This is a genomic window from Luteolibacter yonseiensis, from assembly GCF_016595465.1.
Classification (GTDB): domain Bacteria; phylum Verrucomicrobiota; class Verrucomicrobiia; order Verrucomicrobiales; family Akkermansiaceae; genus Luteolibacter; species Luteolibacter yonseiensis.
Map to the genome: position 1 here is coordinate 4,606 of NZ_JAENIK010000010.1, position 83,687 is coordinate 88,292.

At 62.7% G+C, this 83,687-nt stretch carries 78 protein-coding genes; 36 read left to right on the forward strand and 42 right to left on the reverse strand.

All coding sequences use genetic code 11. From position 1 onward, the window contains the following. The first annotated feature begins 429 nt into the window (after positions 1 to 429). Both JIN84_RS09270 and JIN84_RS09275 read left to right on the forward strand, forming a co-directional pair. On the forward strand, positions 430 to 1,080 hold the full coding sequence (locus JIN84_RS09270) for a GAF domain-containing protein (RefSeq protein WP_200350769.1): 651 nt from the start codon (positions 430 to 432) through the stop codon (positions 1,078 to 1,080). Positions 1,081 to 1,188: 108 nt separating this feature from the next. Beyond that, on the forward strand, positions 1,189 to 1,929 hold the full coding sequence (locus JIN84_RS09275) for an FHA domain-containing protein (protein WP_200350770.1): 741 nt from the start codon (positions 1,189 to 1,191) through the stop codon (positions 1,927 to 1,929). Between the two features lie 735 nt (positions 1,930 to 2,664). Here JIN84_RS09275 and JIN84_RS09280 read toward each other — a convergent pair. Next, entirely contained in the window at positions 2,665 to 5,436 is a 2,772-nt protein-coding gene (locus JIN84_RS09280; protein ID WP_200350771.1) for a PSD1 and planctomycete cytochrome C domain-containing protein, read from the reverse strand. A gap of 201 nt (positions 5,437 to 5,637) precedes the next feature. On the opposite strand from JIN84_RS09280, the gene rpmH reads away from it, so the two are divergent. From rpmH to yidC, 4 genes are read left to right on the forward strand one after another with little or no spacing between them, the layout of a single operon-like run. Then, complete coding sequence (gene rpmH / locus JIN84_RS09285) at positions 5,638 to 5,820, forward strand: 50S ribosomal protein L34 (RefSeq protein WP_200350772.1); 183 nt, start codon at positions 5,638 to 5,640, stop codon at positions 5,818 to 5,820. 44 nt (positions 5,821 to 5,864) lie between these two features. Beyond that, the gene (gene rnpA, locus JIN84_RS09290; RefSeq protein ID WP_267908210.1) at positions 5,865 to 6,230 is read left to right on the forward strand and encodes a ribonuclease P protein component; all 366 of its coding nucleotides are present in this window, start codon (positions 5,865 to 5,867) and stop codon (positions 6,228 to 6,230) included. Continuing rightward, the gene (yidD, locus tag JIN84_RS09295; RefSeq protein WP_325099580.1) at positions 6,227 to 6,574 is read left to right on the forward strand and encodes a membrane protein insertion efficiency factor YidD; all 348 of its coding nucleotides are present in this window, start codon (positions 6,227 to 6,229) and stop codon (positions 6,572 to 6,574) included. The genes rnpA and yidD overlap by 4 nt, the downstream gene beginning before the upstream one ends. Positions 6,575 to 6,592: 18 nt before the next feature. Then, positions 6,593 to 8,503, forward strand: a complete 1,911-nt coding sequence (gene yidC / locus JIN84_RS09300) for a membrane protein insertase YidC (RefSeq protein ID WP_200350774.1) — start codon at positions 6,593 to 6,595, stop codon at positions 8,501 to 8,503. 1,278 nt (positions 8,504 to 9,781) lie between these two features. On the opposite strand, the gene JIN84_RS09305 is transcribed toward yidC, so the two are convergent. Further along, positions 9,782 to 10,003: a hypothetical protein gene (locus tag JIN84_RS09305; RefSeq protein ID WP_200350775.1), complete on the reverse strand. Its 222-nt coding sequence runs from the start codon at positions 10,001 to 10,003 to the stop codon at positions 9,782 to 9,784. Positions 10,004 to 10,446: 443 nt separating this feature from the next. After that, entirely contained in the window at positions 10,447 to 11,211 is a 765-nt protein-coding gene (locus JIN84_RS09310; RefSeq protein ID WP_200350776.1) for an Npun_F0296 family exosortase-dependent surface protein, read from the reverse strand. 558 nt (positions 11,212 to 11,769) lie between these two features. Here JIN84_RS09310 and JIN84_RS09315 point away from each other — a divergent pair. The 3 genes from JIN84_RS09315 to JIN84_RS09325 all read left to right on the forward strand — a co-directional run bounded on the left by JIN84_RS09315 (position 11,770) and on the right by JIN84_RS09325 (position 15,529). Beyond that, entirely contained in the window at positions 11,770 to 12,639 is an 870-nt protein-coding gene (locus tag JIN84_RS09315; RefSeq protein WP_200350777.1) for a hypothetical protein, read from the forward strand. A gap of 296 nt (positions 12,640 to 12,935) precedes the next feature. After that, positions 12,936 to 13,691, forward strand: coding sequence for a PEP-CTERM sorting domain-containing protein (locus tag JIN84_RS09320; RefSeq protein WP_200350778.1), 756 nt, complete (start codon positions 12,936 to 12,938; stop codon positions 13,689 to 13,691). 44 nt (positions 13,692 to 13,735) lie between these two features. Further along, a complete protein-coding gene (locus JIN84_RS09325; RefSeq protein WP_200350779.1) occupies positions 13,736 to 15,529 on the forward strand; it encodes an SdiA-regulated domain-containing protein in 1,794 nt (597 codons plus the stop codon). A 745-nt stretch (positions 15,530 to 16,274) separates the two neighbouring features. Here the strand turns inward: JIN84_RS09325 and JIN84_RS09330 are convergent. Further along, positions 16,275 to 16,856 (reverse strand): hypothetical protein, encoded by a 582-nt coding sequence (locus JIN84_RS09330; RefSeq protein ID WP_200350780.1) that lies wholly within the window; start codon positions 16,854 to 16,856, stop codon positions 16,275 to 16,277. A gap of 23 nt (positions 16,857 to 16,879) precedes the next feature. On the opposite strand from JIN84_RS09330, the gene JIN84_RS09335 reads away from it, so the two are divergent. Continuing rightward, entirely contained in the window at positions 16,880 to 17,149 is a 270-nt protein-coding gene (locus JIN84_RS09335) for a hypothetical protein (protein ID WP_200350781.1), read from the forward strand. Between the two features lie 74 nt (positions 17,150 to 17,223). On the opposite strand, the gene lpxB is transcribed toward JIN84_RS09335, so the two are convergent. Then, positions 17,224 to 18,357: a lipid-A-disaccharide synthase gene (lpxB, locus tag JIN84_RS09340; protein WP_200350782.1), complete on the reverse strand. Its 1,134-nt coding sequence runs from the start codon at positions 18,355 to 18,357 to the stop codon at positions 17,224 to 17,226. Between the two features lie 155 nt (positions 18,358 to 18,512). On the opposite strand from lpxB, the gene JIN84_RS09345 reads away from it, so the two are divergent. From JIN84_RS09345 to metG, 5 genes are all read left to right on the forward strand, one after another. Further along, the gene (locus tag JIN84_RS09345) at positions 18,513 to 19,319 is read left to right on the forward strand and encodes a tetratricopeptide repeat protein (RefSeq protein WP_200350783.1); all 807 of its coding nucleotides are present in this window, start codon (positions 18,513 to 18,515) and stop codon (positions 19,317 to 19,319) included. A 49-nt stretch (positions 19,320 to 19,368) separates the two neighbouring features. Further along, positions 19,369 to 19,935 (forward strand): bactofilin family protein, encoded by a 567-nt coding sequence (locus tag JIN84_RS09350; protein ID WP_325099581.1) that lies wholly within the window; start codon positions 19,369 to 19,371, stop codon positions 19,933 to 19,935. A gap of 42 nt (positions 19,936 to 19,977) precedes the next feature. Next, the gene (locus JIN84_RS09355) at positions 19,978 to 20,802 is read left to right on the forward strand and encodes a bactofilin family protein (protein ID WP_200350784.1); all 825 of its coding nucleotides are present in this window, start codon (positions 19,978 to 19,980) and stop codon (positions 20,800 to 20,802) included. Positions 20,803 to 20,909: 107 nt separating this feature from the next. Next, positions 20,910 to 21,845, forward strand: coding sequence for a quinolinate synthase NadA (gene nadA, locus JIN84_RS09360; RefSeq protein WP_200350785.1), 936 nt, complete (start codon positions 20,910 to 20,912; stop codon positions 21,843 to 21,845). Between the two features lie 1,157 nt (positions 21,846 to 23,002). Beyond that, on the forward strand, positions 23,003 to 24,577 hold the full coding sequence (gene metG / locus JIN84_RS09365; protein ID WP_200350786.1) for a methionine--tRNA ligase: 1,575 nt from the start codon (positions 23,003 to 23,005) through the stop codon (positions 24,575 to 24,577). Positions 24,578 to 25,423: 846 nt separating this feature from the next. Here metG and JIN84_RS09370 read toward each other — a convergent pair. The 5 genes from JIN84_RS09370 to JIN84_RS09390 all read right to left on the reverse strand — a co-directional run bounded on the left by JIN84_RS09370 (position 25,424) and on the right by JIN84_RS09390 (position 30,735). Continuing rightward, the gene (locus JIN84_RS09370) at positions 25,424 to 26,395 is read right to left on the reverse strand and encodes a hypothetical protein (RefSeq protein ID WP_200350787.1); all 972 of its coding nucleotides are present in this window, start codon (positions 26,393 to 26,395) and stop codon (positions 25,424 to 25,426) included. Positions 26,396 to 26,409: 14 nt separating this feature from the next. Next, positions 26,410 to 27,906 carry an LptF/LptG family permease gene (locus JIN84_RS09375; protein ID WP_200350788.1) on the reverse strand — a complete coding sequence of 499 codons (1,497 nt, stop codon included), beginning with the start codon at positions 27,904 to 27,906 and terminating at the stop codon, positions 26,410 to 26,412. 442 nt (positions 27,907 to 28,348) lie between these two features. Further along, entirely contained in the window at positions 28,349 to 28,666 is a 318-nt protein-coding gene (locus JIN84_RS09380) for a hypothetical protein (RefSeq protein ID WP_200350789.1), read from the reverse strand. Beyond that, positions 28,666 to 29,235, reverse strand: coding sequence for a Panacea domain-containing protein (locus tag JIN84_RS09385; RefSeq protein WP_200350790.1), 570 nt, complete (start codon positions 29,233 to 29,235; stop codon positions 28,666 to 28,668). The genes JIN84_RS09380 and JIN84_RS09385 overlap by 1 nt, the downstream gene beginning before the upstream one ends. A gap of 273 nt (positions 29,236 to 29,508) precedes the next feature. Then, positions 29,509 to 30,735 (reverse strand): 6-phosphofructokinase, encoded by a 1,227-nt coding sequence (locus JIN84_RS09390; RefSeq protein WP_200350791.1) that lies wholly within the window; start codon positions 30,733 to 30,735, stop codon positions 29,509 to 29,511. Between the two features lie 69 nt (positions 30,736 to 30,804). Here JIN84_RS09390 and JIN84_RS09395 point away from each other — a divergent pair, with 69 nt between their 5' ends. Continuing rightward, positions 30,805 to 31,368, forward strand: a complete 564-nt coding sequence (locus JIN84_RS09395) for a hypothetical protein (protein WP_200350792.1) — start codon at positions 30,805 to 30,807, stop codon at positions 31,366 to 31,368. Between the two features lie 664 nt (positions 31,369 to 32,032). On the opposite strand, the gene JIN84_RS09400 is transcribed toward JIN84_RS09395, so the two are convergent. The 22 genes from JIN84_RS09400 to JIN84_RS09505 form a co-directional block, all read right to left on the reverse strand. Then, a complete protein-coding gene (locus tag JIN84_RS09400) occupies positions 32,033 to 32,983 on the reverse strand; it encodes a hypothetical protein (protein WP_200350793.1) in 951 nt (316 codons plus the stop codon). Beyond that, complete coding sequence (locus JIN84_RS09405) at positions 32,980 to 36,441, reverse strand: hypothetical protein (RefSeq protein WP_200350794.1); 3,462 nt, start codon at positions 36,439 to 36,441, stop codon at positions 32,980 to 32,982. The genes JIN84_RS09400 and JIN84_RS09405 overlap by 4 nt, the downstream gene beginning before the upstream one ends. Positions 36,442 to 36,502: 61 nt before the next feature. Then, on the reverse strand, positions 36,503 to 37,429 hold the full coding sequence (locus tag JIN84_RS09410) for a hypothetical protein (protein ID WP_200350795.1): 927 nt from the start codon (positions 37,427 to 37,429) through the stop codon (positions 36,503 to 36,505). Further along, the gene (locus JIN84_RS09415) at positions 37,426 to 38,202 is read right to left on the reverse strand and encodes a hypothetical protein (protein ID WP_200350796.1); all 777 of its coding nucleotides are present in this window, start codon (positions 38,200 to 38,202) and stop codon (positions 37,426 to 37,428) included. Before JIN84_RS09415 ends, JIN84_RS09410 begins: the two co-directional genes overlap by 4 nt. A 136-nt stretch (positions 38,203 to 38,338) precedes the next feature. Then, positions 38,339 to 39,805, reverse strand: coding sequence for a DUF7782 domain-containing protein (locus JIN84_RS09420; protein WP_200350797.1), 1,467 nt, complete (start codon positions 39,803 to 39,805; stop codon positions 38,339 to 38,341). A 9-nt stretch (positions 39,806 to 39,814) separates the two neighbouring features. Then, entirely contained in the window at positions 39,815 to 40,663 is an 849-nt protein-coding gene (locus JIN84_RS09425; RefSeq protein WP_200350798.1) for an Hcp family type VI secretion system effector, read from the reverse strand. A 13-nt stretch (positions 40,664 to 40,676) separates the two neighbouring features. Next, positions 40,677 to 41,249, reverse strand: coding sequence for an Hcp family type VI secretion system effector (locus JIN84_RS09430; protein WP_200350799.1), 573 nt, complete (start codon positions 41,247 to 41,249; stop codon positions 40,677 to 40,679). Positions 41,250 to 41,364: 115 nt separating this feature from the next. Further along, entirely contained in the window at positions 41,365 to 42,363 is a 999-nt protein-coding gene (locus JIN84_RS09435) for a sulfate/molybdate ABC transporter ATP-binding protein (RefSeq protein WP_200350800.1), read from the reverse strand. A gap of 12 nt (positions 42,364 to 42,375) precedes the next feature. Beyond that, a complete protein-coding gene (gene cysW / locus JIN84_RS09440) occupies positions 42,376 to 43,305 on the reverse strand; it encodes a sulfate ABC transporter permease subunit CysW (protein ID WP_200350801.1) in 930 nt (309 codons plus the stop codon). Positions 43,306 to 43,309: 4 nt separating this feature from the next. Then, positions 43,310 to 44,194: an ABC transporter permease gene (locus tag JIN84_RS09445; RefSeq protein ID WP_200350802.1), complete on the reverse strand. Its 885-nt coding sequence runs from the start codon at positions 44,192 to 44,194 to the stop codon at positions 43,310 to 43,312. Between the two features lie 21 nt (positions 44,195 to 44,215). After that, entirely contained in the window at positions 44,216 to 45,199 is a 984-nt protein-coding gene (locus JIN84_RS09450; protein WP_234043414.1) for a sulfate ABC transporter substrate-binding protein, read from the reverse strand. Between the two features lie 85 nt (positions 45,200 to 45,284). Further along, positions 45,285 to 46,466 (reverse strand): porin, encoded by a 1,182-nt coding sequence (locus tag JIN84_RS09455; protein ID WP_234043410.1) that lies wholly within the window; start codon positions 46,464 to 46,466, stop codon positions 45,285 to 45,287. A gap of 205 nt (positions 46,467 to 46,671) precedes the next feature. After that, positions 46,672 to 46,866 (reverse strand): YezD family protein, encoded by a 195-nt coding sequence (locus JIN84_RS23225; protein WP_200350805.1) that lies wholly within the window; start codon positions 46,864 to 46,866, stop codon positions 46,672 to 46,674. Next, positions 46,847 to 47,437, reverse strand: coding sequence for an RrF2 family transcriptional regulator (locus JIN84_RS09465; RefSeq protein WP_200350806.1), 591 nt, complete (start codon positions 47,435 to 47,437; stop codon positions 46,847 to 46,849). The genes JIN84_RS23225 and JIN84_RS09465 overlap by 20 nt, the downstream gene beginning before the upstream one ends. Before the next feature lie 562 nt (positions 47,438 to 47,999). Then, on the reverse strand, positions 48,000 to 48,452 hold the full coding sequence (locus JIN84_RS09470) for a GNAT family N-acetyltransferase (protein WP_200350807.1): 453 nt from the start codon (positions 48,450 to 48,452) through the stop codon (positions 48,000 to 48,002). A gap of 12 nt (positions 48,453 to 48,464) precedes the next feature. Continuing rightward, positions 48,465 to 49,019 (reverse strand): PqiC family protein, encoded by a 555-nt coding sequence (locus JIN84_RS09475; protein ID WP_200350808.1) that lies wholly within the window; start codon positions 49,017 to 49,019, stop codon positions 48,465 to 48,467. A 12-nt stretch (positions 49,020 to 49,031) separates the two neighbouring features. Further along, positions 49,032 to 50,696: a PqiB family protein gene (locus tag JIN84_RS09480; protein WP_200350809.1), complete on the reverse strand. Its 1,665-nt coding sequence runs from the start codon at positions 50,694 to 50,696 to the stop codon at positions 49,032 to 49,034. After that, a complete protein-coding gene (locus JIN84_RS09485; RefSeq protein WP_200350810.1) occupies positions 50,693 to 51,343 on the reverse strand; it encodes a paraquat-inducible protein A in 651 nt (216 codons plus the stop codon). The genes JIN84_RS09480 and JIN84_RS09485 overlap by 4 nt, the downstream gene beginning before the upstream one ends. After that, the gene (locus tag JIN84_RS09490) at positions 51,340 to 52,008 is read right to left on the reverse strand and encodes a paraquat-inducible protein A (RefSeq protein ID WP_200350811.1); all 669 of its coding nucleotides are present in this window, start codon (positions 52,006 to 52,008) and stop codon (positions 51,340 to 51,342) included. The genes JIN84_RS09485 and JIN84_RS09490 overlap by 4 nt, the downstream gene beginning before the upstream one ends. Positions 52,009 to 52,011: 3 nt before the next feature. Next, positions 52,012 to 52,866 carry a fumarylacetoacetate hydrolase family protein gene (locus JIN84_RS09495; protein ID WP_200350812.1) on the reverse strand — a complete coding sequence of 285 codons (855 nt, stop codon included), beginning with the start codon at positions 52,864 to 52,866 and terminating at the stop codon, positions 52,012 to 52,014. Positions 52,867 to 53,191: 325 nt separating this feature from the next. After that, entirely contained in the window at positions 53,192 to 53,380 is a 189-nt protein-coding gene (locus JIN84_RS09500; protein ID WP_200350813.1) for a DUF4250 domain-containing protein, read from the reverse strand. A 77-nt stretch (positions 53,381 to 53,457) separates the two neighbouring features. Further along, the gene (locus JIN84_RS09505; RefSeq protein WP_200350814.1) at positions 53,458 to 54,168 is read right to left on the reverse strand and encodes a hypothetical protein; all 711 of its coding nucleotides are present in this window, start codon (positions 54,166 to 54,168) and stop codon (positions 53,458 to 53,460) included. A 121-nt stretch (positions 54,169 to 54,289) separates the two neighbouring features. On the opposite strand from JIN84_RS09505, the gene JIN84_RS09510 reads away from it, so the two are divergent. The 7 genes from JIN84_RS09510 to JIN84_RS09540 all read left to right on the forward strand — a co-directional run bounded on the left by JIN84_RS09510 (position 54,290) and on the right by JIN84_RS09540 (position 59,924). Further along, entirely contained in the window at positions 54,290 to 55,510 is a 1,221-nt protein-coding gene (locus JIN84_RS09510; protein ID WP_200350815.1) for a class I SAM-dependent RNA methyltransferase, read from the forward strand. Further along, positions 55,507 to 56,112, forward strand: coding sequence for a class I SAM-dependent methyltransferase (locus JIN84_RS09515; RefSeq protein WP_200350816.1), 606 nt, complete (start codon positions 55,507 to 55,509; stop codon positions 56,110 to 56,112). Before JIN84_RS09510 ends, JIN84_RS09515 begins: the two co-directional genes overlap by 4 nt. Beyond that, a complete protein-coding gene (locus JIN84_RS09520) occupies positions 56,109 to 56,318 on the forward strand; it encodes a hypothetical protein (protein WP_200350817.1) in 210 nt (69 codons plus the stop codon). Before JIN84_RS09515 ends, JIN84_RS09520 begins: the two co-directional genes overlap by 4 nt. A 10-nt stretch (positions 56,319 to 56,328) precedes the next feature. Next, positions 56,329 to 57,711, forward strand: a complete 1,383-nt coding sequence (locus JIN84_RS09525) for a class I adenylate-forming enzyme family protein (RefSeq protein ID WP_200350818.1) — start codon at positions 56,329 to 56,331, stop codon at positions 57,709 to 57,711. 394 nt (positions 57,712 to 58,105) lie between these two features. Beyond that, positions 58,106 to 58,396 (forward strand): hypothetical protein, encoded by a 291-nt coding sequence (locus tag JIN84_RS09530; RefSeq protein ID WP_200350819.1) that lies wholly within the window; start codon positions 58,106 to 58,108, stop codon positions 58,394 to 58,396. Positions 58,397 to 58,482: 86 nt separating this feature from the next. After that, on the forward strand, positions 58,483 to 59,631 hold the full coding sequence (locus JIN84_RS09535) for a pyridoxal phosphate-dependent aminotransferase (protein ID WP_200350820.1): 1,149 nt from the start codon (positions 58,483 to 58,485) through the stop codon (positions 59,629 to 59,631). Between the two features lie 101 nt (positions 59,632 to 59,732). Further along, positions 59,733 to 59,924: a hypothetical protein gene (locus JIN84_RS09540; RefSeq protein WP_200350821.1), complete on the forward strand. Its 192-nt coding sequence runs from the start codon at positions 59,733 to 59,735 to the stop codon at positions 59,922 to 59,924. Positions 59,925 to 59,980: 56 nt separating this feature from the next. Here JIN84_RS09540 and JIN84_RS09545 read toward each other — a convergent pair whose 3' ends face one another. Beyond that, positions 59,981 to 60,667, reverse strand: coding sequence for a 3-keto-disaccharide hydrolase (locus JIN84_RS09545; RefSeq protein ID WP_200350822.1), 687 nt, complete (start codon positions 60,665 to 60,667; stop codon positions 59,981 to 59,983). 428 nt (positions 60,668 to 61,095) lie between these two features. On the opposite strand from JIN84_RS09545, the gene JIN84_RS09550 reads away from it, so the two are divergent. Both JIN84_RS09550 and JIN84_RS09555 read left to right on the forward strand, forming a co-directional pair. Continuing rightward, positions 61,096 to 61,872, forward strand: coding sequence for a ThuA domain-containing protein (locus JIN84_RS09550; protein ID WP_200350823.1), 777 nt, complete (start codon positions 61,096 to 61,098; stop codon positions 61,870 to 61,872). Continuing rightward, entirely contained in the window at positions 61,869 to 62,984 is a 1,116-nt protein-coding gene (locus JIN84_RS09555; protein WP_200350824.1) for an acyltransferase family protein, read from the forward strand. The genes JIN84_RS09550 and JIN84_RS09555 overlap by 4 nt, the downstream gene beginning before the upstream one ends. 220 nt (positions 62,985 to 63,204) lie before the next feature. Here the strand turns inward: JIN84_RS09555 and JIN84_RS09560 are convergent, their stop codons facing one another. Continuing rightward, on the reverse strand, positions 63,205 to 64,071 hold the full coding sequence (locus JIN84_RS09560) for a S1 family peptidase (RefSeq protein WP_200350825.1): 867 nt from the start codon (positions 64,069 to 64,071) through the stop codon (positions 63,205 to 63,207). Between the two features lie 208 nt (positions 64,072 to 64,279). On the opposite strand from JIN84_RS09560, the gene JIN84_RS09565 reads away from it, so the two are divergent. Both JIN84_RS09565 and JIN84_RS09570 read left to right on the forward strand, forming a co-directional pair. After that, the gene (locus JIN84_RS09565; RefSeq protein WP_200350826.1) at positions 64,280 to 65,395 is read left to right on the forward strand and encodes a DEAD/DEAH box helicase; all 1,116 of its coding nucleotides are present in this window, start codon (positions 64,280 to 64,282) and stop codon (positions 65,393 to 65,395) included. 96 nt (positions 65,396 to 65,491) lie between these two features. Next, the gene (locus tag JIN84_RS09570; RefSeq protein ID WP_200350827.1) at positions 65,492 to 65,758 is read left to right on the forward strand and encodes a hypothetical protein; all 267 of its coding nucleotides are present in this window, start codon (positions 65,492 to 65,494) and stop codon (positions 65,756 to 65,758) included. A gap of 1,886 nt (positions 65,759 to 67,644) precedes the next feature. Here the strand turns inward: JIN84_RS09570 and JIN84_RS09575 are convergent. Beyond that, positions 67,645 to 70,725: an alpha-mannosidase gene (locus JIN84_RS09575; protein ID WP_200350828.1), complete on the reverse strand. Its 3,081-nt coding sequence runs from the start codon at positions 70,723 to 70,725 to the stop codon at positions 67,645 to 67,647. A gap of 200 nt (positions 70,726 to 70,925) precedes the next feature. Next, positions 70,926 to 71,801, reverse strand: coding sequence for a dihydropteroate synthase (gene folP, locus JIN84_RS09580; protein WP_234043411.1), 876 nt, complete (start codon positions 71,799 to 71,801; stop codon positions 70,926 to 70,928). Between the two features lie 82 nt (positions 71,802 to 71,883). Between folP and aroC the strand changes: the two genes are divergently transcribed. From aroC to JIN84_RS09610, 6 genes are all read left to right on the forward strand, one after another. After that, positions 71,884 to 72,963, forward strand: coding sequence for a chorismate synthase (gene aroC / locus JIN84_RS09585; protein ID WP_200350829.1), 1,080 nt, complete (start codon positions 71,884 to 71,886; stop codon positions 72,961 to 72,963). Positions 72,964 to 73,002: 39 nt separating this feature from the next. Next, the gene (locus JIN84_RS09590) at positions 73,003 to 73,959 is read left to right on the forward strand and encodes an Rpn family recombination-promoting nuclease/putative transposase (RefSeq protein ID WP_200350830.1); all 957 of its coding nucleotides are present in this window, start codon (positions 73,003 to 73,005) and stop codon (positions 73,957 to 73,959) included. Between the two features lie 99 nt (positions 73,960 to 74,058). After that, entirely contained in the window at positions 74,059 to 74,835 is a 777-nt protein-coding gene (locus JIN84_RS09595) for a hypothetical protein (RefSeq protein WP_200350831.1), read from the forward strand. Between the two features lie 62 nt (positions 74,836 to 74,897). Beyond that, the gene (gene gatB, locus JIN84_RS09600) at positions 74,898 to 76,349 is read left to right on the forward strand and encodes an Asp-tRNA(Asn)/Glu-tRNA(Gln) amidotransferase subunit GatB (protein WP_200350832.1); all 1,452 of its coding nucleotides are present in this window, start codon (positions 74,898 to 74,900) and stop codon (positions 76,347 to 76,349) included. A 97-nt stretch (positions 76,350 to 76,446) separates the two neighbouring features. Then, the gene (locus tag JIN84_RS09605; RefSeq protein ID WP_200350833.1) at positions 76,447 to 76,773 is read left to right on the forward strand and encodes a nucleotidyl transferase AbiEii/AbiGii toxin family protein; all 327 of its coding nucleotides are present in this window, start codon (positions 76,447 to 76,449) and stop codon (positions 76,771 to 76,773) included. Next, a complete protein-coding gene (locus JIN84_RS09610; RefSeq protein WP_200350834.1) occupies positions 76,770 to 76,973 on the forward strand; it encodes a hypothetical protein in 204 nt (67 codons plus the stop codon). Before JIN84_RS09605 ends, JIN84_RS09610 begins: the two co-directional genes overlap by 4 nt. Before the next feature lie 48 nt (positions 76,974 to 77,021). On the opposite strand, the gene JIN84_RS09615 is transcribed toward JIN84_RS09610, so the two are convergent. From JIN84_RS09615 to JIN84_RS09640, 6 genes are all read right to left on the reverse strand, one after another. Beyond that, positions 77,022 to 77,294, reverse strand: a complete 273-nt coding sequence (locus tag JIN84_RS09615) for a hypothetical protein (protein ID WP_200350835.1) — start codon at positions 77,292 to 77,294, stop codon at positions 77,022 to 77,024. Between the two features lie 549 nt (positions 77,295 to 77,843). Further along, entirely contained in the window at positions 77,844 to 78,305 is a 462-nt protein-coding gene (locus JIN84_RS09620; RefSeq protein WP_200350836.1) for an SRPBCC family protein, read from the reverse strand. Positions 78,306 to 78,616: 311 nt separating this feature from the next. Then, positions 78,617 to 78,883, reverse strand: coding sequence for an HPr family phosphocarrier protein (locus JIN84_RS09625; RefSeq protein WP_200350837.1), 267 nt, complete (start codon positions 78,881 to 78,883; stop codon positions 78,617 to 78,619). Between the two features lie 158 nt (positions 78,884 to 79,041). Next, positions 79,042 to 79,284 (reverse strand): 30S ribosomal protein S18, encoded by a 243-nt coding sequence (gene rpsR, locus JIN84_RS09630; protein ID WP_200350838.1) that lies wholly within the window; start codon positions 79,282 to 79,284, stop codon positions 79,042 to 79,044. A 17-nt stretch (positions 79,285 to 79,301) separates the two neighbouring features. Next, a complete protein-coding gene (rpmG, locus tag JIN84_RS09635) occupies positions 79,302 to 79,475 on the reverse strand; it encodes a 50S ribosomal protein L33 (protein WP_200350839.1) in 174 nt (57 codons plus the stop codon). 23 nt (positions 79,476 to 79,498) lie between these two features. Next, positions 79,499 to 80,368 carry a TraR/DksA family transcriptional regulator gene (locus JIN84_RS09640; RefSeq protein WP_200350840.1) on the reverse strand — a complete coding sequence of 290 codons (870 nt, stop codon included), beginning with the start codon at positions 80,366 to 80,368 and terminating at the stop codon, positions 79,499 to 79,501. Positions 80,369 to 80,571: 203 nt separating this feature from the next. Here JIN84_RS09640 and scpB point away from each other — a divergent pair, with 203 nt between their 5' ends. The 3 genes from scpB to JIN84_RS09655 all read left to right on the forward strand — a co-directional run bounded on the left by scpB (position 80,572) and on the right by JIN84_RS09655 (position 83,666). Then, positions 80,572 to 81,291 (forward strand): SMC-Scp complex subunit ScpB, encoded by a 720-nt coding sequence (scpB, locus tag JIN84_RS09645; protein ID WP_234043412.1) that lies wholly within the window; start codon positions 80,572 to 80,574, stop codon positions 81,289 to 81,291. Between the two features lie 20 nt (positions 81,292 to 81,311). Further along, complete coding sequence (gene pheA / locus JIN84_RS09650) at positions 81,312 to 82,382, forward strand: prephenate dehydratase (protein ID WP_200350842.1); 1,071 nt, start codon at positions 81,312 to 81,314, stop codon at positions 82,380 to 82,382. 828 nt (positions 82,383 to 83,210) lie between these two features. Beyond that, the gene (locus JIN84_RS09655) at positions 83,211 to 83,666 is read left to right on the forward strand and encodes a hypothetical protein (protein ID WP_200350029.1); all 456 of its coding nucleotides are present in this window, start codon (positions 83,211 to 83,213) and stop codon (positions 83,664 to 83,666) included. Positions 83,667 to 83,687: the final 21 nt, after the last annotated feature.

Below are 83,687 nucleotides of genomic sequence, written 5' to 3' on the forward strand. Positions count from 1 at the left end.
ATCTCCCGTTATCTCCCGTTATCTCCCGTTATCTCCCGTTATCTCCCGTTATCTCCCGTTATCTCCCGTTATCTCCCGTTATCTCCCGTTATCTCCCGGAACCAACCCACCAACCCACCAACCCACCAACCCACCAACCCACCAACCCACCAACCCACCAACCCACCAACCCACCAACCCACCAACCCACCAACCCACCAACCCACCAACCCACCAACCCATCGACCCATCGACCCATCAGCCCACCTCTTCCTTTGCGACCCTTCGCGCCCTTTCGCGACTTCGCGGTGAATCCCGGAAGCAGCGCCACATCCCCATCTCTTCCACTGATCACCCGCCACGTCTCCCCCTTCCCCGAAAACTGCCCCCCTTTCACATTCCCAAAGACTCGGCTTGCAGTTCGCACGATACTGTTCATAAAAATCGCCGATGACGCTGGAAGAGGAATGGAATCTGGAATCGGTGATGGCCACCGGGCACCTGGATTTCCGCGAATCCCGCAATCCGGATCTGGCCGGTGAGGCCCGGGCGACGCTCGGTCTCATGCAGGACCTAGCCAAGGCACCTGAAGTGCTTTTCCCGAAATTGACCGAATTCGTCCTCAACTGCACCATGGCGGACTCCGCCGGTGTCAGCCTGCTCGTCGAGGAAGAAGGGAAATTCGTCTGGCCCGCCGTCACCGGAGGACTCGCCCCCTACATCGGCGGCGGAACCCCGATGAACTTCGGCCCCTGCGGCACGGTGCTGGACCTCGACGGGCCGGTCCTTTTCATCCGTCCCGAGAGGCATTTCACCTACCTGAAGCCCATCGAGCCGCCCTTGGAAGAAGTGCTGCTCGTCCCGTTCCACATGGATGGCAAGGCCGTCGGCACCGTCTGGGCGGTGATCCACGAGCCGGGCAAACAGTTCGAGTCCGAGGACCGCCGGCTTCTCCAGAACCTCAGCGCCTTCGCCGCCAGCGCCTACCGCATGCTGACGGAAAGCGGCGGACTCGCCACCCTGCTGGGAAACCTGCCTCCGCCGCCCCCTGTGCGGCCCATGACGAATGTGGACGGCAAGTTCCGGTTTCTGGACAAGTGAGGGACCGGGCCGGGGATGCGCACCCTACCCGTCAACCTACTGATAAAATTTCGTGCAAATGGGAAAAGTTTCCCGCTAGATTCCCCCCAACCCGTTCGTTTTACAACCATGCCTCGCGTCACGATCACCGTTCCTGAGAAAAATGCCCAGCCATACCGTTTCCAACTCGACCGCGAGGTGGTTTCCCTGGGCCGTGGCGCGGAGAACGACATCGCCATCGACTCCGGTTCCGTCTCCGTGAACCACGCCGAAATGCGCCGCATCAAGGGCGGCTACGAACTCGTCGACGTCGGCTCCACCAACGGCATCAAGCTGGACGGCCACCGCTACGAGACCATCCCCCTCAGCAACGACGCCTCCATCACCATCGGGGACGTGGCGTTCGGTTTCCTTCTCACCGACGAGGAGCTTGCCGTTCTCGCCCGGGAAAGCTCCTCCCTTCCGCCCATCCCGCGCGAGGAGGAAGTCAACCTGCCCTCCAAGCCGAAGCCAAAAGCCCCCGCCTACCAACCCCAGAAAGCCCGCAGCGGCAGTGGTGGCGGTGCCATGTTCATCTTCTTCCTTCTCGCCCTCGCCGCCTTCTTCGCCGGCATGATGGTCCGCTACCAGAAGGAAACCGGCGGCGGCAACCTCATCGAAGCCATCCAGGTCCACCACGCCGCGAAACCCGGCGCGGCACCCGCAACACCTGCGCCAGCACCCGCTCCGGCCACACCTGCGGCACCTGCACCTGCGGCACCCGCAGCACCTGCGCCAGCACCCGCTCCTGTCGAACCAGCTCCCGCAGCACCCGCAGCGGAAGCCCCCGCACCGGAAGCACCGGCCCCCGCTCCAGCACCGGAGAACTGAGGATTTTCAGCACCCACGGTGCTTTCAAGGAGGGGCGATACGTGATCGCCCTCTTCCGGGGTGCATACCATTTCGCACTGTTGGTGCCTGGAGGGGCGATACGTGATCGTCCTCTTCCGGGGTGTGATGAGGATGCAATCCCGCGCGGGTTGAAACCATGCCGCGCCATCATCAGGAATCAGCGTGCCCCATCATGGTCTGACACCGCCGCATCATGGCCTGACACCGCCGCATCATGGACTGACACCGCCGCATCATGGCCTGACACCGCGGCATCTTCAACGCGTCGGCGCATCATTGCCCGACGGCCGCGCATCTTCAGCACCAAAGGTGCGGAATGAGAAAGCCCATGGCAACGCCATGGGAAGAGGACCCCGAAGCAACCGGAGTCCTGAAGGGACGGCACCTCTGGCGCGTCACTCCACCCTTGATTTCGTCCCTACAGGACTCCGGTAAATGGTGGCGGCATGCCCCGGGGTTGCGCTTCGCTCACCCCGGGCTGTCACATTCCGCACCTTTGGTGCTCAAGAGCTCCACCCTCTTCTCTTTCCATCAACCACCAACACCCAACCCTCAACTTCTTCTCCACCCCTCTTCCCTTCCTCGATCATCGCTCCCCCTCATCTCTCATCGATCCTCCTTCTTCCTCTTTCCATCAACCATCAACACCCAACTCTCAACCTCTTCCCTTCCCCGATCATCGATCACACTCATCCATCATCGATCATCCCCGTCTCAATGATTGAAAATGAACTCCTTCGAATTCAGCAGCGCCCAGAAGACATCCTCCAGCACCTCCTTCCGGCCGCCGGGTTCCTTTTCCTCCTCCACGGCGGCGGTGAGTTTTTCCATCTCCATGTCCACCGGCGGGCGGCTGAGCACGGTGAGGTAGAGCGTGGTGATGATCTCCTGCGGCGTCTTCTTCTCGTTGAGCATCGTCTCCACCAGCTTCCCCTGGCGGATGCGCTGCTGGGTGGTGTCGCCATTGAGCAGGTGCAGGGCCTGGGAGAGGTTCGGCTCCATCTTCACCTCGCATGAACAAACCGTGGCCCGCGTCGCCCGGCCGAAGGTCGTCAGGAAATAGTTCGATGTGTTCCCGTCCGCGATCTGCACCGCCCGCGCTCCCAGCGGCAGGCCCTTGAACTTGTTCGGCGTGGCGGTGACCTGCGAGATGCAGTCCAGCAGCACCTCCGCCCGCACCCGGCGGACCATCGCGTGCGAGAAATTCCGGTTGTCCGTGACGTTCGTCTCGTTCGTCTGGGTCGAGAGCTGGTAGGTCCGCGAGGTGCAGATGTCGCGCACCAGCTTCTTGAAGTCATAGTTGTAGGAAACGAACTTCTCCGCCAGCGCGTCCAGCAGCTCCGGGTTTGAAGGCGGGTTCGAAACGCGCACGTCGTCCACCGGATCGACGATGCCGACGCCGTTGAAATGCGCCCACACGATGTTCACCACGTTTTTCGCGAACCACGGGTTCTCCGGCGACGCCAGCCACCCCGCCACCGACTCGCGGCGCGACTGGTCCTTGAGCTCCGGCTTCGGCCCGCCGAGGAACTTCGGCGTCATGTTCTGCTTGGTCACCGGGTTCTGGATCTCCCCGCCCTCGTCGTAGATCACCCGCTCGCGCGGATCCTCGGCGGGCTTGCGCTTCACCTGCGCGAAGAACGAGGCGAAGCTGTAGTAATCATCCATCGTCCAGCGGTCGAAGGGGTGGTTGTGGCACTGCGCGCACTGGATGCGCGTGCCCATGAAGACCTGCGCCACGTTTTCCGTCAGCTTCAGCACGTCCCGCTCGATCTGGAAAAAATTCGTCGCCGGGCTGGAGAACGTGCCGCCCTCCGCCGAGAGCAGCTCCTTCACCAGCACGTTGAACGGCACGTTCCCGGCGATGCGTTCCCGCAGCCACTGGTAATACCCCAGCGCCGCCTTGTAGGAAACCTGCTGGTCGCCGTTGTTGAAGGTGCGGATCTGCATCAGCTCCGCCCACTTCATCACCCACATCTCGGTGAATTCCTTGCGGCCCAGCAGCTCGTCCACCAGCAGCCCGCGCTTTTCAGGGCGGGTGTCAGCGAGGAACTTCTCCCGCTCCGCCACCGTCGGCGGCACGCCCGCGATGTCGAGGAACACCCGGCGCAGGAACGACTCGTCATCCGCCAGTCCGGACGGCACGATGCGCAGCTTGTTGAGCTTCTCCGCCACCAGCGAGTCGATGTAGTTCGCCGCCGGGAATTCCGGCCGCGTGTACTTCAGATCCGCCGGCACCACGATGGCCTGCGATCCCTCGGTGAAGGTGTGGAAACGCGCCAGCAGGAACGCCTCGCCACGGTTCTTCGAGGCCGCGATCCCCTCCCGCGCGCCGATCGATACCGAGTTGTCGTTCGACGTCGAGAACGTGGAAAGCGTCGTCACATCCCGGTCCGTGCCGTCCGAGTAGGTCGCCCGGACGGAAAAAGGAATCCGCACGTCCTGCCCGGTGAGCACCACCTGCTTCGGCCGCACCTCGATGCCGGTGGGCTGTGGGATCTCCCCGGCGTCGTACTCCGCCCCGTCGCGGATCCAGTCCACCAGCGTCTTGTAAAAGGCGCTGTCCTTCTTGATCAGGTTCCCCCCCGTGTGGGGCACCGCGCCGCTGGCCTTCGTCACCAGCAGCGACTCCTCCGGCACCGCCAGATTGATCCGCCGCCCGGCCATCTCGTTGGTCAGGCGGAAATGGTCGCCCTTGGGATCGAACCCATACAGCGAAAGGTGGAAGCCATCCTGCCCGCGCGCCGACCCGTGGCACGAGCCGGTGCTGCACCCGGCGGCGGTCAGCACCGGCATCACGTCGAGCTGGAAAGAAACCGGCCGCGGCTTCTCCGCGTCCTTCACCGTCACCGGCACCTCCGCCGCCAGCCCCCGGTAGTCGATGCGCAGCGACGTGGTGCCGTCCTTCTTCGGCGTGAGCGCGGTGCCCACCAGGTCCGCCAGCGTGGTATCGCCGAGCGTCAGCTTCGACTGCGCGGTGACATCGTGCGTCGAGGCGTCCTTCATTCGGGCGATCACGATCACCCGGTGGAAATCCGCCGCGGTCTCCAGCGTCACGTTTTTCGGAAACGCCTCGATGGACACGATCTCCGGATCCGGCGGCGCGTCCCAGCGTGGCAGCGCCGTCTTCGCCCTCGGCGCCATCACCTCGCCCACCGGCCACGGCACGCCCGCGGAGATCCATTTCTCCAGCGCGCCGATCTCCTCCGCGGTGAGCGGCGGGCCGCTTTTTTTCGGCGGCATGTGCTCGTCGTCCTCCGGCGCGAGCCTCACCCGCTTCAGCAGCGGAGACTCGTCCGGGCTGCCCGGTTTCACGGAAAATCCCCCTTCGCCGCCCTTCAGCATCGCTTCGGAGTTCGTCAGGACCAGCCCTCCCTTCGCCTTGTCCTCGGTATGGCATTCCAGGCAGCGGGTCTCCAGGACCGTGCGCGCCGCGTCGAAATCCGGCTCGCTCCCATAAGCCGCCGCCAGACTGGGCAAGCTCATCAAAAGGATCCACAATCGGCGCATCCGGGAGATACGCGGTGGCAAATGGGATCATTGCAGTGTTTTTCCCGGCGTGGAAAAATTGCGATTTCGTGAGATTGGCGGGTTGACAAGCCGCCTCCGGTGCCTAGAGTGCGCGCCCCGAGCCGGACCATGGTCGTCACGCGCCCGGCCCACGAACCTTTATTTTAGGCACACGCCATGAGCAAACGCACCTATCAGCCATCCAAGCGCACTCGGAAATCCCAATTCGGCTTCCGGGCCCGCATGGCCACCAAAGCTGGCCGCGACATCCTTCGCCGCCGTCGCCAAAAAGGCCGCAAGCGCCTCGTTCCGAAGGGCGTTGAAATCCAATACAGCCGTCACACGACGCAGCACAACTGAGGCCCCGCCTCGGTTCCGTCCCGGGAATCCACAGCATTCCTGCCATGCGACTCCCGCGGACGTGCAGCATGAACCAACGCGACGAGTTCGCGAAGGTAAAGAAAACCGGTCAGGCCAAGCCTGGTCGGTTTGTCATTTTAAGCACATTGGAGGATACCGCGCTGGACAACATCCGCACCGGCTTCATCACCACCCGCCGCAGCGGAAAAGCCCACGACCGGGTGCTCCTCCGCCGCCGCTTCCGCGCCCTCGTCCAGGCCCACGCCCCGGGCTTCTCGGAAATCCGCCGCTACCTCGTCACCATCGCCCGTCCCGGCGCGGCGCAGGCCACCTTCGCCGAACTCGAGGAAGACTGGCTCCGCCAGGCGAGGCGGCTCGGCCTCTTCCCCCGCTCCGACAAACAACCGTGATCACGCGTTTCCTCAGCTTCGTGATCCGTTTCCTGATCCGTTTCTACCAACGGATCCTCAATCCGATGCTCAAGGCGGTCTCCGGTCCCGGCATGGGCTGCCGCTACGAACCCACCTGCTCGAACTATTTCCTCCAGGCCGTGGAACTCCACGGCCCGTTCCTCGGCTCGTGGTATGGAATTTGTCGGATTTTCCGCTGTCATCCATGGGGGGGCTGCGGTTATGACCCCGTCCCGTCACCCCGAAACGCGGAAAACACCAAACACTCCTGCTCCAGCCACGGCGCCAGCCAATGCTCCGGCCACGGCCCCAGCCCCGGCCACGGCGGGACGCACACTCACTAAACTTTCCACCACGCCTCCATGTACGATCGAAAAACTTGGGTAGCCCTCATCCTCTGCGGCGGCCTCGTCGCCGCGAACCTCTACTACAGTAGCCAGAATTCAGCCGAACAAGCCCGCAAGGAAGCCATCGCCAAGGCCCTCGCCCCACCGGCACCCGGCCCGAACGACATCATCACCACCGACGCCGGCCTCAGCGTCGAGACCCCGCCGCCACCGACCGAGGAGGAGAACATCATCCTCGAGAACGACGAGGTCGTCTTCACCCTCACCAACATCGGCGGCGGCATCAAGCACGCCGAGTTCAAGAACCAGAAGAAGGTCGGCAGCAAGACCGAGCTCGTCCGCATCAACAACAACGCCGCCGGTCCCATCGGCGGGCTCGCCGGTGCCGGTGAGATCCTTGAAAACATCCCCTTCGCCTACAAGGAGGAGGAATCCGAAAAAGGCAGAAAGGCCGTCTACATCGCCAAGCTGCCCTCCGGCCTCATCGCCAAGAAAACCTTCTCCCTCATCGAGCCGGAGACCGACCCGAAGGATCCTTCCAAAAAGATCGTCAAGCCCGGCGCCCCCTACCTGCTGAACTACCAGCTCAACCTCGAGAACCGCGCGGCGAACGCCGTCAACCTCAACCAGTGGAGCATCTTCCTCGGCGAGGCCGCCCCGCTCTACCAATCCGAGACGCCCGACCAGACCGGCTTCTTCTGGCACACCGATGGTGACATGCACTTCAAGGCAGGCACCGGCTTCAAGGGCGGCATGCTGTGGGGTGCGGCTCAATCCATCATCAAGAGCGACAGCACCTCGCCCGTGGAATACGCCGGGGTGACCGACCAGTTCTTCACCACCGTCATCCGTCCCAAGGAACCCGCCGTCGCCAACGTCTGGGGCAAGCCCGGCGAGATCCGGCTCACCACCGACGCCAAGGCCCTCACCACCGTCCGCGGCGGCCTTCCGCTCCCCTCCGCCACCCTGGCACCCACCGAGCAGAAGACGCTCGACTACCTCATCTTCGTCGGACCCAAGCACAACCGCATGCTCCGCCAGATGGACAGCCACGCCGCATGGGGCACCGGCTGGGGCGACGTCATGCAATACGGCTGGTTCGGCATCGTCTCCCGCACGCTGAACTTCGTCCTCAACACCTTCCACGGCTGGATCGACGGCATCGCGAAAAACTGGTCATGGGGCCTCGCCGTCATCCTCCTCACCATCGCCGTCCGCATCGTCATCTGGCCGCTCCACGCCAAGTCCACCCACACCATGAAAAAGATGGCCAAGCTCCAGCCGGAGATGGCCAAGATCAAGGAGAAGTACCCGGATGATCCGAACAAGGTCAACACCGAGACCATGGGCCTCTACCGGAAATACGGCATCAACCCGCTCGGCGGCTGCCTCCCCATGTTCCTCCAGATCCCGATCTTCTTCGGCTTCTTCAAGATGCTGCAATACGCCGTGGAACTCCGCGGCCAGGGCTTCCTCTGGGTGCCGGACCTTTCCCAGCCGGACACGCTCCTGCACATCAGCTTCCTTGGAAACATCCCGCTCAACATCCTGCCGATCGTCATGGCGATCACCAGCTTCCTGCAGATCAAGATGACGCCCAAGACCGGGGACGCCACCCAGCAGAAGATCATGCTCTTCATGCCCTTCATGTTCTTCTTCTTCTGCTACAACTTCGCCTCCGCCCTCGCCCTCTACTGGACCACGCAGAACATCTTCTCCATCGGCCAGACATGGCTCATGAACAAGGTCCCCGAGCCCGAGCTCAAGGTCCGCACCAGCGGCGACAAGAAATCCTTCGTCCAGCGCATGGCCGAAAAACAAGCCGAGATGCAGAAAGCCCAGAAAGCCGGCGGAGGCGGCAACATGCGCGACGTCACCCCGGCCGACAGCAAGAAAAAGCCACGTCCGCCCCGCACCGGCGGCTGATCGCGCCCGGCGGATCCGCGGTGGATCGTGGCGGTGGTTTCCAACCGCCATGCCCGCTCCGCCGCCCGGACCACACGCGAACCTCTCACCACCCCGGCCCATGGGAAGCCCCACGCTTCCCATGGGTTTTTTTCGTCCACCCACCGGGAGCGCGGAATTCATTCCGCGCGAACCGCCGCAGTCCCCGGAATCAATCGAAACGCCCGGATCGCGGAGGCAGATGCGGAGAAATAGGAAGCACGGAAGCAAGCGGGACGCCATGCATCCGGGTCCGAGGCTCCAATGACTCCATGGCTCCATGGCTCCATGGCTCCATGACTCCATGACTCCATGACTCCATGACTCCATGACTCCATGACTCCATGACTCCATGACTCCATGACTCCATGACTCCATGACTCCATGACTCCAATGACTCCAATGGCTCCAATGGCTCCAATGGCTCCATGGCGCGCCATCGAACATCCCGAAATCTTCAGCACCAAAGGTGCGGAATGTGACAGCCCGGGGTGAGCGAAGCGCAACCCCGGGTCATGGACCGATCTATTTCCAAGTCCTGAAGGGACGACATCAAGGGCGGTGCGGCGCGCCAAGGATGCCGTCCCTACAGGACTCCATGTGCTTCATGGTCCATTCCCAGGGCGCTGCCCTGGGCTCTCTCATCGCGCACCTTTGGTGCTGAAGAGGGCGATCACGTATCGCCCCTCCATGCTTTTACGAGACGCTGGGTGCCGCCGATTCCCAAGACGAGGTTTTGCGGTGAGTGATGGAATTTGGAATTTGGAATTTGGAATTTGGTATTTGGTATTTGGTATTTGGTATTTGGTATGACCGCTTGGCGCCGCGAAATCTTCAGCACCAAAGGTGCGGAATGTGAAAGCCCATGGCAACGCCATGGGAAGAGATTCCGAAGCAACCGGAGTCCTGAAAGGACGACATCCCTGATGCGCCGGCACGCCTTGGATTTCGTCCTTATAGGACTTGGAAATACGATGTGCCATCCACCCGGGGTTGCGCTGCGCTTACCCTGGGCTGTCCCATTCCGCACCTTTGGTGCTGAAGATGACGCAGCCTCAGGCCATGCCCCCATGCCTCAGCGGGAAACGCCACCGCGCACGGGTTTTTCCTATCCTCCGCAATAGGTCCCATAGGTCCTATGGGACCCATGCTTGCAAAACCGAAAAACCCCGAACACCTCCCGCCCTCCGAAGATCTATCGTCCTCCCGTCTTCTCTTCCCCGATCATCGCTCACACTCATCTCTCATCGATCCCTCCCCCTACACCCAGTATTCATAAACCGCCGCGCCCGCGGCGAAGACGGAGCGGGATTTCCCTTCCAGCGCCTGGGACCGTTTTTCCTGGAAAAGCTCGGCGTCCTCCGTGGTGTCGAAGGTATAGCACAGCCCGGCGCAATCCTTCGTCACCGTGCATTCGCGGAAGCCTTTGGTATTTTCGTTGAGAGCCGTTGCGATTTCCGCAGCGAGAAGAAGAACTTCCATGATAGAGGGGGAGGAAACAGAAAACGGAGGGTTTGAATGGGGGGAATCCGGAAGAGGGTCGGGTTCCCTTCCTTCGCTGGACGCGGAAGGAGGTTGAGGTGTTTTTTCGGAATGGCAAAAAGAATCTTTCATAACATGTTGGTTTTTATAAATTGGCGCATTTTGCAATGCAACGGGCGGCCGGATTTGCCATGGCGGGCGGTTCATCGGTGGGGCGGCTTCCAACCAAGCATGCCGCTCGTCCGGATTCCCGCCTGCCATGGCATTTCACAAACCACATCAGGTGGCGTTTCGTCAGATGATGTCCCCGGGGGGAGCACCACGGGAACGACCACAATGAGCAGTGCACGACGTTGCTTCCATGTGGGGTTTCCGGGGTGGGTTTCCCTCGGGCGGCGGATCCCCGCCCTCGGGAAAGGTCTGCCGCTTTCGGCGGCGGTGGATCAACGGCGGCGGCGCAGGCAGGTCAGCGCGCCGAGGACTGAGAGGAGTGCGGCACCCGGCTCCGGGATCATCGTCACGTTCGTGCCGTTCACGCTGGCGATCACCTTTCCGGGATATGGCTTGCCGACCTCCTGCGGGTAGCTTCCCCAGGGCAGCACACGGTCCGTGTGGTTGTCGTTCTCGAAGCCGCTCGTGCCGAGGTTGGAGAAGACGATCTTGTTCCAGGTCGTCCCGCCGGCACCGAAGAAATTGATGAAGGCGTATGACTCCGCCGCGTTCTGGTTGAGATACTTCGTCACCGGGCTGCCCTTGTATTCCGGCGAGCCGGCCAGGGCGTTCAGCAGCGTGGAGGTGGTGAACTGCGCCGTCAGGGTGCTGCCGTTGTAGAAGGACAACACGTTGTTCGCGTCACCGGCGGACCACCAGAAGCCGAAGTAGGCGTGCGGTTCGTTGAAGGTGAGGGTGGTGGTGGGCACCCAGCGCGCGCCGATGGCGGAGTAGTTGGATCCGTTCGGATTCCCCGCGCCACCGTACTGGTCCGCGCCCTTGATCCAGAGCTGGTCGTAGGTGCCGATCGTGTTCCCGCCGGAGGTCCAGGCGACGTTGCTGCGTTTTCCCGCCGCGAGGCCGTTGAAGTCGAAGACCGTCGTGTTCGAGAGCTTCGAGTTGAAATCGTTCGAATCCTCCGCGTAGGAGACGACGAGCGCGCCGTGGGAAGCGGCGGAGAGGAATCCGGAGAGGGTGAGCAGGATAAGGAGTTTCATGGCGTTTGTCAGGGGCAGGTGGCGGTTGATTCGCACCACGACTCCTTTTTAGCAGGCCGGATGAAGCCCCACACTTACGCCTTCGGGGCAAGGGCACCTACCTGATCAGGGCAAGGGCACCTACTCCATCGGGTACACCCCTCCCCCATGATCACGGGATGAAAACGGCCCCGGAGGAGGGGAAAAGACGTGTTTTCACCGGGAAAAACAGGCATCCAAGCCATTCCAGGAACCGTTCCAACAAGATCACATCTCCTCCATGGTGAAAGGCTTACATCCACAAAAAACCGTCAAATCTGACAACCCCGCGACCTGCGGGTGACGGCACCGCCATCCGCTTTTTCCATGTCATGGATCGGAATCGTCACCACCCATCCTTAGCTTTTCCGCGACTCTTCCGTATCTTGTCGGCCAGTATCCGGTCATCAGTCTGGAATGATCCTTGCCGGTGTCTGACAGCATTCTCCGATCCACCCCCGCTTTCCGCCCAGGCACCCTTGAAGTTCCGGTTCCCACCGTTCTCCGACTGCCGCCGATCCAGATCTAACAAATATTGAAATGAAACGTTTGTCGCTTGCACTCCTCCTCGCCCTTTCGCTCCCCATCGGTGCCTCCGCGGCAGACATGGACTCCGTGGTGAAGGAAATCATGTCGGACCCGGCGGTCCGCGGAATCGCTCCCGCCAGCCGTCCCGCCTACATGGCGAAACAGATCCGCAAGGCCTATCAGGGAGATGACGCACGGATCGTCCGCGAGGCGCTCTCCTACACGGCGGATGGAGATTACGATGCCGACCAGATGCTCCAGATGTTCTGGAACGAGCTGGACATCGGCCGGAAGTCGAGACCGCTGCTGATCGGCGGGCTCGTCGCCCCGGAAACCCCTTCCGCCCGGGACCGGGCCTGGCACCTGCTCGAACTGGGTGACCGCAAACCGAAAGCCGATGAACCGGGAAGTTTCACCACGGATCTTTCCGGCCACTCCGGCTGGATCACCGATGTGGAAAGCATGCCGCAGGAATACCTGCTTTACCTTTTCAAGCAGGACGGGACGCGGACATGGGAGCTGCTCGGTGGAAACAGTGCCGATGTTCCGGCGCTTGGAAAACTCGCGGGGATCATCAGCGCCAGCAGTTCCAGCCTGGAGAAAGGCAAGGTGTGGCGCGATGAAATCAAGCCGGCGCTGCGGAATGGAGAGGCCGTCACCAACTCCAGGGACGCCGCCTACCTCGCGTGGTTCCTCGGCATGATCTACGGCTCGGATGAAAAGGCGCGGAAAAACAATCCGGAGATCGCCGCGGTGATCGACCGCACGATCCCCGGACTCGGCGGAGCGCTGATGAAGGGCGTCATGGGCGGAGTCGATGACGTGAGAAAGACCCCGCCCGCCGTGGCGACGGCATGGATGGCCCGCGTGAACGCGAAGTAAACGAAGGGCGGATCCCAGGACACCTCGTTCCGCCCCACCGCGGGCAAACGCGGAGCAACGGCTGGAAAAGAACCCGCTTCCATGAGGGAGCGGGTCACGGAAAACCGCACCCAGCCCCCTCACGGAGTGCGGCGGGAAGCTCCGGCTTCATGCGGCAACAGCCGATCTAACAGATTCTAACAGAATTAGTCGAACCTGCCGGAGCCCTGCTGCAAATTTACAGCATGTCATGTCCAACATGGCACCGTCATCGGTTTGATCGGGACCGGACATATGGGTTCAGTGATCCCCTCCTCATGAAAAACAAGATCGCCCTCGTCCTCCCCGCCCTCGCACTTCTCACCGCCACCCGGTCCCACGCCACGACCGTCGCCCTGACGCCGGGCACCTACACGGAGAACTTCAACTCCATCGTGGTGGCAAGCATGGAACCCGCCACCGGCTGGGGCCTGTACATGAGCCCCACCGCCACCGAGATGGGCTCCCTCACCCCCTTGGGCCGCAAGCGCACCTGGGACAACGGGAACGGCCAGTTCAAGGATGTCTCCTCCGCGAACATCCCCGCCAACAGCGACGCCAACGCCCAGAATGCCAACACGGATCGCGCCCTCGCCATGCGGCAGGTCTCGAACGGCGGCTTCGATCCGGGAATGGCCTTCGCCTTCAACTTCTCCTCCACCTCCCTGATGGTGACCAACTTTTCCATCCAGATGCTCATGCTCGAGGAGCAGTCGAGGTCCACGGATCTCGTCATCCAGTATGCCCTCGGCAGCTCCCCCGCCTCGTTCACCACCCTTGGCACCTGGTCGGACCCCGGCGTGTTCGGAATCACCCCCCTCACCTTCGACCGCTCTGATTTCGGCAGCCAGCTCGACGGCCAGTCTCAGGTCTGGCTGCGCATCGCCGCCCTCACCCCCTCCACCGGAACCGGCAGCGGCTACGACATGATCGCCATCGACAACTTTTCGCTGAACACCGCCGCGGTGCCGGAACCATCCGCCGCGCTGCTCGGCGCCCTCGGAGTCCTCGGCCTGCTCCGCCGCCGCCGCTGAACCGCCGCCGCATCCTTTCCCTTCACTTGAAAAACATGTTTCCCATGATCAAATCCCGCCCCTTGCCCGTCCTCCTTCTGATCCTGCTCCCCGCCGCGGCAGGCGCGGAGACGCTCGTCCAGTACGACTCCGTCAATGAAGACTACCAGCTCCGTCTCCAGGCCTCCGACTGGGCCGACGGGATCAACACGCCGAGCCTCTTCCAGTTCAGCCCGTCCGTGACCCGGCTCGGTGGCAAGACCGTTCTCTCCAGCGTCGGATGGGATACCACCATCAATCCGGCCAAATACATGGGATTCACACTCTCCGCAAAACCGGGATACCGTCTGTGCGTCGACGTGTTGAGAAACTTCACCACCGGCGGCGGCAGGCAGACCGCCAACGCGATGAGTTCGTTCGTCTGGGCCTACCGGATCGATGACAACAACGACGGCGTCTTCGAGAAGGACTGGACCTTTGGAAAGACCTACCTTCCTTCCGACGGTGAGGAGTTTTTCAAGGAAGGCGGCACCGCGATGAAAAACTGGTACCTCCCGAACAACGTCTCTACCAAGGGGACCATCCAGTTCGGGGTTTTCGGCACGACGGCGAATGCCGGGGGAACGCTGCACGCGTTCTCAGGCACCCTGAGGCTCGAAGGTGCCTCCGTCCCCATCGGGACGCTGGGAGCGATGCGCTTCGAGGGCAGCCACGACATTGCTGTTTCCGAGGCCTCCGCGGTGGCCTGGAGCCGGGATACCGACACCCTCTTCTCGATCGGAGACGAGGGCTTGGAAATGACGGAGCTCAGCAAGACCGGCGTAAAGCTCGGTTTCATGCCGTTCGAGCAGTCCGGAAAACGGGAAACCCGCGCCCTGGATGATCCGGAAGGCCTCTGCTGGCTCGGCGGAAACCGGTTCGTCATCGCCGACGAGCGCAGGAACCTCGCGGTGGTGGTCAACTACGACCCCGCCACCAAGCCGGACCTCGCCCAGGTCACGCCCACCAGCTATCCCTTCGGCCCCTACGACAGCAACACCGGCCTGGAAGGCGTCACTTATGACCCGATCAACGACTCGCTGTGGGGTGTCCGCGAAAGCGGCCCGGTGGAAATCTACGAGATGCCCGGCTTCACCCCGGTGAGCCAGGGCGGCCCCGTGGCGGTGAACCAACCGCTGGAAACCCGGAGAATCGCCCGCAGTGGCGTGGACCAGCTTTCCGATATCTATGCGATGGCGCTGAGCCGCCGCTTTCCGGAGGGAAATCCCCGCCACTCGAACTTCCTGATGCTGGCGAGGGGACGGCAACGGGTGATCGAAGTCGACCGCCAGGGCCGGGTCGTCGGCTCGCTGGACCTCCGCTTCCTGGGAAGGCTCACGACCGAAGGCATGACCATGGACGACGCCGGCAATCTCTACCTCGTCTCCGAACAGGTCCCCGGCTCGTTCAATGCCCAGCTCCACGTGTTCTCGCCCGCGGCGGCCGAACCCGTATGGCCGGCGACGCAGGTCCGGAACTATGGGTTCTTGAAGGACGCGCTGGTGAAGGCCGGAGCGGTTCCCGAACTCGCCTTCCAAAACGCGGACCTCAATACGGCGCTCGACGCGGTCGCGGCGGACGGCAAGGCCGACGTGCTGGCACATCCCGGCCTCTACGATCTCTACACCGAGGACAGCATCCAGGACCTCCGTGGAACCGGCGTGCTGCTCAAGGTGGGGGAAGACGGAGTGAACCTCAGGCTCCCCATCCAGCGTTCCACCACCCTCGGAGAAGGGTCCTGGGAAGACGCGGGAGAAATGGAAACCACCCTGCCAAAACAAGGCGACAAGGCATTCTATCGCCTGACCCTTCCGCAATAAGCCACCGATCCCCGACCCAAACGGATCATCTTCAAAAGCCCGCAACGCGAGTTGCGGGCTTTTATTATATATTTATATATTATAGCGAATCGCGGGCTTTTATTATATATTCCACGCAAAAGATCGTGTCCGGCCCTTGCGGTGTCCGGAGTTCGCGCTTTAGCGGACCGCTCCAGCGTGCTCTTCCGAATTGTAATCCGGACTTCGTGAAAGAGCGGAGGTCTGTGAACATGCTGTGGCTAGTGAAAGAGCTGGAATCTCGTGAAAGAACTCGAGTCTCGTGAAAGAGCAAGCTGAAGCTTGAACTCCGGACGGTGTTCCGGCGGATCATCGGTGCACCGTTTCATCAACGATTTTTGGCAGTCGGCATAACAGGCCGGACATGGAGGGGCGATACGTAATCGCCTTCTTCAGCACCAAGGGTGCGGAATGCGACAGCCCAGGGTAAGCGCAGCGCAACCCTGGGTGGATGGCACAGCGGATTTCCAAGTCCTGTAAGGACGAAATCCAGGGCGCGCCGACGCACCAGGGATCCCGTCCTTTCAGGACTCCGGTTGCTTCGGGATCCTCTTCCCATGGCGTTGCCATGGGCTTTCACATTCCGCACCTTTGGTGCTGAAGATGGAGCGCGGTCAGGCGGTCAGGCGGTCAGGCGGTCATACCCGGTCATACCCGGTCATACCCGGTCATACCCGGTCATACCCGGTCATACCCGGTCATACCGCATATCTCCAAATACCACCACTCACCCCAAAACCTCGTCCTGGGAATCGGCGGCGGTTTCCAAACGGCGCAGGAAGAGGGCCCTGCTTTCGTCCCGCCCGTGGAAGGCGATGCTGAATCCCTGTGGGTAAACGTGGGGTGGATAACAAGGTGAATTCACGAGGACAACGGCCGACTGCCGGTCATCCGCCAACAGCATGATGACGACGTGGCCACCTTCCTCGGCGGGTTCGCGATGAACAAGCCCGAGAACCCAGGGCAAATGGCGCGGCCCCGATGTCACCGGCGTGACCGACCGCAATTCCCACCATGCTCCGTCATGACAAAGAAGTTGCACGAGATGGCTGGGAGTCGCTTCCAGATGGGCTCCCAGCGCCTCGTATAACACGTGGCTGGCGGGCCGCGTCTGTCCCGCCCATGCCGGCCGGGTGACGGAAAGCCCGTCAAGCTGGGCCGTCAGATAACCACTATCCCGATCGAGTGCGTATAATATCGAAACATCCCCCAGTTGGCTGAGATCGTAGCCCTCATCCGCGATGACCACCGACCCGACCCAATTCCGGATCGACGCCGCCTCAGGAGTCTCATCCGGGGGATTCCGCATGGGATTCGGAGACAACCGGATCAATGCTTGCCCTTTTGGTCCGCGTCACCGTGGCCGGCGTCTTCGGCCTGTTTGCCATGTGCGGCGGCGTCACCATGGGCGGCATCACCGTGCGTTGCTTCGCCGTGAGCGGCCTCGCCATGCGCTGCTTCTCCGTGCGCGTCCCCATGGGCCGCCTCGCCGTGGCCGTGGCCACCGGAGCCGTGGTGTTGATGAAGCTGCTTGGTGCCGTCCGGACCCTCGAAATCATGGCGTTCGCAGGAAACGGCAAAAACGGAAGCGGTCACGAGTAGCATGGAAAGAGATTTCATCGCGCCGCTTCAATAGCCACTCGCCGCCGAAACGCAACCCTCAAGCGGTCGGAAATTCACGCCCGCCGCAGCCAGTCCGCCACCGCGCGGGCCGCGCGTTCGTGCGCGCCCCTGCCACCCAGCGCGGCGGAGGTCTCCGCGAGGCGGGCCTGGAGGGTGGTCCGCCGCTCCGGGGATTCCAGGAACGCCTGCAACGACCGCGAGACCGCCACGGGCTCGGCCTTTCCCTGGATGAGCTCCTCGATGACGCCCTTCCCGGCCAGGATGTTCACCAGTCCGATGAACTCGATCTTCACCAGCAGCCTTGCCAGGACATACGTCAGCGGCGCGGTCCGGTAGACCAGCACATACGGCAGCCCGTAGTAACCGGCCTCCAGCGTGGCCGTCCCGCTGGCGATGACCGCGCAGCACGCCCGCTGCATCAGCGAGTGGCTCCCCCCCGAGGTCACGCGGATCAGGTCCGCCGCCCCGGCCTCCGCCATCTGGCCGCGGATCTGCTCCGCCAGCTTCGCGGTCGCCGCGGGCACTTCGAATTCCAGCGCGGGATTCCACGATTTCAGCCGTTTCGCGGACTCGATCATCATCGGGAACAACCGCGCGATCTCCCGCTCCCGGCTGCCCGGGAAAAGTCCCACCAGCCGCCCGTCCCGCGCCACGCCCGGCAGGCGTTTTTCCTCCAGCTCGTCCACCAGCGGATTTCCGACGAAGGACGCTTTCAGTCCGGCTTTTTCAAAGATCGGCGGTTCGAAAGGGAAAAGGCACAGCACCTCGTCCAGCAGCCGCGCCATCACCGGGATGCGGCGTTTGTTCCACGCCCACACCTTCGGGCTGATGTAGTAGACGATCCGCGTGGCCGGGCACTCGCGCCTCACCGCCTCCGCGAAACGCAGGTTGAATCCCGGGTAGTCGATGAGCAGCAGCACGTTGGGTTGGAATTTTTTCAAATCCGCCAGCATCTCCGCGAAGCGTTCCTTGAACCAGCCGTAGCGTTTCAACACCTCCCAGACGCCCATCACCGCCGCGTCCTCCACCCAGTCCCGCAATCCGCCGCCCGCGACCTCCGCCATTTCCGGCCCGCCGGCACCGTGGATCTCCACGCCCGGCACCATCTCCCGCAGCGACCGCAGCAGGCCCGCGCCATGGGCATCCCCGCTCAATTCCCCCGCGACCACGTAAACCCGTTCTGCCATGCGGCGCGAGGCTCCCGCCCCGGCGGTGAAAAATCCAGCCAATTCCCCGCAACCCGCCCGCAGGCAAGGAAATCCGCCAACTTGCAGACTTCCGCATTGATTTCGACGCCGCTGCCGCTTTGATCGGGGTCCCGCAGCCCTGCAAATTTTCAACCATGTCCGCTGACCCCAAAGAAACCGCCGTCCCGCTTGCCGAAATTTCCCAAGGGCCGAATGCCTTCGAAGCGTTTCTCGACAGGAATCAGAAGGGCCTCGTCGCCTTCGCCGCAGCCCTCGCCCTCGGTGCCGCCGGGGTGGTCGTCTACCGCGGCATCGCCCAAGGCACGCGGGAAGCCGCGGGTGCCGCCCTCGTCAAGGCGGAGAGCTCCGCCGCCTATCAGGCGGTGGCGGACGGCCATGCGGACACCTCCGCCGCCGGCAGCGCCCTCGTCCTCCTCGCGAACCAGCAATGGATCGTGAACGAGAAGGACAACTCCGTCGCCACCCTCCAGAAATTCATTTCCACCTACCCGGAGCATCCCGCCATCTACTCCGCCAAGGCGAACCTCGGCTCCAAGCTGATGGCCTTGGGCAAAACCGGGGATGCCACCAAGATTCTTGAAGAACTCGTCTCCACCCCGGAGGCCAAGTACATCGCCCCCTTCGCCCTCGTCTCCCTCGGAGACATCGCGAAAACCGGCGGAGACCTCGCCAAGGCCGAGGAATCCTACAAGAAGGTGCAGTCCGACTACCCGGACAGCCCCTTCTCCCAGACCGCCAGCCAGCGCCTCCTCGTCCTCAAGGCCAAGTCCCCCTTGGAAATCGAGCCGCCTCCGGCTCCCCCCGCCCCTCCCGCACCCGGTGGTGCCGGAGCGCCCCCTTCCCTGACTCCCGCACCGACCTCCGTCGTGCCGAGCCTGGAAGTCCCCGTGGAACCCCCGGTCCAGGCGCCGGTGGAAGAACCCGCCGCCCCGAAGCCGTAAGACAGCAATCGATTTGACATCCCACTAACTCCAACCACTCTTTACCACCGTGTTTAAAAAAGTAATCGGCCACGACAACAGCGAAGCCCAGCGCTCCGCCCCACCCCTTCCGGAAACCAGCCACCCGGCCCCCGTCTCCGCACCCGCGCCCGCCCCGTCCTACGGCGCGCCGCAGCAGCCCGCCGCCTCCGCAGCGGCCCGCCCCGCCACCGCAGGCACCACCCGCAACGTCCTTTCCACCGACGTGGAGATCAAAGGCACCGTGAAATTCACCAACGATCTCGTCGTGGACGGCAAGATCGAGGGTGAGATCCAGTCGGACGGAAACCTCACCGTCGGCGAGAACGCCCGCATCAAGGCCGAGATCAAGACCGCCACCGTCATCGTCTACGGCAAGGTCCATGGCAACCTCACCGCCACCGACCGCATCGAACTCAAGGCCAGCGCCGAAGTCGTCGGCGACATCAAGGCCAAGACCCTCTCCATCGAGGCAGGTGCCATCTTCGTCGGAAAATCCACCGTTGGCACCCCTGCCAACCTCCCGGCGGCCGCTCCCGCAAAGGCGGCCACTCCGGAAGCTCCGAAACAAGGTGATCTCACCGGTACTGGTGTTTGATCCGCCGCAGGCTCTTCCCCCAAACCTCCGCCCGCTCCCGCCATGGCCGATGAGCCGCTGCGCCATCGCATCGAGGTGACCTGCCCGGAATGCGGGCAGTCCCAGATCGAGCCCGCGCTCGTGGTCTCCACACAGTGCCGGGCCTGCCGCGCGAACTTCCAGGTCCGCGAAGGCAAGGGTGTGGTCAGGAACCGCCCCATCACCCGCCTCGCCAAACCACGGCGGGACTCCGACCCCGAGCCGGAAATCCCGCCCGCCCGCAAGGCATCCCCCTTCGTCCTCCGCAGCCCGCAGCCGCCCGCCCGCTCGCTCCTCAAGCGGCTCTTCAGCCCCACCAAACCGCCGCGGGCCGTCACCTGCTTCGGCTGTGGCAACCACTACACCGCCAGCGCCGAGGCCCAGTCCAGCCAGTGCCCCAAGTGCAGCGGCTACGTCAGCCTCCAGGACTACGAGATCACCGAACCGTGGAACCGCCGCATCCAGACCGGGGGCGACGTGACCATCACCAAGACCGGCGCCGTATCCGGCGTCACCCTCCGCTGCCACAACCTCCTCGTCCTCGGCGAGCTCGCCGGCTCCGTGGAATGCACCGGAGACCTCACCATCCGCAGCCATGGCAAGATCATCGGCCGCGTGCACTGCCGGAACCTCCGCGTCGAAAAAGGCGCGCGTGTCGAATTCCTCCACCCCGTCACCGCCGTCACCGCCTACATCGACGGCCACGTCCGCGGCCAGATCTCCTGCACCGGCTCCGTCACCCTCCAGAAACGCGCCCACCTCCAGGGCCTCGTCCGCACCAGCTCCCTCATCGTCAAACCGGGAGCCAAGCACACCGGGTCCATCGAAATGGTCACCTCCAATATTTAAGCTCTGAATTTTAAGCATTAAATTCTAAACGAAGAGATCGGCAAACAAGCGTCGATTTCCTCTTCTGTTTTGGAATTTCATGCTTAAGATTTAAAATTTTCCCCAACATGCTCGCCGCACTCGATCTCAAGGAAGAAATCCTGGCCCTCAAGAAAGCCCGGAACGCCGTCATCCTCGCCCACAACTACCAGACCGGTGACATCCAGGACGTCGCCGACTACGTGGGCGACTCGCTCGGCCTCGCCTACCACGCCAAGGCCACCGACGCCGACGTCATCGTCTTCTGCGGCGTCCACTTCATGGCGGAGACCGCGAAAATCGTGAACCCCGGGAAAATCGTCGTCCTCCCGGACGCCGACGCCGGTTGCTCGCTTGAGCAATCCTGCCCCGCCCCCCAGCTCGAGGCCTTCCTCAAGGCGAACGCGGAAAAGAACTACTACGTCATCGCCTACATCAACTGCTCCGGCGGCGTGAAAGCCCTCTGCGACGTCATCTGCACCTCCGGAAACGCGGTGAAGATCGTCAACCAGGCCCCCGCCGACCGCCCCATCCTCTTCGTCCCGGACGAAAACCTCGGCGCATGGGTCATCGAGCAGACCGGCCGCAAGATGGACCTTTGGAAAGGCAACTGCTACGTCCACGTCGAGTTCACCCGCGACTCCATCAACCGCATCAAGGCCGAGTTCCCCGACGCTCTCGTCGTCGCCCACCCCGAGTGCCCGCAGGCCGTCCGCCTCCTCGCCGACGAAGTGTGCTCCACCGAGAAAATGATCACCTTCTGCAAGAACGCCCCGGTAAAGGACATCATCGTCGTCACCGAGAGCGGCATGCTCCACCGCCTCCGCAAGGAGTGCCCGGACAAGAACCTCATCCCCGGCCCCACCGACCGCTGCGCCTGCGCCGATTGCCGCTACATGAAGATGAACACCATGCAGAAACTCCGCGACTGCCTGGACACCCTCCAGCCCCGCGTCGAAATGGAGGAATCCCTCCGCGCCCGCGCCGAGGTCCCGCTGCTGAGAATGCTCGAACAGTCCAAGTAACCGCGCCGGGATCCCGCTGCCGAGAATGCTCAGCAGTCCAAGTAACCGCGCCGAAGCTCCGCTGCCGAGAATGCTCAAGCAGTCCAAGTAACTGCGCCGGGATCCCGCTACCGAGAATGCTGGAGCGGTCGAAATAACCGCGCCGGGAGATCCGGTCCCGCGCCGCGGCATCTTCAGCACCAAGCATCTTCAGCACCAAAGGTGCGCAATGAGAGAGCCCAGGGCAGCGCCCTGGGAATTGGACCACGCAGCACATGGAGTCCTGCAGGGACGGCATCCCTGGCACGCCGCACCACCCTTGATTTCGTCCCTTCAGGACTTGAGAAATGAGGCGGTCCATGACCCGGGGTTGCGCTTCGCTCACCCCGGGCTGTCACATTCCGCACCTTTGGTGCTCAAGAGTTCCACATCTTCCTTATCTCCTCACCTCGAAACCGATCCCAACAAATCGGAGGATGAGCCTCCGCACCTCCGCACCTCCGCACCTCCGCACCTCCGCACCTCCGCACCTCCGCACCTCCGCACCTCCGCATCTCCGCACCATGACTAGTCACCGCCTCATCATGTCCTCTCCCGGCATCTTCAGCACCAAAGGTGCGCGATGAGAGAGCCCAGGGCAACGCCCTGGGAATGGACCACGCAGCACATGGAGTCCTGAAAGGACGGCATCCCTGGCGCACCGCAGAACCCTTGATTTCGTCCCTTCAGGACTTGGGAAATGAGCGGTCCATGACCCGGGGTTGCGCTTCGCTCACCCCGGGCTGTCACATTCCGCACCTTTGGTGCTCAAGAGTTCCACATCTTCCTCTTCCGCATCTTCCTCTTCTCTTACAATCAACTCTCAACCCTCAACCCTCAACCCTCAACCCTCAACCCTCAACCCTCAACCCTCAACCCTCAACCCTCAACCCTCAACCCTCAACCCTCAACTTCTTCCCCGCTTCCTCCGCATTTCAATTTCTCTCCCGTCTTCTTTTCCTCGATCATCGCTCACACTCATCTCTCATCGATCCTCCCCTCTTCCTTTCCCCGATCACCGCTCACACTCATCTTTCATCGATCACTCCCCGCCCTTGCAGGATCGCCCGACTCTGTGTTTCCCTTCCTCCCGGCCCGACGGATGCCGGATCCAGAATCTCAGATTTCAAATTTTTCCCATGTTCTACCTCACCACCGCCATCGACTACACCAACGGTTCGCCCCACATCGGCCATGCCTATGAAAAGGTCCTCACCGACGTGATCGCCCGCTACCGCCGCCTGCGCGGGGACGAGGTCTATTTCCTCACCGGCGTGGACCAGCACGGCCAGAAAGTCCAGCAGACGGCGGAAAAAGAGGGTGTCTCCCCAGAGGAATTCGTCAAACGCGTCACCGGCAATTTCTCCTCCCTGTGGAAAAAGCTCGATGTGAACTACGACGGCTGGGCGGAAACCACCGACGACCGCCACAAGGCATGCGTCCGCGCCATCCTCACCGAGCTCAAGAACCAGGGCCAGCTCTACAAGAAATCCCACTCCGGGTTCTACTCGGTGCGCCAGGAACAATTCCTCCAGGAACGCGACCGGGACGAGAACGGCAACTTCGGCCCCGAGTGGGGTGAGATCGTCAACTACGAAGAGGAAAACTGGTATTTCAAACTCAGCGACCACACCGACTGGCTGAAGAATTTCCTCGAAACCACCGACGGGATCATCGTCCCCGGCTTCCGGAAATCCGAACTGCTCAACGCGCTTGAGAAAAACTCCGGCATCGACCTGTGCATCTCCCGCCCCAAGGAGCGCCTGCGCTGGGGCATCGAGTTCCCCTTCGATGAAAACTTCGTCACCTACGTCTGGTTCGACGCGCTCATCAACTACATCTCCTTCGCCGGCTACAAGGCGGAGGCGGGTGCGGACCTGCCGGATTTTGCGAAACTCTGGCCCGCCGACAGCCGCCCGGTGCACGTCATCGGCAAGGACATCCTCATCCCCGCGCACGGCGTCTACTGGTTCTGCATGCTGCACGCCATGGGCTTCACCGACGCACAGATGCCGAAGCTCCTCGTCCACGGATTCTGGAACGGCCTCGGCGGCGACAAGATGTCGAAATCGCTCGGCAACATCGTCGACCCGGACGAACTCTCGGAAAAATTCGGCGTGGAGGCGATCCGCTACTACCTCGTCCGCGACATCGTGACCGGCCGGGACTCGAACTTCGATGTCGAGCGGCTCGTGATGCTCTACAACACGGAACTCGCCAACGAGTTCGGAAACCTCTGCAACCGTGCCCTGAACATGAGCCAGCGCTTCACCGGCGGCGTGCTCCAGAACACCGGGGAACTCACGGAGGACGACCTCGCGGTGCAAAAGTCGCTCACCGAATCCATCGCCGCGTATCAGGCGGCCATGGACGAGTTCGACATTTCCAAGGGACTCGAAGCCCTCAACCGCCACGTCGTCCACTGCAACCAGTACGCCGAGCGCACCAAGCCGTGGGAGCTGAACAAGAACCCGGAAAACAAGGAGCGCGTCGCCACCATCCTCTACCACTTCGCGGAGAGCGTCGCGCAGATCGCCGTGCTCATCTCCCCGATCCTGCCCGGGGTCACCGCCAAGCTCGCGGAACAGCTCGAGCTCCCGAGCCTGACGACACTCACCCTCGCCGATCTCCACTGGGGCCTGCTTCCCGGCGGCCACACCATCGGCAAGCCGAAGCCCGCGTTTCCGAGGATCGTCCTGGAAGAAGCGAAATAAGACGACATTCCGCAAAATACCGTGGCCGCCGGGCGGACGGATCGTGGCAGCGGTGCAACCCTCGGGTGCCACCGCCAGGTTATACCGCCAGGTTCGACCGCCAAGCCACCTTCCTTCTCCCCTGGCGGCCCTTTTGTTTCACGACACTCCGCGCATCGCCGCATCCCGACCGCAAAAAGACCCGATCCCCCGTCCAAAAAACGGCCATTTTTTTCGCCAATCCGGGTTGTGGAGACGTCCCCATGCGGCTAATATGCGGATGGATTTGATCAACCGCTTTGAGATTGATCAAAACACCGACAGAAAAATCGCTGTTTCAGGCCATTCAAATCGATGATGGCCGGAAATGGGACCACTTGTCCGCTTGTGAGGCTTCAAATCCCTTTCTAACGGATTATCTTGCGCTAATTTGATCTCGTTCTGCGACACTTCGGTGTCAAAGAGCTCACGCCGCAAAAGCTGGTCTATCCAGTTCGTTTCGATCTCCGGGGGGAAGTCTGACGAATATGATCAACCGAGTGGCGCTGAAAAATGCGCGTTGATATCCGGGGGGATATTCAACGTGCTTTTTTTTTGCCCGGATGGCGGCGTTGCAGAGACGGCTCATCGGGTGGCAATCGGGATTGAACCACAGATAGGCGCGGATGATGCCATGGATGATCGACTACGGAATCCATGCCACCGATCGCGCGATCTTCCGTCCCGGAGGGACATCGGAAATTAGCCGGTCGGCGCAAGCCACCGGAATGCGTCCCCCCACCTATTGGAGCCTCGCCCCTGCCGGGGCGGCAACATTCTTTGATCCGGATCCGGCGGCTTGGGCCAACCGGCTAATTTCCGGTGCCCCTACCGGGGCGGAAGAGTGTCGTCCTCGTCGTCCTCGTCGTCCTCGTCGTCCTCGTCGTCCTCGTCGTCCTCGTCGTCAGCGTCGTCCTCGTCGTCCTCGTCGTCCTCGTCGTCCTCGTCGTCCTCGTCGTCCTCGTCGTCCTCGTCGTCCTCGTCGTCCTCGTCGTCCTCGTCGTCCTCGTCGTCAGCGTCGTCAGCGTCGTCAGCGTCGTCAGCGTCGTCAGCGTCGTCAGCGTCGTCAGCGTCGTCAACGTCGTCAACGTCGTCAACGTCGTCAGCCTCAGCCTCAGCCTCAGCCTCAGCGTCAGCGTCAGCGTCAGTGTCGGTGTCGTCGGTGTTCGATTCCGATTCCAATCCGGTCACGCCTCCGTCGTTTTCATTTTCCGGCCGGGGGGATTCGTCGGGGACGGGGGATCCGGAGGTTTCGTCACTGGCAGCGGTTTCGGTTTCGGGGGAGCGGCCGTTGTTTTCCAAGAGGACGAAGACTTCGTTCTGCACGGCTTCGATCTGGCTCAGCGGGATGTTCGGGTCCTTCACGATGAAGACCTCGCCGGTCTTGCGGTGTTCATAGACGCGGAGGATGCCGGTGGGGGTGCGCTGGCTGTCGGTCTCGCGCAGGAGTTTCTGGCGTTCGAGCATGACGGCGAGGACGAAGCGGGCGTTCTCGGTGTGGTCCTCGTCCTCCTCCACGAGGCGTTGCAGGATTTCCTCGGCGCTGAGTTTTTCCACCGGGCTTGCGGTTTCATTTCCCCGGGGGGCGGTGTATTTGGTGCGCCAGAAGGAGAACGGGGCGTCGCCGGATTCCTGCTGGGTCTTCCAGCCTTCGGCGCAGTAGTCGCGGCGGACGTAGCCGCTGGATTCGGGGTCGGGGAAAAGCGCGGTTACGATGGTTTCGCCATCGACGAAGGGGCGTTGGGAGGCGGCGCACTCGCGCCCGCGGGAACGGACATGCCAGGATTCAGCGATAGCCATTTGAAAGGGAAGGGTTAGTCATTGCCGGGGAAAAGCCGGCGCAGGATGAGGTAGATCGGCTTGCCGGAGATACGGCGGCGGAAAAGGTAGAGCCCCAGCAGGGCGAAGGCGGCGTTCGGCAGCCAGGCGGCCACTCCGGGCCGCATGGTGCCTGCCTCGCCGATGGCGAGGGAGATGTTGCTGAAGAGCAGCATCAGGGCGGAGAGCACGACGGCGAGGAAGATGCCGCCGCCCGGGCCGCGGCGCGAGAAATGGATGGCGAGCGGGGTGGCGAGCAGGACGGTGACCATGCAGGCGAAGGGCAGCGCCCAGCGGTAGTGCCACTGGGTGATGTAGGGGGCGGGCTCCGCGAACTGGCCGAGCCGGTCGTTTTCCTTCAGCCAGCTGCTGAGATCCGGGATGCCGAGGTAGGCGGCGCTGAGTCCGGGTTTGACGAGCTGCCACGGGGTTTCCGTCCAGTTTTTGATGACGAGCGGGCCTTCCAGCGTCTCGAAAATCGGCGGCATGTCCGGCTTGTATTTCGCGATGACGGCGTCCTGGAAGGTCCAGTGGTGGGTCGTCTTGTCCCATGAGGCGCTCTTGGCGGTGATGCGGCTTTCCAGGGTCTTGTCCGGGCGGGTGGTGGTGATCTCCACCTCTTTCAGGGGCGCGCCCTTGTGGTAGTCCTGCGGGAAGATGCCGATTTCCCACAGACGGTGCTGGGACGGATTCTGGTAGAGCACCTGCCGGGCCTTGACGATCTGCTTTTCGGGCACCACCGGAGCGGCCGGTGAATCCGCTGCGGCGGGTGAATCCGCTGTGGCAGGTGCGTCCGCTGCGGCGGGTGGCGTGGCCTGAGCCGTCTTGTCCCTGCTCTTGGATTTGGTGGGAAGCCTGTCGTTGGCGGCATCCAGGATGGCATCCATCTTGCCCTCCGCGTTCGGCGCCCAGTGGTAGTTGAGGCCCAGGCTGAGCAGGCTGAAAAACAGGCCGGCGATGATGAGCGGCAGGGTGAGGCGGATGATGCTGCGGCCCGCCTGGATCATGGCGATGACCTCGCGGGTGCCGGAGAGTTTTCCGAGGGAATACAGCAGGGCGAGCAGCAGGCTGTAGGGCAGGAGCAGCAGCAGGACGGCGGGCGAGCGGGTGCCGTAGAAGACGAGAATGGTCTGGAAAACGTGGCTGGATTTCCGGAAGTCCCCGATCTTGTCACCCAGGTCCATCAGGAGCCAGATGGTCAGCAGCGAGGCGAGGCAGATGGAGAAGATCCCGAAAAACTGCCGGGCGATGTAGCGGTCCAACGTGCCGCCGAGGCAGTAGACGAACCCGGCCAGCGCGGGCAGGAAACAAAGCCCGGAGAGCACCCAGGGCCGGGCGAGATGGGCCGGAATGTCCGAGTCCGGGAAGCCGATGAGCTGCTGCCGCACGGACTCGATTTCCGCCGGGACGAGCAGGGCGCACGCACCGGCCCCCAGGGCGGCCAGTACGAGGGGAAGCAGGAATCGCAGGAGATGGGTGCGGAAAAAATTCATAGGTGGCCGCTTGCCAGGAAGATTGGCTGGGAAGCGGGAGGAGTGTCGAGTTTGTTGTGAAAGAGGATGTGGACCGCTGGAGGAGAGGCCGGTTATGCACCAGCCTCGCCGAAGATGCCTATCATCACGCTGCCCCCCAGTTCGGGTAATCGAACCGCTGCTGGCGGATGCTGTAGTAGTGGTTCGTGAGAGGCAGCCGGATCGCTCAGATTCCCAACCGCTCAAGCAAAAGCCCCGCATGATGTGAACCAGCTCGCCAAATTTATCATGAATCAATCCACGGGGACGTTCCCAAAGTGGACCATGAGAAAACCCTGTTGCCGTGGCTTTGGGAAGAATGGGAGATTAAAGGGCGGCAATGTCAGGGTCGCGGGTCTCACACCAGAGCAACGTCAAAAATCGACAAGAAAGCCTCAGCTAAGCGGTGGAAAAAACGGTTGGGCTATCTATCCCCATCATCAACAGTTTCCGCCAAGTCTGTTTCTGGATTGATCGGAACGATCTCGATCCAATCGATAGAAACTACGTCTTCAACCTTCAACTCGAAAAAGAATTTACCAATGAACTCGTTCCCGTCAGCCTGAACAAGCGGGCCCATGGTCCAGACTCTGAGATCCGTTCCTGCTATCTTTTCTCTCGACCAAGGCTTGCGTGAAAGACCCCACTCAAGGCCATTGATTACGTCTTGCCACCTAGGGAAGCGAGTTTTTGCTAGTTTTGAGGACGATGTGGCCTCTGGATTCCAGTTCAGAGTATACATTACGCGTGCTTCAGTTTCTTGTGCAGCCCAAGCGCGGTAGCAATATCGGACTCTTCATGGTCCATGCTCATAATGAACGCTGCCTCAAGCGGGATGCTTTCCTTGTCTTCTGCAATCTCCCATGCGGGATGGCTATGGGATAGCTCACTAACCTCTTCAGCGGAAAAGGGCTTAAGAGCACAGATAATTTCCAGCATGAAGTTGATATCTTCTCCCGAAAACTCGGAAAGATCGGGCTCCTTAAGAGCAAGAACCTTGTGCTGGGTGTGACCGGAAACTAATTGCCGCTCTTGGACGACAGCCCTGCCAGCGGACACCAAGGAGTCCCTTACTGGCTTCATGTGACGTGGAGCAGGGCCTTTCCCAAGGCGCATGAAGTCACATCCCACAATAGGCTTGCCGCGCTTCACGAAGGAAAAGAAGTCGGCGAAAAACAAAATCTTGTTCAGCTTTGTAGCGCCAAATTTCGGATCACCATTGCACTTTTGCGCAATGAACAAGATCATCTCCGCAAGGCGGTTATCCGCTTGGGCTTCTCTCTCTCGGGGAGTTGGATTGCTGATGCTCATGTCTCAAAAAGATTGTAGGTTAGGGATTGCTTAAAGGCGATCAAAATATAATGCAAGCCAAAATAGTTCAAAAGAACACTTTCAATATTCTTTCAATATTGAATGTTTTTTAAGTGGCCGCTCAAGCATGAACGGCAATTTCACCCGGGTTACGCTGGATTCCGACACGAATACAGTCACCGGAACAAAAAAACCGGAGCGGCACGTGGCCGCTCCGGCTGGAGTGATTTGGAAATCCTGAAGGAGTCTCCCGGAGGAGTCTCCCTGCGGATCTTACTTGTGCAGGATCTTCGGCACCATCGGCGCGCGGAGGCGGTGTGGCTCCGGCAGGTTCGAGCCGAGCAGCGGACGGCAGTAGGACAGGAAGTCCTGCGTCACGCCGTTGCCTTCGGCATTGATGAAGTTGTCCGGCATGTGGCGGGTCTTGCCGGCGACGTTCTCGATCGGCACGAGCTGGTAGTCCACGCTGTAGTCGAGCACGGGGCGCTTGATGGCCACCGAGCCGTCGCAGTTGTCCCACATGGCGAACTGGACGGCCTTCTCACCGGCCTCGCGCGCCTCGCGGGCGTCGCGGTCGGACTGGATGCCCATGAAGGAGCGCTGCAGGTAGCCGAAGGTGTCCGAACGCACGCGCTTGATGCCGAGGCCGTCGCGGATGGAGTTGGAAAGCAGGTCGCCGAGGGCGCCGGTGCCGGAGAGCTGCACGTTGCCGTGCGAGTCGCGCTCTTCCTTGCCGAGCAGCTTGACGATCATCGGGGTGCCGTCCGGATCGGAGATGCCTTCGGACACGGCGATGGTGCAGAGGCCGTGCTGCTGATAGACGCGGTCCACGTCGGCGAGGAAATTTTCGATGATGAAGTGGCGCTCCGGCATGTAGATGAGGTGCGGGCCGTCATCCACATACTTCTGGGCGAGGGCGGAGGCGGCGGTGAGGAAGCCGGCGTGGCGGCCCATCACGACACCGATGTAGACGCCCTTGAGCGCGCGGTTGTCGAGGTTCACACCGGTGAACGCCTGGGCGACGAAGCGTGCGGCGGAGCCGAAGCCCGGGCAGTGGTCGTTTTCCTCGAGGTCGTTGTCGATGGTCTTCGGGATGTGGATGGCGCGCAGCTCGTAGTTCGCGGCCTTGGCCTGCTCGTTGACGATGCGGACGGTGTCGGACGAGTCGTTGCCGCCGACGTAGAAGAAGTAGCGGATGTCATGGGCCTGCATGACCTTGAACATGCGCTGGCAATACTCCTCATCCGGTTTGTCACGGGTGGAAAGCAGGCCGGACGACGGGGTGCCGGCGACTTGTTCCAGGTTGTGCGTGGTCTCGCGGGTGAGATCGATGAAATTCTCGTCGATGATCCCGCGCACGCCGTGGAGAGCGCCATAAATCGACGTCACCTGGCTGAACTTGCGTGCCTCGAGGGCGACACCGACGACACTCTGGTTGATCACCGGGGTGGGGCCGCCACCCTGTGCGACCAGGACTTTTCCTTCTAAACGGTTGCTCATGGGGCGGCGAGAATTGACGATCCGGCCTCAGATGCAAGCGTGAACCACCGCTGAAATCCCATCCCGCGCATGATTCCCACCCCTTCACATCCGGAAAACCCTGCCTGCCCGTGGCTTCCGGAAATTTCCGGCAGACATGACTTCACGCTGACCCGCCGCCACGGCCACGTGAAAGGGGCGGATTTCTATCTGGACGCGCTGCGCTACGCCCAGTCCCAGTGGATTTCCGGCAAGCCCGCGCAGGCCATCCTCCAGTTGAACAAATCCTGGATGGCGGACCTCGCCGGGGAGGAACCCGTGCTGGAAACCCACCCGTCTCCCTACCGCGCGCTGGTCTGGATCATGGAAAACGCCGCCGGTGGAAACCGCGGCTATCTCGGCAACCCGGTGCGCCACTTCCAGCACCTTGCCAGCCGCATGTCCGGCCCGCGCGCGGAGATCCGGTCGTGGCGGGCGTGGCTGTGCTTCCACCTCGCGGAGAGGACACTCGGCCGCACCGGTTTCCCGAGGGACGGGGAACAGATCGCCCGCGAGGGGTTGTGGATTCCCGGCTACCCCCGCGCGCTCCACGAGGTCGGGGAAAAGGGATGGACGGGGGAACTTGCGGAGGGGCGCACGGTGGGCGACCCGTGATGCGTGGCGGGAGCTCCAACGGAGCCAAATGCGAAAACCCGCAGTCCGTCCCTCAGCACAACGGCGCGGAATGCGAAAGTCCGCCGTCTGTTCTTCAGCACCAACGGTGCGGAATGTGACAGCCCGGGGTGAGCGAAGCGCAACCCCGGGATGGGTTGTTCCGAATCGCAAGTCCTGAAGGGACGGCATCCGTGGCGCGGCAATCCCCCGTCGATCACGTCCCTTCAGGACTCCGGTTTGTTTCGGGGATCTTTTCCCATGGCGTTGCCATGGGCTATCCCATTCCGCACCGTTGGTGCTTGAGATCCGGCGTTCCGCCGTCCGTCCCTCAGCACAACGGCGAGGAATGCGAAAGCCCGCCGTCTGTTCTCCAGCACCAACGGTGCGGAATGTGAAAGCCCGGGGTGGGCGAAGCGGAACCCCGGGTGGCATGTTTCCAAACGGAACGAGCCCTGAAAGGGCGGCATCCCTGGCGCGCCGCCACCGCGCGATCACGTCCCTTCAGGACTCCGGTAATTTGGAACCCGTTTCCCGGGACGTTGTCCCGGGCTATCCCATTCCGCACCGTTGGTGCTGGAGATCCGGCGTTCCGCCGCCCGTTCTTCAGCACCGGTAGTGTGAAATGCGAAAGTCCGCTGTCGTGAAACGGCTTCCTTGGAATGCGCTACTTCGCTCGTTTCGCGAGCCACAAGGCGGGCATGGCGCATGCCCCGGCGAGGATCGCGATCCATCCCCATGCGGGTATCCCCGGGCCCGGGCCGTCGTGGATTCCGGCGGATTGGATGTCCGGGCGGAGGACGGGCCGCGTCGTTTCCTTTTGCGGGGACTTGTCCGTAGGATCGACCCGCCTTCCTTCCATCACGGAATCGCGGTTGGTGGCGATGAACGAGGCATACGAAGGACGCTCCCGCAGGGAGGGCTGGTATTTGTCGATCTCTCCCTCGAACGTCGGCAGCCAGACCGCCCCGGCGTGGTTGCCGGAGGTGAGGGCCTGTTTGTTATGTTCCAGGAAATTCCGCAGGAGCCATATCGGGTGGAACTCGGGCCCCTCATAGCTTTTCGATGTCTCCACCCACAACGCGCCCGCCCAGTCCCTGGTTTCCTTGGGGAAGCCCTCGTCATTCATCAGGCAGTAGAGGATGACGTTGCCGACATGGGATTTGAATGCCGGAATCTCCTGCTGGTTGCGGTTCTTCCTGGGGGCGGTGGAGGCGGTGTCGAAGATCGGGATGAGCGGCTTGAGGAGGTCCCCGTATCCCTGGACTTCCTTCATGATCTCCGAGGCGGTTTCGTCCTCGCGGGAGTAGTCTCCGATGACCTCATCGATGGTTTGCTGATGACGCAGGCCGATGAGGGTCGCTTTCGCGCGGATCCGCACCTCACGCCGCGGGTCCCGTGACTTTTGCAGCAGGTATTGGATCGCGGCGGATCCATATTCACGGGGCAGCCAGCCAAAGCCCGAAGAGGGAGGATTCAACTGGAAAATCTCCTCCTCGATGCGCACCGGCAGATCCGCCGCCGAATGGACCGGCGTTTTCTCCGGCCCTCTCTCCAAGCCGGCAAGGGGCATGATCCCGGCGAACGAACAGACGATGATCAACAGATGGCGGTTCATCTCACTTTTGCTTTTTCATTCGCTTTGTACCAGTCCTTCCGGCGCATCCAGGAGGTGAGTCCTGTCTCGCTCGGGCGCATCAGGGGCTCGCCAGACAGCTCCGCGGGCGCGGGTCCGAGATCGTGGGAATTGCCCTGACCTTCGGCCCGGGTGGAAAGGAACAGCAGATGCCCTGTCTCGTGAGCGGCTCCGATCGCCTCCACGGAGGATTTCAGATAGACCTCTTTCCTGTCCCCGCCCACGATGCCCACCATGTCGGGGGAACTCGCCACCGCGAGATTCTCCACAATGAAGATCGGAACCTTGACCCCGGTGGCGTCCGAGACCTCGGCATACACAGCCGGACGGGCGGTGTCCCAGGGGAATGCTCCGTTAGTATTGAAAATCGCCGGGAGTTCCGGCGGATTTTCGCCGGGCCCTGGTGACGGAGCATCGCCATATTGCATGTTGATGTCGCCCTGGGATGTCAGGTTGAAGGTGATGTTGCATTGATCCTGGAAGGCCTTGTTCATCTCTCCGACGTACAAGGCGGCGTGTCTCTTGCTGGCGAAAGCCGTATGCGCGTTCCTCGCGTCCCGGATGTGAAACACTCCCGTGCTCAGTGCCACGGCATCGAAGACATGCGCCTTCAACGTGATGGCGATGGGGTTTGGCGCGGCCTTCGCCCTCAGGACGATCCTGGTGCCATCCTCCCCTGTGGCGGCGATGCCGTTGACCTTGAAATCCGTGTTCTCCTGGGTGATGGCGGCATTGGTGATGCCGAGTTTCCCCGTATCGTCCGGGTGGGGGACGAGTTCGAACTTGGAGCCGAGGTCTCCGGTGGCGGCGCCGGGGAAGCGGAGCCTGACGATGCTCTTGGTCTTGCCGACACCCACGGAGGTCCAGTAGGGAACCTCGGTGTTGTCCCATCCGCTGTGGATGTCCGCATTGTCCCGCAGCTTGAAGACCGGGGAGGTGATGACCGCTTTTTTCTTCATCGGTTCCTCGGCCTTGTTCTTGGGCCAAGCCTTGTCCTGGACAAGGAGTTTTTCGTGGTTGCCGATGATGTAGTGGAGGATGTCGCCCTCGGTGGCGATGAAGAGGTCCGGCTCCTTGCTGCCGACAGGGGAGACGGCGATGGACTGGTTCCCGACCGCCTGGGGCCAGATGGTGAACTTGGCGGTGTCGGCATGGGGCGGCGTGGGTGAGGCCGGGACGTCCGTGTTGGGCTTGTCGATGACGGTGATCTCATACGACTGCTTTTTGTTCAGGGTGATTTGTTCGCCGCTGCCGTAGAGTTTTCCGCTGACCTGCACTTTCAGGACGTGACAGACGGCGCAGCTGTTTTTCACCTGCTTGCCCTCGCTGCGGATGTCGAAGGCCACCTGGTAGGTCTCCGGCACCGCCGGCTGGACGGCGGGAGCGCCGCTGCCGGCGGGCTGTCCGCCGGGGCCGGGAGCTCCGTTCGGCGTGAATCCGCTGCCGAAGGGATTGTAGGCCTCCACCTCGGCGGTGGAGCCTGTGGTCGCGAGGGGCTGCGGACCGGGCGTGGTGAAGGTGGTGACTCCCGCGGCGACGTCCGCGATCACAACCCAGCTTCCGTCCGGCAGTTTCACCCGGAGACGGAATCCGCTTTCGTTGTTGGAAACATCATTCCAAGTGAACGTGGTCGTGCCGTCGGGGTTGAGGGTGATCTGGATGTTGCCGGGCGACGCGGGAGGGACGCCGCCCCAGTCCCCGTCGGTCGGGTCGGTGTCGGCCGCCACCTCGTCTCCATCCGTGACTCCATCTCCATCGGTGTCCGCCAGATCAGGATCCGTCCCTTTCTCGTATTCCTGGAAGAGAAGCAGACCGTCCGAATCATCGTCCGAGTAAGCATCGTCGCCTGACGTGGGATCGAAGCCATGATCGAGCTCCCATTTGTCCGGCAGCTGGTCACCGTCGGTGTCCCACTTCCACGGATCGGTGGCGGTGGGAAGGTTGTTCTTTTCCTCAAGGTCGGTGAGACCGTCGTGGTCGATGTCCGCCTCCGTGGGATCGCTGCCGAAAACGATCTCCTGCGCGGTCGTCAGTCCGTCCCCGTCCGGATCGCCGGCGGAGTCGTCCACGTCGGGATCGAACCCGTAAACGGCTTCATAGCTGTCCGACATCCCGTCCGGTTCGAAGTCCAGATCCGGATCATTCGCGACCAGTGGATCAAGGTGCGGGGAGAGCACTTCGAAGCCATCCGGCAGCGTGTCATCATCCGTATCGAAATCGAGCGGATCGGTAAGGTGGGTGGAGATCTCGCTCCGGTTGGTGAGCTGGTCGGAGTCGGGATCCTCGTCACCGTCCTCTACCGTGTCCATATCGGTGTCCTTCGAGTGGGGATCGAGCTGGAGCAGGCTTTCCTTGACGTTCGACAGGAAATCTCCGTCCGGATCCAGCGTGGCGTCGGAAGCGGACAGGGGGTTGAGCAGATAGGTGGCTTCCCAGCCGTCCTCCATTCCGTCCGCGTCGGTGTCTTCGGACCAGGGGTCTGTGAGGAATATGAAAATCTCCTCAGGGTCGGTAAGCCCGTCGTTGTCGCCGTCCGCCGCCCATGGGTTGGTGAAATAGATTTCGACCTCCTCCTTGTCGGTCAGGCCGTCCTCGTCCGGATCCGCGCTGGAAAGCGAGGTGCCGGTGACATTGAATTCCGTGAAATCGTCCAGAGTGTCGGAATCCGTGTCGGTGCTCCAAGGGTTGCCGGAGTACCAGAATTCATCCATGTTCTCAACCAGATCCCCGTCCGGGTCTCCGGTGGCGCCGTTGTCCACATCGAAGGAGCCGTCGTCAAGCGGGTCCAGACCGTTCGCGACCTCCCACCCGTCCGGCAGATCGTCGCCATCGGTGTCACGGGCGAGAGGCAGGAGCTGGTGCAGATACTCGTTGATGTTGGTAAGGCCGTCGTAGTCGTCATCCCCGGCGGGGTTGATGTCTGTCTGACCGTCGAAATAAAACCTCTGCCACCACAACGGGAGCTGGCCCGATGGGGCGGTGAGGTCGAAATTGAAAACGGTTTTCAACTGGCCGAGGTTCGCGAGCAGCTTGTCGGTGGACTCGTTCTGGACGAGCCATGCCGGGGCGGCTGTCTCGTATTTCGCGAAGACGAGACGCTCGTGGATCTTGCCCGCGATCCATTTCAACTGTCCCAGGTTCATGGCCTGGTAATCGGCGGGAAGCCGGTTGGTGGCGTTGTATCCTCCGCTCTGGTAGGCCAGCACCCAGCCGGCGACGAGTCCGTTGAGCTCGGATCCCGCGCCGCCGGGGATGCGGGCGTTGAGTTCCTGGACGGCCTTCTGGGTGAACCCCTTGAGCTGTCCCTGGGTGACGGGCGCCTGATCCGCCCGTGTGTTGGAATCCGTCGCGCCACGGGAGGCCCACCACGCGGGGGGAGCGGCTACGGAGGAAGCGACGCTGGTGATCAGAAGACCTGCGAAAAGGGCACGACGGGACATGGGGAGGGTGATGGGAAAAGGGATGGGATAGCGGGAAACGAAGAATTGACCGTTTCCGCACTCAGTAGCCGGTGAACATCGGGATATCTCCTCCGGGCGCGCAGGTCAGGACTCCCTTCACCGCCACGTTGCCGTTTTTATACACGGTCAGGGCGTTCGAACGGACGGCGGGAGTGACGAGAGGATTTCCGTTGCCGATTTCAAAAATTGGATCGGTTGGCACCCAGGCACTGGTGCTGCCTCCCCCCAGGTTGAGACTGCCGGTGGCCTGTGAGGAAAAGGCTTGCGCGATGGTCTGGGATCCGGAAGACATGGAATACCAGCCCGAGGCGACGGTGGTTCTGCCGAAGGCAGCCGAGGCATATCCGGATGCCACCGAGGAACGTCCCGCGGCCATCGCGCTGCCACCTGAAGCCAACGTGGCCGTCCCCATGGCAAGGTCGTTTTCGTTTGTCGCCGTGGAACCGGAGCCAAACGTCGCGGAGGCTTCGCCGGACGCGATCGTGTTCGAGCCTGTCGCGAGGGTATTGTCATTGCTTGCCACCGAACTTCCCCCCAGCGCCGCCGATGCCACGCCAGACGCCACCGTTTGGGTTCCCAGGGCGAACGAAGAGCTGCCGGAGGCCTGTGTCGAGTATCCGAAAGCCGCCGAAGTCCACCCGATATTGGATTCGTTCCATTGCGTTCCATAAACCTCGCCAGCCCGGAAGGCCGCCTTTGATGCATACCACAACAGACGCGCGCCCGCCCCTTGATCTGTGGTGAGCAGCGAAGGGGTCGCGCTGTAAGTTCCTTTTCCGATGATGATTCCTCCCTGACGGAGTTCGATTCCACCGGCGGGATCACTGGTGGCCGCCTTGATTCCGCCGGTGACGGTCAGGTTCCCGGTGATCGGCGTGGTCTGGGCGTGGAGGCTGCCGGACAGAGCCGTGAGAAGGGCCAGCAGTTGCAGGGACGGATTGGACAGTGGGCTACGGTGGGATTTCATCGGGATTGGGATGGTTGATCGGTTTGAAGGTTTTTGGATTCGTCCGAAAGGCGGGCGGCGGCTTCCAGCAATGCCGGGTCCGGGGCAGTGTCAGCGGGAGCGGCGGATTTTTCCGATTCCGTCCTGATCCGCCCGTTGCGCAGGATCAGGAAATCCCTCAGCGCGGGTGTCGCGCCGGCAGGGATGTCGAACGAGGTCGGAAGGGGCTGGGGAGGAATCGAGGACTCGCTGGTGATTCGTGCCGCCGCGCTCGCGAGAGCCGCCAACGCGTCCGCATTCCGCTCATCCCAATCCGCGAGCGCCTGGGCGCGCTCCTCCGGAGACGCGTCTGGCATTTCATTCCGGACCAGGGTCCGCTGGTTCGCCAGACTGGCGCGTTCCATTTGGAAGTTCTCCATGGTTTCGGATGCGTCGGCGGGAATCATCACTTCTGTGACGTATGGTTGGGGGGCGGAGTTTTGTTTCCGCGACGCTTCCGTCAGCCGCTCTTGGTTGGCGGTGATGCGGGCGGCGTTGCGGGTCCGCCAGTCCTCCATCTCCGCGGGAGACGCACCGCCTCCGGCCAGCTCTTCAAGCTCCAGAACGATCGCGCGTCGTTCATCCAGCGCAGCTTGGTCGGCAAAGACGGGTGGGGTCTGTTCCGACAAAACCCAGGTGATGCCGGCTGGCGGCTCTTCTTCGTTTTCAGCCGTTGCGAGGGCCGCGCCGCACAGGGTGATCGCCGAGACCGCACGGAGCGGGAATCCGCGGGAATTCCATAACTTCACATTCATGCGTTCATCCGAATATCGGGTGAACGTTTTAAGTCAACGTGGTGACGGACACGCTTTCGGCACGAGAATGGTGTTGATCCGTTAGAAAGGATCTGTTAGGCGGCCCATGGCGGCGGGTGGAACCCGTCTTCCGCAGCTAGGCGGGCGCCAGCAGCCCGTGGCGGATGAGTTCGCGGACCAGTCCGGCGATCTGTGGAGCGAGTTCGGGATTGTTGGCGAAATGCGGGTGCGCCCTCAGTTCCGCGACCATCGAGGCAGGTGCCCGGCCCTCGCGGCAGAGCGCCAGCAGGCGGAGCAGGAACTCGTCGATCTGGCCGTCGTAACTGAGCTGGCCGGGGCTGATGAGCCGGATCGTCCGAGCTCCCCATCCCTTGTCGAGGATCATGTCGGTTTCGGCGCGGATCCCGTCGACCACCGTGTAAAGCCCGTCCAGCAGGCGGGCGTCGTCCGGTTGGTGGAGGGCCAGCCAGGCTTCGCCCTCGACCACGCGGCGGACTTCCGCGCCGGCGGTGGGTTCGATTTTTTCGATGCCGCGGCTTTCGGCGCGGGTCCAGGGTGGTCCCTGGCCGCGGTGGATGACGAGGAACCCGTAGTGAATCCGGCGCGCGCCGATCTCCGTGAGATAGGAGACCCAGCGGTCCAGCGTTTCCGCGGATGGGGTGCGGCCGCGGCCGGAGTCCCGCAGCCAGCGGGTGGCGTAGTCCGCCGGGTTCTGCGTCAGGCTCCGCAGCAGCCATGTCCCGCAACCGCTGCCTTCCAGCCATTCCAACGGGCGGGTGGAGGACGCGTCGTCGCCGTTGTCGTACCAGTTCAGGAGCATCACGCCGATGCCGCCCGGGTTGAGATGGTCCGGCATGCGGCGTGCGAGGTGTTCGCAGAATGAGTCGCCGCCGAGTCCCGAGTCGCGGAAGGTGAAGGTGGTTTCGGGAGAAATCACGAACGGCGGATTCGCGGTGATGACGTCGAACCGGCGGCCCTCCACCGGGGCGAACAGATCGCCCTCGAGAAATTCGACGGAACCACCACCCGCCAGCCGGACATTCATCCGGGCGAAGCCGAGAGCGCGGGGATTGATATCCGCGGCGGTCACCCGGCAGCCGGACGCGGCGAGCCGGATCGCTCCCCAGCCCGCCCCGGTGCAGAGGTCGAGCGCCGGGCAGCCGGCCCTTCCGGGAGCGAGCGCGGCGAGCATGCGCGTGCTCAGGCCGATGCCCATCGTGTAGTCCGTCCTGTTGGACAGGAGGGCGGCCGCATGGTCGGAGGCGAACCAGCCGCCCTCGTCGGCCTCGAGGTGGGCGACGCTGCGGACGAGGTCGTTGCCCAACGGCTCGATGAGGCCGAGCGTGACCAGGCCGTGGAGCTGCTCGCCGAAAAGCAGGAGGGCTTCCCGGCCGGTCACCGGTTCGCCCGCGTCGAACAGGCGGTAGGCGATGGACAACGGCGAGCCGGGAAAGGTCCGGCTGACGACCGCTGTCCGGGCGAAGGGATCCGGCAATGATTTGATGCCGATCTCTTCTGCGGTCCGGGCGGTGTAGCCCGCGCGTTTCAGGGTGGCCAGGAACGGTGCCGGGTCCCACGAGGCGAGGGCTTTTTCAGAAAACATGGGGTTCCGTCAGGGGAGGTTTTTGGAAACCCGGAAAAAACCGGCCTGCGAGGTGCGGGGAACCGTGTAGGTGGTTTCCGCCGAGGTCGCCGTGATGGTGGCGAAGGGTGAAAACGCGGTGCCGAGGTCCGGGCTTTGTTCGATCTGGTAATCCTCGCCCGGAACACTGGGCCAGCTGAGCCGGAGTTCTCCGCCATTCGGAGCGGTCGGGGTGGCGACCGCGCTGAAGAACGAGGTGGAATTGGCGGGATGGGTGCCCAGGCGGTATTCCACGGTGTCCGGCACGCCGTCGCCGTCGGTATCCGCCCGCAGGTTGCTCACCCCGCTGGCAAGCCCCACCGATTGTTCATAGGCGTCCGGCAGGCCGTCGCCATCGGTGTCCGGGGAAACGATGGTCGTGGTGGCGTAGGGAGGAGCGCTCGCGGGGAACACCCGGTAGGTGAATACCAGGCTCTTCCACTTCAACGTCAGTTTTTCGCCGGTGCCGCCGCCGGTGCCGGGCATTCCGCTGTAGGAACTGACGAGCACATCCTGGAGGGTGATTTCCCAGTAGTCCACCGGCTGGCCCTGGACGGTCTTCGCCACGTCAAGCTTCACCTCGGTGAAATGTTTGCCTTTGGCGCAGGCCTCCATGAGCTTCGGGCTGGCCTTGTCCGTCGTGCGGTGGAAAACCATCTCGGCGCCCCCGCCTTCGTGGCTGGAGGACAGCCTTTCAACGGACGCCCAGCCGACGTGGCCGGCGTCGGTGGATTCGCCGGGAGTTTCCGGGCCGAAATCGAGCCACCCCTGGACGCCCGCACGGGCGTCGGGTGAGAGCAGGGCAAGCGCCCCGCCCATGAGTGCCGGTAGGGTTTTCATGGCGGCGGGTGGTTCAGTCCGGCGCCGTGGAGGACGCGTCGTGCTCGATGCTGACCACCTCCTTGTCGGGGGCGATGTAGTCCCACTTGATCTTCGTGAAGTTGAAGCTGACCGAAGCGGTCAGCGGCCCGGCGGGAGATCCCGCGGTAGGCTGCGGGCTGTTGCTTTGGTACGATGAAACCAGTACATCGGTGAGGGTGATGACGTAGTAGTCGGTGGTTCCGCCGCTCGCGCCGTCCATGCGGGAGACGGCGAACTGCAGGGACGGGATGTGTTTCCCGGTCGCGCAGGCGAGCATCAGTTTCGGGCTGGCCTTGTCCACCTTCATGGTGAAGTGGAAGTCCTGCATGCTCACCTTGCCGGTGCCCATGCCGCCGGAACCGCTGCCGGCGAGGCTGGCGTTGGAAACACCCCAGCTGAAGCTGTCCAGTTCGATCCAGTCCTTGTGTCTCGAATCGACCGATTCTCCCTTGATGCCTTCGATCTTCAGATAGTAATCCGAAGCTCCGAAGGTGCTGGAGATGGAGAGGAGGGTGGCGGGGGCCACCAAAGCCAGAGTCTTGGACAATGAAGGGTTTTGTTTCATGGCTAACTGCCACCATGAATGTTTTGTACTGGCAAAGTCAATGCAATTCCCCCGGGCGGGGGCTTCACATAAGTCCTATGGGTCCCGTAGGACCTATATCATCCATGACAGATCTTCAGAATTTCGCGTCGTCCAGCGAGTTCGCGCGCACCGCCACTTCGTCTCCGGTGCTGAGGCCGAGGTCTTCGAGCTGCTTGCGGGAAAGCTCCACATCGAGGAACTGTCCGTCCTCGAGCCGCAGGCTGAGCGTGGCGATGGGACCCGCGCTGAAAAGGTGCTGCACGCGGGCGAGGCGGTCCGTGGTCGGTTCGTATTCCGCGGCGAAGAGCACCTCGATCTCGTGCGGCCGGACGTAGCTCGTCTCACCGAGCGGATCGGCGATCTTGTTCACGTTGCCGAGGAATTCGTAGACGAACGGGCTGCGCGGGTGGTCGTAGATCGTCTGCGGATCGCCGACCTGCTCGACGCGGGCGTTCCGCATCACCACCACCTGGTCGGCGAGTTCCAGCGCCTCCTCCTGGTCGTGCGTGACGAACAGCGTGGTGAGGCCGATCTCGTCGTGGAACTGGCGCAGCCAGCGGCGCAGGCTTTTCCGCACCTGGGCGTCGAGCGCGCCGAAGGGTTCGTCGAGAAGAAGGACCTTGGGACGGATCGCAAGCGCGCGGGCCAGCGCGACGCGCTGGCGCTGGCCGCCGGAAAGCTCGTGCGGGCGGCGCTTGTCCAGGCCCTCGAGCTTCACCAGCTTGAGCAGCTCGAACACGCGGTCGTGGATCTCCTGCTTCGGCGGACGCTTGGAGCGCGGAAGCACCGTGAGGCCGAAGGCGATGTTCTCCGCGATGGTCATGTGGCGGAAGAGGGCGTAGTGCTGGAAGACGAAGCCCACGCCGCGCTTGCCCGCCGGCACGTCGCTCACGTCCTCGCCGTGGAAGCGGATCTTGCCATCCCCAGGATCGGCGAACTCGAGTCCGGCGACGATGCGGAGCAGGGTGGTTTTCCCGGAGCCGGAAGGGCCGAGCAGCGCGGTGAGCGAGCCGTCCGGAACTTCTAACGAAACATTCTCGAGCGCGGCGTAACTGCCGAACGTCTTGTTGATGGATTTGATCGATATCGACATGGGGAAAACGGGTTATTTGTGGCCGGAGGCGGAGTGGCCGGAGAAATGCTCGACGACGCTCTTCATCCCGAGCGTCACCAGCGCGAGGAAGGCCAGCAGCGTGGCGCAGGCGAAGGCGGCGCTGAACTGGTACTCGTTGTATAGTACTTCGATGTGGAGCGGCAGCGTGTTCGTCTGTCCGCGGATGTGGCCGGAGACCACGGAGACCGCGCCGAACTCGCCCATGGCCCGCGCGTTGCAGAGCAGCACGCCGTAGAACAACCCCCACTTGATGTTCGGCAGGGTGACGCGGAAGAAGATCTGCCAGCCCCTCGCCCCCAGCGTGACCGCCGCCTCCTCCTGGTCGCTGCCCTGCGACTCCATCAGCGGGATCAGCTCGCGGGCGACGAACGGGAAGGTCACGAACACCGTGGCGATGACGATGCCGGGAAACGCGAAGACGATCTTCGGGTTCGCCAGCCATTCGGACAACGGGCCGAAGAACCAGTAGAAGCCGCGGTATTCGGCGATGTTCGCGGTGAGGCCCGCGAGCGGTGCGAAGAAGTCGGCCATGGCGGCGGGCGGGAACCAGCCCTTCGAGCCGAAGATCATCACCCACACCAGACCGGCGATGACGGGCGAGACGGCGAACGGCAGGTCGATGAGCGAGAGCAGGAACGCCCGCCCCTTGAAGCGGAATTTCGTCACCAGCCAGGCGGCGGAGACGCCGAAGAGCGTGTTCAACGGCACCGAGATGGCGGCGGCCAGCAGCGTGAGCTTGATGGCGGAGAGGGCGGTTTCCTCATGCAGCGAGGCGAGGAAGACCTCCCAGCCGCGGCGCAGTGCCTCGGAGAAGACGGCGGCCAGAGGCATCAACAGGAAAAGAGACAGGACGACGATCGCCAGCCCGATGAGGATGTTGCGGACGAGCGGGGATTCGGTGGTCGGCGGACGGAGGGACATGGATTCAGCGGTTCTGCCAGTCGAGCCGGCGCTGGAGAAGGTTGATGAGGAACAGCAGGGCGAAGGAGACGATCAGCATCGCGGATGCGATGACCGCGGCGGCCTGGTAGTTGAACTGTTCCAACTGGGAGACGATGAGCAGCGGCAGGATCTCCGTTTTCATCGGCAGGTTCCCGGAGATGAAGATGACGGAGCCGTACTCGCCGATGGCCCGCGCGAAGGCGAGGGTGAAGCCGGTGATGAGCGCGGGGACCAGCAGGGGAAGGATGACGCGGTAGAAGACGACCCAGCGGTTCGCGCCGAGCGTGGCCGCCGCTTCCTCGATCTCCTTGCCGAGATCCTCCATCACGGGCTGCAGCGTCCGGACCACGAAGGGAAAACCGATGAAGGTCAGCGCGATGAACACGCCGACGGGGCTGTAGGCCGCCCCCTTCGCCGCGATGTCGTCCACCAGACCGCCGATCCATCCGGTCGGGGCGAAGGTGGTCTGGACCCAGCGCCCGGCATTGGCGATGTGGAAGCCGATCCAGCCGTTCGGCGCGTAGATCTGGGTGAGAGTGATGCCCGCCACCGCCGTGGGCAGCGCGAACGGGAGATCGACCATCGCGTCGAGCACGCGGCGGCCGGGGAATTCATAGCGGACCAGCACCCAGGTCACGAGCAGGCCGAGGACCACGCTCACCCCGGCGGCGGCGGCGCTGGCGCCGAAGGTGAGCTTGGTCGCGGCGATGACGCGCGGAGTGGTGAGCAGCGCCCACCATTCCGAAAAACCGAGGCCCGCCGCCTTGATGAAAAGGGCGGCGAGCGGAATCAGGATGATCAGACCGAGGTAGGTCACCGTGAATCCCAAGGACAGGCCGAAGCCCGGAATAACGCGTCGTCTGGACATGAATGGTGGATTTGAAAGCGGTTACTTCGGCTGGTAGATCTGGTCGAAGGTGCCGTTGTCGTCGAAGTGTTCCTTCTGCGCTTTTACCCAACCGCCGAAGTCCTTGTCCACCGTAACGAGCGGAAGTTTCGGCAGCTTGTCCACGAACTTGGCGGCGATGGCCTGGTTCCGCGGGCGGTAGAAGTGCTTGCCGGCGAGGTTCTGGGCCTCGTCGGTGTAGAGGAATTCGAGATACGCCTTGGCGGCCTCGGCGGTGCCGTGCTTGGCGGCGTTCTTCTCCACCACCGCGACGGGCGGCTCGGCGAGGATGCTGAGGGACGGATAGATGATCTCCGTCTTGCCGGGGAACTCCTTCTCGATCAGGTAGGCCTCGTTTTCCCATGACAGGAACACGTCGCCGATCTCGCGCTGGGCGAAGGTGGTGGTGGAACCGCGCGCGCCGGTGTCGAGAACGGGCACGTTCTGATAGAGGCGCTTGATGTAGTCCAGGGTCTTCGTGCGGTCCTTGCCGTATTCCTTGTCCGCCCACGCCCATGCGGCGAGGTAGTTCCAGCGGGCGCCGCCGGAGGTTTTCGGATTCGGCGTGATGACCTTCACGTCCGGCTTCACGAGGTCTCCCCAGTCCTTGATGCCCTTGGGATTTCCTTTTCTGACCACCAGCACGATGGTGGAGGTGTAGGGCGAGCTGTTGTCCGCCAGCTTCGTCTGCCAGTCGGCGGGAAGGCTCTTGGCCTCCTTCACGATGCTGTCGATGTCGCCGGCGAGGGCGAGCGTGACGACGTCCGCCTCGAGACCGTCGATGACGGAGCGCGCCTGCTTGCCGGAGCCGCCGTGGGACTGCTCGACATCCACCGTCTGGCCGGTTTTCGCGAGATGTTCCTTTTTGAAGGCGGCATTCACCTCGACGTAGAATTCACGAGTCGGGTCGTAGGATACGTTGAGGAGTTTCACCGCTTTCGCCTCGCCCTTGGCGAAAGGCTCGTTTTTTCCGCAGCCGGACAACATGAGCACGGATGTCAGGATGGCTGGAAGGATGTGTTTTGTTTTCATGATGTAGTCGGGGTGAATGTTCGCCTGTCAGGAGGATCTGTCAGAAAGAGAGGCGGATGCCGGTGAGCAGGGTGGTGCCCTCGTAGGCCTCGCCGTTGCCACGGAGCTGGGCCCACTCGGCGCCGCCCATGAGCTTCAGCTTGTCGCCATGGATGAAGTACTGCACGCCGCCGTAGAACGCGTTGTAGATGTCGCCACGGCCGCCGTTGTCGGCCACGGGTCTTTCATAGCGGCTCTGGCCGACGACTCCGAGCGCGCCGGAGCTGTCCGAAAAGGAGTAGCGGCCCACCAGCTGGAGCTTCTTCGGAATGATGTCGTAGGTCGGCTGGATGAAGAAGCCGAAGACATCGCTGTCGTCACCGTCCCCGCCGGAGGCGAAGAAGCCTTCCAGCACGACGGCGGCGGCCTCCTGTTTCACGACGAAGGAGGCGGAGAGGATGTCGTCATAGCGGCCCAGCACGAAGTCGCCGTCCTCGCGCTCGCTGTGCAGCCAGTCGAGGTTGACCTGCGCCTTGTCCGTGCACAGGGTTTTCTTGAGATCGTAGCCCACGCCGAGCGTGGTGGAGAAGCCGCCGTTCATGTCGCCGAACTCGCCGTCGCCGAAGGAGCCGCTGCCACCGGTGGTGGTGGGCGTGTCGTTCGAGTAGATCCCGGCGCGCCACGAGAAGTCGTCGATGCCGTGCTCCACGGTGAGGCCCGTGGCACGGTTCACGTTGAGCTGGTTGAAAATCTGCGACCGCTCGAAGGTCGGCTGGGAGTTGGTGGACTCCAGGAAATCGTATTGGCCGATGAGCGGCTTCATCTTGCCGAGGGTGAGGCTCAGCGACGAGGTGGGCTTCCAGCGGACGTATGCGTCCACGAGCCCGTCGTAAATGTCCTCGAATCCGTCGTTGCTCTGGAAATCCGCGCGGACCTCCACTTTCTTTTCAAACAGCTTCGCATCGAAGCCGAAGCGGGAGCGGCGGTCCTCCCAGTTGCTCTGGCTGCCCTGGTCCGCATCCACGTCCCAGTATTGTCCCTGGTAGCGGCCGCGGAGCTTGAATTCCTGCAGAATCGGATTCCGGTCGTCCTTATAGAGAGTGGCGTGGCTCCATAACTCGTCCATTGTGGCCGTGTAGCTGTCTTCCGCGAAGGTGGCTTGCGTGCCGATGGTGAGTGCGAGCAATGTCATCCATTTGTTCAGGGTTGGTGTGACATGTGGAGGATACGGTTGTGTTTTCATTTTAGTTTGGCGTCCGAAGGTTCGGATGGCGTCGCTGGTTGGGTTCGGGTTGTCCGCCCGTTTCCGGGTGGGATGATGGATTGCGAAAAGGACCTGGGATGCGGGCGTGCGGAGACCTCCGGTGCGGGGACACCGTGGATGTGATCGGGATTCCAAGTCCTCCGGCGGTCCGGTAGGTCTTTTCGCAGGGATTCAGGCGCTGGGCCTAGGAGTTCGTTGGGGCTGCTTCGTTGGCGATGAAGCGTGTTTTTTCGATGCTTTCGACTTGCGTGACCCTTCCGTCATGAACGGTGATTTGCACGGAGCCGAAACGGAGGTTTCCAACATTCTTACGAACGATTTCCACCCAGTCCGCCTGTGTGTCGGTCGGAACGGGGTGTTCAGTGATCGTCGAGCTCATTGGGATCCTGGGTGAGAGTGGCGAGGGCGGACAGCCCGGCAAGGAATCCGTCGGCCGGATCCGCCTTGCGTTTCGGAGGTGTCCCGGTGGCGGCGAAGGATTCCGCGGTGGCGAATGGCGGGACGATGCCGTCACGGCGCATTTTCCTCAGCGTGACCTCCACGACCTGGGCGACGGTGTAGCGGTCGAGAATGTTGGCGATGGCGTTGCGCACATCGATCATGATCATGCGCAGGCCGCAGTGGTCCTCGTCCGGGCAGGTGCACGGTTGGTAGGCGTTCTCGCTCGCGCAGCAGATCGGCGCGAGGCGGCCGTCCATCAGCCGGACGATCTGGCCGATGCCGATCTCGTCGGCGGGTTTCGCCAGCGCGTAGCCGCCGAATTTCCCGCGATGCGTCTCGACGACGCCGGCCTCGCGGAGCTCCTGAAGGATGCGTTCCACGAACTTGAGCGGCAGGCGGTTCGCCTCGGCCAGCTCCGCTCCAGATACCGTTCCCCGCCCCACTTCTGCGGCGATGCCGAGGTTGATGGTGGCTCGGAGCGCGTATTCTGATTTTTTGGAAAGATGCATTCGGTTAACTGGAGTAAATGGTAGGCTTTAAAGCCGGGTTGCCAAGTAAAAATTCTCTAATCTTAAGAACGAATCAATTTAATCATTGATAATGAAAAAGTTGCATTTCAGTGAATGAACTACCTGACAGGAGGATCGCGATTCCGCCATAATTTGGCAGGCTTTTGCGAATGTATAGCGGGACTGAGACTAAACGGAAATCCCATGGTTTCTTGTGCGGGATGTGCGGCGCCGCAGTGTCTTCAGCACCAAAGGTGCGACATGGGACAGCCCAGGGCGACGCCCTGGGAATGGAAGACGAAGCACACCTGAGTCCTGTAGGGACTACATCCTTGGCGCGCCTTTGATCTCGTCCTTGCAGGACTCGGAAACCCGATGTGCCGCCTACCCGGGGCTTCCTCCGTCCCTACCGGGGCGGAATATCCGGCCACCCGGGACCGGCGGCTTACGCCCGCCGGCTAATGTCCGAAGCCCCTACCGGGGCTGGTCACCATCACACCATCATCCCAGTTAGAAGATCCTCATCCGCAGAGCCCCCATACTCTCTCCCCTTCCCGCCGCCTCACCGCATCCGCTCCCCATCCCACCGCAGCTTCAATCCCGCGTCCACCGTCTCCACCACTTCGAATCCCTGCCGTTGGTAAAATTCCAAGACCCTCGGGTTCGTTTTCAAAACCTGCAATCCGATGGCGGTGTCCTTCTCCCGGGCAACACCCTTCAGCCATGAAACCGCTTCCGAGCCTATCCCCTGGCTCTGGAATTCCCGCTCCACCATCAGGTTGAAAAGATAAAGATGATCCGTCCGCGTGAAATACTGGACGCAGCCGACAAGCCGCCCCGCCTTGTAGATGACGAAGGTCTCGGACTCCGCCCATTCCTTCAGGAAGTTCCGCCATTGGGACGCGTCATCCCATCCCCATATCTCCTCGATTTCCCCGCGGAACAATTCCTCATGCAGGGCGAAGAGCGGTTGCCGTTCGGCGGGAACGGCCGGGCGGATTTCAAGCAGGTCCATGACGGCGCCCCCTTACCTCAGGCTCGCCGCGATGCTCTCCGACAGCCGCTGCAGCAAACGGGATTGCGCGGCGACGCTGGCGTCGTAGCCGTCGGACTCGAGGGCCTCGCGGTCGCTGAAGGTCTTGGACGCTTTCAACGTCCGCTCGGGCAGCGAGTAGGCGCGCCAGCCGATTTCACAGACGGCGTAGCCGTCCGCACCGCTGTGGAGCTGGCGGACGTCGAGGGTGACCTGGTAGCGGATCTCGCTGTCCTTCTGCCACGGGTAGCTGCGGACGTTGCCGGTGTTGAGCAGCCTGCCGAGGTCGGCGGCGGTGACGCGGGTGATGTTTTCCGTGAGATCGCCGGCCCAGCGGTGGTCCTCCGCCACGCCGAGCTGGTTCGCGGTTTCCTGGGTGACGAGGTTCGGGCGGTCGAGGTATTCCGCGAGGCTCACGGGACCGACGCCGATGCCGGTGCCGCCGCCGGTGGGCACCGGGCCGCCGGAGGTCAGGACGTAGTAGCTTTTCCCGGGCTGGGCACAGCCGCCGAGCACAAGAGCGGTGAGCAGGATGAGAAGTCGTTTCATGGCGGGTGGGTGTCAGCGGTTGGCTTTCGGTGCCTTCGGAACGGGATTGCCCGACGAGTCCCGGCCGAAGAGCAGGGAGTTCGGTTTTTCATCGATGGAGTTCATCAGCGACTTCATCGACCGTGACAAGGCGCGCACCTCTTCGAGCGTCCGGAGCATGTCGCCTTGAAGCGGTCCGTCCGGGCCGTAGCTGGTGACGGACTTGTCCAGGGTGGCGGAGAGTTTTTCAAACGCGGCGAGGTTCGCCCGGAGATCCGCCGGGATCTTCGCGAAATCCGCGGAATCCGTCATCGTCCTTACAGAAGCGGCGGCTTCCTTGATTTCCGCAGCCATGGCGGAGGCGTTCTCCGCGGTGGTGCCGAGTTTCGCCAGCAGTCCTTCCACGTCGAGATTCTTGAATTTCTCCAGCGCGGCGGTGAGCTGGTTCTCCAGTCCTCCGGAAACGGTTGGGACGGAGAGGTATTCGCCGATCTTTGCCAGCTCCGCGGGCTTCGCGTCCTTCATGTAGTTCACGTCCACGAACAGCGCCCCGGTGAGCAGGTTGCCGGATTTCAGGGTGGCGCGCAGACCGTCCTTCACCGCGTTCGCAAGGAATTGATGGTCCTCCTTGCCGATGTTCTCCGCCGCCTCGCGCCGCAGGAACGAGGGGTCGATCTCCACCAGCACCGGGATGCGGGACTCCTTGTTGTCCTGGAGGTAGTCGAAGGAAATATCCACCACCCGGCCGATCGGGATGCCCTTGAACTCGACCGGCGCGGACTCCTTGAGGCCCCGGACGGTTTGGTCGAAGAGCAGCAGGAACTTCAGCGTCGGGTTGAAGGCCGCTCCCTGCGCGCTGTCCTGGTCGGGGAACAGCGGGAAGATGGTGCCGTCGTCGACGGTCTTGCCGGGTTCCTCGCCCTCCGGAGTGCCGAAGGCCGCACCACCGGAGACGATGGCCTGCAGCGATGACGTGCGGACCTTCACCCCGTCCGCCCCGAGATCGAAGTCCACCCCGCTGGCATTCCAGAAGCGGGTGTTCTCCTTGACCAGCGAACTGTATTCCTCGCGGATGAAGGCGTCGAAGGTGACGCGCTCGTTCGCGAAATCCAGCTTGCGGTTTTCAATCCGCCCGACCTCGAAGCCGCGGTAGTAGATCGGCGAGCCGGCGATGAGCGAGCCTGCCTGGTCCGCCGTGAGCATGATGCGGCGTCCCGGAATGTCGCTGCTGGTGGCCGGCGGGGTTTCCAGGCCGGTGAAATGGTTCACCTCGTCTCCGAGGTCCGGCCCGGGATTCAGCTCGATGTAGGCTCCGGTGATGAGCGTACCGATGCCGGTGATGGCGCTGGCGGTCACGCGCGGCCGGACAACCCAGAAATTCGTCCCGCTCCTCAGGAGATTGCCGTAATCCGGATCCAGCTCCACCGAGACCACCACGGAATCCTCCGCGAGCTGCACGTCCTTCACCACGCCCACCCGCACGGAGCGGCAGCGGACTTCGGTTTTCCCGCGGTCGATCCCTTCCGCGGTTTCAAACCGGAGGTAGGCGACGGGGCCTTGCGAGCTGAGGTTCCGCCAGATCATCCACGCGCCGACGAGCAGGGCGATGACGGGCACGACCCAGACGATGTTCCAGCGGCGTGCCGCCCGGAGGTCCGGTGTGGCGGCGGCGGGGGGTGATGTATCGGTATCGCTCAAGTGTCTTCTTTTTTAAGTTGTGGAGAGGCAAGCCGCAGCAGTTCGAGACGGTCCCAGAGGAGCCGCGGATCGAAGCTCATCGCCGCGAACATGGTAAGCACGACCACGCCCGCGAATGCAAGCGCTCCCGGCCCCGCGGTGATCGTCATGTAGTTTCCGAGCTGCACCAGCGCGACGAGGATGCCGACGACGAAGATGTCCACCATCGACCAGCGGCCCAGCAGTTCGGTGAACCAATAGATCTTCCCCAGCATGCCGGGCGACGGGTGCAGCTTTCCCGAAGCGGCGAGGCACAGCCAGCTCAGCGCCACGATCTTCAGCAGCGGAATGAGGATGGAGGCGGTGAAAATGACGATGGCGATGGGGTAGGCCCCCGTCTGCCAGAAGGTGATCATCCCGCTGATGATGGTGTTTTCCGTGACCACCCCCAGTTCGGTGACGGTCATGATCGGCAGCATGTTCGCCGGGATGTAGAGCGCGGCGGCGGCGGACATCAGCGCCAGCGTGCGCTGGATGCTGTCCGGCTTGCGCAGGTGCAGGTGGGACCCGCAGCGCGGGCACGCCCCCAGCTCCACCGGGGAAACCTTGCCACAGGTGTGGCAGCCGGCCAGCCCCTTGTCCGCGCCGCGCGGGAGTGGTGCGTTCATGGCTTCGCCACCTCCAGCCTGTCCCATAGTTCGTCCCGGTCGATCCCCGCGACAGCCGCCGCCATGCAGAGCATCAGCACGCCGAACGCCCAGAACCCCATGCCGAAATGCACGTCCGCCACCTTGCCGAGTTTCAGCAGGCTCACGAGCACGCCGAGGAGAAACACCTCGATCATGTTCCACGGCTCCGTCTTGTTCAGCCACTTGGCCACCAGGACGCCGCCCGGCGCCACCCGCCCGAACATCAGCGGGCAGCAGACATAGATCAACCCGCCCGCCAAAAGCAGCGGCGTCACGATGGTGAAAAGCGCCAGCGCCACCCCGAGCAAGGGGCTGCCTTCGTTGACCAGGGCCATCGCGGCGGAGGCCAGGTTCAGCTTCGTGCGGATGCCCGCGGCATCCATCACCAGGAACGGGAACGAATGCACCACCACCATCAGGATCAGCGAGGTGAGGGAAAACGCAGTCGCCCGCGCCAGCGACGCCGGGCGGTTCTGATAGAGCACCGTGCCGCAGCACTGGCAATACGCGGCCATGCCCTCCGGCAGCGGCTGGGCGTCGTGCAGCGTGTCGCACACGTGGCAGACCGAGCGGTGCGGCCCTCCCGGTGGCTTGGGCCACGGCAGCAGGGCGAGCAGGCGGATTCTGGAAAAGCCTTTGATCATCGGTCAACCAAGCGCCACAACCCGTTGGGAAAGCTCTCCCAGCCCTTCCACACCACATTCCACGAAATCACCGGCCTGCAGGTAGCGCGGCGGGCTCATGCCCATCGCACAGCCGCTCGGAGTTCCGGTGGCGATCACATCTCCCGGCAGCAGCGTCATGAAGCGGGTGACATAGCTGACGAGCTGCCTCACGGAAAACGACATGTCGCCCGTCCAGCTGTTCTGCCGCAGCTCGGTATTCACCTTGCACCACAAACGCAGTTTCTGGGGATCGGAAATCTCGTCCGCCGTGACCAGCCAGGGCCCCATCGGCGCGAAACTGTCCGCGCTCTTCCCCTTCGTCCACTGGCCGCCCATCTCCTTCTGGAAGGTGCGCTCCGAAAAATCACAAAACGTCGAGTAACCCGCCACGTAATCCAGCGACTCGGTCTCCTCCACGTAGGACGCCGTGCGTCCGATCACCACCGCCAGCTCGACCTCGTAGTCCAGCTTGGAAGATCCGCGCGGGATGATGACATCGTCCGTCGGGCCGCTCCACGCGCTCGTCGCCTTCATGAAAAGCGCGGGCTCGGTCGGAATGCCCTCCCCCAGCTCCTTCGCATGCTCCAGGTAATTCTTCCCGATGCACACGATCTTGGACGGACGTGCGACCGGAGGACCGAGGCGCACCAGAGGATGCACCTCCGCGCCGCCCGGACAACCGTCCTCGACCCACACCGCGAGAGCCTCCAGCCCGCCCATCGCGAAAAATCCCTCGTCATAATCCTGGAACTCCCCGCTCGCGTCGATCCTCCGGCCGTCGGCCAAAAGAATTCCAGGCTCCTCACGACCTTCCTCACCAAATCGGATCAATTTCATGCGCTGGATATAACAAAGGCTTCCTTCCGGGGAAACGTAATCTTGAGGATTACCCTCGCCCGGAATGGATCAAAAAGCAACAGGCGCAAAAAAAGCGGCCCGATTGATCATCCACCCTAGGAAAAACCCATTAACCCGGGAGGCATCTCAGTCGGACCGCCTTGTCTTGCGACGCGGAAGAATTACCACCCGCCCGCACTTCCCGCAAGAACAATCTTTACATGATGCCGAAAAAATCATGATGCATTCATCCAACCCCATTTTCCTTCGCGAGCCTTTGCGGACCTCCCGCCTTTGTGATGAATCTCAAAAGGCGGATCGACGCTCACCGGAACTGGTTCTGCCCGGGTTGGTAATGGTAATCCGCCGCGGCCATCTTGTCGGTCAGCAGCTCGGGGTCGAGGTCGTGGGTTTTCACCAGGTCGTCCAGCGAGTCGCAGTGGTTCCGCAATTCGGTGTTGAGCAGCCCGACGAGGAGGTGCGGGTCCATCTTGAGATAGTTGGAAAGATCCATGCGCCGAGCGTGGATGTTCCGCCGCCGGGGGGCAAGCGGCGATGGCTGGTGCCGCCGGCTGGCGGCGGCGCGTGCCGTTATTTTTTCCAGTCGAACGAATTCGTTTCGTTGGTCTTCACGGCTCCGTCCGCCCTGGCCTTGCCTTCCTTCGCTTCCATGTGGCCGAAGTTGTCCTGGAGCATCTTGTTCCGCTGGCCGACGGTTTTTCCTTTTTCGCCGCCCATCATGGCCCGCATTTCCTCTTCCATATAGGGATCTTTCTCATCCCCCGCGCCGCCTTTCACGCCCATGGCCGCGGTGGCCTGGTCGATCTGTTGGGAGCGGACGGCCACGCGGTCCAGCGCCTGGCGGTATTTCGCGACCATGGACGAGACATCGCCGGACGCGCGGAGATCCCGCATCGCTTCCTGGAATGCCTGCACCCGCTGCGGGGACTGGACGAACCAGCCGTATCCTCCGCCCGCCAGCGCGAGACACACGCCGAGGGTGACGAGCAGTTCGCGGCGGCGGCCGCGTTTTTTCCGCTCCATCTGTTCGTCGAGAAGCAGGCCGAGTTCCTTGGAGGCGGCCTCATCGAGCCCCGCGTTTTCCATCGGCCGGACCAGATCCGGGGCGGGTTCGGGCGGGGCGGCCGCCACGGGGATGGGGGCGGGTGCGGGTTCCTGCGGGGGGACGGGAGCGGCGGCCGCCGGGGACGTCGGGAAGACCCGTGTCGGCGGTTTGCCCGGTTCGGACGAGTCCTGGAGGGCCGCTTGAAAAAGTTTGTTGAGCTTTTCTTTGTCCGTCATAAAAAAATGGGATGATCTGACTGTCAGCGTTTCTGTATCATGCGGAGTGGCATGTCCAGCAGCAAGCGTGGCCGAAATCATTTGCCCCCCGCCGCGCATCCGGCCAATCTCGCGGCCCACCATGTTTCCACGCCCGCCGAAGAAGTTTGTCCCGAAGCCGTTCGAGTATCATCAGGAGATCGAAATCACCATCGATTCGCTGACGAATCTCGGCAGCGGTGTGGGCCGCATCGACGGCTGGGTCGTCTTCGTGCCGTTTTCCCTGCCGGGGGAGCTGGTGAAGGCCCGCGTTTTCCGGAATGACAAGAACTGCTCGCACGCGGACCTGGTGGAGATCCTCACGCCTTCGCCGGACCGCATCCAGCCCGGTTGCCCGCTGTTCGGCGAGTGCGGCGGCTGCCAGTACCAGCACCTCAGCTATGACAAGCAGCTCGCTTGGAAAACCCGCCAGGTGGGCGAGCTGATGAAGCACATGGCCGCCGTCACTTTCCCGGTGAACGACTGCCTGTCCTCCGACCAGCATTGGAACTACCGCTCGAAGATCACCCCGCACTTTGAAAAGGCGAAGGACGGCGATCTCGGCCCCATCGGCTTCCTCGCTTTCGGCCGCCGTTCGCAGCTCATCGACGTGCCGCAGTGCCCCATCGCCATGGACACCATCAACCGCGAGCTGCCGGCCATCCGCGAGGGCCTCCGCAAGCGGGCGGGCAGTTTCAAGCGCGGGGCGACCGTGCTGCTCCGCGCGACGGAGGATCGTGTGGAAACCGACTTCAAGGCCACCGCCACCGAACACGTGGGCGACCTGAAATTCCAGTTCCTCGCCGGCGACTTTTTCCAGAACAACCCGTTCATCCTGCCCGCCTTCACCGGCTACGTCGCGAAGCAGGCGTGTGCGGGAGGCGCGAAATACCTGGTGGACGCCTACTGCGGTTCCGGCCTGTTTTCGCTCACTCTCGCCAGGCACTTCCAGCAGGTCGCCGGGGTCGAGGTTTCCGAAACCTCCTGCGAATGGGCGCGGAAAAACGCCGCGGCGAACCACATCACCAACGCCACCTTCCTCACCGCCTCCGCCGAGGCCATCTTCGACTCCATCAGCTTCCCCGCCGACGAAACCGCCGTGGTCATCGACCCGCCGCGCAAGGGCTGCACGCCGGAGTTCATCGACCAGCTCGTGAAGTTCTCCCCGGCGCGGCTGGTTTACGTTTCCTGCGATCCGGCGACGCAGGTGCGGGATCTCAAGCTGCTCAATGACGGCGGCTACCGGCTGGAGGATGTGCAACCCTTCGATCTCTTCCCGCACACGCGCCACCTCGAGTGCGTCATGACCCTGGTGAAAGCTTGATCCAGCGCATCCCATTCCAGGAATCCCCCACCGCCGGCGATGTCGCACGGCTGCGGGTGCTGCTGCGCGACGCGCTGACCACGTTGAAATTCCACCGGGCGGGAAAGATCACCGTGCTGAACCTCGCCTGCGGGCGTGCGGATGAGACCGGCGCGCTCGCCGCCGCGCTCGCCCCGGCGGAGATCAGCCACTACCTCGGCATCGACCTGCGGGCCACCGCCATCGAGGAAGCCGCGAAACGCTGGAAATCCGAGGACGGCGGCTCCATCGAGTTCCGCACCGGGGACGCCTCGTCCATCCACCGGATGAAACAGCTCCCAGCCTTCGATTTCATCTTCATCCGCCACCAGAACTACTGGCACCACCCCGCCGTGTGGGACCGCCTGCTGGGGAACGCCCTCGCCGCGCTGGCTCCGGACGGACTGCTCGCCTGCACGTCCTACTTCGACCGCGAGCACGAGCTTCTCAAGGCGTCGCTCCGCACCCGTGGCGCGGAGATCCTCTGGGACGTCCGCCACCCCGACTCCCGCCCGCTCAACGACGCCCCGGGGAAATCCGTGGACCGGCGGCTGGCGGTTTTTTCCAACCTTCCGTCTCCTTGAAGAAAATTCACCCCCAAGACGCCAAGGCCGCCAAGGACATGGAAATTTCAAAAATGGCAGTGTCGGATTTTTCCCAATCTTGGCGCTCTTGGCGTCTTGGCGGTGAAAAAAATTCCGATGACCCGGAGATATTCAAACCAAGCGCAGCACTGCCGGGATCGAAATTAAAGTTTCCCTGTCCTGAACTTCTGCTAAATATGCCGTGAAGTGAATATCGTGGATCAAATCGCCCTGCGGGCATCGGCCGAGCGCCCCGCGATCATTGCCGATGGCGCGACGCTCACCTACGGCGATCTCATGGAGCGCGTGTCCACCGCCGCCGCATGGCTGGACCGGCGCAAGGGTTTCCGCCGGGACGGGGTTTCCCGCGTGGGCCTCGATTGCGGAAACGGGGTGGAATACATCGTCCTCGCCCTGGCGATCTTGAAAACCGGCGGCTGCCTCGTCCCGCTTGCCGACGAACTGACCGAACCCGAGCGCCAGGAAATCATCACCCGCACCGGCCTGTGCGGCATCGTCACCGGAACTCCCGGCGGTCCGGAATGGCAATCGCTCGATACCCCGGAGCTGGAAAACGAAGCCGCCTTTTCCGCGCTGGATCCCGCCTTCATCCGTTTCAGCTCCGGCACCACCGGCCGGAGCAAGGGCGTGGTGCTCAGCCACGCCAAGCTGCGCGAGAGGATCACCGCCGCGAACGCCGCGCTGGAGATCGGCCCGCACGACAAGGTGCTGTGGATGCTGCCGATGGCGCATCATTTCGCCGTCTCCATCGTGCTTTACCTCTACCACGGGGCGTGCACGGTTTTGGGAAGCTCTCACCTCGCCACCGAGGTGCTGGAGCTGGCCCGGACCACCCGCGCCACCGTCATCTACGGCGCGCCGTTCCACCACTCGCTGCTCGCTGCGGACGATGGCGGCTACGCCTGGCCGGACCTCCGGCTGGCCGTGACCACCGCCGCGCCGCTGCCGGAAGCTCTCGCGGGACATTTCAAGAAACGCTTCGGCAAGCCGCTCGTGCAGGGCCTCGGCATCATCGAGATCGGCCTGCCGCTCCTGAACACCGGCGGAGCGGGAGACTCGCCGACCGCCGTCGGCAGGCCGCTGCCCGCCTACGATGTGGAGCTGCGCGATGACGAGGGCCTGCCCGTCGCCATCGGGAAAACCGGCGAGCTCTGGATCAAGGGACCCGGCATGTTCGACGCCTACCTCTCGCCGTGGCAGACCGTGGATGAGATCTGTGTGGACGGCTGGTTCGCCACCGGGGATCTCGCGGAGACGGATGCCGCGGGCCGCATCTACCTGCGGGGGCGGAAAAAAAGCGTGCTGAACGTCAGCGGCATGAAGGTTTTCCCGGAAGAGATCGAGGCCGCCATCGAGCGCCACCCCGCCGTGAAGCGCTGCCGCGTGGCCGGCATGCCGCACACCATCCTCGGCACGGTCCCGGCGGCGGAGGTCATTCTGGAAAACGGCGAGGTCCTCAAACCGCGCCAGCTCATCGAGTGGTGCCGCAAATCCCTCTCGATCTACAAGGTCCCCGTGCACGTGAAGTTCGTCTCCAACCTGCCCCTCACCGCCAGCGGCAAGATCCGGCGGGTGTGAGTGCCGGAGGATTCCGTGGACTGCGTGCAGCTCGCTGCCGCTTTCATCTGCCAGCTCGCTGGCCGGGGTGGCGGCCCGTATTTCTCATGGTGCGTCATCCCCCTTGCGTCAGCCAGCGGGAGGGCACGCCGAAGACAGTCCGCCGGTGCTCCGCCGTGTCAGCAAGCTGACTACGGAAAGCGGCAGCAAGCTGCGCGCAGTCCGAAAGCTTCGCCTGCTCAAATCGTCACTTTATTTTCGGAAACCGGCATCACCCTCTTCCTCTTCTTGGCGCCCTTGGTGTCTTGGCGGTGAACCTCCGGCGGAACCCATGTATCCGTCTTCCGCGCGCCGCTCTCCCGTGAATTCCGAAAATCCGGTTGAATATTCCCCGGTCCTGAACGTCATTCACCGTATGAAAAGCAAATTCCGCTGCCTGCGCCTGGCCGTGTATTCACTGGCTCTTGTGACCATCGGTTCCAGCGTGAGCTGCATGACCTCCTATGATGCAGCCGGCCGCCCGGTGCAATCCGTGGATCCCGCGCTGGCCGTGGCGGGTGTCGCCGCCGCCGGCCTCATCGGCTACGCGGCGGGGAATGACAACGACCATCACCATCACCACCATCACGGTGGATACTATGGTGGCGGGGGCTACTACCGTGGCGGCGGATATTACCGCGGCGGTCGCGAATACCGCCGTCATTGACCTGGGTCCGGCCGGTCATCTAGTGTGTGTGCGAGCCGCGATGGGCGCTTCCATCGCGGCTTCCCACATCGACCTCCGACCCTCCCATGCCCGATACCGCGAGCCGACTTTCCGTTTTCACCGAATCCGTCATCCGTGGCACCACCCGCCTCGCCAACCAGCATGGGGCCATCAACCTTTCCCAAGGGTTCCCGGATTTCGATCCGCCGGAGGAACTGCTCGCCGCGATGGAACGCGCCGCGCGCGGCCCCCATCATCAATACGCCGTCACCTGGGGCGCCCCGCGCTTCCGCGAGGCGCTCGCCCGCAAGATCCAGCGCTTCACCGGCCTGCCCATCCATCCGGATGAGAACCTCGTCGTCACCTGTGGCAGCACCGAGGCGATGATGGTCGCGATGATGACCGCCTGCAATCCGGGCGACAAGGTGATCATCTTCTCGCCGTTTTACGAAAACTACGCCGCCGACGCCATCCTGTCCGGCGCGGAGCCCATCTACGTGCCGCTGCGTCCGCCCGGCTTCGGGTTCGATTCCGAGGAGCTCGCGAAGGCCTTCGAGCAGAAGCCGAAAGCCATCGTCGTCTGCAATCCGTCCAACCCCACCGGCAAGGTCTTCACGCGTGACGAGCTGATGGAGATCCTCCGCCTCGCCGAGGAGCACGACGCCTTCGTCATCACGGACGAACCGTATGAGCACATCATTTTCGCGCCGCACGAGCACGTTTACTTCGCCGCGCTGCCGGGCGCGTTCGACCGCACCATCACCTGCAACTCCCTTTCGAAAACCTACTCCATCACCGGCTGGCGGCTCGGCTACGTGCAGGCCGCGCCGAAGGTCATCGCGCAGGCCCGCAAGGTGCATGACTTCCTCACCGTGGGGGCCGCCGCCCCGCTGCAGGAAGCCGCCATCGCCGGGCTGGAACTGCCGGACAGCTACTATACCGGACTCACCGCGCTCTACACCGAGAAGCGGGATATGTTCCTCGACATCCTCCGCAAGACCGGCCTGCCCTTCACCGAGCCGCAGGGGGCCTACTACGTCATGCTGGACATTTCCTCGCTCGGCTTCGCCAGCGACACGGCGGCCTCCGAGTGGTTCATCAAGGAGATCGGCGTGGCGGGAGTCGCGGGATCCAGCTTCTTCCGCGAGCCGGTGAACCACCTGATCCGCTTCCACTTCGCGAAAAACACCGCCACGCTCCAGGCGGCGGGCGAGCGGCTGATGAAATTGACGTAACAATTTTCCTCAAACGATCAGTAGCAATTCCCAAGAGACGTGCGATCTGTCCGTTAGCTGGTGGAAATCCATCAGCATAACCAAACAACCTGATCCTGACCATGAAATCAACATTGCTGCTCTCACTCTGCCTTGCCCCACTGCTCGCCACCGTTTCCTGCCGGGAAAAAGGACCTGGCGAAAGAGCGGGCGAAAGCATCGACAAGGCGGTCGAAAACGTCAAAGACGCCGTGGACCCCAAGGGCCCGGTCGAGAAAGCCGGTGAGAAAGTGGACAAGGCGCTGGGGAACTGAACCGGAGATTCACCACATAGGTCCTATAAGTGCTATAGGACCTATGCAGGCCGTCCCTACAACCGCTTCAGCAGGATCTTCCGGAACTCGATTTTCATCGGCGGTCCGACGTGGACCTGCACGCCGAGCAGTCCGTTTGGTTTCCGGTTTTCCGGATCCTCATCCCGCACCTCGGACATCAGGACTCCGTTGGTGAAATGTTGCAGCAGGTTTCCCTTGGCGATGATGTGGACCTGGTTCCACTCCTCCTTGAGCACCTTTTTCTGCAGCTCCGCGCGGTCCCCCAGCTCGCGACCGATCTCCGGCGGCGCGCCGGTTTTCAGGATCACGCTCTGGCCGCGATAGGCGAGGAACTGCCTGCCGCGCTCCTCGTAATTCTGGCCGCTCCACTGGTCTTTCCCGTCGATGTCGTCCTGGTATCCCCGCATCGCCCACTTCGCGCCGGGCACCTCGCTGCTGCGGTAGTTGATGCCGCTGTTTCCCTCGGCGGAAACGCGGTATTCCAGCTTGAGCTCGAAGTCCGCCACCTCGCCGCCGCGCCAGATGATGAAGGAGTTCTGCTTGAGCAATGTCTCCGGCCTCACCTCGCCGACGAGCGTGCCGTTCTCGGCTTTCCAGTAAACCGGATCGCCCTCCCAGTCCTTGAGGGTTCCGTCGAAGATGGAGACAAAGCCGTCATCCGCCGCCATCAAGGAGGCCGACAAAAACAAACCCATCGCTGAAAGCATGCCGGAGATCTTCATCCCCGGAAACTACGCCACCGCCGCCCGCAGACGAGCCAGATCCGGCGCCTGTGGTAAAAAAGGCACGGAGATGGAAGTATGGGATCGTGATCCCAGGCGAAGCCCTTGGACTGCGCGCAGCTTGCTGCCGCTTTCATTCGCCAGCTTGCTGGCCGGGGTGGCGGCTTGTATTTTTCATGGTGCGCCATCCCCTTTGCGCCAGCGGGCGGGGGGCGCGTCAAAGGCAGTCCGCCGGTGCTTCGCCGTGCCAGCAAGCTGGCTACGGAAAGCGGCAGCAAGCTGCGCGCAGTCCAAGGGGGGCTCCGCCTTGGCCGTCATTCCCCGCCTTTTCCTGCCGTCATCTCATTGTGGCTGAAAACCTCACACCGGTGAAAAATTCCCGCTCGCCTAGGTACCCTCCGGCACGACAGACTGCCCGCGTAAAACCCATGAAACGCCTCGTTCTCTTCGCCCTGTTCGCCGCCATCCCGCTCGCCGCCCATGCCGCGCCGCTCCGCGTCTTCATCCGTGGCGGGGTGAAAACCCACGGCCCGAACGCGCACGAACACGAACGTTTCCTCAACGAGTGGACCAAGCTCCTCACCGAACGCGGCATGAAGGCGGACGGCGCGAAGGACTGGCCGAACGCCATGCAGCTTTCCAAGACCGACGTGCTCGTCATGTACGCGCAGGACGGCGCGAACGCCACACCGGAGCAGAAGGAGAACCTCGCGAAATTCACCAAGCGCGGCGGCGGCATCGTCGTGATCCACACCGCGGTGGTCGGCAACGACCCCGCCTGGTGGAAGTCCGTCATCGGCGGCGCATGGGTGCAGGGCAAGACCAAGTGGCGCGAGGGGCCGATGGAGCTTCATTATTCCGAGAAGGACAAGCCCGGCGGCCCCCACCCCATCACCCTCGGCGCGGCGGACTTCAAGATGGACGACGAGATCTACTACGATCTCGACATGTCCCCCGATGTCCGCGTGCTGGCCGAGAGCGACACCCGCGACGGCACGCCCAAGGTCCAGGCGCAGATCTGGACTTACGAAAAGGACAACTACCGCGCCTTCGTCAGCATTCCCGGCCACCTCATCGGCACCTTCGAGCGGCCGAACTACCGGGCCATCCTGCTGCGCGGCATCGCGTGGACGGCGAAGCGGACCAATCTCGACGAGTTCTGCAAGCCTGAGGAAGTCAAAGCCCTGTCCGCCCCTGACAAATGACGGACAAGCTCCTCCCCACGCCCCGCCGCATGCTCTCGCTGGATGCCCTGCGAGGCATGGACATGCTTTGCATCATGGGGCTGGAGGACGTGATCCGCGAGCTCGCCCACTGGTGCCCGACGGCATTTCTGGAAAAACTCGCCGAGCAGTTCGAACACGTGCCGTGGGCGGGGCTGCACGCGTATGACCTGATTTTCCCGCTCTTCATGTTCCTCTCCGGCGTGTCCATCCCGCTTTCCATGGACTCCCGGCTGGACCGTGGTGACTCGCGGTGGGACATGTGGCGGAAAATCCTGACCCGCTGCGCGCTGCTCATCCTGCTGGGCATGGTTTACAACGGGGTGTTCTCCGACAAGCCCGTGGGACCGCGCTTCGCCAGCGTGCTCGGGCAGATCGGCATCGCATGGGCCATCGCCGCCTCGCTGCAGCTCGTCGTGCGGGACACCCGCAAGCGCGTGGCCATCCTCGTCGGCTGGCTCGCGGCCACCGCCGTCCTCCAGCTTCTCGTCCCGGTGCCCGGCCACGGCGCGGGCGTGCTCACCGAGACCGGCGCGATCAACACCTGGTTCGACCGCCTGTTCCTCCCCGGCCGCCTGCACGGCGGCAGCTTCGACCCCGAGGGCATCCCCAGCGCCATCTTCGCCGCCGCCATCACCATGGCGGGTTCCCTCGTGGGCACGTTCATGAAACGGCCCGATGCGTATTCATGGAAAACCGTCGGCACCCTGGCGGCCACCGGAGCCGCCGCCGTGCTGCTCGGCTGGGCCTGTTGGGCGGCCGGTTATCCGCCGATCAAGTCGCTGTGGACCGCGTCCTTCAACCTCCTCGCCATCGGCATCGCCACGCTGTTGTTCGCGCTGTTCTTCGGCATCATCGATGTGGCGCGCTGCCAGTCGTGGAGCTTCGCGCTGCGGGTCATCGGCATGAATTCGCTGACCATCTACCTCGGCTCCAAGCTCGTCTCGTTCCCGGACATGTCCGCCTTCCTCTTCGGCCGGGTGGTGGGGCCCGCCGGGGATGCCGCCCCGCTGCTGCTGCTTTGCGGCGTGCTCGTGCTGGAGTGGCTGGTGCTTTATTTCTTCTACAGGCAGCGGTGGTTCCTGCGGGTGTGAGCGGACGTGGAATTCCGCATCAGGGTGCCAATTCACCAGCGCCAACGGTGCGCGATGAGAGAGCCCGGGGCAACGCCCCGGGAATGGACGACGAAGCATATGGAGTCCTGACAGGACGGCATCCCTGGTGCCCCGCACCGTCCTTGATTTCGTCCTTACAGGACTTGCGAAATGAGTCGGTCCATGACCCGGGGCTGCGCTGCGCTCACCCCGGTCTATCTCATTCCGCACCTTTGGTGCTTTTTTCCGGAACGGTTCTCGTCGTGGACACGGTGGATCCGTTCGTTTTTTTCCGATCCTTCTCAATGATGTCGGAAAGGCGCTCCGGTTCGATCATCACGGCGATCGTCCGCAGCCTCGTATGGAAAACGGACCACTCGATCCTTGAGAGGATCCCGCACAATCCGCCGTCCGCGGTGACCACGGGCGCGCCGCTCATGCCGCCCCGCGCCACCAGGGTGGTCGGGAAATCGTGGAGGCCTTGTCCGAGATCCCGGCCCTTGGAATCCAGGACTTTTCCCGCAGCGAAAAAGGATCCGTTCCCGGTGATTTTCCGCAAGTCATAGGTCCCGTTCTTATCCGGCGCCAGCACTCCGCGTCCCTTCCGGTCCGCGCTGAACACGATGTCGCCCGGCGGTGAGGTGGCCTTCATCTTCTTGAAAAAAGGTCCTCCCGTGGGCGCGATTTTCAGCAATGCCAGATCCGCATCGGGATCGCTCCACACCAGCCGCCCGGGATGAGGTTTTTTCAGGAGGTCCGTCTCGATGAAAAACGGCTTGTCCCGCACCACGTGCCAGGCCGTCAGGTAGTATCCATCCGCGGTCACCGCCGCCGCACGGCCTCCCGCCGGCACACCGTAGGCGGAGGAGTCCGGCCTGTCGCTCGAGCCCGTCGAGACAAGACCCACCCGCGCGCCGATGTGATCGCGCATGGCCTTCTTCTCCTTGCCATCGCCGATGTGGCGGTCCGTCTCCGTTTTCTGGAGCGCCCTCACTTCGGGATTGTCATACTTCCAGAAAGAAACGTCCCCGGCACAACCGAGCAGGAAGACCGACATCAGGGATGGCAACAGCAGGGGGATCCGCATGACAACTTTATGAGGGAAATCCCGGCGGCAGGTCAATCCCGGCGGTGGTGAACGGGTGGATGGCCCACGGCGGTGCCCCCGGGGGGATGCCACCCTCCGGCCTTCCGGAAATTTCATGGCTCGTCATCGCGGATTCCAGGTGGCAGGGTGCGTCCGGGCCCGTCATCCTTCACCAGGCGCGGGCTTGAATCACCAGCATCCAGACACATTGAAAACGTTTAAAGAACTCGGCGTCCGCGCGGACCTCATCAAGGGCATCCAGGAGCTCGGCATCATCCATCCCACCGACGTGCAGGACCAGGCGATCCCGTTCCTGCTGGAAAACGGTGGCGATCTCGTCGCCCAGGCGCAGACGGGCACGGGCAAGACGGCGGCGTTCGGCCTGCCGCTGCTGATGAAGGTGAACCCGAAGTCGAACGACATCCAGGCGGTGGTCGTCGCGCCGACGCGCGAGCTGGCGAAGCAGATCGGCAAGCAGCTCTTCCGCTTCACCAAGTTTTCCGAGCAGAAGATTTTCACCGAGGTGCTGTGCGGCGGGGACAACTTCGACAGGCAGGTGGCCTCGCTCCAGCGGCCCACTCACATCGTGGTGGTGACTCCGGGACGCCTGCTGGACCTTTTCCAGAAGAAGGCGCTGACGCTGCTGCATGTGAAACACCTGGTGCTGGACGAGGCGGACGAGATGCTCAGCATGGGCTTCAAGAAGGAGCTGGTGAAGATCTTCGGCCTCACGCGGGCGCGCAAGAGCACCTGGCTTTTCTCGGCGACCATCCCGGACGCCATCAACGGTCTCATCAAGGACTGCATGTCCGGAAAGCCGCAATCGCTCAAGATCGACAAGGCGCACGTGGTGAACCGCGACATCGACCACCGGTTCGCGATCTGCGGCCGGGACGAGAAGACCGAGTTCATCTCCGGCTTCCTCAGCCGCCAGGGGGAGAGCCGCGGCGTGATCTTCTGCCGCACCAAGGCGGGCGCCATCGTGCTCGGGAAACAGCTCGCGGCCAAGGGGTTTCCCGTGGCGGTGCTGCAGGGCGACCTCACGCAGAAGGAGCGGGACACCATCATGCGGTCGTTCAAGAAGGAGCGCGTGCAGTTTCTCATCGCCACGGACGTCGCGGCGCGGGGGATCGATGTCGAGGGGCTCTCGTTCGTGATCCACCACCAGCTTCCCGAGCAGATCGAGTACTACACCCACCGTAGCGGAAGAACCGCCCGGGCCGGAAAGAAGGGGATCTCCCTGACACTGGTGGAGCCGAGGGAGCGGGCGAAAATCACGAAGCTGGAGAACACGCTGGATCTTTCTTTTTCAGAGGTGCGCTGAATTTCCGGTCGGACGGGGCGGGCGGCGGATGATCTCCGCTTGACGCCCCGCGGTTGCGGGATTCTGTTGGGAAAGCGGTTCCCCCGCATTCCTGCCATGAGCTCCAACCTACCTGCCCGCGCGGTTTTCAGCATCCCTTCCATCGTCGCCATCATCGCGGCGATCCTGAGTTTCAAGACAGCGGCTTTTTTCGGCCTCGTCTTCGCGCTGGTGGCCGTCATCGCCGGACTGCTGGGACTCGTTCTGTCACTCTCGCCGGCACGGCGCGGAGGCGTTCTGAGCCTTGTCGGAGTGTTCGGCGGCCTGCTCGGCATCATCGCGGCGGTGGTGAAGGCGATCCACTGGATCGTAAACATCGGGTAACCAACCGCTGGCGGCGGAGGCGATTGTTAGATTTTGAAAACGGTCCCGCGTGATGGATTTGGCACGACAGGTGCTATTTCAGAAGTGTCGCGACACTATTAGGCGGTCCGACTGAGATGCCTCCAGGTTAATGGGTTTTCCGGGGGATGATCAGTCGGACCGCTTTCTTATTGAAGGGTAGGCGCGGTGGCGGCGGACCGGATGGAATTCGCGGCGCTCAATCATTTTTTTATCATAATGTAAAGATTGTTCTTGCGGGAAGTGCGGGCAGGTGGTAATTCTTCCGCGTCGCAAGACAAGGCGGTCCGACTGAGATGCCTCCCGGGTTAATGGGTTTTTCCTAGGGTGGATGATCAATCGGGCCGCTTTTTTATATACGTTTTCCGAGAGGGAGGCGGAATCGGAGGGAGTGATTGAGGAGTTGTTAGGGATCGGTTCTTGGGAAAGGGAAATTTCTGACGACGGATTTCGAGTCCCGGGCGAGCATCCCGGGCGGCGTGCGGCATTCTTCAGCGCCAACGGCGCGAAATGAGAAAGCCCATGGCAACGCCATGGGAATGGTTCCAAACGATCCGGAGTCCTGAAGGGACGTGATCAAAGGGAGGCGATGCACCATGGATGTCGTCCCTTCAGGACTCTTGGCCGTGGTTGTGGCATGCCCCGGGGTTGCGCTTCGCTCACCCCGGGCTGTCACATTCCGCACCTTTGGTGCTGAAGAATGAACCTGAACACCAGACAAGGATCCGCCATACTTTCCCATTCCGCGCCTTTGGTGCTGAAGAATGGGCCTGAAAGCACCGGACCACGGTCCGCCATGCTTTCCCACGGCGATCAACTAGGGAGAATGGATGATGGAAGCGAAGAGGTTAACCACGGAAAACACGAAATACACGGATGGTAATGTGCCGAAAATCCAAGAGTCCGGAAAAAGGCACCGCCAGTCAGCGGTGGAATTTCAAAGTCATTCTTAAAATCCGTGTATTCCGTGTATTCCGTGGTCAGAAATCTTCATGCCATCCCCAGCTTGATCGTCGTGCATGCATTCCCATTCCGCGCCTTTGACGGTGGAGAATGGCGCATCATGATTTTTTTAGCATATTGTAAAGATTGTTCTTGCGGGAGGGGCGGCAGGGTGGTAATTCTTCCGCGTCGCAAGACAAGGCGGTCCGACTGAGATGCCTCCCGGGTTAATGGGTTTTTCCTAGGGTGGATGATCAATCGGGCCGCTTTTTTTATGTACGTTTTCCGAGAGGAAGGCGGGATGGAAGAGGTTGTTAGGGATCGATTTTGGAAATGGAAATTTCTGACTACGATTTCGCATCCCGGGCAGGCATCCCGGGCGACGGGGGCATCTTCAGCGCCAACGGTGCGAAATGAGAGAACCCATGGCAACGCCATGGAAAAGATCCCCGAAGCGACCGGAGTCCTGAAGGGACGTGATCAAGGGGAGGCGATGCGCGACGGATGTCGTCCCTTCAGGACTGGTGCGATGGTTGTGGCATGCCCCGGGGTTGCGCTTCGCTCACCCCGGTCTTTCACATTCCGTGCCTTTGGCACTGAAGAACGGGGCTGAAAACACCGGACCACGATCCGCCAGGCATTCCCATTCAGCACCTTTGAAGCAGGAAAAAGGCGCATCACGATTTTTTTGGCATATTGTAAAGATTGTTCTTGCGGGAAGTGCGGTGGGGTGATAATTCTTCCGCGTCGCAAGACAAGGCGGTCCGACTGAGATGCCTCCCGGGTTAATGGGTTTTTCCTAGGGTGGATGATCAATCGGGCCGCTTTTTTGTGCACCTGTTCCGGCATCCCCTCCCCTGGGCTGCGCTTCGCCCTCCCCGGGCTGTCCCATTCCGCACCGTTGATGCAGGAAAGACTTCCCCGTATCACACGCTCTCCACAAGGAACGAGCGGATGTCGAACGCCCGGAGTTCCAGCGGATTTTCCGTTGGCGCGGCGGGCAGCGGGTTTTCCAGCAGGTCGCATTCGCGGAGTTTCAGTCCCGGCAGATTCACCGTGATGCCGCCGGTGGTCCTGCGTCCGCCCGCCTCAACCACCCGCAGGACGAGGGCCTTGCCGTCTTCCGAGCGCTTGAGCGCTTCCAGCGTCACGCCCGGCTTGTCGATGGATATCCACGAACCGCTTTCGCCGCCTTTGACCGATCCCTTGGCCACGACCAGCGGCACATTGAGCGCCAGCGCGGCTTCGTTCACGCCACCCTGCAGGGTATCTCCCGCATGGGGAAACAGGCTGAAGGTCCGGCGGTGGATGCCGATGTCCGCGGTGGGGTCCGGGGCGCTCGCGCTTTTCAGGAGGGTGAGCCGCAGCCGGTTGCCGAGCACGTCGCAGCCGAAGATGCCGTTGTTCAGCAACGCCACGCCGTAACCGCTCTCGGTGAAGTCGATCCACCGCTGGATCGGGATTTCAAACCGTGCGGCATCCCAGCTCGTGTTGCGGTGCACCGGGCGGCGGACGTGGCCATACTGGATCTCGCACACCGAGTGGTCGGTGCGGATGGCCAGCGGGAATGAAACTTTAAGCACGCGGTCGCGCTCCTTCCAATCCACCGTGGTGTCGAAATCCAGCCGCGCGCTTCCGGCGGTGAGGATGACGCGCTGGGTGACAAGCGAGCCGCCCACGGGACGGGTGAATTCCAGCGCGCCGCGCAACGGATGGTTTTCCACGATTTCCCCGCTTCCGCCGCCGCCAACGATCTCGTAATCCTCCATCGCGGATGCCTCGATGTCCCAGGCGCTCCAGCGGTTCGGGTAGTCCCGGAGCAGGTGCAGTTCGTTCGCCGGGCCGTCGAGCACCTCGCGGTTTTCGCGCAGGTCCAGCACGGAGGCGATGACGCCGTCCGCGAGCACCCGGACTTTCAGGATGCCATTCGCGATGGTCCAGCCGTCCCCGGTTTTCACGATCTCCACCGGCTGCCAATCGACAGGAGGGACATCGGAAACCCCGGCGAATCCGCACGCCGGTACGGTCGCGACGGAAAGCCTGTCATCCGCGGCGACGACCTCGCGACGGTCCTGCGCGAGGGTGTTGAAAGCGGTCCATCCGGGACCGTCCGACAGAAGTCTTTCCACCCCCGCCTCACGCACGGCGAGGGCGAGTTTTTCGATCACTTCATAATCACGGCGGCTTTCCTCATAGACGCGGTGGATCGAGGAGCCGGGCAGGATGTCGTGGAATTGGTTCAACAAAAGAAGCTTCCACGCGCGGTCGAGCACCTGTGCGGTGAGCGACGTTTCCTTCACGGGATGGTGGCCCGGCACGTCCCACACCGTGCGGTCCGGATGCGGGTCTGTCAGAACCAGTTCGCCCGGGGCGAGCACCGAGGTGATGGCGTCGAAAAACTCCGCGTCGCGCAGCAGCAGCTCGCAGCGGCGGTTCATCAGCTTGTTGTGCGCCTGGCTGGTGTAGGTCCCGCGGTGCAGCTCGAGGTAGAGCTCCCCCACCCACACCGGAGGGTCCTCGATGTCCGCCATCGCGGCGTCGAAGAATCCCTTCACCGTGCCGAATTCCACGGCGGGCATGCCTTCGAAGTTTTCCCAGCGCTTGATGCGCTCGATCATCTCGACCGTCGGTCCGCCGCCGCCATCACCGTAGCCATACGGCATCAGCGAGCGGGAGGCGCGGTCCTTCTGGGCGAACTGCCTTTCCGCGCGCGCCAGCTCCCTGCCCTGCACGCGGGCGTTGTAGGTATCGACCGGCGGGAAGTGGCTGAAGATCCGCGTGCCGTCGATGCCCTCCCACAGGAAGGTGTGGTGCGGGAAGCGGTTGGTGTCGTTCCAGGAAATCTTTTGGGTCAGGAAGCGGTCCACCCCGGCCTTGCCGAGGATCTGCGGCAGGGCGGCGGAGTAGCCGAAGACATCCGGCAGCCAGAGATCGCCCGTCGTGACGCCGAACTCGCGGCTGAAGAAATCCTTGCCGTGGACCAGCTGGCGCACGAGCGATTCGCCGGAAGGCACGTTGCAATCCGGCTCCACCCACATGCTGCCCATGGCCTCCCACTGGCCGCGCGCCACCGCGTCCCGGATGCCCTGATAGATGGTGGGATAGTGCGCTTTCATCCACAGATACTGCACCGGCTGGGAACAACTGAAGCGGTACTCCGGGTGGACCTCCATGTAGGCCAGCGCGGTGGAGAACGTGCGGGCGCACTTGCGGATGGTCTCGCGCAGCGGCCAGCACCACGCGGTGTCGATGTGCGCGTGCCCTGTCGCCGTGATGCGGTGGACGGTGTCGCCGTTTTTCGCGGCCAGCAGGGGGGCGAGGATCTCCCGCGCCTTTCCGACCCACGAGCGGTCGCCGCGCTCCATCACGCGGCATGCCTGGTCCAGCCCGCGCAGCAGGCGCGCGCGGCGGGTGCCTTCCTCGGGGAGCTCCAGCATCGCCTCCCGGCAGACGCGGAAGTCCATGAGAAGCGCGAAAACCCCGGCATCATAGATCGCGAGCCGCGCCTCCTGCATGCGGAAAAGCCGTGCCTCGGGATCCACTCTCACGCCGTTGTCCCAGTGCCATTCGGACACTGGGTTTCCGGACGCCTCGACGTGGAAATCCACCAGCTCGCCGCCCTTCGCTTCCGTGAAAAGCGGGATGGCCTTGCGATAGCGGCTGACGGCGATGACCGGCCTGCCGTCCATCCACACCTGCCCCTCGCGGCCGAAGCCCTCCTCGTTTTCAAAACTCAGGTCCACCACGGCGACCACCGTTTTCCCGCTCCACGCGGCGGGCACCTGGCTGCGGAAACGGAACCACGCGGTGCCCCATGTCTTCCCCCATGCCGCGCCCTCGCGGACTTCCGTGAAACTCTGCGCCATCGCCTCGGCGTGGCTGACGGGTTCTCCGTCGGCCTCCCACATGGCCACCTCCAGCGGAATCTTCTCCTGATAGAGCAGGGGCAGGATGAACCGATCCTCCGCCATCTCGATACGGGTTTCCTTCTTCTGACGGGTTTCCATAAATTGTGTTTTTTCCTAGCTCCTCACCACTCGCGTTCTTTCTTGTGTGAACCGTGCTGACATCCGTGCCCGCGGTCAATCGCATGAAGCGCGGATCATGCCGAATTTCCCGGCGGAACACATGGTTTTTGGCGTCATCTGGTGATTCCGATCCTCACTCGTGCCAAATGGATCCGCACGGGTCCCCCGCCCCTCCGCACTCACCCACCGGCCGGAGAAATCCCGTGCAGGGTCTTCACCACCTGCCATGCCGCCTCCACGTGATGCACGCGGAACAGATGGGCGCCCCTCGTCATGCACGTGCTGACGCACGCCACCGTCCCCGCATCGCGCCCGGCGGGGTCCGCCAGCCCGAGCACCTCGCCGATCACCGTCTTCCGCGAAACGGGAACGAGGACGGGCCGTTGGAATTTTTTCAACCGCGCCAGCTCGCGATACACCGTCAGGTTGTCGTCACGCTGCTTGGCGAAGTCGATGCCCGGATCGAGGATGACCGCGTCATCCGGCAATCCGGCGGCGCGGGCCAGCCCGATTTTCTCCTCAAAGAACCGCTCCATTTCCGCCATGACGTCGTGCCACTGCTGTTGGAAATGCGGGACTTTCGGCTCGCCCACGCTGTGCATGACGAGCAATGCCGCGCCGTGCTCCGCGCAGAGGCGGGCGTTCCGGTCGTCCGGAAGCGCGCCCATGTCATTCACCAGCTCCACCTTCCCGGACGGCAGGATTTCCGTGACCACATCGGGCCGCCAGGTGTTCGCCGAAAGCACGGGCGGCCACACCTGCTCCGCGTCACGCGGTTCCACACCCTGCCAGACATCCTCCCAGCGGCCGATGAATCCCCGGAACCGCCGGATCTCCTCCTCCACCGGGATGGCGGCGCGGTTCGTGCGCGCGCTTTCCGCCCCCACGTCGATGACATCCGCGCCCGCCGCGACCTGCCCACGGGCCAGCTCGACCGCTTTTCCGAAATCCAGCGTGCCATCGCCAGAAAACGAATCGTCATTCACATTCACGATCCCCATCACCAGCGGACGCCGGGGAAAATCGATCACCCGCTCGGGAAGCCTCAATCGCATGCCGGTTTCCTAAATCCTGAAATCTGGAAACTCAACTCTCATCCCGCTTGCCCACGGCGGCTCCATCACTACCCTGCCGGACATGTCATCCACTTTCGGCCAAGTTTTCCGCATCCACACCTTCGGCGAGTCGCACGGCGGTGGCGTGGGCGTTGTCATCGACGGTTGCCCGCCGCGCGTCCCCGTGTCCGTGGAGCAGATCCAGCACGAACTGGACCGCCGCCGTCCCGGGCAGTCGGAGATCGTCACTCCGCGCAAGGAAGCGGATGCGGCGGAAATCCTCTCCGGCCTGCAGGACGGACTGACGCTCGGCTCCCCCATTTCCATCATCGTCCGGAACACCGACCAGCGTCCCGGCGCCTACGAGGAGATGGCGGTGAAATACCGCCCGAGCCACGCGGACTACACCTATGACGCGAAATACGGCATCCGCTCCGCCTCCGGCGGCGGGCGGGCGTCGGCGCGGGAGACCATCGGCCGCGTCGCCGCGGCGGCGGTGGCCCGCCAGGTGCTGGACAAGCTTCACCCGGGCATCGAGGTGCTCGCCTGGGTGAAATCGATCCAGGAACTCAACGCCGAGGTGGATCCGCAGACGGTGACCGGGGAAACCATCGAGTCGAACATCGTCCGCACCGGGGATCCGGCGATGGCGGAGACGATGATCGAGCGCATCAAGGCGATCCGCAACGACGGCAACTCCGTGGGCGGAGTGATCGAGTGCGTCATCCGCAACTGCCCGCCCGGCCTGGGCGAGCCGATTTTCGACAAACTGGAGGCGGATCTCGCCAAAGCCATGCTCTCTCTGCCCGCGACCAAGGGCTTTGAAATCGGCTCCGGATTCGCCGGCACCCTGCTCACCGGCCGCGAGCACAACGATCCGTTCCGCATGATCGACGGCCGTGTCCGCACCACCAGCAACCGCTCCGGCGGCGTCCAGGGCGGGATTTCCAACGGCGAGAACATCATCTTCCGCGTCGCCTTCAAGCCGACCGCCACCATCATGACCGAGCAGGACACCGTCACCTCCGGCCACGAGAACACCGAACTCAAGGGCCGCGGACGCCACGACGCCTGTGTCCTCCCCCGGGCCGTGCCCATCGTCGAGGCGATGGCCACCCTGGTGCTCACGGATCATCTCCTGCGGCAGAGGGCGATCGGCTGAGAAGGTTCCACCGGCAGCCATTCGTAAAACTCCCAAGCCGTGGACGCTTCCGAAATTCCCCTGGACTCCGCCGCGCACACGCATGACGGATTTTTCAAGGCGGTCTTTTCGCAGCCCGAGCATGCGGTGGCGTTTTTCAAAAGCCACCTGCCCGCGGAGGTCACCGCTCTCGTCGAATGGCCGTCCTTGGAGCTGCTGCCCGGTTCGTTTGTGAAATCCAGCCTGCAGCAGGCCCACTCGGACCTGTTGTTTTCCGTCCGCATGGGTGAGCGGGAGACGCTCCTTTACCTGCTCTTCGAACACCAGAGCACGCCCGACCCCGCCATGCCGCTGCGGTTGCTCGGGTACATGAGCGAGATCCACCTGAAACATCACAAGGAAAACAAGCTGCCGCTCAGGCCGGTGCTGCCCTTCGTCCTCCACCAGGGACCGGACCGCTGGACCGCATCGACCGCATTTGAGGATCTGTTCGAACTTGAGGGAGAAGCCCGCGAGGCGCTGCTGCCGTTCCTGCCGAAATTCAGCCACGCGCTGCTCGACCTCACCCGCTTCGATCCCTCCGCCGGTGAGGAGGACGCCCGGGTGCGCGCGGTGCTGCAACTGATGAAGCTCGCCCGCGAGAAGGAACTGCTGCGCTTTTTCCGCTGGTTGTCCCGATTTTCCGCCAAGGACCTGTCTGAAAACCTGCTACGGCTGATCCTGCTCTATGCGATGCACTCGGACAGCGATCTTGACGCGGAGAAAATCTACCATAACCTGTCATCCAATCCCGAACTTGAGAAAAGCACCATGTCCGTCGCTGAAAAACTGAGAGCCGAAGGCCGTGTCGAAGGCCTTACAGAAGGGAACTGGATCGGGAAAATCCAAACACTTGAGGAATTCCTCGAAAAAGCCATTTCTTCGAATGAAGTCCTCGAGGCGATGACACTCGCTGAACTCGAAGCACTGCACGCCCTGCTTCACCGCGAATACGAAGTCCGCTTCAAGCGCGGCTGAAACGTGGTCCGCTTTCCTGGAAAATCGCGTGGGGACATAGTCTAGGGTTGATGTCCGGTGGCTGGAAAGACTCTCCTGAGTCCGTCCACTTCCATCACCTTGTCCCCCGACCTCATTCCATCACTCAGCCTCGGCACGGCGGCGCTCGTCCTGTTCGTTCTCTGCGCCGGCTTCGTCATGCTGCGCGGGCTCGCCCGGATGATCGTCGGCACGCTCACGCTCGGGATTTCCGCCTGGGTCGGGTTCCGCGTGTGGCAGGCGGCCCCGGCGTTGTCATTCGAGTGGCTCGGGCAGTCCCAGCCGTGGATCACCAACGGCCTGCCGGTCCTGGCGTTCGTTCTCGTGTTTTTCCTGCTGCGGAAAATCACCAATTTCTTCACCAGTCCGTTCGGTGGCGGCTCCGGAAGTTCGGGTCCCAGGACGCTCGCCGGCACCGTTTTCCGCCTCGTTTTCGCTCTCATCCCCGCATCGCTCCTGTGGATCATCGGAGCCGCGCTCGTCCACCACGCGGGGTCCATCGCCGAGCTCAAGGCCAGCTCCGGGAAGGGGAAACCGGAGCAAGGGTTTGTCCAGAAACTCAAATCCACCCTTGAGTCCACCCTGCCCGCGGACTGGCTCGCCGCCCTCGATCCCTTGGCGGACCCGTCCCGCCTCAGCCTCGCCAAGCTCATCGCCGCGCAATCCTCGCCCGAATTCGCACCGGAAATCGACCCCGCCACCGGCAAGCCCATCCCCCGCGCCATCCTTGTGGAGGATCCCGCCCTTCAAACGCTTGCCCGCGAGGGAAATTTCAGCACACTCCTCCGTCATCCGCTGCTCACCAAGGCTCTCGCCGATCCCAAGATCCAGCAACGGCTCCGTGACCTCGCCCAATGAGAACGGAAGCAAGTTTCCCCAGCATTTTCCAACTTTCCAATCCGCCACTCCCAGCCTCTTCCATGTCCTACCTCGTCACCATCGGCCTCGAAGTCCACAGCCAGGTCAAGACCCAGACCAAGATGTTCTGCGCCTGCCGCACCTCCTTCGGCGACACGCCGAACACGAACACCTGCCCCGTCTGCCTCGGCATGCCCGGCGCGCTTCCCGTCCTGAACCGCGAGGCCATCGAGAAAACCCTGCTCACCGGCCTCATGATCGGCTGCGGATCGCCGGAAATCTCCAAATGGGACCGGAAAAACTACTTCTACCCGGACATGCCGAAAAACTACCAGACCACGCAGATGGACCTTCCCCTCTGCATCGGTGGCGGCGTCCCGCTCTACGACCACTGCTACCCCACCGACGCCCGCAAGAGCATCACCACCGCGAACAAGGTCGTCCGCCTCAACCGCATCCACCTTGAGGAGGACGTCGCGAAATCCACCCACCTCGGGAACTCCTCGCTCATCGACTTCAACCGCGCCGGCACCCCCCTCATGGAGATCGTCACCGAGCCGGACCTCGAATCCGCGGAAGAAGCCTTCGCCTACGTCCGCTCGCTCCAGATGATCCTCCAGCAGGGCGGTGTTTCCGACGCGGACATGGAAAAAGGCCAGCTCCGCTGCGATGTGAACATCTCCCTCCGCAAGAACGCCTCCGACCCGCTCGGCCAGAAGGTGGAGCTGAAAAACCTCAACTCCATCTCCGCCATCCGCCGCGCCATCCATTTCGAGATCCAGCGCCAGACCGAGGAGCTCGACCGCGGCATCCCGCAGATCCAGTCCACCCGCCGCTGGGACGACGACCGGGGCGAGACCCAGATGATGCGGACCAAGGAGGACGCGCACGACTACCGCTACTTCTCCTGCCCGGACCTCCTGCCCATCGAGACCGCGCCGCTGCTCGCGAAAGTCCGCCCGCTCGTCCCCGAGCTGCCGCACGAACTCGCCGCCCGCTTCGAGAAAGACCTCGGCGTCACCGCCTACGACGCCTCCGTGCTCTCCTCGGACAAACACCTCGCCCGATACTTCGAGGCCGTCACCGACGCCGCCATCCCCGGCAAAAAAGTCGCGAATTTCATCATCAACAACCTGCTCGGGACCCTCAACGAGCGCGCGCTCGGCATCGACGAATGCCCCGTCGCCCCGGAAAAACTCCGCGCCCTGCTCGTCCTCATGGAAAACGGCACCCTCGCCGCGAACCAGGCCAAGGAAGTCTTCACCGTCCTCTTCGACGCCCCGGAAAAAGACCCCGCCGCCATCGCCGACAGCCTCGGCTTCAAGCCCGCCGCCGCCGGCGAGCTTGAAGGCCTCGTGGACCAGGCCATCGCCAACAACCCCGCCGAAGTCGAAGCCGTCAAAGCCGGAAACGAAAAACTCCTCAACTTCCTCACCGGCCAGGTCATGAAACTCGCCACCACCAAGCCGAACCCGAAACAGGTCACCGAGCTCCTCAGGGCCCGTCTCCTCTGACCGGAGCCCCACCGGGACCGCGGAATTCATTCCGCGCGAAACCCTCGGAGCTGCCGGCCCAACCATTCGGAAAGCCCCCACCGCGACTTCCGAAGGGATGGCCTCACGTTTCAAAAACCGCAGAATCCCGGTGTTCCCCTACATCGATCTGATCTGGGTGGACGACTCCACATTTGCGAAAATGGCGGAAGCGGATCCGGCCGATGCCCGCAAGGAAAGAGTCCCAGTCATCAATTTCCGGGCGCTGCTCGCCATGAAGCTTTACGCACTGAAAGACGGACAAACCCGCCAGCACAAAGATCTGCTCGATATCCGCGCCCTTCTGAGCTACGGTTATCTCAAGATTCCCGACGAAGAGTTCAAGGTCCTCTGCGAACGTTACTCCGGTCCGCTGGCTTACGACCAAATCAAATCAAACTCATGAACGCTCTCGATCTGGAGTTCGGTGACTTTTCCGACCATCCGCCACCACCACAGGTGACGCTGGACATTTACGAAAAGTGGGTCTTCGAATTTCTTGCCAGCGGCATGCGCCGTCCCATGACCGACGAGGAACTCCTCGCCGATTTCATGCGCAACGAAGGACGCCAGACCGAGGAGTGGCCGGACTTCGGCGCACACTGAGTTCCGTGGAACCGTGATCCGGCCACCGGCGTCATCGCTTGGGCCGGCTCAGAATCTGGCGGTGAATTGAGACCGGATTCTGATCCACCACAGCGCGGACGGCATCCAGAGAACCAGTCCTCCCGTTAGATAAACTCCGGAGAACACCACTTGCAGGTGGGTTTGCGAGGCGATCATCGCCCCGAAAAAGAACTGGCAGAAAAACCCGGCGAACAGGAAAAGGAAAACCCAGCCGAAATACCACATCCAGACGGGTTTGCGCATCAGGCCGTAACAAAGGATTCCGCAAATAAGGGAGAAGGCGAGCAGGTATGGTCCCATGAAGTCAGGCGGCTTTTTGCAGAGGATTTCATATCACCTCCCCTCAGGATGAAACATAAAAAACCGGCCTTTTCCCGTCACCGTTCCAGTGCCCGCGCGGGTGGCGAGCCTCCTCTGTTAGCACTGGTTCGCGAAATCGGATTTTGATCCAACTAATTTATTTCGAATGGAATCCCTTCTGATAAGGCATTGGAGTCGTCCAAGCCGGAGTAATGTTTCACGAAGAGGAAAAATCCCAAGCGGCGTGACGCTGACGCGCAAGGCTGACGCGTGACACCGGCCCATCCCGCCGCACTCCATGGAGCGGCGATACGTGATCGCCCCTCTCCTGCAGGCCGTGACGACGCAACATCCATGGTGTAGTGACACCCTCCTGGCCCTTCCCTCCCCACATCTCCTCCGCGCTCTTCGCGTTCTCCGCGTTTCGATCCATCAAACAACCCAAGCCCGGCCCACCTCTGATGACTGGTCACTCCGCACCTCTTCCTTTGCGACCCTTCGCGACCTTTGCGCCTTGGCGGTGAATCTCAAACCCAAGCCAACCCGCCATCAAAGCACCCCGAACCTCCGCTCCAGGATCTCCCGGCGGAAGTTGAAGATCGATTCCAGCTTCCTCCTCACGAACACCGCGTGCGCGATGGCTCCGAACGGGCCGAAGCCGAGGCCGTAGTGGACAAGGTCCCGCATCAGCACACCGCCGGGGACGTCCTCGAAGGTGTGGCGGTGGTGCCAGAGTTTGTAGGGACCGAAGCGTTGCTCATCGACGAAGGAGTTTCCCCAGTCCACGGACTTGATCTCGGTCACCCAGCCCACCCGCACCAGCGGCAGGATCTTCATCCGGTAGGAAATGATCTGGCCGTCATACATCCGCTCGCCCGGCTGGCTGAGGATCTCGAACCCGATCTCCTTCGGTGTGATCGCGTCCAGATTCCGGGGCGTCGAGAAAAACTCCCATGCCTCCTCTCGGGAAATCGGCAGGCGTTGTTCTTGCTGGAGCTGGTGGACGGTCATGCGCTTGTTAGGGAAGTAACAGCGATGGAGAGCGGGCCGCAAGCCCCGGCGTCAGCAAACAGAAACCAATGTGGCTTTTCGGAATACCGTCGCAGCCGGAGATATCTGAAATGCCTCGTCGAACCGGTTTTTTTCAGCCGCAAAGGCCAAAAAACCGATCGGGCGGGCAAGAACTCCGCCTCCTTCGCATATCAACACCCGCAGGACACTTGATGAAAGTGCGTGACCCTGTGGATGCGCCCGGAGCTCCGGTCGTTTCGCGCGGGATGAATCCCGCGCTCCCGGTGTGGCGGAATGATCCGCCCTTGGGATCAATCCTCCTCGAACTTGCGGGTGATGAGATCACCGATCGCTTCGAGAGCGGCTTCCTCGTCCGAGCCGTCGGCACTGACGGAGATGATGGAACCGTGGCCGGCCGCGAGCATCATGAGACCCATGATGCTTTTGCCATCCACTTCCTCGCCATCCTTCTCGACGAAGATGTCCGCTTGGAAACGGTTGGCCGTTTTGACGAATTGCGCGGCGGGGCGAGCGTGGATGCCGAGCTTGTTAAGGATGGTGAAGTCTTTTTTGGCCATGTGTGAAGGCTTGCGCGGGGGGAATGTAGAAAGTGAATCGGATCGCTCCAAGGCAAAAATTTAGGGAAGAATTTCCGATTTTAAAGAAACCGGGAACTAAAAAGCCGCACCATTTTCACGGAGCGGCTTTTTGAAGGAGTGAATTCCCCTGTTTGAAATCAAGGAAGCAGGTTGATCGCGCGGGACTGCTTGATCGCGTTGTTGATCTTGCGGTGCAGCTTGGCGGAGACTCCGGTGACGCGGCGTGGAAGAATCTTGCCGGTTTCGGTGGTGAACTTGGTGAGAAGCTCCGGATTGGTCGAAACGACCTGATCCGCAGGGATGTCATGACGGCGGCGCGTCATTTTACGGTTCGCCTTACGGAAGTTGATTCGGCGCTGGATTGTTTTTGGCTCGGACATGGGAGTGGAGGCGCGTGTTAGCGGAGTTCGCGGTGAAGGGTGCGGCGCTTGAGGAAGTGGTTGAATTTCACTTTCTCGAGACGACCCGGCGTGCGGAGGCTCTTTTTGTTACGCGTGGTGACGTAACGTGAAGTCGGCTTGCCCTCGGCTTTCGCTTCGGTGCATTCTAGAATGATGATCTCGCGTGGCATGACTTTGGGGGCGGGAGGATGCTTTAATCGTCGTCTTCGTCAAGAGAAACTGTTTCAGAATCTTCCTCATCGACATATTTTCCTCCGCTGAAGCCCACTTCGTTGGACGGACGGAAGCGGCGGTTGCCGTATTCCTTCTCCCATTGGGCCTGGCATTCGACCGTCAGGCGGGCGAACGGGATGGCTTCGAGGCGGGCTTGTGGAATCTTGCGGGACGAGATTTCGCAGATGCCGTAGGTGCCGGACTGGATGCGGCGGAGGGCTTGCTCGATCTCGTAGAGGGCGTCCTGCTCCTTGGCGAGGACGGAAAGCGCGAAGTCGCGGTCGTAGGCGTCGCTGCCTGCGTCGCCCTGGTGCTGGCCGCTGCCGGAGGCTTCGGAACCCTCGGGGGCGTTGCGGATGGTGTCGCGGGCCATGCCGGAGACGGCGTCCACGAGGTCGTCGCGGAGATCGAGCAGGCGCTGCTTCTGCTTCTGGATGAAAGCGGGGCTGTGGGTGCCGTTGCTGCCGGGAGCCACGGCCTCACCCGAAGGTTGCGGAGCGGCCTTGGGCGGCACGAAGGGTGGCTTCACCGGGGCCGGAGGCGCGGGATAGTCCACCACGGAGGATTTCGATTTCACCGGAGCGGGCTTTTTCACGGGAGCGGCGGCCTTCGCCGGTGCTTCGGCCGGGGCCTTCGCCACCACCTTTTCCTCCGCCTTCACGGGGGCCTTCTTCACCGGAGCCTCGGCGGCCGCCTTCTTGAGGGAGGCCTTCTTCGCGGGCTCGGGTTTGGCCGCCTTCTCCGCTTTCGCAGCAGGCTTGCTCGCCGCCGCGGTCTTCGAGGGTTTCACGGGGGGCTTTGCTTTCCCTTTTTCGGGAGCGGATTTGGAGGTGGTTTTCTTCGCGGCCATGGCGCAGAGATGAAATGCTTGGTGATAAAATTCTCCCCGTATCTCCCGGAATAGAATCCCGGGGTTGTGACGAGCGCGGTGGGTTAGCCCCTGAACCACTATCCAGCAAGCGGAAAGTTCGTCCGGGGGTAAAATAAGTGATTCGCAGCTTTTCCGCAGGAGGCTTGAAATGCCCGGAGGGTTCCCTACTCTGCGGCCCCGCCATGCAGCTCAGCGCCATCGTAGAAGCCCTTCTCATCGCCTCGCAGAATCCTCTCCCGTCCGAGGAAATCGCGAGGCTGGTGCGCGCCCGCGTCGCCGAGGCGGAGGACATCCGCATCCGGGAAACCGAGGAGGGCAAGGCCCCGGAAGTCCTGCCGGAATGGCTCACCGGCCTGACGGCCACCTCCGCGGAAAAAATCGCGGCGGCCATCGGCGAACTGAACGACGCCTACACGGAAAGCGGACGCGCCTTCACCATCATCGAGCGGCCCAAGGGCTGGAAACTCTACACCCGCCTCGAATACGGCGAATTCGTCCGCCAGCTTTTCCCCGGCCGCAAGCCGGAGCGCATGAGCGGCCCGGCGATGGAGACGCTGGCCATCATCGCTTACCGTCAACCGATTACGAAAGCCGCCATCGAGGCCGTGCGCGGCGTGGCGTGCGACGGCATGATCCAGAAACTCCTCGACCGCGACCTGATCCGCATCGGCGGCCGCGCGGAGCTTCCCGGACGTCCGCTGCTCTACGAGACGACCGACCTTTTCTTCGAACACTTCGGCATCCGCTCCATCGACGACCTGCCGAACGCCTCCGAACTGCGGAAGGTGAAGCTCCCCGAACCGGAAACCGCCCCACCTCCCGCTCCCGCGGAATCCGAGCAACAGCTCGCCCTCGGCCCCGTCGGCAGCCCCGCCGCGGCCGCCGCCTCCCACGACGATTAATCCCAGCCCGAAATTTCCCCGTGAATCTCGACGACATCCGCCAGAACATCGACAAGATCGACCGCGATCTCCTTGACCTGCTTTCCCGCCGCGCGGACCTGGTCCACGAGGTCGGGGTGGTGAAAAAACGCGACGGCCTGCAGATCTACGCCCCGGAGCGCGAGGAATCCCTGCTGCGCCGCCTCATCGAGATGAACCAGGGCCGCCTGCCGGAAAAATCCATCCGCGCCATCTACCGGGAGATCATGTCCGCCGCGCTCGCGCTGGAGGATGATCTCACCATCGCCTACCTCGGACCGGAAGGAACGTGGACGCACCAGGCGGCGATCAAGAAATTCGGCCACTCGGTGAATTATTCCGCCCAGCCGAATTTCTCCGATGTCTTCGACCAGGTCGCCCGCCGCGCCGCGAGCTACGGCGTGGTCCCCATCGAGAACTCGACCGAGGGCGCCGTCTCCCACACGCTCGACCTCTTCGTGGACTCGCCGCTGCACATCTGCGCGCAGATCCTGCTCCGCATCGAGAACGGCCTCATGGCGGCGATCCCGCGCGAGGAGATCAAGACCCTCTACTCCCACCCGCAGGTCTTCGGCCAGTGTCGGGCGTGGATCCTGCGGAATTTCCCCAACGCGGATCTCGTCGAGGTCTCCTCCACCACCAAGGCCGCGCAGATCGCCAAGGACCAGGCCCACCAGGGAGCGGCAGCCCTCGGCGGCCCGCTGGCGGCGGAGATGTACGGGCTGACGCTGCTGGAGGAATCCATCCAGGACCGCGCCACCAACACCACCCGCTTCCTCGTCATCGGCGAGAAACCCTGCCCGCCCACCGGCAAGGACCGCACGTCCATCCTCTTCGCCATCCACGACCGCCCCGGCTCGCTGGTGAAGGCCCTGCAGGCCTTCGACCAGTTCCACATCAACATGTCGAAGATCGAGTCCCGCCCCTCCAAGCGCAAGGACTGGGAATACATCTTCTACGTCGACCTCTCCGGCCACTGCGACGACCCGAAAGTGGCCGAAGCGCTGGAAGAACTCGGAAAACACTGCTCGCTGGTGAAACTGCTCGGCTCCTACCCGGACGCGGGCGAGTGAGAGAACAAGGTCACGGCCCGCTCCTTCCGCGAGGTGGTGCCTAGCCGGATGCTGGCGACTGATACCAGTTTGCGCAGATAAAATGATCATCTGACTACTGATTACACCGATTTACGGATTGAAGAGGGAGTCCAATATTCTGTTTCCGTAATCACCTTATTGGTGAAAACAGGGGTGAGATTATCCCGCATGGCCCAGCTCCAACGTGGTGCGATATCAACATGGTTCAGCACCAGAGGTGCGGAATGTGACAGCCCGGGGTGAGCGCAACGCAACCCCGGGACATGCCATGCCCGTTGCCAGGAGTCCTGAAGGGACGGCATCCATGGCGCGCGGCCACCGCTAGATCGCGTCCTTTCAGGACTCCGGTAATAATTTTGGAACCCTTTTCCCGGGACGTTGTCCCGGGCTATCCCATTCCGCACCTTTGGTGCTGAGGATGCGGCCGGGCCCGGCCGACATGCCGCGCGCCGATCCAATCGCCCGAGATGTGTGTCCACGTCGGGATTCCATCAACGCCGGGACTCTTATCAACGTCAGGACCCGCGCCACCGACCGATTTCCATCCTTTCCTCCGGGGATGCCAGAATCCGGCGAAACCGCGCTTACTTTTAACCAGCCCCCGCCTGACGGGCGGCCTTGCCGTCACTCCCTCCCCCCCTTTCGCAACCCACGCGATCGCGTTTACGCCATCACGCGTGGCCCGCGAAAACACCCTACGCGATCGCGTCAACGCATTCACGTTTACGTGATTACGTCGAATTCAAAGCTTACAAAAACCGCCATCCGCGCTAGGGTTTGCCCATCGCCAACAGCAATCCCCTTTCCATGAAAATCATCACCCTCATCCGCCTCGCCCTCTGCGCCCTCCTCATCACCGCCACCGCCCACGCCGCACCCGCCGGCAAGCGCTTCGGAGGATTCGCCGCCAAACAAACCTTCACCCTCACCATCGAGGACAGGCAGTCCTTCGAAACCCAGGGCTCCGAAACCGTGGCAAGCTTCCGCATCCCCGCCGGCATCCCCCGCTTCAACGTCGGCCAGACCGTCAAGTTCACCATCGGCAGAAAAGGCGAGCTCAAGGGCCCCGGATTCTCCCTCCCCCTCGACCAGGACAACAGCGACTACAACCAATACAGCTCCGCCTCCACCGCCAAGAACCCCGCCCAAAACACCGCCCTCCTCACCAAGACCTCCGCCGGCACCACCCAACAGATCGTCATCTACTTCCGCGACGACACCACCACCGGCACCAGCAACACCGTCACCTACCTCCTCAAGTAACGAGTTCCCCGATCCCCCCGA

Excerpts from the sequence above, each read along its gene's own strand:
- JIN84_RS09270 (WP_200350769.1), top strand. The coding sequence starts at position 430 with ATGACGCTGGAAGAGGAATGGAATCTGGAATCGGTGATGGCCACCGGG.
- JIN84_RS09275 (WP_200350770.1), top strand. The coding sequence starts at position 1,189 with ATGCCTCGCGTCACGATCACCGTTCCTGAGAAAAATGCCCAGCCATAC.
- JIN84_RS09280 (WP_200350771.1), bottom strand. The coding sequence starts at position 5,436 with ATGAGCTTGCCCAGTCTGGCGGCGGCTTATGGGAGCGAGCCGGATTTC.
- rpmH (WP_200350772.1), top strand. The coding sequence starts at position 5,638 with ATGAGCAAACGCACCTATCAGCCATCCAAGCGCACTCGGAAATCCCAA.
- rnpA (WP_267908210.1), top strand. The coding sequence starts at position 5,865 with ATGCGACTCCCGCGGACGTGCAGCATGAACCAACGCGACGAGTTCGCG.
- yidC (WP_200350774.1), top strand. The coding sequence starts at position 6,593 with ATGTACGATCGAAAAACTTGGGTAGCCCTCATCCTCTGCGGCGGCCTC.
- JIN84_RS09305 (WP_200350775.1), bottom strand. The coding sequence starts at position 10,003 with ATGGAAGTTCTTCTTCTCGCTGCGGAAATCGCAACGGCTCTCAACGAA.
- JIN84_RS09310 (WP_200350776.1), bottom strand. The coding sequence starts at position 11,211 with ATGAAACTCCTTATCCTGCTCACCCTCTCCGGATTCCTCTCCGCCGCT.
- JIN84_RS09315 (WP_200350777.1), top strand. The coding sequence starts at position 11,770 with ATGAAACGTTTGTCGCTTGCACTCCTCCTCGCCCTTTCGCTCCCCATC.
- JIN84_RS09320 (WP_200350778.1), top strand. The coding sequence starts at position 12,936 with ATGAAAAACAAGATCGCCCTCGTCCTCCCCGCCCTCGCACTTCTCACC.
- JIN84_RS09325 (WP_200350779.1), top strand. The coding sequence starts at position 13,736 with ATGATCAAATCCCGCCCCTTGCCCGTCCTCCTTCTGATCCTGCTCCCC.
- JIN84_RS09330 (WP_200350780.1), bottom strand. The coding sequence starts at position 16,856 with ATGCGGAATCCCCCGGATGAGACTCCTGAGGCGGCGTCGATCCGGAAT.
- JIN84_RS09335 (WP_200350781.1), top strand. The coding sequence starts at position 16,880 with ATGCTTGCCCTTTTGGTCCGCGTCACCGTGGCCGGCGTCTTCGGCCTG.
- lpxB (WP_200350782.1), bottom strand. The coding sequence starts at position 18,357 with ATGGCAGAACGGGTTTACGTGGTCGCGGGGGAATTGAGCGGGGATGCC.
- JIN84_RS09345 (WP_200350783.1), top strand. The coding sequence starts at position 18,513 with ATGTCCGCTGACCCCAAAGAAACCGCCGTCCCGCTTGCCGAAATTTCC.
- JIN84_RS09355 (WP_200350784.1), top strand. The coding sequence starts at position 19,978 with ATGGCCGATGAGCCGCTGCGCCATCGCATCGAGGTGACCTGCCCGGAA.
- nadA (WP_200350785.1), top strand. The coding sequence starts at position 20,910 with ATGCTCGCCGCACTCGATCTCAAGGAAGAAATCCTGGCCCTCAAGAAA.
- metG (WP_200350786.1), top strand. The coding sequence starts at position 23,003 with ATGTTCTACCTCACCACCGCCATCGACTACACCAACGGTTCGCCCCAC.
- JIN84_RS09370 (WP_200350787.1), bottom strand. The coding sequence starts at position 26,395 with ATGGCTATCGCTGAATCCTGGCATGTCCGTTCCCGCGGGCGCGAGTGC.
- JIN84_RS09375 (WP_200350788.1), bottom strand. The coding sequence starts at position 27,906 with ATGAATTTTTTCCGCACCCATCTCCTGCGATTCCTGCTTCCCCTCGTA.
- JIN84_RS09380 (WP_200350789.1), bottom strand. The coding sequence starts at position 28,666 with ATGTATACTCTGAACTGGAATCCAGAGGCCACATCGTCCTCAAAACTA.
- JIN84_RS09385 (WP_200350790.1), bottom strand. The coding sequence starts at position 29,235 with ATGAGCATCAGCAATCCAACTCCCCGAGAGAGAGAAGCCCAAGCGGAT.
- JIN84_RS09390 (WP_200350791.1), bottom strand. The coding sequence starts at position 30,735 with ATGAGCAACCGTTTAGAAGGAAAAGTCCTGGTCGCACAGGGTGGCGGC.
- JIN84_RS09395 (WP_200350792.1), top strand. The coding sequence starts at position 30,805 with ATGATTCCCACCCCTTCACATCCGGAAAACCCTGCCTGCCCGTGGCTT.
- JIN84_RS09400 (WP_200350793.1), bottom strand. The coding sequence starts at position 32,983 with ATGAACCGCCATCTGTTGATCATCGTCTGTTCGTTCGCCGGGATCATG.
- JIN84_RS09405 (WP_200350794.1), bottom strand. The coding sequence starts at position 36,441 with ATGTCCCGTCGTGCCCTTTTCGCAGGTCTTCTGATCACCAGCGTCGCT.
- JIN84_RS09410 (WP_200350795.1), bottom strand. The coding sequence starts at position 37,429 with ATGAAATCCCACCGTAGCCCACTGTCCAATCCGTCCCTGCAACTGCTG.
- JIN84_RS09415 (WP_200350796.1), bottom strand. The coding sequence starts at position 38,202 with ATGAATGTGAAGTTATGGAATTCCCGCGGATTCCCGCTCCGTGCGGTC.
- JIN84_RS09420 (WP_200350797.1), bottom strand. The coding sequence starts at position 39,805 with ATGTTTTCTGAAAAAGCCCTCGCCTCGTGGGACCCGGCACCGTTCCTG.
- JIN84_RS09425 (WP_200350798.1), bottom strand. The coding sequence starts at position 40,663 with ATGAAAACCCTACCGGCACTCATGGGCGGGGCGCTTGCCCTGCTCTCA.
- JIN84_RS09430 (WP_200350799.1), bottom strand. The coding sequence starts at position 41,249 with ATGAAACAAAACCCTTCATTGTCCAAGACTCTGGCTTTGGTGGCCCCC.
- JIN84_RS09435 (WP_200350800.1), bottom strand. The coding sequence starts at position 42,363 with ATGTCGATATCGATCAAATCCATCAACAAGACGTTCGGCAGTTACGCC.
- cysW (WP_200350801.1), bottom strand. The coding sequence starts at position 43,305 with ATGTCCCTCCGTCCGCCGACCACCGAATCCCCGCTCGTCCGCAACATC.
- JIN84_RS09445 (WP_200350802.1), bottom strand. The coding sequence starts at position 44,194 with ATGTCCAGACGACGCGTTATTCCGGGCTTCGGCCTGTCCTTGGGATTC.
- JIN84_RS09450 (WP_234043414.1), bottom strand. The coding sequence starts at position 45,199 with ATGTTGTCCGGCTGCGGAAAAAACGAGCCTTTCGCCAAGGGCGAGGCG.
- JIN84_RS09455 (WP_234043410.1), bottom strand. The coding sequence starts at position 46,466 with ATGAAAACACAACCGTATCCTCCACATGTCACACCAACCCTGAACAAA.
- JIN84_RS23225 (WP_200350805.1), bottom strand. The coding sequence starts at position 46,866 with ATGAGCTCGACGATCACTGAACACCCCGTTCCGACCGACACACAGGCG.
- JIN84_RS09465 (WP_200350806.1), bottom strand. The coding sequence starts at position 47,437 with ATGCATCTTTCCAAAAAATCAGAATACGCGCTCCGAGCCACCATCAAC.
- JIN84_RS09470 (WP_200350807.1), bottom strand. The coding sequence starts at position 48,452 with ATGGACCTGCTTGAAATCCGCCCGGCCGTTCCCGCCGAACGGCAACCG.
- JIN84_RS09475 (WP_200350808.1), bottom strand. The coding sequence starts at position 49,019 with ATGAAACGACTTCTCATCCTGCTCACCGCTCTTGTGCTCGGCGGCTGT.
- JIN84_RS09485 (WP_200350810.1), bottom strand. The coding sequence starts at position 51,343 with ATGAACGCACCACTCCCGCGCGGCGCGGACAAGGGGCTGGCCGGCTGC.
- JIN84_RS09490 (WP_200350811.1), bottom strand. The coding sequence starts at position 52,008 with ATGATCAAAGGCTTTTCCAGAATCCGCCTGCTCGCCCTGCTGCCGTGG.
- JIN84_RS09495 (WP_200350812.1), bottom strand. The coding sequence starts at position 52,866 with ATGAAATTGATCCGATTTGGTGAGGAAGGTCGTGAGGAGCCTGGAATT.
- JIN84_RS09500 (WP_200350813.1), bottom strand. The coding sequence starts at position 53,380 with ATGGATCTTTCCAACTATCTCAAGATGGACCCGCACCTCCTCGTCGGG.
- JIN84_RS09505 (WP_200350814.1), bottom strand. The coding sequence starts at position 54,168 with ATGACGGACAAAGAAAAGCTCAACAAACTTTTTCAAGCGGCCCTCCAG.
- JIN84_RS09510 (WP_200350815.1), top strand. The coding sequence starts at position 54,290 with ATGTTTCCACGCCCGCCGAAGAAGTTTGTCCCGAAGCCGTTCGAGTAT.
- JIN84_RS09530 (WP_200350819.1), top strand. The coding sequence starts at position 58,106 with ATGAAAAGCAAATTCCGCTGCCTGCGCCTGGCCGTGTATTCACTGGCT.
- JIN84_RS09535 (WP_200350820.1), top strand. The coding sequence starts at position 58,483 with ATGCCCGATACCGCGAGCCGACTTTCCGTTTTCACCGAATCCGTCATC.
- JIN84_RS09540 (WP_200350821.1), top strand. The coding sequence starts at position 59,733 with ATGAAATCAACATTGCTGCTCTCACTCTGCCTTGCCCCACTGCTCGCC.
- JIN84_RS09545 (WP_200350822.1), bottom strand. The coding sequence starts at position 60,667 with ATGAAGATCTCCGGCATGCTTTCAGCGATGGGTTTGTTTTTGTCGGCC.
- JIN84_RS09550 (WP_200350823.1), top strand. The coding sequence starts at position 61,096 with ATGAAACGCCTCGTTCTCTTCGCCCTGTTCGCCGCCATCCCGCTCGCC.
- JIN84_RS09555 (WP_200350824.1), top strand. The coding sequence starts at position 61,869 with ATGACGGACAAGCTCCTCCCCACGCCCCGCCGCATGCTCTCGCTGGAT.
- JIN84_RS09560 (WP_200350825.1), bottom strand. The coding sequence starts at position 64,071 with ATGCGGATCCCCCTGCTGTTGCCATCCCTGATGTCGGTCTTCCTGCTC.
- JIN84_RS09570 (WP_200350827.1), top strand. The coding sequence starts at position 65,492 with ATGAGCTCCAACCTACCTGCCCGCGCGGTTTTCAGCATCCCTTCCATC.
- JIN84_RS09575 (WP_200350828.1), bottom strand. The coding sequence starts at position 70,725 with ATGGAAACCCGTCAGAAGAAGGAAACCCGTATCGAGATGGCGGAGGAT.
- folP (WP_234043411.1), bottom strand. The coding sequence starts at position 71,801 with ATGCGATTGAGGCTTCCCGAGCGGGTGATCGATTTTCCCCGGCGTCCG.
- aroC (WP_200350829.1), top strand. The coding sequence starts at position 71,884 with ATGTCATCCACTTTCGGCCAAGTTTTCCGCATCCACACCTTCGGCGAG.
- gatB (WP_200350832.1), top strand. The coding sequence starts at position 74,898 with ATGTCCTACCTCGTCACCATCGGCCTCGAAGTCCACAGCCAGGTCAAG.
- JIN84_RS09605 (WP_200350833.1), top strand. The coding sequence starts at position 76,447 with ATGGCCTCACGTTTCAAAAACCGCAGAATCCCGGTGTTCCCCTACATC.
- JIN84_RS09610 (WP_200350834.1), top strand. The coding sequence starts at position 76,770 with ATGAACGCTCTCGATCTGGAGTTCGGTGACTTTTCCGACCATCCGCCA.
- JIN84_RS09615 (WP_200350835.1), bottom strand. The coding sequence starts at position 77,294 with ATGGGACCATACCTGCTCGCCTTCTCCCTTATTTGCGGAATCCTTTGT.
- JIN84_RS09620 (WP_200350836.1), bottom strand. The coding sequence starts at position 78,305 with ATGACCGTCCACCAGCTCCAGCAAGAACAACGCCTGCCGATTTCCCGA.
- JIN84_RS09625 (WP_200350837.1), bottom strand. The coding sequence starts at position 78,883 with ATGGCCAAAAAAGACTTCACCATCCTTAACAAGCTCGGCATCCACGCT.
- rpsR (WP_200350838.1), bottom strand. The coding sequence starts at position 79,284 with ATGTCCGAGCCAAAAACAATCCAGCGCCGAATCAACTTCCGTAAGGCG.
- rpmG (WP_200350839.1), bottom strand. The coding sequence starts at position 79,475 with ATGCCACGCGAGATCATCATTCTAGAATGCACCGAAGCGAAAGCCGAG.
- JIN84_RS09640 (WP_200350840.1), bottom strand. The coding sequence starts at position 80,368 with ATGGCCGCGAAGAAAACCACCTCCAAATCCGCTCCCGAAAAAGGGAAA.
- scpB (WP_234043412.1), top strand. The coding sequence starts at position 80,572 with ATGCAGCTCAGCGCCATCGTAGAAGCCCTTCTCATCGCCTCGCAGAAT.
- JIN84_RS09655 (WP_200350029.1), top strand. The coding sequence starts at position 83,211 with ATGAAAATCATCACCCTCATCCGCCTCGCCCTCTGCGCCCTCCTCATC.